Below are 115,343 nucleotides of genomic sequence, written 5' to 3' on the forward strand. Positions count from 1 at the left end.
GCCGGCTCGTCCGGCTCGTCCGCGCGGCGTTCGGCGAGCAGGAACCACACCGCGACCGTGGCGACGGCGCAGAGGCCGACCACCACCCAGAGGATGGTGTGCATCGCACCGGTGTAACCGTTGGCCAGCAGGTCCGTGAACGCGCCCCGGTCGGCGGCGGGCACTTGGGCGGCCGGTCCGGTGAGGTCGCCGCTTGCGACGCTGTCGGCCAGGCTGCCGACGTTGCTCGGGGTCTTCCCCGCGAAGGCATCGATGCCGTCCGCGAGCCGGCCCTTGATCAGCGAGACCAGCACCCCACCCATGGCCGCGATCGCCACCGCCTCGCCCGCCAGCCGCATGGTATTGAACATGCCCGCGGCCATGCCCGCCCGGGCCGGTTCCACGGCGGAGACGGCGGCGCCGTCCATCAGCCCGGAGGACAGGCCCTGGCCCACCCCGATGGTCAGCAGCGGCCCGGCCAGGGCGAGCGGCCCGATGCCAGGGTGGATAACCGACAGCCAGGCCACCCCCAGGGTGGTGACCAGCAGGCTGACCGTCAGCAGCACCCGGCTGGAGAGGCCGCGTTGGAGCATCCGGGAGGCCAGCAGCGGGACGACCAGGACGGGCCCGGTGAGCAGCAGCATGGTCAGGCCGGCGTCGCCGCTTGACAGGCCGTCGGCGCCGATCAGATACGAGGGCACCAGCACCACCAGGCCGACGAAGCCGAAGGAGAAGATCACCGGCAGCAGGCACAGGGCCACGAAGCGCGGCCTGGCGAGGAGGCCGAGGTTGAACATCGGCTGGGCCTGTCGGCGCTCGGCCAGCACGAAGGCCGTCATCAGGACCACGAAGAGGACCGCGAGCGCGATCATCTCCGGCCCGGTCCAGCCGAGTTGCGATCCCTCGGCGGCCGCGATGGTCAGCACCGACAGGGCCGAGGTGAACAGCACCGTGCCGATCCAGTCGACCTTGCTGCCTTGCGAGTTGCGGGACTCCGGGATGATCCGGGCGAGCAGCAGCACCACGGCCGCGATGGCGAGCTGGGTCAGGAAGATGCCGCGCCAGCCCATGAGGGAGATCAGCCAGCCGGAGGTGGTCGGGCCGAGGGCCAGGCCGGCCCCGATGACCACACCGGTCACGGCGAACGCCTGGTTGCGCGCCGGGCCGTCGAAGGTGCTCGCCAGGACGGCGGTGCCGGCGGTGAGGATCGCGGCCGAACCGATGCCGGCCACCGCGCGCGCGACGTCGAGCAGGTAGATGTCGCCGGCTAGTGAGCAGGCGAGCGAACCGGCGGCGAACAGGGTGGTGCCGATCACGAACATCCTGCGCCGGCCGATGATGTCGGCCAGCGACCCGGCCGCCAGCATGAAGCTGGCCGCCGTCACGTTGTAGGCGTTGACCGCCCACTGCAGCGGGACGATGTCGGCGTCCAGCGACCGGCTGATCGCCGGGAGGGCCAGCGAGGTGCCGCTCAGCGACACTGGGACCATCAGGACGGCGAGACAGATCGCGAGCAGGACCAGTCGTTCCCGGGGCTGCGTGGTGCCGCCCGGCGGTGAAGAGCTCATGGTGGGTCGACTCCCTGGCGTGAGGGGCGTGTGGACGGAGCGGTCTGAGGAGGGGGCCTTCCGGGCCCGCCCCGGGGCGGGCCCGGAAGGTGTCACCGGGCGCAGGGGTCGCCCGGAGCTCGATGGGCCGGTCAGCGGTGCGGGAGCGTCCGTAGGAACTCGACCAGGGTGCGCAGGAGGCGGTTCTGCTCGGGGACGGCGTACAGCAGGTCCTGGTGCGTCAGCTCCAGGTCGGTGTACGTGGTGACGGCGGGGATCGCGGTGCTCGCCCCCAACTGCTCCGCGGCGGCGGCCACCGTACCGTTGGTCAGGCTGCTACCGAAGGCGTACAGCGGGATGTCGATGGCCTCGACGTGGTGCAGGCGCAGGCCGAGTTCCCGGGTGACGTCGTTGTCCGTGAAGGCGTTGCCGGCCACGTAGTCGAGCATCACGCGGTTCAGGGTGTACCAGATGAAGGCCCCGGACGGACCCTCCGCGTGGGCTTCGGCGACCCGGGCGAGCGGCGTCGGGCCGTCGTCGATCCAGTTCCCGTCCTGACCGATCCGTCCCGAGTGCACGGCGTACCCGGGGTGGCCGACGGCGGCGTCGACGAGCTTGCCGAAGAGGCCGGCGTTGGTCAGCGGACCGCCGGTCGCGTAGGCCGCCGGGAGCCCGCCGGTGAGCCGGGCCGGGCCGTGCGGGTCGGCGAGGGCGCAGCGGGCGGCCAGATGGTAGAGGATGGCGGCGTCCTCCGGACGGTCGCCCGCCCGGACGGCCAAGCTCGTCGCGTTCTCGAACACGGAGCCGTCGGTGATGACGCTCCGCCAGCCGATGGCGTCCTGGGCGGTCAGCGAGAACTCCATTCCCGCGCCCTTGAAGGCGTCCCGGACGCCGCCGTCGATCTGCACCAGCCCGGACAGGTCGAGGTAGCCCGGGGTCCCGTCGAAGTCCCACGCGGCATAGTGGGCGACGGCGGCGCCGCCGACCGAGTGGCCACCGAGGACGACGTCGCGTCGCCCGCCGTCGGCTGCCGCCTTGACCACCTGCCGGACGTCCCGAAGCAGTACGTCGAGCCCCCAGGAGCCGGCGAACGGTGCGCCGGAACCCTCCAGGCTGGTGTACTTCCCGCCGAGGTAGTAGTCGATGGCGGTGTTCAGGTCGGCCTGGTAGTCCCGGAGGTCGGCGAGGTTCTGCTCCCGCCGGTCCACCGCCCAGACCTGAAGCCCAGGTACGGTGCGGGCGAGTTCACGGGCCAGGACGCGGAATCCGCCGGCCGCGCCCTCCCGGCCGCCGAGCAGGACCAGCACCCTGGTCGCCTCGGCCGGGCCGACCTTCAGCACCTTGACGTGCTGCAGCTCGTCGGGCCCGGCCGCCGGTGCGCCGGCGATCGTCTCGACCGTCTCCAACCAGCCGTCTTCGCCCGCCGGGCGGCTGGCCGAGTGTTGCGGTGCGTTGTGGGATGTGGACATGGAACTCCGAATCTCGCGCTGTCGGTCCCGGCCTGGCTGCTCCGGCCGGGCATCCACCAGCGTTCCGTCGGGCGCTCGCCACAACCAGTGCTCAACTCTGCCTAGGCATCGTGTTACCAGGCTGGTCCTCGTGGTCGCACTCGCACGGCGGCAGCGGGATCGAGAGGTCGATCACCGTTCCCACGTCAGGGACGCTGGCGAGCCGCATTCGGCCGCGGAGCAGCTCGGTCCGTTCGTGCATCGACGCCAGCCCGTGCGAACGGCCCTGCGCGAGGACGGTGGCGACGTCGAACCCCACGCCCTCGTCCTCGATCACCACCCGGGCACGGTGGGGCGTGACGTCCAGCCGGACGGTCGCCCTGGTGGCGTGGGAGTGGGCGAAGATGTTCCGCAGCCCCTCACGGATGATCACGAAGATCTGCTCGCGGTGCTCGCCGGGCAGCCAGCACTCGTTCCCGGTGACCCGGATGTCGACCATGTCGCCGTTCTGGACCGAGGCCAGGAAGGTCTGGAGACCGCTCGCCACCGTGCCCGGAGGATTGAACATCCGCAGTTCGGCGATGGTGCTGTGCATGGCGGAGAGCGCTTCCAACAGCACCGCCCGGGCCTGGTCGAACCGATCGGCGGCGACCGTCGGCGCGTTGTCACGGTAGATCTCGTACAGTTCGAGGCCCCGCAGGGCGGCGCTCACGCTGTTGCTGATGTGGTCGTGGATCTCGCGGGCGAGCCGGCGCCGTTCGGCGAGGTGGCCGTCCTTGAACCGGCGGTAGAGGAAGGCGTCGTAGCCCGTCATCATGGCCTCGGCTCGCTGATTGACGCTCCGGTTCAGCACGTGGGCCATAGTCCCGAGCAGGTCCTCGGAGTTCGGGTGCCTGTCCAGCGCCTTGGTGATCTCCGCCATGATCACGTCGAAGAGCAGCGAATTCGCCCGCAGGGCCTCGATGGGGTGCAGGTGGCGTACCGCCCGTCCCGCGTTGATCAGCTCCAGGGGGTCGGACGCCACCCGGTCCGGGACGGGCACTCCCCGAGCGAGCGTTGCCACGCAGACGCTGATCACCTGGCCGGCCTGACGTTCCAACTCCTGCCAGGCATCCTCCTGGCTGTCCAGTGCGCTGCCGATCTCCCGCAGACCGGCCCGGTACGTCCGCAGGATGTCGGCCCTACGGCTGTCCAGGTAGTCGGCCGCCGACGCGACGGCGGCGCCAGTGCTCCTCGGCATCTCCATAACCCCCATGCGTCACATGCCGCTTCATGCCATGTGCGTGACGATCAGTCACCTGGCGTCAGGCGCAGTCCAGATCAGCATGCCCCAGGGCCCGGTTCCGCAGCCTGGTCAAAACTGGGCCAGGCTGGGAGCGGGGAGCCGGGCGATACTCGACCATATGAACCCGAGCGCCGAACTCAGCGAGTTCCTTCGGACCCGACGCGCGCGCCTGCGGCCCGAGGAGGTCGGCGTGGTGCCGGTCCCCGGAGTCCGCCGGGTCGCAGGACTGCGCCGGGAGGAACTGGCCCAACTGGCCGGAATAAGCGTCGACTACTACACCCGGGTCGAGCAGGGCCGGATCCGCCGGGTCTCGGACAGCGTGATCGAGTCGCTGGCCGGCGCGCTGCGGTTGGACCAGCACGAGCAGGAGCACTTCCGGAATCTCGCGCAGCCCTCTCGTCAGGCGTCGCGGGAACCGGCGCAGCAGCGCGTCCGGCCGGGGCTGCGGATCATGCTCGACGCGCTGACCGACGTCCCCGCCTACATCGTGGGGCGCCGGCTGGACGTCCTCGCGTGGAACGAGATGGCTCGGGCGCTGGTCGCGGACTTCCCGGCGCTGACCCCGAAGGAGCGCAACCTGGCCCGCCTGGTGTTCCTGGACGAGCGCGCCCGGGAGATCTATCCGGAGTGGGAGCACATCGCCAGGAACGTGGTGGGCAACCTCCGGCTGGAGGTCGGGCGCCACTTCGACGACCCCCGGCTGGCCGGACTGATCGGCGACCTGTCGCTCCGGAGCCCGGAGTTCCGCAACTGGTGGGCGGGGCACGACGTCAAGTCCAGGACGTTCGGCACCAAGACCTTCCGGCACTCCGAAGTCGGGCTGGTCAAGCTCCACTTCAGCACGTTCCAGCTGACGGAGGACCCGGAGCAGAAGCTCATCGCGTACGCCGCCGAGGCGGGCTCCGACGCGGCTACCGTGCTGCGGCTGCTGGCCAGTTGGAACGCCACCCTGGCACCCAGGACGATCTCCGCCGCGGGCCCTGCCGATGCCATCGACCGCTCGTGACACCCCCAAGGACGTAAATCGTGATCATCACTGTGTTCGGCGCGACCGGCCGGACCGGCTCCCGGGTCGTCTCCCTGCTGCTCGACGCGGGTCACCAGGTCCGTGCGGTCTCGCGCGACCGCAAGCGAACCGGGACCGGCGGGCAGCAGGGGCCGGCCCCGGTCCTCGGCGACCTGACCGCAGGGACCACTGCCCTGGCCGAGCTCCTGACCGGCAGCGATGCCGTGGTGAACTGCGCCGGGGTGTCCAGCCCCCGCTCGCGCGACCTTCTCAGGGTGGACCGCGACGGAGCGATCGCCGCCGTGGAGGCCGCCCAGGTTACCAGCGTCCGCCGTTACGTCCAGGTCTCCGCCATGCCAGCGGACCGCGCCGACCAGGCACCGCTGGGCTTCCGCTCCTACCTGCGCGCCAAGTACGAGGCCGACCTCGTGCTCGCTCGCTCCGGCCTGGAGTGGACAGTCCTGCGCCCGGGCGGCCTCACCGACCGCAGCGGCGGCGGGCGCATCGCCCTCGCCCCCGCGCTGCCCGACGGAAGCATCCCCCGCGACGACCTCGCTGCCGTCGTGGTGGCCGCCCTCTCCCACCCGGCCGCCCGGAACCGCGCCCTCGACGTCATCTCCGGCACCTTGCCGATCGAGCAGGCCCTGGCCGGCCTGGCCGCGGGCTGACAGCACGCGAAAGGCCCCGGCGAGCCGTCGGACTGTGCTCATATGAGCTGGCGACTATAGCCTCAGGACCACCCCAACAATGCGGCCACCTGGGCGAAATGCCTAGCCCGCTATTGGTACTCCTCGCGATATCAGGACGGGATCGCGGCAGTGGCCAGGCTGGTGGACGTGTCGGAGTCGATCACTGCGCGGGGCTGCGGCGGGCTGGCTGGTGGGGCGGAGGTGCTCGGGTGGGTCACCGGGCCGCGGCGGGCGGTTTACTGCGTGGGATGGCTTCAGCCTGCTGGGTAGCGCCACCATGGGGATGCGCGGCAAATCACGCTCGAACTCCCCCTCGCTCGCCGCCTCTCACGCGCCTCTCACGGACTGGGCGTCATGAGATGCCATCGGGCGTCATGTGGGCTGGACGGGATGGGCCCTGACCTGCGGGATTCAGACTGTCGAATGCCAACTGGACGCTCTTTCGACCGCTTGGGGTCAAGGGGGCGCAGGTTCAAATCCTGTCGTCCCGACGCGAGTCGGAAAGGCCGTTGGCCGGGAGGAATCCCAGGTCAGCGGCCCTTTTGTTGATGGGCCGACAGGTGATCGATGGCCGTGGCACCGGCGTCTTGCGATCTTGCCGGGGACCAGCTGGAGGATTGCTGCAACCTGCTGCGGCGTCCCCACAGCCGCCCTTACATGAGATTGCCAGCCTGCCAGCCTCAGGGGACCCTGGACAGTTCGATCGGGACGTCGATGGTCAGGTGCTCGGCGGGCAGGGCTTTGAGGTTGCGGCCGTCGATGAGGCGGATGCGGCCGTTGAGGATGATGCTCTCCATGAACGCGGCCGGCGTGGCGGAGGACGCCTCGTTCGGCGCGCGGAGGGCCCGGCGGGCCACGAGTCGGGCGTAGGCGTCGTGGACCCCGGTCCGCGGGGGGAGGAAACGGAACCGGACCCGCCCGTGCGCAAGCAGGCGACTGTGCACCCACGGTGAGGTTGCGCAGGCTACCGTGGGGCCGGACGCGAGGGTGCGGCGGCTGCTGGTCGGGTGTGCCGCGATGGACCAGGGGGTGTGGGGTGTTCGAGCCGGTGTCGCTGTCGGCGGTGGCCGCTGTTTTCGGCGCCGTGGGTGCGAGCGTGGCGAACGAGGCCGGCAAGTGGGCCTGGGAGTCGGCGGGTGCCTTTGTCCGCCGGGTGACGGGGCGGGACGTGCCGGCGCCGACCGATGCCGCCGAACGGGCCACTGTGGCGCAGCTGTTGCTGGATGTGGTGGGGTCGGATCCCGCGCAGGCCAGGGCGCTTCGTGCCTGGCTGGGCGGCCAGGGCGGGGGCTGGTCCGGGCCGTTGGCGGCGCCCTCCCTGCTGCCGCCCTCCGACCGCTTCTTCACCGACCGGCGCAAGGTGCTGGCGCTGTTGGACAAGGAGGCCGGACGGAAGGCGGACGGCACGCCCCGCGTCAGTGTCCTGTATGGGCCTCAGGGAATGGGTGTGAGCGCCGCGGCCGTTCACTGGGGCGCGCTGCAGCGGAAGCGGTTTCCGGACGGGCAGCTCTACGCGGACCTCTCCGGCGGGTCGCCGGCCACCGCACCCGATGCGGCCGCTGTGCTCCGGCAGTTCCTGATCCACCTCGGCATGCCGGCGGACCGGGTTCCGCCGGCCGCGCAGGACCGGGTCGAGCGGTTCCGGTCGCTGGTCGCCGAGCGGCAGCTGCTCGTCGTGCTGGACCACGCCCGGTCGGCGGCCCAGGTCCGGCCGTTGATCACCGCGGCCCCGGGCGTCGTCACGGTCGTGGTGGCCCGGCGTCCGCTCACCGGTCTCGACGCCGTTCCGATTCCGGTGGGGCCGCTGTCCGACAAGGACGCCAGGCGGCTGCTCACGGACCTCGCGGGGAAGGAGACCGTCTCCGCCGCCGGCCCCGCCCTGTCGGGTGTTCTCGAACGATGCGGCGGATCGCCCTTCGCCCTGCGCGCCGCGGCTCCCCGGCTGGCGTTCATCCCCCAGCAGCGCCGGGGCCGGGGCGGTGGTGGCGACGGCGGTGGCGATCCCCACGCGGGTGATCCGGTGCGCGCCGCCGTGCAGGAGTCGTACGAGGTACTGGAGCCGGAGGAGGCCCGGCTGTTCCGGCTCTGTGCCCTGCGGCCGTGGCCGGCCGTCGGTCCCGAGCTGGCCGTGGCGGTCGCCGGCCCCGGCGGACCCACGGTTGAGCGTGCTGGTGTCCTGCTGGCCGGGCTCGCCGAGGCCGGCCTGGTGGAGGCCACACCCGAGGGCCGCTACCGCTACCGGCCTGCCGTGCGCCGGTTCGCCGAGGAGCAGGCGGCGCGGGTGGACGGGCTGGCCGCGTGCGCGGGTGCGGTGACGCGTGCCGTGGAGCACCTGCTGCGCTTCGCCGTCCGGGCCGACTACGCGGCGTTGCGGGAGCGTTGGCACGTCGGGCCGCTCTACCGCGAGCTCGGGCCCGGCGACTACCCGGACGCCGGTGCGGCGTTGGCCGCTCTGGCCGCGGAGGTGGGCAACCTGGTCGAGGCGGTGTTCGCCGCCGAGGAGTTGGCCGCGCCGGCCACGGCGTGCGAGCTGGCGGAGGCGTCGTGGGCGGTGCAGCTCAAGGCCGGTCGGCACGAGGCCCTGTTGCCGGCGCTGCGAACCGCCGTGCGGGCGGCGGTCGCGCACGACCCGGACTCGGCGATGGCCGGCCGGATGCACACCCAGTTGGCGTTCGCCCTGATGGAACTGGACCTGCTGGCCGAGGCCGAGAGCTGTCTGGTCGACGCCTCCTCGGCGTTCGAACGGGCCGGCCACCTGCTGGGCCAGGCCACGGCCGTCGAGTCGCTCGGGCTGCTGAGGCTTCGGCAGTGGCGGTGGCAGCCCGCGTACGACTGCTTCGAGCGGGCTGACGGACTGCTCGCCTCGATCGGCCCGGACCACGAGCGGGCGGGGGACGTTCCGCGGGCCCGGGCGCTGTTGAAGCGGCACCGGGGGCGGGCGCTGCGAGGCCTGGCCGAGTACGAGCGGGCCCGGGTCTGGCTGACGGAGGCGTTGTCCGAATTCCGGCGTCTGCGCGACAACTACAACGCGGCCCGCACCCTCACCAATCTCGCGGAGACCTGGGCGGACACCTCGGCGACGGATCAGGCGCTGGCCGCGATCGACGAGGCCACCGCGATCCTGGACCGCGAGCAGGCGGAGCCCCATCTGCGCTACCTGGCGGGCCTGCGGCAGCAGTGCCTCACGGAACGGGACTGACCAGGACCGGGTGGGACGCGCCGCCGGTGCGCACCGTCAGCTCCATCGGCGGCAGGGGTCGCAGGGGTCGGGGGACGGCGGCGCCGTCCAATTGGGCGAACAGCGCCGAGGCGGCCGCCGCCGGGTCGAGCGAGGGGCTGGTGAGGCGGACGAATCCCCACTCACGCAGCAGCACTTCGCAGGTGTCCGGACCGGAGACGAAGGCCGCGAGCGAGCAGTTCGGGTAGCGGGCGAGCGTCGCCGCGGCCCACTCCCGGGGCGGACCGATCCGGGGGTCGTCGGCCTCCCCGTAGCGGAGGATCGCGTCGGCCAGACCGAGGAGGCCCTGGTCGAGGGTGTCCTCGTGCACCGCGAGGTGATCGGAGCCGGGCCCGGAAGGCCCGTACCGGCCTTCGGCGACCCGCTCGACGGTGACTTCGTGCGGGCGGGGCCCCGGGCGGGTGCGGACCCGCAGCGGCACGGTTCGGGTCGGTGGCCGGTAGTCCGGGAGTGGGAGAAGGTCCAGGAGAGCCGGCTCTGTCGGCTCGGGCAGCCCCATGACCTCGTAGAAGAGCGAACGCAGCAGGCCGGCCGCCTCGCCGGGCGCCGAGGTCGTCAATTCGCTGGCACTGGTCATGGATTGATGGAACGTCAGGAGTTGGTCCAGCTGTGGTCGCAGGGGGGAGTCCAGGGCGAGTCGGGGGGCTTCGCGGACGAAGGCCGCTACCGGCGAGGTGGCGCCCAGGACCTCGTCGGAGGCCGTGCCGAGCAGAACGGGGGTGCCCAGCGCCGCGGCGTAGTAGCTGACCGAGCCGAAGTCCCCGATCACCGCGTCGGCGGCGATCAGCGCCTGTCGCCAGCTGTCCAGGGGGTCGATCAGGGTGAGGCCGGCCCGCTCGGCGCGGTCCAGCCAGAGGCGGACCTGGCCGGGGCCGTGGCCGTGCCAGATGTTCGGGTGGAGGACGGCCGCCACCCGGTAGTCGTCGACCGGGAGTTCGGCGGTGAGGCGGTCGAGCAGCCACGGCAGCGGGTCGTCCGTGCCGGCGTCCCCGAAGAGCGACTGCGGGTTCCAGGTGGAGTTGAGCACGACGAGCCGCTGTCCGGGCCGGACGCCGAACGCGCGGCGATGGCGTTCCCGGTGCGGAAGGGCGGCCAGGATGCGGTCGAAGCAGGGGTCGCCGCCGAGCACCGCCGTCGGAGCGGCCTCGGGGCAGGCTTCGCGCAGCCGGCCGAGCTGCTCGGGGTGGGAGAGCACCATCGCCCGGGCGAGCGGAACCCCGTCGGACAGCAGCCACTCGGGCGCCAGGCCGAAGACAGGGGCATGCGGTGCGTTCGGTGTTCGGTGTTCGGTGTTCGGTGTTCGGTGTTCGGTGTTCGGTGTTCGGTGTTCGGTGTTCGGTGTTCGGTGTCGCAAGCCTTTTATTGTATCCGGCTCCGTGCGAGAGGACGACCAACTTCCCCTGGAAAACGGAGAGTTCACCGCCGAAGCTGGCTGACAGGGCGAGGTCGACGGGTGTCTGCTTGGCCTGCTCCCACGGAAGTACCGGAACCCCGAGGGAGCTCAGCAGCTCGGCGACTCCTGCGCTGAAGGGGGACGATCCCGTGCAGGCGGCCAGCAGTTGGATCCTGAGGTCGTCGCGGAACAGCGGAACGACGTCCAGGAGCCGGGTCGCGGAGGTCACGTTGTGGACGACGAGGAGAACCCGGCGGCAGCCACCGCGGGTGGTCCACCTCGAAGCGTCCTCGCCCACCGGAACCCGGATCCAGTCGGTCACCAGCCCTGCCAACCCGCCGCTCCTTCGATGCTCGCCGCCTCCCCTCGCGAGGTCCGTCCATTGTTCCACGGCGTGGATGTCGAGGTTCGGCCTCGGTCGGGACCGGTCGGTTCGGCCGGACCCGACGCGCGGTCAGGGTCTTCGCCCGGCGGCGGGTTGGGGAGTGGGGATGATTACAGGTGTTCGAGGCGGATGGCCGCGGCCGGGCAGACCGCGGCGGCGTCCTGGACGGCCTGGTGGAGGTCGGCGGGGGGTGCGGCGTCGAGAAGGATGACGATGCCGTCCTCCTCGCGCTGGTCGAAGACCTCGGGGGCGGCCAGTACGCAGTGGCCGGCGCCGCAGCACTTTTCCTGGTCGATGTGGATGAGCATGGCTTTCCTTTCGGAGGATCGGTTCGGACGCGGGGGCCGCTACCAGGCGAGGGGGAGCTCGTGGACGCCGTAGATGAGCATGTCGCCCCGGAAGCGGATCTCCTCGAACGGTACGGCCAGGCGCAGTTCGGGCAGTCGCTGCAGGATGGAGTTCAGCGCGATCTGCAGTTCCAGCCGGGCCAGGGGCTGTCCGAGGCACTGGTGGACGCCGAAGCCGAAGGCCAGGTGGAGGCGCGCGTCGCGGGAGAGGTCGAGCTCGTCGCCGTCGGGGAACTTCTGCTCGTCCCGGTTCGCGGTGCTGATCATGCAGATCACGCCCTCGCCCGCTCGGATCCGGACGCCGCCGACGGTGACGTCCTCGGTGGCGACCCGGGTCAGGCCGGAGTGCACGATGGTGAGGTAGCGCAGCAGTTCCTCGACGGCGCCGGCGACCGACTCCGGGTGCTCGCGCAGGTGGGCGAGCTGGGTGGGGTTCTGCAGCAGGGCCAGGATGGAGAGCGCGGTCATGTTCGCCGTGGTCTCGTGTCCGGCGACCAGCAGCAGCCGGCCCATGGCGCCGATCTCCTCGGTGCTCAGTTCGCCGCGGGCGACCAGGCGGCTGAGGATGCCGTCGTCGGGCTCGGTGCGCTTGGAGTCGGTGAGCTTGACCAGGTAGTCGACCAGGTTCTTCTGGGCGATCTGCACCTCTTCGGCCGAGGAGTCGCGGCGCAGCAGGACCCGGCTGCACTCCTGGAAGAAGTCGTGGTCCTGGTAGGGGACGCCGAGCAGCAGGCAGATGACCAGGGACGGCAGCGGCAGCGCGAACTCGTGGACCAGGTCGCCGGAGTTGCGGCCGGCGGTCAGCTCGTCGAGCAGTTCGTCGGCGATGCGCTGGACCTCGGGGCGCAGTGCCTCGACCTTCTTGATCATGAATTCGCTGGTGAGCATCCGGCGCAGGTGGGCGTGCTCCGGGTCGTCCATCCGGATGAAGGTCCGCTGGCCGGTGCTCAGCTGCCGGGCTCCGGCGCTGATGAACGGGAAGCCGGGCCGGGCGGCGTCCGAGCTGAAGCGGGCGTCGCTGAGCACGGCCTTGATGTCGTCGTGGCGGGTGACCAGCCAGCTGGGGGCGCCGTCCCAGAGGGTGATCCGGCTGATCGGTTCGTCCTGCTGGGCCTGCTGGTAGGCCGGCGGCGGGTCGAACGGGCAGCCGCCACGGGCGGCGGGGTGGGTGAACCGGGGGTTGTGAGCGGCGGTGGCCATCATGGGCTCCCTTCGCGGAGCGGATTTGCCGGTGGCGCCGAGCGGATGGGCCTGCGGTGCCGTGGGGTAGCGCCCGGGACCGTTGCATGCCCTAAGCAACTAACTCACCGTCACGCTAACTCGCGGTCAGTGGTGGCGAAAGGGCCCATCCGGTGGCGAACGAATCTGTCCGGAAACCGGTCAGTGGTCGAGAGGGGAGCCACTCCCCGAACGGGGTCGCTACAGTTCCCCCATGCCGGACGCAACAGACAATCCGACCGCCACCTCCGAACTGGAGGAGGTGCTGGCCTCGCTGGCCTACCTGCTGACCCGCTCGCAGGAACACGAGCGCCAGACGGCGCGGGCCGGCATCACGGCGGCGCGCTCGGACGTCTACCTGCTGCGCGCGCTCGCCGAGGCCGAGGAGGTCAGCCGCGTGGGCGACCTGGCCGCCCGGCTGATGGTCAAGCCCTCCCACGTCACCCGGCAGATCGACCGGCTGCAGACCCAGCAACTGGTGGAACGCACTCCGGACGTGCTGGACCGCCGGGCCCGCCAGGTGGCGCTCACGGCCGAGGGGCGGGCGATGCTCAACCGTCTGAAACAGGCCAACATCGCCGGTCTGGCCAATGCGCTGGACGGCATTCCGGCGCCGGACGTCGCCGCCACGGTCAGCGTGCTGCGCCACTTGGTGGACCGGTATGTGCGGCAGGTCCGGATCAAGATGCTGTCCGAGGACGCCACGCCGGCGGACCGGGCGCCCGGGAGCGTCGGCATCGCCGACCCGGGCCCGAACCGCTGCCCCTGACGCGGGGCCCGGCAAGGAGGGGGCGCCGGAGCGGGCGCCCCCTCCGAGGTCAGGACCGTACGGCGATCGAAACCGTACGGTGATCAGGACCGTGTGGCGATCAAAACCGTACGGAAATCAGGACCTTACGGAGATCAGGACCGTGCGGCGATCAGGGCGGCCAGTCCGTCCAGCCCGCGGTCGACGGTGTCCGGGTCGACCTGGCTGACGGAGAGCCGCAGTTGCCGCTCCCCGCCCGCGTCCGGGTAGAAGTGCGACATCGGGGTCCAGATCACCCCGTACTCCGAGGCCGAGAGTTCGAGCAGCGCGTCGTCCACCACGAACGGCACGGTGACCACCAAGAAGAACCCGCCGCGCGGCTCGTTCCAGCTCACCCCGCTGCCGGGCGGGAAGCGCCGGGCCAGGCCCGCCAGGACGAGCGCGAGGTTGCGCCGGTAGAGCGCGGCGACCTCGGTGTTGGCGGCCCGCAGGCTGTAGCCGTGTTCGAGCAGTGCCCCGCCGATCACGGCCTGGGCGATCGGTGAGGTGTTCACCGTGGTCATGCTCTTGATCATGCCGAGCAGGTCGGCCAGCAGGTCGGTGCCGCCCGCGCCGTCCGCCACCGGCTGGTCCGCCACCACGTACCCGACCCGGGCGCCCGGGAGGGCCGTCTTGGCGAAGGAGCCGAGGTGGACGACCCGCCGTTCGGTGTCCAGGGCCTTGAGCGAGGGCAGCCGCTCCTCGCCGGCGAAGACGCAGTACGGGTTGTCCTCCAGCAGGAGGAAGTCCTCCTCGGCGGCCAGGGCGAGCAGCTCCCGCCGCAGCTCCAGCGGCAGGCTGGCCCCGCTCGGGTTGGCGACGTCCGGTACCAGGTAGAGGGCGCGCGGGCGCAGCCCCTCGGCCCGGGCGGCGGCCAGTTGGCGGCGCAGGTCGGCGAGGTCCACGCCGTCCGGGCCGTCGGCCACCGGCCGCACCGGCAGGTCGGCGAGCAGCGCCGCGCCGGTCAGCCCCACGTACGTGGGCGAGACGGCGAGCACCACGTCCTCGGGGCCGCGGCGCAGCGCCCGCAGCACCAGGAACATCGCCTCCTGGCAGCCCACCGTCACCACGATCGACTCGGCGGGCACCTCGATGCCCTCGTCCACCGCGAGGTGGGTGGCGATCAGCTCGTGGATGATCCCCTTGGTCCGCCCGTACTGGAGCACCTGTCGCCGGGCCGCCTCCTCGGAGAGCCCGCGCTCGGCGCGCAGGTGGGCGACGTAGCGGTCCAGGTGGCGGTGGACGGCGTCGAGTTCGAAGAACTGCTCCGCCGGGCGGCCCGCGGCGAAGGAGACCGCCTCCGGGTAGCGGATGGAGATTTCGTTGAGCAGGTTCATCGAGGTCATCGCCGGGTCGGCGAGGGAGGGGTGCAGGTCGGCCCGCAGCAGGCCGCGGGGTGGGGCGGTGGTGGTCACGGTGCACTCCAGGTGGGGCAGGGCATGGGGGTGGTGCGCAGCGCGGCGGCCGCGCTCAGGTCGGCGCAGCCCGCGAGGCCGAGCGCGTGCCGCAGCTCCGCGGCCAGCAGGTCGAGCACGTGGGCGCAGCCGGCCTCGCCCCGGGCCGCCAGGCCCCAGATCATCGGGCGTCCGAGCAACACCCCGGACGCCCCGAGGGCGAGGGCGGTGAGCACGTCCGATCCGCCGCGCACCCCGCTGTCCAGCAGCACCTGGCAGTCGCGGCCGGCCAGCGCCTCGGCGACGGCGGGCAGCGCGGTGATCGAGGGGACGGCCCGGTCGAGCTGGCGGCCGCCGTGGTTGGACACCACCACGGCTTCGGCGCCGAGTTCGGCGGCCCGCACCGCGTCCGCCGGGTCGAGCACCCCCTTGACCATCAGCGGCAGGCTGGTGTGCTCGCGCAGCCAGGCGAGATCCGCCCAGGTGACGGCGGGGGAGAGCAGCTCGGCGGTGTGCGCGGCCACGGCCGAGACGGCGGTGGTCGCCTGGTGGGCCCGCCCGGCGGCGCCGTCTTCGAGCAGGACCGCGCGGACGTCCGCGGGCAGCGCGAAGGCGTTCTTGGCGTCGCGCAGGCGGCGGCCCATGAACGGCACGTCGGCGGTGACGACCAGGCATTCGCTGCCTGCCGCCTCGGCCGCCGCGACCAGGTCGAGCAGCCGCCCCCGGTCGCGTAGCCAGTACAGCTGGAACCAGAGCGTGGCTCCCGTCGCGGCCAGCTCCTCGAAGCCGACGCTGCTGAGCGTGCCGACGGTGAACGGCACCCCCGCCGCGGCCGCCGCCCGGGCCGAGGCCAGCTCGCCCTCGGGGTGGAACAGCCGGTGGTACGCGACGGGCGCCACCGCCACCGGCAGGGTCGCGCGGCTGCGCACCAGGGTGGTGGCGGTGTCGCAGGCGGAGACGTCGGCCAGCACTCGGGGCACCAGGGCCAGCTGGTCGAAGGCCGCCCGGTTGCCGGCGAGGGTCCTCTCGCGCTCCGCGCCGCCCTCCAGCCAGTCCCAGACCTCGGGCGCGAGGACGGCCCGGGCGGGCTCCGCGTACTCGGCGACGGAGAGCGGCTGGGGGGAGGGTGACGGGGAGGAGGGCGACGGGGCGGGGGAGGGCTGGTGCCCGGTCAGGGCCGGCGCGCTCATCCGGCCACTTCGCTGGCGCTGCGCTGGAGTTCGACGGCCTCGTAGAGGGCGCGGACGTTGTTGCTGCCGAAGGTGCGGGCCCGGATGCGCTCGATCACCTCGAAGAAGAAGGTGCCGCGCGGGTGCTGGGAGCGGGTGAAGATCTGGAACAGCTGGCCGTCGTGGTCCTGGTCGACCAGCAGGTGCAGGGCGCGCAGCTGGTCGAGCGAGTGCCGCAGTGGCGTCAGACGGGCGGGCAGCGCGTCGAAGTACGCGCCTGGGGTGCGCAGGAACGGCACGCCGCGCTCCGCCATCGCGGAGACGGAGTGCACGGCGTCGGCGGAGGAGAAGGCCACGTGCTGCACCCCGGCGCCGCCGTGGTCGGCGAGGAAGGAGGCGATCTGGCCGCCCGCGTCCGGGCTGAGCGGCTCGATCAGGGTGAGCGTGACGCTGTGGTCGGCGCTCTGCACGACCGCCGAGTCCATGCCGAGCGCGCCGACCTCGATCCGCTCCTCGAAGATCATCCGGAAGCCGAAGACCTCGCAGTACCGGCGGACGGTCTCGCGCAGCTCGCCGGAGGGGACGCAGACCGCGAAGTGGTCGACGGAGCGCAGCCCCGTCGTGCCGGCGTCGGTGACCGGGGCGGCGTCCGGCAGGCCGGGGATCCGGTCGGCGGGGGCCTCGGGGCCGCGCTCGATCAGGGTGTGCACCACGTCGCCGAAGGCGCCGACCACCGCCGTGACGCAGCCGTGCGCGGCCTGCGGCGGGCGCAGGCCGTCGGCGCCCCGGCCGGTCAGCGTCCGGTAGGCGTCGGCGGCGTCCGGCACCCGCAGGGCCAGTGCGCCCACGCCGTCGCCGTGCCGGGCCAGGTAGTCGGTGGCCGGGTGGCCGCCGGCCAGCGGCTGGGTGAGCAGCAGCCGGATGGTGCCCTGCCCGACCAGCGCCGAGAGGCAGCGCTCGGCGGCCTCGCCGCGCTCGGTGGGCGGGACGAGCAGCTCGAAGCCGTACTCGCTGGTCAGCCGGGCGGTCTCGGCGGTGAGGTCGGACAGGTAGAACTCGACGTGGTCCAGTTCGACGGGGAGCGGGGCGGTGGTGGGCGAGGAGCGGTCGGTCATCTGAGGAGCTTTCTGGTGAGGAGGAGAGGAGGTGTCGAGGGTGATCGGGCGATCAGGTGCGCTGGAGGTCCGGGGCGCTCCCGGGCTCGGTGGGGCTCTCGGAGCCGGCCGGAGGCTCGGTGGGGCTCTCGGGCTCTTCGGGGGCCGCGGGCTCGGCGGAGGTCTCGGTGCCGGCGGGGGCCTCGGGCCCGGTCGGGGCCTCGGGCTTGCCGAGCAGGTGGGCGGCCGCGAGCAGGGCGCCGAGCACCATCACGGCCAGCACGACCCGGAAGTCCAGGGCGGCCACCAGTCCGGAGCCGACGCCGACCGCGAGGGCCTGCGGGGCGGTGAGCGAGAGGTTGACGGCCGCCTGGGCGCGGCCCATCAGCTGGGGCGGCGTGGCCGCCTGGGCGGCCGTGGCGAGGCCGACCATGGCGGCTGGGATGCCCGCCCCGGCGATCACCAGGCCGGCCGCCACCACGGGGAGGGACGGCGCGAGCAGGAGTACCGTGCCGAGGCCGAACACCACCGACCCCGCCATGACCGTCCGGCGCGGTCCGAGCCGGCCGATCAGCAGACCGCCGACCACCGAGCCGCCCAGCGCCCCGACCGCCTCGGTCGTCTCCAGCACGCCGAGGAACTGCGGCGGGCGGTGCAGCCCGTGCTGGGTCAGCGCGAACAGCACCGGCTGGAGCAGGCTCAGCACGAAGCCCGTGACGGCGGTGGCCGCCACCAGCGGGCGCAGCCCGGTCGCACCGCGCAGGTGGGCGAAGCCCGCCAGCACATCGGTGCGCCACCGGAGGCCCGAGGGCTCCGGCCTGGGCTCGTCCGCCCGCAGGCCGAGGAAGGCCAGGGCCGCCAGCAGCAGCACGCCGAGGTCGGCCAGCGCCACGGCGTGCCCGCCCAGCCAGCTGTAGAGGCCCGAGCCGAGCAGCGGCGCGACCAGCGTGGTGCCGGCCCGGGCGCTCTGGGTGAACCCGGCTGCCGCGCCGAAGTCCTGACGATCCGTCAGGATCGTCCGCAGCAGGGCGCTCTGCGCCGGGGCCAGCACGGCCCCGGCGAGACCGCAGAGCGAGGCCGTGCAGTAGATGATCCAGACCCGGTCCGGACCGTCGACGAGCAGCAGGGGCGTCAACCCCACTGCCACTATCAGGTTGACGCCGACCAGCAGCGGTCTGCGCCGGACCCGGTCGGCGAGCAGGCCGCCCAGCGGCAGGAGCAGCAGCGGCGCGGCGAAGCAGAACAGCACCAGCCCGGCGGCGGAGTTGCTGCCGGTCAGCACCTTGGCCCAGATGCCGAGGGCGATGGAGAGGGCGCTGTCGCCGAGGACGGACAGGGTCTGCCCGGCGAGGTAGCGCCGGAACTCCGGGCGGGCCAACAGCGGGTGCATCGCGGTTCCTTCGCTGCGCCGACGGCGCTTCGGGTGCTGGGCGTGCCGGGCGTGCTGGGTTGCTGAGGGTGCTGGGCTGCTCGGCGCGTGGGGCGCGGACGGTGCGCCCTCACGCGCCGTGCGCGGGGACGTGCGGGGACGTGCGGGGACGTGCTGGGACGTGCGGAGACGGCCGGGATGCGCGGGCGCGGGGTGCGGTCAGGGAGCGGCGGGCGCGGTGGCGGTGAAGCCCTCGATCACCGCGTCGTTGGCGTCCTTCTCACCGACGGCGATCCGGATGCCCTGGCCGGGGTAGTAGCGGACGGCCACCCCTCGGCGCTCCAGCTCCGCCCGCAGGGGGAGCTGGTCGCCCGGCGCGACGACCCAGAGGAAGTTGGTCAGGCTGGGCGCCACCGTCCAGCCCAGCCGCAGCAGTTCGGCCCGCAGGCGCTCCCGCTCGGCGGCGATCTCGGCGATCCGCCGGTCCACCTCGTCCTGGGCCGAGACGGCGGCCAGCAGGCCCGCCTCCTGGAGCCGGTTCACCGCGTACGGGACCTGGTGGTCCCGCACCCGCTGGGCCACGGACTCCTCCGCGAGCGCGTAGCCGATCCGCAGGGCGGCGATGCCGTGCGACTTGGAGAGGGTGCGCAGCACCACCAGGTTCGGCCACTCGGCGATCCGGTCCGGCACCGCCGGGGCCGCCCAGTCCCGGGCGAAGTCGACGTACGCCTCGTCCAGCAGGATCAGCGCCGTGGCCGGGACCAGGCGGAAGAAGTCCGTCAGCTCCGCCCAGGAGTAGACCGTGCCGGTCGGGTTGTGCGGGTTGCACAGCACGACGATCCGGGTGCGCTCGTCCAGCCGATCGGCCATCGCGGCCAGGTCGTGCCGGGCGTCGGGGCCGAGCGGGACGGCCCGGGCCTCGGCCCGGGCGATCTCGCAGAACAGCGGGTACGCGTCGAAGCAGGGCGCCGAGTGCACCACGTTGTCGCCGGGCCCGACGACGGCGTGGAAGAGGTCCAGCGCCACGCCCGCCGAGCCGTGGCCGACCACGACCTGAGGGGCCGGGACGCGCTGCCAGTCGGCGATGATCCCCTCGATCCGCTGCGGGCGGAAGTCCGGGTACCGGTGCAGGTCGCCGGCGGCCGCGGCCAGGGCGGCCACGACGGACGGCAGCGGCGGGCCCGGGTGCTCGTTCTGCGCCAGCAGGTGTCTGGCGGCGGCGGCCATCAGTCGGCCTGGAGGACGTAGAGCCAGGAGTGCGGGGTGGCCAGCGCCTCGACGCGGTCGATCCGCAGTCCGGCGTCGGTGAACAGTTCCTCGTACGTCTCCTTGGTGTGCAGCGGCACGCCCATCATCGCGTGCGCCAGCTCGAAGCCGACCGAGAAGACCGGCAGGGCGCTCTGGGACTCGCCCGGGCCGCGCAGCATGGTGTCGCCGAGCACGAAGGTGCGGGCCTTCGGGAAGGCCTCCCGCATCCGGGTGAAGATCGAGGAGCGGGTGGCCGGGTCGGCCAGCAGGTCGTGCAGCAGGAAGAAGCTCATCACGGTGTCGACCTCGGCCACCTCGGCGGCCTCGGCGTCGTTGTCGATCTGGGTGCCGAGCAGGCCCAGGACGTCGGCCCGGACGGCGGTGACGCGGTCCTGCATCCCGGCCGTGACGATGTCGCGGCGGGCGATGTCGGTGGCCGGGCGGCTGATGTCGATGCCCAGGCCCCGGGTGCCCTCGCGCTGCCCGACCACCCGGCGCACCCGGGCGGAGGTGCCGCTGCCCAGGTCGGCGATGGTGCGGAAGTCGATGCCGGAGAGCACGTCGGTCAGCTGCGCGGCGAACAGCGACTGGTCGCACTGGGCGGAGCCGAGGGCGACCATCGCCTCGTCGCGCAGGACGTCCTCGCTGTAGCGGTGCGTCCCCGCGCTCAGGTGCCCGGCGCGGCCGAACACGTCGTGGTACCCGCCGACGGCCCAGGTGAAGTAGCCGCGCGCGGCGGCGACTTCGAGGCCCACCTCGGTGGGCACGTAGGTGCCGCCGTCGGCCTTGACGTAGCCGCAGTCGGCGGCGGCGCGCAGGACGGCCTCGGTCCGGGCGGTGTCACCGCCCTGGGCGGTGGCCTCGACGGCCGAGAGCGGCTCGCCGCGCCCGAGCTTCTCCAGCACGCCGATCCGGTCCAGCGCGAAGATCACGTTGGCGGCGATGAAGCCGTTGTAGGCGTCGGTCGACGTGATCGGCGACGGGGTGACGCCGCGCCAGGTGTCGGGGATGGCGGCAGTGGTCATGGTGGTGTCCGTTTCTCGGTGGGCGGGCCGGGTGCGGCCCGCGCGGTGGGTGCAGGTCGGTGGCCTGCGGTCGGAAGGGATGCGAAAGTCGGCGGGTCAGGAGGTCGGTCGGCGGCCGGTCGGTCAGGCGGGCGGTCGGCCGGTCGGTCAGGCGGTCAGGTGGCCGGTCGGCCGGTCAGGCGGGCGGCGAGCACCGGGCCGATGACGGCGAGCGCCTCGGGGCCCGTCATGGCGCCGTGGGTGCTCGGCACCTCGTGGACGTCGATCCGGCCGCCCACGTGGGGGCGCCAGCCGTCCGGGTCGGGGGCGTCGGCGGGGCGGTCCTTGGCGGCGGTGAAGACCACCGCGTCGCCGTCGTAGCCGGGCAGCGGGAGCGCGTGCGCCAGCTCGGCGTTGGCCTGGAAGACCGCGACCACCCGGGCCACCGCGGCGCCGCTGAGGCCCGCGAGCGGGCCCTCGCCGTGCCGGACCAGCTCGGCGTAGCCGTCCTCGTCCTCGGGCCAGGCGCCGATCTCCCCGGCCGGGTGGCCGAGCGAGTCGAGGATCACTGCCAGTTGCTCCGGGTCGTCCCGCCACTGCTCGGGCCCGGCCTCGCCGGCGCCCGGATAGGCGTCCAGCAGGGCCAGCAGCCGGACCTCCTCGCCCTGGTCGCGCAGCAGTGCGGCGATCGCGTGGGCGACGGCCCCGCCGAAGGACCAGCCGAGCAGGGCGTACGGGCCCTCGGGGCGGACGGCGCGGATCTGCGCGAGGTAGTCGCGCGCCAACTCCGCGACGGAGGAGGGGCGGTGGCCCGGATCGGCCAGGCCCGGGGCCTGGAGGCCGTAGATCGGCTGCTCGGCGTCGAGGTGGCGCAGCAGCCCCGTGTACACCCAGCTGATGCCCGCGGCCGGGTGGACGCAGAACAGCGGCGGGCGCGAGCCCCGGGTGCGGATCGGCAGCAGGACGGGGAAGCTCTCGGCGCCCGGCCCCCGGGCGAGCCGCTCGGCGAGCCCGGCGACGGTCGGCGCCTCGAACACGGTGCGGACCCCGATCCCCTCGCCCGCGCCGACCAGCTCCCGTAGCCCCGCGACCAGCCGGGCGGCCAGCAGCGAGTGCCCGCCCAGCTCGAAGAAGTTGTCGTCCACACCGACCCGTTCGAGCCCGAGCACGTCGGCGAACAGCCCGCAGAGCACCTCCTCCTGCGGCGTGCCGGGCGCCCGCCCGGCGCCGGGCCAGGCGGCGGTGTCGGGGGCGGGGAGGGCGCGGCGGTCGACCTTGCCGTTGGCGGTGAGGGGGAGGGCGTCCAGGGCCACGACGGCGGAGGGCACCATGTAGTCGGGCAGGGTCGCGCCGACGTGGGCCCGCAGGAGGGCCTGGTCGACCGTCTGCCCGGGCCGGGCCACGGCGTAGCCGACCAGGCGCCGGTCGCCGGGGCGGTCCTCGCGGACCAGGACGAAGGCCTGGGCGAGGGAGGGGTGGCGGACGAGGGCGGCCTCGATCTCGCCGGGTTCGATGCGGAACCCGCGGACCTTGACCTGGTGGTCGGTGCGGCCGAGGTACTCCAGGGAGCCGTCGGCCCGGCGGCGGGCGAGGTCACCGGTGCGGTACATCCGGCTGCCGGGGACGCCGTACGGGTTGGCGACGAAGCGCTCGGCGGTCAGGCCGGGCCGGTTGAGGTAGCCCCTGGCCAGGCCGGCGCCCGCGAGGTAGAGCTCGCCGACGACCCCGGCGGGGACGGGCTGCAGGGCGGCGTCCAGGACGTGCAGCCGGGTGTTCAGGATGGGCCGGCCCAGCGGCGGTGCGATCCGGCCGGACAGCGGGGTGGTCATGCTGGCGCAGACGGTGGACTCCGTCGGCCCGTAGGCGTTGACCATCCGCAGGCGGGCGGACCAGTGCTCGACGAGGTCGGGCGGGCAGGCCTCCCCGGCGACGGCCAGGGTCTCGACGTGCGCGAGCGCGTCGGGGGGCAGGACGGCCAGGGCGGTCGGCGGCAGGGTGACGTGGGTGACGCCCTGCTCGGCGATCAGTTCGACCAGGGCGGGGCCGGGCAGCAGCTGGTCGGCGTCGGCGAGGACGGCGCGGGCGCCGGTGAGCAGGGCCAGGCTGAGTTCGGCGACGGCGGAGTCGAAGGAGGGGGAGGCGAACAGCAGGTAGCGGCTGTCCGGGGTCACGGCCAGGCTCTGGCGCTGGCTCTCGACCAGGGCGGCGAGGCCGGTGTGGGGGACGACGACGCCCTTGGGGCGGCCGGTGGAGCCGGAGGTGTAGATGACGTACGCGGCGGCGTCGGGGGTGGTGGCGGTGCCGGGTTCGGTGCCGAGTTCGGTGCCGGTTTCGGCGTCGGCGAGGTCGTGCGCCGGGTGGCCGGAGGTGTCGAGCTCCTCGACCAGCAGACGCGGGACGGCGCTGTCGGCCGGCAGGCCGGCGGCCACCGTGCCGGTGGTGAGGACCAGGACGGGGGCGGCGTCGGCGAGCATGTAGGCGATGCGGTCGGCCGGGTAGCGCGGGTCGAGCGGGAGGAAGGCCGCGCCGGCCTTGAGGACGGCGAGCTGGGCGACGATGAGCTCGATCGAGCGCTCCAGGGCGATCGCGACGAACCGCTCGGGGCCCGCGCCGTGTGCGGTGAGCAGCCGGGCGAGGCGGTTGGCGCGTCCGTTCAGCTCGGCGTAGGTGAGCTGCTCGGCGCCGAAGGCGAGGGCGACGGCGTCGGGGCGGGCGGCGGCCTGGGCCTGGAAGAGCGCCGGGAAGGTGGCGGGGGCGACGGAGTGGTCGGTGTCGTTCCAGGCCGTGATCAGCTGTCGGCGCTCCTCCGGCGCCAGGATCTCCACCTGGCCCACCCGCTGGTCCGGGTCGGCCAGCACCGCGCGCAGGGCGCGCTCGAACCGTGCGGCCGTCGCCGCCGCCGTGGCCCGGTCGAACAGGTCGACGGCGTACTCGACCGTCAGCTCCAGGCCGGCGGGGGCGCCGTCGCGGTCGAAGGCCTCGCTGAAGGCGAAGGTCAGGTCGAACTTGGCGAGGTCCGAATCCAGCGCCTCGACCCGGCCCGGCAGGCCGCCGAGGCGGATCGTTCCGGCGTCGCCGCCGGAGGTCAGCATCACCTGGCAGAGCGGGTGCCGGGCCGTCGAGCGCGCCGGGTTGAGCAGCTCGACCAGGCGCTCGAAGGGCACGTCCTGGTGCCCGAAGGCGTCCAGGGTGCCGATCCGGACGCGCTCCAGCAGCTCCCGGAAGCTCGGGTCGCCGGACGTGTCGGTGCGCAGCACCAGGGTGTTGACGAAGAAGCCGACCAGGTCGTCGAGCGCTTCGTCGGTGCGCCCGGCGACGACGGTGCCGATCGGCAGGTCGGTGCCCGCGCCCAGGCGGCCCAGCGTGGTGGCGAGTGCCGCCTGCATCACCATGAACACGCTGGCTCGGCTCTGCTGCGCCAACTCGACCAGGGCGCCGTGGAGTTCGCCGTCCAGGTGCAGTTCCACCGCCGCACCCCGACGGGTCGGCGCGGTCGGGCGCGGCCGGTCGTAGGGGAGCGCCAGTTCCTCGGGGAGGCCGGACAGCACCTGCTGCCAGTGGGCGAGTTGTTCGGTGAGCAGGGTGGTGGGTTGTTGCGGGGTGCCGAGGAGTTCGTGCTGCCAGAGGGCGTAGTCGGCGTACTGCACCGGCAGCGGCTCCCACTGCGGTGCGGTGCCGGCGAGGCGGGCTTCGTAGGCGGTGGCGAGGTCGTGCAGGAGCGGGGCGACGGACCAGCCGTCGGTGGCGATGTGGTGCATCAGGACGAGCAGGACGTGTTCGTCCTGCGGGAGGGAGAACAGCGTGGCGCGGACGGGCAGGTCGTGGGCGAGGTCGAAGACCTCCCCGCCGGCCTCGGCCAGGGCGTCCTGGAGCGCTTCCTCGGTGGCCACCGACACGGTGTGCAGCGGGAGTTCGGGACGCTCGACGATCAGCTGGCGGGGCTGGCCGTCGGTGGTCGGGTAGACGGTGCGCAGCACCTCGTGGCGGTCGAGGACGTCCGTCAGCGCCGCCTGGAGGGCGGGGGCGTCGACCCGACCGGTCAGGCGCACCGCGCACGGGGTGTTGTAGAGCGCGTTGGGGCCCTCGAACTGGTCGATGAACCACAGGCGTTGCTGTGCCGGGGAGAGCGGGATGCGCTCGGGCCGGTCGATGGGCCGTAGGGCCGGACGGGCCGTGCCGGAGGCGGGTAGGACGGCGGCCAGGGCGGCGACGGTTGGGGCGTCGAACAGGGCCCGGATGGGAAGTTCGGTGCTGAGGGCGGTGCGGATGCGGCTGACCAGTTTGGTGGCGAGGAGGGAGTGGCCGCCGAGGTCGAAGAAGCGGTCGTCGATGGTGACGGTGGTGAGTCCGAGGACGTCGGCGAAGAGTGTGCAGAGGGTTTGTTCGGTGGTGTTGCGGGGGGCGCGGCCTTCGGTGGTGCTGGTGTAGTCGGGGGCGGGGAGGGCGCGGCGGTCGATTTTGCCGTTGGCGGTGACGGGGAGGGTGTGGAGGATGACGACGGCGGCGGGGAGCATGTAGCTGGGGAGGGTGTCGGTGACGGCGGCGCGCAGTTCGCCGGGGGTGACGTTGCCGGTGACGTTGCCGGTGGAGGTGGTGGTGAGGGTGGTGTAGACGACGAGGCGTTTGTCGCCGGGTTGGTCTTCGCGGACGTGGGCGAGGGCTTGGCCGACGGCGGGGTGGGCGGTGAACGCGGTTTCGACTTCGCCGAGTTCGATGCGGAAGCCGCGGATCTTGACCTGGTCGTCGGCGCGGCCGAGGAATTCCAGGACGCCGTCGGTGGTCCAGCGGGCGAGGTCGCCGGTGCGGTACATCCGTTCACCGGGCGGGCCGTAGGGGCAGGCGACGAAGCGTTCGGCGGTGAGGGAGGGGCGGCCGGTGTAGCCGCGGGCGAGTCCGGCGCCGGCGATGTAGAGCTCGCCTGCCACGCCGGCGGGTACGGGCTGCAAGGCGGTGTCGAGGACGTACGTCCGGGTGTTGGCCAGCGGGCGGCCGATCGGCACCACGTTCGGGACCGCCGAGGCGGGGGTCATGGTGAAGGTGGTCTTGATGGCCGTCGTCTCGGTGGGCGCGTAGACCGCGACGACGGAGGTGTCCGGGCACGCCTGGAAGAGCCGGCGGACGGCCTCGGGCGGGACGACGTCGCCGCCGGTCCACACCTGCCGGACGGCCCGGAAGGCCTCCGGCGTCTCCTCGGCCATCAGCCGCAGCAGGCCCGAGGGCGCCTGGACCAGGGTCACCCGGTGGGTGGTGATGGTCTCGGCGAGGCGCCGGATGTCCAGCTCGCCGGGCTCGGCCAGCACGATCGCCCCGCCGGTGACGAGCGGCGCCCAGATCTCGGTGGTGGAGGCGTCGAAGGCGGTGGGCGAGTGCAGCAGGACACGCTGGTGGTGGCCCGCGCGGAAGTGCTGGTTGCCCAGCAGGTCCACCACGTTGCGGTGGGTGACGGCGACGCCCTTGGGCAGGCCGGTCGAGCCCGAGGTGTACATCACGTAGACCAGCTGGCCGGGGTGCACGGGCACGGCCGGGTCGCCCGCCTCGGGGGCCGTGGCGAGCAGGGCGTCGGTGACCTCGACGGTGGCGAAGCCGCCGGTGGCGAGGACCGGATGCCCGTGGTGGGCCGGGTCGGTGAGCAGCAGGCCGGTGCGGGTGTCGGTGAGGATGTGCTGGAGCCGGTCCAGCGGGTAGCGGTCGTCCAGCGGGACGTACGTGCCGCCCGCCTTGGCGATCGCGAGGACGGCCGTGAGCAGCCCGGCGGAGCGCTCCATCAGCACCGCCACCGGCTGTTCGGCGGTCAGGCCGCGAGCCAGCAGCAGGGCGGCGAGGCGGTTGGCGCGGCCGTTCAGTTCGGCGTAGCTGAGCTGTTCGGCGTCGGTGATCAGGGCGGGGGCGTCGGGGGTGGCGGCGGCCTGGGCCTCGAACAGCCGGGGCAGGCTGGTGTCGGGCACCGGTGCGGTCGGTCCGTTCCAGCCGGTGAGCAGGTGCTCGCGTTCGGCGGGGTCGAGGATCTCGATGCTGCCGAGCGGGGTGTCCGGGTCGGCCGCGACGGCGCGCAGGACGCGCAGCAGCCGCTCGGCGAGGGCGGTGGCGGTGGCGTGGTCGAAGAGGTCGGCCGCGTAGTCGACGGCGCCGCGGACACCGAGGCAGTCGCCGTCCTCCGTGAGGTGCTCGACGAAGTTGAAGTTCAGGTCGAACTGGGCCTGGGCCTCGCCGGCCTCGACCGGCCGGGCCGACGCCGGGCCGAAGGCGAGGTCGCCGGCCCGCTCCGTGTTCAGGGTGACGAGCGACTGGAAGAGGGGGTGGCCGGCGGTGCGGGTGGGGTTGAGGTGTTCGACCAGGCGCTCGAAGGGGATGTCCTGGTGGTCGTAGGCGTCGAGGTCGGTGCGGCGGACGCGGTCCAGCAACTCGCGGAAGGTGGGGTCGCCGGTGGTGTCGGTGCGCAGCAGCAGGGTGTTGACGAAGAAGCCGACCAGGTCGTCGAGGGCTTCGTCGGTGCGTCCGGCGACGACGGTGCCGATCGGCAGGTCGGTGCCCGTACCGAGGCGGGTGTAGAGGGTGGCGACGGCGGCTTGCAGGGCCATGAAGAGGCTGGCGTTCTGCGTGCCGGCCAACTCGGCCAGTGCGGTGTGCAGTTCGACGTCGAGTTCCAACTCGGCGGCGCCGCCCCGGCGGGTGGGCGCGGCCGGGCGCGGCCGGTCGTAGGGGAGCGCCAGCTCCTCCGGGAGGCCGGACAACGCCTGCTGCCAGTAGGCGAGTTGAAGGGAGACGACGCTCTCGGGGTCGTCCTCCTCGCCGAGCAGCTCGCGCTGCCAGAGGGTGTAGTCGGCGTACTGCACCGGCAGCGGCTCCCACTGCGGCTCGGTGTCGGCGAGCCGGGCCTCGTACGCGGTGGCGAGGTCGCGGAAGAGCGGGGCGACGGACCAGCCGTCGCTGGCGATGTGGTGCGTCAGCAGCAGCAGGACGTGCTCGCCCGGCGAGGGGAGGGCGTACAGCCAGGCGCGGACGGGGAGGTCGGCGGCGAGGTCGAAGACCTGCCCGGCGTCCTCGCGCAGCCGCTCGGACAGTTCGGCTTCGTCGGCCACCGGCACCCGGTGCAGCGGTGGGCGCCCCTGGTCGAGGATGTGCTGGTGGGGCTGGCCGTCGGTGGTCGGGAAGACGGTGCGCAGCACCTCGTGCCGGGCCACCACGTCCCGCAGCGCGCCTTCCAGGGCGGCGGCGTCGAGCTCGCCGGTCAGCCGGAGGGCGAACGGCGTGTTGTAGAGGGCGCTCGGGCCCTCGAACTGCTCGATGAACCAGAGCCGCTGCTGGGCGAACGACAACGGGATCAAGGTCTGCCTCCGACTGGCGACTTACGGCTGCTGTGGCTGGTAGGGCTGGTAGGGCTGGTGGGGTTCGGCGGTCGCGGGACGCGGCGGGCCGCGCCGCCGGCCGGGCCGGCGGCGGGCGCGCATCCTGTGGTGGACGGGGCCGCGAGGTGGGCGGCAGGTCAGGCCGGGCCGCCCGGGCGGCGCATCGGCCGCAGGGCCGGGCGGGCCTTCTTCGGCGCGGCTGTCTGCTCGCGCCCGGGCAGGACGGCGGCCAGGGCGGCGACCGTGGGAGCGTCGAACAGGGTGCGGATCGGCAGCTCCGTCCCGAGGGCGGTGCGGATGCGGCTGACCAGTTTGGTGGCGAGGAGGGAGTGGCCGCCGAGGTCGAAGAAGCGGTCGTCGATGGTGACGGTGGTGAGTCCGAGGACGTCGGCGAAGAGTGTGCAGAGGGTTTGTTCGGTGGTGTTGCGGGGGGCGCGGCCTTCGGTGGTGCCGGTGTAGTCGGGGGCGGGGAGGGCGCGGCGGTCGACTTTGCCGTTGGCGGTGACGGGGAGGGTGTCGAGGATGACGACGGCGGCGGGGAGCATGTAGCTGGGGAGGGTGTCGGTGACGGCGGCGCGCAGTTCGCCGGGGGTGACGTTGCCGGTGACGTTGCCGGTGGAGGTGGTGGTGAGGGTGGTGTAGACGACGAGGCGTTTGTCGCCGGGTTGGTCTTCGCGGACGTGGGCGAGGGCTTGGCCGACGGCGGGGTGGGCGGTGAAGGCGGTTTCGACTTCGCCGAGTTCGATGCGGAAGCCGCGGATCTTGACCTGGTCGTCGGCGCGGCCGAGGAATTCCAGGACGCCGTCGGTGGTCCAGCGGGCGAGGTCGCCGGTGCGGTACATCCGTTCGCCGGCGAGGAACGGGCAGGCGACGAAGCGTTCGGCGGTGAGGGAGGGGCGGCCGGTGTAGCCGCGGGCGAGTCCGGCGCCGGCGATGTAGAGCTCGCCTGCCACGCCGGCGGGTACGGGCTGTAGCGCGGTGTCGAGGACGTACGTCCGGGTGTTGGCCAGCGGGCGGCCGATCGGCACGACGTTCGGGACCGCCGAGGCGGTCGGCATCGGGAACTGGGTCGCGCACAGTGTCGTCTCGGTCGGCCCGTACAGTGCCCGCACCGCGATGCCCGGGACGGCCTCCAGCACCCGGCGGACGGCCGGGGCGGAGACGACGTCCCCACCGGTCAGCACCTCGCGCACACCGGTGAAGATGCCCGGGTCCTCCTCCGCGATGACGCGGAACAGCCCGGCGGTGACGTGCACGTGGGTGAGCCCGTGCGCCCGGACCAGCTCGCGGATGGCGGAGGCGTCCAGGTCGCCCTGCGGCGCGACGACCACCTGGCCGCCGGAGAGCAGCGGCGCCCACAGTTCGTAGGTCGAGGCGTCGAAGGCGTGCGGGGCGTGGAAGAGCACCCGCAGCCCGTCGGGGTGGTGCCAGCACGGGTCCGTCGCGAGCTGCACCACGTCCCGGTGGGTGATGGCGATGCCCTTGGGCACCCCGGTGGATCCGGAGGTGAACATCACGTACGCGAGCTGCTCCGGGTGGAGCCCGGCGGGCTGGGCGCGCCGCCTGCGCGGGCCGTCGAACCAGCCCTCGGTGAGTGGCAGGACGGGGCAGGGGGCGTCGGCGGCCAGCGGGTCGCCCTGGTGGGCGGGATCGACCAGGACGAGCGCCGCCCGCGTCTCGGCGGTGATCTGCCGCAGCCGCTCGGCCGGGTGCCGGTCGTCCAGCGGGACGTAGGTGCCGCCGGCCTTGGCCACCGCCAGGATCGCCGTCACCAGGTCAGCGGAGCGGTCCATCAGGAGGACCACCGGGGTGTCGGCGCCGACGCCCGACTCGGCGAGGTGGGCGGCCAAGTGTTCTGCCCGGGAGTCGAGTTCGGCGTAGCTGAGCTGTTCGGTGCCGGTGATCAGGGCGGGGGCGTCGGGGGTGGCGGCGGCCTGGGCCTCGAACAGCTGCGGCAGGGTGGCCTCGGGCACCGGTGTCGTCGGTCCGTTCCAGCCGGTGAGCAGGTGCTCGCGTTCGGCGGGGTCGAGGATCTCGATGCTGCCGATCGGGGCGTCGGGGTCGGCGGCGACGGTGCGCAGGACGCGTAGCAGCCGTTCGGCGAGGGCGGTGGCGGTGGCGTGGTCGAAGAGGTCGGCCGCGTACTCGACCGCCACCGACAGGCCCGCCTGGGAGCCCTGTTCGGTGAAGCGGAAGGACAGGTCGAACTTGGCCACGTCCAGCTCGAAGGGGTGGTCCGCGCAGGCCAGGTCGCCGAAGGCGGCGGGCACCGCCGGGTCGCTCTCCAGGGCGACGAGCGACTGGAAGAGGGGATGGCGGGTGGTGCGCGGGGGGTTGAGGTATTCGACCAGGCGCTCGAAGGGGATGTCCTGGTGGTCGTAGGCGTCGAGGTCGGTGCGGCGGACGCGGTCCAGCAGTTCCCGGAAGGTGGGGTTGCCGGACGTGTCGGTGCGCAGCAGCAGGGTGTTGACGAAGAAGCCGACCAGGTCGTCGAGGGCTTCGTCGGTGCGGCCGGCGACGGGGGTGCCGAGCGGGAGGTCGGTGCCCGCGCCGAGGCGGGTGTAGAGGGTGGCGACGGCGGCTTGCAGGGCCATGAACAGGCTGGCGTTCTGCGTGCCGGCCAACTCGGCCAGGGCGGTGTGCAGTTCGGCGCCGACCTCGAACTCGGCGGAGCCGCCCCGGTGGCTGGGAGCGGTCGGGCGCGGCCGGTCGTAGGGGAGCGCCAGCTCCTCCGGGAGGCCGGACAACGCCTGCTGCCAGTGGGCGAGTTGTTCGGTGAGCAGGGTGGTGGGTTGTTGCGGGGTGCCGAGGAGTTCGTGCTGCCAGAGGGCGTAGTCGGCGTACTGCACCGGCAGGGGCTCCCACTGCGGCTCGGCGCCGGCCAGCCGGGCCTGGTACGCGGTGGCGAGGTCGTGCAGGAGCGGGGCGACGGACCAGCCGTCGGTGGCGATGTGGTGCATGAGGACGAGCAGGACGTGCTCGTCGTGCGGGAGGGAGAACAGCGTGGCGCGGACGGGCAGGTCGTGGGCGAGGTCGAAGACCTCCCCGCCGGCCTCGGCCAGGGCGGCCCGGAGCGCCTCCTCGGTGGCCACGGGTATGGTCCGAAGGATCGACTCGGGGGCCTCGGCGACCAGTTGGTGCGGTTGGCCGTCGGTGGTCGGGAAGACGGTGCGCAGCACCTCGTGCCGGGCCACCACGTCCCGCAGCGCGCCTTCCAGCGCGGGGCGGTCGAGGGTGCCGGTCAGCCGGAGGGCGACGGGGGTGTTGTAGAGCGCGCTCGGTCCCTCGAACTGCTCGATGAACCACAGGCGTTGCTGCGCGGAGGACAGCGGGACGCGCTCCGGTCGGGTGGCGGGCCGCAGGGACGGGCGGGCCGCGCCGGAGGCGGGCAGGGCGGCGGCCAGGGCGGCCACCGTCGGGTGGTCGAAGAGCGCGCGGATCGGCAGCTCCGTGCCGAGGGCGGTGCGGACGCGGCTGACCAGCTTGGTGGCGAGCAGCGAGTGGCCGCCCAGGTCGAAGAAGCTGTCGTCGATGCCGACCGAGGCCAATCCGAGGACCTCGGCGAAGAGCGCGCAGAGCGCCTGCTCGATGCCGGTGCGCGGGGCCCGGCCGGCGGCGGCGCCGCTGTAGTCGGGGGCGGGCAGGGCGCGGCGGTCGACCTTGCCGTTGGGGGTGACGGGCAGCGCGTCGAGGGCGACGATCGCGGCGGGCACCATGTAGCCGGGCAGGCGGTCGGTGGCGAAGGCGCGCAGTTCGTCGGGCCGGACGGGGCCCGTGACGTAGGCGACCAGGCGCTTGTCGCCCGGCTGGTCCTGGCGGACCATGGCGACGGCCTGGCCGACGGCCGGGTGGGCGGTGAACGCGGCCTCCACCTCGCCGAGTTCGATCCGGAAGCCGCGCAGCTTGACCTGGTCGTCGGCGCGGCCGACGAACTCCAGTTCGCCCGTGGTGGTCCAGCGCACCACGTCGCCGGTGCGGTACATCCGGCCGCCGGGCTCGCCGAAGGGGCAGGCCACGAAGCGCTCGGCGGTCAGGCCGGCGCGGCCGACGTAGCCCCGGGCCAGCCCGGCGCCCGCGACGTACAGCTCACCGGCGACGCCGACGGGGACCGGGCGCAGTCCGGCGTCCAGCGCGTACACCCGGGTGTTGGGCAGTGGCCGCCCGATCGGTACGGCGGCCGGCACCTCGGCGGCGGCGGCCATCGGGTGGCGGGTCGCGAAGGTGGTCGTCTCCGTCGGCCCGTAGCCGTTCACCACCCGCAGGCCGGGGCAGTGCTCCAGCACCCGCCGGATGGCGGCCGGCGAGACGATGTCCCCGCCCGTCCACACCTCGCGCAGCCCGGCGAAGGTCTCCGGGGCCTCGGCGGCCAGCACGTTGAAGAGCCCGACCGTCATCCAGGCGGCGCCGACCCGCCCCCGGCCGATCGCGGTCGCCAGCTCGGCGACGCCGAGCCGTCCGGCCGGGGCGACCACCACGCGGCCGCCCGAGAGCAGCGGCACCCAGAGCTCGTAGGTGGAGGCGTCGAAGGCGACGGGGGAGTGCAGCAGGACGCGCTCGTGGCCGCCGCCCGCGAACGCCCCGCCGAGCGCGAGGTCCACCACGGACCGGTGGGTGACGCCGATGCCCTTGGGCACGCCGGTCGAGCCGGAGGTGTGCATCACGTACGCCAACTGGTCGGCGCTCAAGGGGAGTCCGAGGTTCCCGGCGGTCTCGTAGCCCTCGGGGTCGAGTGCGTCCGAGGGGTCGAGCACGTCCAGCCCGGCCGTCGCGGGGTGCGCCCGGTGGGCGGTGTCGGCCAGCACCAGCCGGGCCCCGGAGTCCGCGAGGACGGCCCGCAGGCGCTCGGCCGGCTGCGCGCCGTCCAGCGGCACGAAGGCGCCGCCGGCCTTGAGCACGGCCAGGATCGCCACCACCAGGGCGGCCGAGCGCTCCATCAGCAGTGCGACGGGGGTCTCCGGGCGGACCCCGGCCTCGACCAGTCGCACCGCCAACCCGTTGGCCCGTGTGTTGAGTTCGGCGTAGGTCAGCTCGACGTCGCCGGCCGTGAGTGCGACCGCGTCGGGCGCCGCGGCGGCCCGCGCCTCGAACAGCTCGGGCAGCGCGGCGTCCGGCAGCGGCGCGGTGGCGCCGGTCCCGCCGGTCAGCAGCCGTTCGCGCTCCTCCTCGGTCAACACCTGGACGGTGCCGACGAGTTCGGCCGGGTCGGCGACGATCCGGTCGAGCAGGGCGAGGAAGCGGTCCAGCAGGGTGCGCGCCTCGGCGGGGGTGAAGGCGTCGGGCCGGTGGTCCAGGCGCAGTTGGAGGCCGTCGCCCGGGGTGAGGGCCAGCAGCAGCGGGTAGTGCGCGCTGTCGACGTCCTCGACCAGGGTGACGTGGGTGGCGCCGCTCGGGTCGGCCTCGTCCAGGGCGGACGGGTCCGGGTAGTTGCCGTACACCGTGACGGTGTCGAACAGGCTTCCCATTCCGGCGAGTTGCTGGATCTCGGTGAGGCTGAGGTGCTGGTGGTCCAGCAGCGCGGACTGCTCGTGCTGGAGGCGCAGCAGCAGCTGCCCCCAGGTCTCGGCCGGGTCGAGGGTGACGCGCACCGGCACGGTGTTGATGAGCAGGCCCACCATCCGCTCCACGCCCGGCAGGTCGTGCGGCCGGCCGGAGACGGTGGTGCCGAAGAGCACGTCCTCGCGCCCGGTGAGCCGGGCCAGCAGCACGCCCCAGGCGGCCTGGACGAGGGTGTTGAGGGTGACGCCGTAGCGGCGGGCGGTGCGGGCCAGCGCCTCGGTGGCCGCCGGGGTGAGGCCGGTGTGCAGGCGCAGCGGCAGCTGCGGGGCGGCGGCGGAGCGGCCGGGGGCCAGCAGGGTGGGCTCGTCGGCGCCCGCCAGGGCCTGGGCCCAGGCGGCGCGGGCGGCGGCGCCGTCGCGCCGGGTGAGCCAGCGCAGGTACTCGCGGTAGGGGGCGGCCGGGGGCATCGGCTGCTGGAAGTACAGGCCCCACAGCTCCTCGGCGAACAGCGGGGTGGACCAGCCGTCGAGCAGGATGTGGTGCGCGGCGGCGATCAGCTGGTGGCGCCCGGGGGCGAGGGTGAGCAGGGTGTAGCGCAGCAGCGGCGGCCGGGCGAGGTCGAAGCGGCGGCCGTACTCGGCGGCGGCGATCCGCGCGGCCTCGGCCCGCGGGTCGGCGTGCGCCGTCAGGTCGAGGACGGTGAAGGGCAGTTCGACGCCGTCCGGTACGGCCTGCACGGGCGGGCCGTCGGGGCGCTGGTGGAAGCCCGCCTTGAGGTTCGGGTGGCGCAGCAGCAGCGCCTCGGCGGCGGCGCGCAGCCGGTCGGCGTCCACCGGGCCGGTGAGGTCGAAGGTGCAGACGGAGGTGTAGACGTCGGCGCCGTCGGCGTCGTACGCCGCGTGGAAGGCCATGCCCTGCTGGAGCGGCGAGGTGGGCCAGACGTCCACCAGGCGGTCGGGGGCGTGGTGTTCGGCGAGCCGGTCCACGTCGGACTGGCCGAGCGTGACGAGCGGGAAATCGGAGGGGGTGTGTCCGCCCGCGTCCGGCCGGTCGGCGTGCTCGGCGAGCGCGCGCAGCGCGGTGAACCACGCCTCGGCGAGCGCGGCCACCCGCTCCTCGGCGAGCAGCCCGGTGGCGTAGGACCACTGGGCGACCAGCAGCGGGCCCTGCGGGGTGTCGACGGTGGTGGCGTCCAGGCCGAGCACCCGGCCGAGCGCGAGGCCGGTCGCGGCACCCTCGCTCATCGCCTCGGTGCCGGCGAGCACGTCCTCGGCGGTGACGCCCTCCGGCGCGAAGCGGCCCAGGTAGTTGAACTCGACCTGCGGATCGGCGTACCCCTCCAGCACGGCGGCGGTGGCCGGGTTGAGGTGGCGCAGCAGGCCGTAGCCGATGCCGTTGTCCGGGACGGCGCGCAGCTGCTCCTTGACCCGGCCGAGGGCCCGGCCGAGCCCGGGGCCGGCCGCGGTGACCTCGGACCAGGGCAGCGCCCCGGGGGCGAGCCGGACGGGGTAGAGGGAGGTGAACCAGCCGGCGGTGCGGTGCAGGTCGACACCGTCGACGATCTCCTCGCGGCCGTGGCCCTCCGCGGTCACCAGTACGGCGCCGTCCGGACCGGTGGTCGCCTCGCCGCGCCAGTGGCCGAGGGCGAGCGCCAGCGCGGTGAGCAGCACGTCGTTGACCTGCGCGTGGTAGGCGGCCGTGACCCGGGTCAGCAGCGCCTGGGTGGTCTCGGCGGGCAGCACGAGCCGCAGGACGCCCTCGGTGGCGTAGGTGTCCCGGGCCGGGTCGAGCGGGCGCGCGCCGAGCAGCGGGTCCGGGGTGGCCAGGGCGGCCTCCCAGAGCGGGAGTTCGGCGGCCCGGCGGTCGGTCCCGGCCTCGGCGGTGAGCCGCTGGGCCCAGCGGCGGAAGGAGGTGGGCACCGGCGCCAGCGCCACGGCCCGGCCCTCGCGGACGGCGGCGAGCGCGGCGAGCAGGTCCTCCTCGACGATGCGCCAGGTGACGCCGTCCACCGCCAGGTGGTGGATCACGAGCAGGAGCTGCGAGGGCAGGCCCGGCCCGGCCTCGAACCGGACGGCCTGGAGCATCCGGCCGTCCTCGGGCGAGAGGCGCTCGCGGGCGGCCTCGGTCTCGGCGCGCAGCGCCTCCTCGGTGGCCGGGCCCGCGACGTGCCGCAGCGCGGTCCCGGCGGGGACGGCGCCGGGGGCGGGGACGTGCAGCGTCCAGGGGCGCTCGGCGAGCGGGGAGGTGCGGGCGCGGAAGACGTCGTGGTGGTCGAGCAGCGCCTGGAGGGCCGTGGCCACGTGCTCGGGCCCGCTCCCGGCGGGGAGGGTGAGCAGGGTGGACTGGTAGAAGCTCTCGACGGCGCCGTGCTGCGCGGCCAGCCAGTGCACGATGGGCGTCGGCGGCACCTCGCCGAGGCCGGCTCCGGCGGGTTCGGCGACGACCGGTCCCTCCAGCGGCCGGGCGATCCGGGCCAGGGCCTCGACGGTCGGAGAGAGGAACACCTCGCGGGGGGTGAGCTGGAGCCCGGCGTTCCGGGCCCGGGAGACGAGCCGGATGGCCACGATGGAGTCGCCGCCGAGCTCGAAGAAGGAGTCCGTGACGCCCACCGCGGGCAGGCCCAGCACCTCGGCGAACAGGCGGGCGAGGGTGTGCTCCAGCTCCCCGGCGGGGGCCCGGACGCCCTCCTCGGCGGCGGCGAAGACCGGCGCGGGCAGGGCGCGCTTGTCCACCTTGCCGTTGGGCGTGAGCGGCAGCCGGTCGAGCACCACGACGGTGGGCACCATGTGGTCGGGCAGCCGCTCGGCGCAGTACGCGCGCAGCTCGGCCGGGTCGGCGGCGCCGACGGTGTAGCCGACCAGGCGGCGCTCGCCCGGGCGGTCCTCGCGGACCAGCACCACGGCCTGGCGCACCTCGGGGTGGGCGGAGAGGGTCTGCTCGACCTCGCCGAGCTCCACCCGGAAGCCGCGGATCTTCACCTGGTCGTCGGCCCGGCCGACGAAGTCCAGCTGCCCGTCCGGCCGGTGGCTGCCGAGGTCGCCGGTGCGGTACATCCGGTCGCCGGGCTCGCCGAAGGGGCAGGAGACGAAGCGCTCGGCGGTCAGGCCGGGGCGCCCGAGGTAGCCCCGGGCCAGGTGCGGGCCGGAGACGTACAGCTCGCCCACGGTGCCCGGCTCGACCGGGCGCAGCCGCTCGTCCAGTACGTGGATGCGCACGTCCTGGCAGGGGTGGCCGATCGGGGGCTGCTCCTCGCCGGTGAGCGGCTCGCTCATGGTGACGATGACGGTGGTCTCGGTCGGCCCGTAGCTGTTGAGCATCAGGCGGTCGCGGCCGCAGCGGGCGGCCAGTTCGCGCGGGATGGCCTCGCCGCCGCCGATCAGGGTGCGCAGGGAGGGCAGTGGCACGTCCGGCAGGGTGGCCGCCATCGCGGTGGCGATGTCGGCGTGGGTGACGCCGTACTGCTCGATCAGCGCGGCCAGCGGCTCGCCGACCAGCTGGCTCTGCTCGCGGGGGAGCACCAGGGCGGCGCCGGTGGAGAGCGCCACGGCCAGGTCGGAGACGGAGACGTCGAAGCTGAGCGAGGCGGCCTGGAGCACCCGGCTGCCGGGGCCGACCCCGGTGGCGGCGACCTGCGTGTCGATCATGCTGGGCAGCCCGGTGTGGGTGACGGCCACGCCCTTGGGCACTCCGGTGGAGCCGGAGGTGTAGATCACGTACGCGGTGTTCCCGGCGCTCAGCGGCCGTACCCGCTCGGCGGCGGTGAAGGGGGTGCCGGGCCGGGTGGCCAGCTCGGCGAGGTGCCCGGGGGAGTCGAGCAGCAGCCGGGGGGCGCCGGTCTCGGGCAGTTGGGCGGCGGCCTCGGCGGTGGTGAGCACCAGGGCGGCGCGGGAGTCGGCCAGCATGTGGCGCAGCCGCTCGGCGGGGTAGGCCGGGTCGGCGGGCAGCCAGGCGGCGCCGGTCTTGGCCACGGCGAGGATCGCGGCGACGGCCTCGGGGGACTTCGGCAGGGCGAGCGCGACGATGTCCTCGGTGCCCAGGCCGCGGGCCGCGAGCACCCGGGCCAGCCGGTTGGCGCGGGCGTCCAGCTCGGCGTACGTGAGGGTGGTGCCCTCGGCGTACAGGGCGGGGGCCTGCGGGGTGCGGGACGTCTGGGCGTCGACCAGCGCGGTCAGGGTCGGCCGCCGGTCGGCTCTGTGCGTCTGCTGGACCCCGGACATGTGACTCTCTCCCTCGTACGGCTGGCCCCCGCGGTGGCGGGAACGGCTTGCTCGGCGACCTTCGGGGCGGTCGGCCCGGGCGGTCGATGGAGCGGCGGTGCGGTGGCGTGGTGGCGCGGTTCTGGTGGTGGCGTGGTGGCGCGGTTCTGGCAGTTCCGGCTGTTCTGGTGGTGCGGCTTCAGCGCTGGGCTGTCGCGGTCAGTGGCCGGACTGCTGGGCGAGCAGGCTCTTCGGCCGCAGGTCCTGCCAGTGCTGTTCGACGTAGTCGAGGCAGTCCTGCCGGCCGGCGGCGCCGAAGACCTGCTGCCAGCCGTCGGGCACCGGGCTGAAGACCGGCCACAGCGAGTGCTGGCCCTCGTCGTTCACCAGGACGAGGTAGCTGGCGTCGGGGTCCTCGAACGGGTTCGCCATCGTCGGTTTCCTCTTTGTTCGGAGAAATTTCGGGGAGGGGGGAATTACGCCGGAGCGCGGCTCACGGACCCCAGCCGGAGTCGGCGTTGGGCGCCGAGACGGGGGTGGCGGCGGCCAGGGGCGAGTACGGGTCGGCGCTGCTCTGGACGCCCAGTCCGGCGACCAGCAGAACGGCGAGAATCCCGAGCATATGGTGAATGCGAACGGCAAGATTCTTCATCGTTAATTCCTTTTTCCGAGGGGGCGGTCGGCCCTCTTCGCTCGGAAATTCATCCTGCCGAGGCTCAAACGGGGGTGGAAGCTCTGGCCATGATCGGGAACACGCATTGCGGGAACCGGAAGCTCGAACAGATCATGTCAAAAACAGACAGATCTGATCCAAAGAGTGCCTGGCACTGTCAGATCAGTGGTGGGAACAGGTCACTGGCGAGGGTTTCGGTCAACCGCCCGCCCGCCCGGCGCGTCGGCGAGGGCGGCCCCGGCCCCCGGAAGCCGCCGAAGCCGCCGCGGGGGCGGGGGTTACGGAGCGTCAGGACAATGGTTCACGGAGCGTCAGAAGTGGGAGCCCCGGCGCAGTTCCTCGCGGACGGCGGGCCAGTCACCGGTCCACGTCCGCCCCGCCGAGGCGGGTGACTCCAGGGCGATCGTCGCCAGGTAGGCGCGCTTGAGCGCGGCCCGCTCGTCCTGCACCCGGCCCGAGGCCTGCTCGATCCGGCGCAGCCGGGCGTGCAGCCGCTCCAGCGCGCCCCCGCCCGCGAGCAGGCGCCGCGCCTCGGGGCCGAAGCGGAAGCCGGCGGCGAGCAGCGGCCAGGCCGACCGCCACACCCGGAACACCTCGCGGTGGCCCGGACCCCACTCCCGCTCGGCCCGGGACAGCCGCGCCATCGCCGCCCGCTCGGTGGGCGCGGCACAGATCTCGCGCAGCGTCCGTGCGAGCGCACCCCAGTCCTCGCCGGGCGCGTGCCGCAGCGCGGCGGGCAGCAGGTGGGCCATCGAGCCGTGCACCAGGGTGCGCGGCCACCGCGCCGCCACCGCCTCGGCCAGGCCCCCGCCGGTGTCGCCGACCAGCACCCAGACCTCGCGCACCCCGCGCTCGGTGAGCTCGGCCAGCACCTGCGGCCAGTGCTCCCCGTCCGTGGCCGGCCACAGGCCCAGGACCTCGCGCCCGCCGTCGGCGGAGATCCCGAGCGCCAGGTGCACCAGCGGGCCGCCCGAGCGGCCGCTGCGCACCGCGTCGAGGAAGACCACCGGGTAGACGGGGTCGAGCGGGCACCGGCGCCGCTCGTCGAGCTCGTCGAGCACCTGGTCGGTGATGGCGGAGACGGTCTCCCGGCTGAGCTCCACGCCGTACACCTCGGCCAGGTGCGCCACCAGCTCGCCGGAGCTGAGGCCGCGCGCGGTGAGCGAGATGACCAGTCGGTCGAGGCCGGGCAGCCGGCGGGCCCGGGGGCGGACGGCCCGGGGGGTGAAGCTGCCCTGGCGGTCCCGGGGCACCCGCACCTCGACCGGGCCGACCTCGGTGAGCAGCCGTCTGGCCCGGGCACCGTTGCGGACGTTGGCGCCGGGTTCGGCCCCACGCAGGTGCTCCTGGAGTTCGAGCTCCAGGGCGTGCTCGATCAGCTGCTTGGCGAGCGTCTGGAACAGCCCGCCGTCGCCCAGCAGCCGGATCGCGCCGGAGCCGACCTGCTCGGCGGCGGCCTCCGCCAACTGCCGTACCAGCCGCTGGTCCACCAGCTCGGCCAGGTCCACGGGCGGGACCGCCGGGCCGGGATCAGCTCGCAACAAGGGGTGCCCTCCGTCTGTCGGCCGTTCGTCCGCCGGCCGTCCGCCCCGGCCGCCCTGACGGGGCGACAGTCACGAGACGGCGGCCGTCCGCCTGTCACCGCGGCCGGGTGCGCTCGGGTCCGCCACTGCCGCGGTCGGCTTCCCCGCCTCCGGGCGCGCTCGGCTTCGCCGTCGACCGCTGATTTCCGCGCCACTTGGGCGTACACTCACGGCAGTCAGAGCCCGGGGGGACGGCTTCCGAACGACAGGTGATTTCCATCCTGCCATTTCAGATGCCTTGCGGTGGCCGGTACGGGCATTCGTGAAACCGCAATGCCGAAGCCGGAAGGATGCCCAGATGTGTCTATCCCAGGACAACAGCGCGGGAATGGGGACACCGCAGCTCTGTGACCGAGGGATCGAGTTCTACCGGGTGGCGCTGGCCGAGGGCTGCGCCACCGGAGACGCCCCCGAGTGCCTGCTCGCGATGGGCCTGCTGCGCTCCGTACCCGGCTCCGGCGAGCGACTGACCCCCGTCCCGCCCGACATCGCGGCCACCGGCCTGACCCGGCCGATCGAACTCGCCGTGCTGGGCCACCAGGAGCGGCTCGCCGAACTGCGCACCGCCTTCACCGCCGCCGACCGCGCCTACCAGGACGTCATGCGCCGGGCCCAGCTGCCGGTCCGCCTCCTGACGGGCGAGGAGATCAACCCCGCGCTGGAGAAGGCCGTCGTCGCCTGCACCGAGGAACTGCGCACCGCCCAGCCCGGCGGCGGCCGCAGCCCCGAGCACCTCGCGGACGCCCTCCCGCGCGACCTCGCCCTCGCCGGGCGCGGCGTGCGCCAGCGCACCCTCTACCAGCACACCGTGCGCTCGCACGGCCCGACGCTCGCCTACATCGAGCAGGTCACGGCCCAGGGCGCCCGGATACGCACCCTGAACGAGGTGTTCGACCGGGTGATCATCTGCGACCGCTCCACGGCCTTCGTCCCGGCCGCGGCCGACCGCGAGGCCGCCGCGATGCTCATCCAGTTCCCACCGCTGGTCGAGTACCTGCTCAAGATCTACGAGTTGATGTGGGAACGCGCCGAGCCGGTCACCTACCTGGAGGGCCGGCACCGCCCCCAGCTGCTCACCGACCGCACCCGCCAGAACGTCCTGCGCCTGATGGTCAACGGCTACACCGACGAGGCCATCGCCTCCCGCCTCGGCATGAGCACCCGTACGGTCTCCAGCCACATCCAGAAGGCCAGCGAACTCCTCGGCAGCCGCAGCCGCGGCCACCTCGGCTACATCATTGCCCGCGAGGGCGTCCTGGACGAACCCCTCGACGACCTGTGACCGGCACCGGCACCGGGGGCCGTCGCCGTCGCTCGGCGGGACGGCCCCCGGCGGCCGGTGCTACTCGTAGCGCAGTTCGGCCGGCCGCATCAGGCGCAGGAGCTGCGGCAGGCCGAGCGCGGTCGTGAGGAGGACGGCGCCGGCGGCGATCGCGGACATGGCCAGCATGGAGCCCCAGTCGAGGGCGAAGGGCAGGCCCGCCGTGTACTGGAGGACGGCTCCCATCAGCAGGCCGCCGACGGCGGCCTGCAGCATGCCCAGGGCCATCGGGACGAGGGTCTGCCACAGCACCGACAGGCCCAGGATCCGGCGGCGGGTGCCGACGGCGCTCAGCACGCCGAGGATGCGGCGCTGCTCCCGGAAGCGCTCCAGCTGGCCGACCAGCAGGCTGAGGGAGACCAGCAGCAGGGTGACGGCGGAGCCGGCGGTGAGCAGGCGTTTGACGGCGAGGTAGGTCGGGTCGAGGGTGCGGTCGAGCGGGGACCCGGCGACGCCCTGCGGGTCGATCGCCATGACGTCGGTGGCGAGTTGCTCCTTCGGGTCCGGCAACCCGGGGGCCATCGCGACCAGGACGGTCGCGGGCTGGCCGCGCAGTGCGGCGGCCGGGGCGGCGCCCGGGGTGAGGAGCAGCAGGCCGGAGCCGATCCGCCCGTTGGGGTCGGAGCCCTCGACGGGCTCGACGGTGGCCGTCACGGCGGGCAGCGGCCAGGACGGCGGCTCGCCGTCACCGCGGAAGAAGGCGGCGTGGACGGTCGTGCCGGGCTTGGTTGCGGCGGCGGCGTCCGCGCCGGTGTTCGGACCGGTGTTCGGGCCGGTGTTCGTGCCGACGTCCGTGCCCGCGCTCGCGCCGCCGCTCGTGCCGACGTCCGTGCCGGCGTCCGGTCGGGTGGTCCGGCCCTGGACGGCGAAGGCGTCACCGTCCTTGCAGTCGGGCAGGGTCGCGAAGCCGCGCAGCACGGCGCAGTCGGCGATCCGGACGGCGGGCAGGTCCCAGAGCTTGGCGGTGGGGGTCTCCAGGGCGAACTCGGTGTAGGCGGCGGTGGCCCGCACCCCGGGAGAGCGCGCCAGCGAGTCGGCGAGCCGGTCGGCCTGCGGGCCGCCGCCGGGGAAGGACACCGACTGCTGGTACGGCCCGACCGCGGCGCGGGGGCCGGGGCGGTCCTCGTAGCTCGCGCTGACACCGAGGAAGAGCGTCTGCAGGGCGATCGCCCCGGCGACGGCGACGACCACGCCGCTGACCGCGGCCGAGGCGGGGCCCGAGCTCAACTGGAGCCTTCGGATGGCGAGTTGCCAGGACACACCGCCGCCGGAGCGCCGGGTGGCGGCCTCCACCAGCCAGGGCAGCAGGGTGCAGACGCCCACCAGCATCAGCAGCACGCCGAACGCGACCAGCAGCGAACCACGCGTGTCCTGAACGGAGTTGAAGACGGCGGTGCGCCCCATCCCGGACGGGTTGTACTGCGTGGGCAGTGCCAGCGCGAGCGCCGTCAGGGCGAGGCCGGCCAGCGGCAGCGCCAGCCGCCATCCGATCCGGCGCCGGCCGGGGCCGGACCGGCGGACCACGCCGAGCGGGTCGACGGTGACCCGGCGCATCGCCAGCAGGCTCACGCCGATGCCGAGGAGCGGCACGACCACGGCGATCGCGGCGGCGATGGCGGGGTGCGGCGCGATGTCCTCGGGGTAGAAGCTGAAGCCCGCGAGCCGCAGGTGGCCGGTCAGCCGCCGGCCGAGCAGGAACAGCGCCGCGCCCGCGACCAGGCCCAGCACCGCGCCGACCAGGGACTCCCCGGCGGCGAGCCGGGCGGTCATCCGGCGGTCCGCGCCGACCAGGCGCAGCGCGGCGAGCCTGCGGTCGCGCCGTTCGCCGCCGAAGCGGGCGGCGGCGGCGAGGAAGACGCCGACCGGGGCGAGCATCACGGTCAGGCCGACCGCGTTGAGCAGGATCAGCCGGGGGTCCATCGGCTTGGGCGGAGAGAAGTGGCCGTACGAGGTGATGCGGGAGGCTCCGGCGTCCCGCGAGAGCCGGTCGCTGCCGAGCAGGTAGCCGGCCTGGCCGGGGCCGAGCAGGCCGTCCGGGCCGATGCCGCCGACCACCGGGTAGGGGAGGCGGTCGCGCAGCAGCTGGTTGGCCGGGTCCTTCAGGAGCTCGGCCAGGGCGGGCGAGACGACCATCCGCCCCGGCGGCGGGTACGCGGCCACTCCGGGCGGGAGCGCCGCGTCCGGGCCCTCGGGCTGGACGACCCGTCCGCGGATAGCGGTGCCCCGGAAGGTGGTGTCGGCGGTGGCGATGAGGACCGTCCGGTCGCCGGGCGTGGGCAGGTCCTCGTCGCGGAAGGTGTCGTTCTGCACGTACAGGCGCTCGTTGCGGTGCTGGACGATGCCGGGGAAGGAGGCGGTGAACAGCAGCAGCGCCACCCCCAGGCCGACGCCGCAGGCGGTGAGCAGCAGGCGCCCCCAGCCGTCCCGTCCGTTGGTGAGGGCCAGGCGCACGCCGAGGCCGAGCTGGTCCAGGAACGGCGAGCGGACCCGGTCGGCGGCGGGGTCGCTCGTGGCGGGGCTGCTCACGCTGGGGCTACTGGTGTCGGGGCCGCTCACGCCGGGGCCGTTCGTGGTGGAACTGCTCATATCGCGCCCGCCAGGTCGCGGGTGCGGCCGTCGCGGACGACGATCTCGCGGTCGGCGTAGGCGGCGACCCTGACCTCGTGGGTGACCAGGACGACGGCGGCGCCGCTCTCCCGGGCGGCCTGGGTGAGCAGCTTCATCACCCGCTCGCCGTTGAGGGAGTCGAGCGCGCCGGTCGGCTCGTCGGCGAAGACCGCCTTGGGCCCGGTGATCAGGGCCCGGGCGGCGCCGACCCGCTGCCCCTGGCCGCCGGAGACCTCGCCGGGGCGCTTGGCGGCCACGTCGTCGACCTCCAGGCGCTCCAGCCATTCGCGGGCCCGGGCCTCGGCGGCCCGGCGGCGCAGTCCGTTGAGGCGCAGCGGGAGCGCGACGTTCTCCAGGCAGGAGAGTTCCGGGACGAGCTGGCCGAACTGGAACAGGAAGCCGAACTCGGTGCGCCGCAGGGCGCTCAGCTCGGCGTCGGAACAGGCGGTGAGGTCGCGATCCCGGTAGCGGAGGCGGCCGCTGTCGGGTCGGGTGATCCCGGCGAGGCAGTGCAGCAGGGTGGACTTGCCGGAGCCCGACGGGCCCATCACGGCGACGAGTTCGCCGGCCGCGACGGTGAGCGAGGCCCCGCCGAGCGCCGGGGTGAGCCCGAAGTTCTTGTGCAGGTCGTGGGCGGCGAGCAGGGGTTCGGACATGGTCAACGCTGGGACTCCGTGATGCGGGCGGCGAGTTCGTCCAGGCGGGCGGCGGTGAGCTCCAGCCAGCGCAGGTCGGCTTCCAGGTGGAACAGGGCGTGGTCGCAGATCAGCTGGTCGGTGAGGTCGCCGGTGAGCTTGCGGCGGGTCAGCTCCCGCATCTCCTTGAGGTGTTCGGCCCGCTGCGCGTCCAGGACGTCGGCGCCGGAGCGGCCGGTCAGGAGGGCGAGCACGACCTTCTGGTAGAGCGTGCTCTGCAGGTACGGCTGCGGGCTCTCCGGGTGCGCGAGCCAGTTGGCGAGGTCGGTGACCCCGGCGTCGGTGATCGCGTACCGCTTGCGCTCCGGGCCGTCGCCGGCCTCGACGCCGTCGACCACCACCAGCCCGTTCTTCAGCAGCCGGGAGAGCGTCGCGTACACCTGCCCGTAGTGCAGGCCGCGGTCGCGCCCGAAGTGCTCGTCATGGAGGCGTTTGATGTCGTATCCGTGGCGGGGCTGGGTCTCCAGCAGGCCGAGGAACAGCTGTCCGAGTGACATGCTCCGGGACTATACAGGCCATGTATACACACAGGTGTATAGCGGGCCCCCTCGGGTCCGGCCGCCGGCGCCGACACGGCCGCGGCCTCCCCGAGCAGGACTCGGGGAGGCCGGAGCGGTTCGGTGCCCGGGTCAGTTCAGACCGTGGGCCCGGCGGTCAGGACGCCTGGGCGCGCACCAGCCAACGCTGGTTGGCATTGGCGGTGCAGGACCAGACCCCGAGCGCGGTGCCGTTCGCGTCGGCCCAACCGGGCAGTTCGAGGCACTTGTCGGAGATCGGGTTGTAGAGCGTGCCGTCGTAGCGACGGACCCAGGTCTGCGCGTCATCGGCGGCGCAGGTCTGGAAGGACACCTTGGTGCCGTTGCCGGCCGGCTTGTCGTTGGTGGTGATGCACCGGTCGGTGCCGGAGACCTTGAACTTGGTGTCGGTGGTCAGGGTGAAGTGCTGGGCGTTGCCGTTGTAGCAGTTGTAGAAGGCGACCGCCGTGCCGACGGAACCGCCCCAACTGTCGATGCACCTGCCGGGGTTGTAGGCGCTCTGGATCTGGACGCTGGAGCCGGCCGTGGCGAGCGAGTTGGCCTGCTGGTCGGTGAACGCGTACGGGTAGATCCGGACGTCGCTGACCGCGCCGTTCACGCGGCCGTCAGGCCCGGGGTACCGGGCGGTGGTCTCCCCGCCGATGTTCAGACTGCCGTTGGCCTTCCAGCCCGCAGGGACCTTCGCGCTTCCGGCCGCTCGGCCGTTGACGTACAGCGTCGCGGTCTGGGTGTCCGAGTTGAACGTCCCGGCGAGGTGGGTCCAGACGCCGATCTGGGGTTGCTCGGAGTCGACGGCCGCGTAGTACGTGGTGGGGCGGAGCTGGTCCGACGAGGGCAGGCGGGGGGCCCACCTTTGACTCGATCAAGCCGTCGAGAAACCCCTTCAAATTCAAGGGCGGGGAGTACTTTGGTGCCTCGGCGGGATGGAACACCGCCAAGAATAGCGACAACGCTCATACGATCGGGTCGGTGACCGCCGCCAGCGGACTCGTCGGCGGGGCATACAGCTATGCAAGAAATTCTAACGGTGAGTCATTCCATCAACTTGGTTGGGCGGTGGGGGGAGGTGTTGCAATTCAGGGCCCGCCGTTGATCGGATTCAAATACGACTTCAATACGCGGAGGGGGAGTACTTTCACTGTGGAGCAGGGTGGCTAGGGTCCGGGTGAGTCGATGGATTGTCAGTTCTGACTGGTCGGTGCTACCGTATGCTGTCCTTGTCCTGCGAGATCAGGAGCGTTGATGGTTGTTCTTGGCATGCTAATCCCGGTCGTCCTGGGATTGGCTATGGTCACGAATTTTCGTGGGATTCGTGACTTCTTCGCGTTGTCCGAAAGTGGGGAAACCAAGAAGTCGGCCCCGGTGATCTTATTGTTCATCAGCTGGTTCTTTATTCTGGTTCCTGGGGCTGCTGTTCTCGACATGGCCATCACGGCAATCCTGCATTGACTTGTTCGAGTGCGAAATGGGTCGCGCCTGCCGCTCGTTGTGGTGGGCGCGGCCTCGTGCTGTTGGCCTCCGGGTGCAGCCGAATTCCCGGCGAGTACTCCCCGAGGCTGATGATCTGGCCGTCGGCGACGAGCTGGATGACAGTGGACAAGCTCAAGCAGAAGGAAATCCCCAACCTGTCGAAAAAACAGGGACGTCGATGGGTCGATCGCGTTCCACCATGTGGTGTGGCAAGCAGTGCTCACGTACCAGTTCGGAGCCGATGCGGCGGGTAATGGGCGGATGCCTGCGCACGGTTCCGAGGAGAATCGGGAGGGCCGCATCGCCGATCTGGTGAACAACGTGAAGGGGTGAGCGATCGGTGAAGTATGAAACGGGGCGGGGGTGATCGGGATGCGGAGGTCGAGTCGGGTGCGTACCCATGGAAGGCTGCCTGTTCTGACCATCTGTGTGGCATTGGCTCTGCCGCTGGCAGCTTCGTGCGGTGGCGAAGGAGCCTTTGCCGGCTGTCATCGGGTCCTGGGACACAACCGCCGCTTCGATCCGGTTCCTGGAGGGCGGCAAGCTCGGCGAGGCATGTCTGCTCCCCGCGCCGCCATGTGTCGTGGAGAGTTTCTGTTACTCGACGAGGCGATCACTATCCCGATCTAGAGGTGGTTCAGTATCGTCGAGGAGAGCGTCCCCACGTGATTGCCAGGGATGAGATGGGACAATTTCAGGGAGATCCTGGTCTGCTTGCAGTTCCGTTTGCGTCATCCCTCTTCTCGCCTTCGGGCCGTACCTACCAGAATGGCGGGTGTGTATCAGGGTGCCGATTAACAGATTTAATCGAGTCGGCCGATGGTTCAGTCGGGCGCTGCTGAGATATCTTGCGGTGTGCGTGGCTCCCGTGTGCGTTTTTATGCTCGTTCTTTCAGCATTTGCGCCCGGCGGGCATGACGCCAATGGATTCTCTCGAGCCGACTCCCTGGATAGCCTCAAGCTGCTGGCGCTCATCTCGCTCACGATAACTGTCCCCACACTGTTCTTTCTCTTCCTGGTCTCTTTTCGGGCGGCCAGGGGGAGGAATGTTCGGGGGGTGGCTGCCGTGTTGTTTGCCCTGCCCCCACTGCTCTATCTCCTTGCGGGTGCTTGGCCCTTCCTGCTGATGAGCGCACTCGGTGTGATATACGCAATGGTAGTGATGCCCGCGCCTGCGCCTGGATCCTGATTTTGCGACATCCGGGTCCCCGGGCGCGTGATGCGCATCGGGGGCCCAGATGTTTGTTCTGGGCACTTACGGTAACTTTCCGTTCAATCCTGGTGGGGCTCATCGAGTAATTGCTCGGCGAGCCCGCCACGAGTGGGGGAGCATGGGCGACGCGGGGTCCGGGGGTGTCAGGGGGGCGTCAGGAGTGGGGCGGTGATCGTTGGGATGTCGTCAAGAGGGGGTGGGGCTGGGGGTGGGATCGGGTGAGGTGGGTGGGTGCCGACTCCTCCGTTGCCTGATGTGCCTGGTCCCACTGGTGGTTACCGCAATGCGCCTACCGGGGTGCCGCCGTACGGCGGGCCGGCGGTGCCGCAGCTGCCGACTCTGGACGGGACGCTGGTGGTCGACTTCGCGCTGGTCGGCAAGGCCGGGGCGGATGCGGGCAAGGCGGCCGAGGGCATGGCTGCCGCCTGGACGGCGCTCAGCTCGGCAGCCCTGTCCGGCGCGGCGCCCTGGGGGGATGATCCGGCGCTCGGGCAGGGCTTCGACCAGGTCTTCGCCCAGCCGCGGGACGATCTGCTGAAGGCGGTGCAGGCGCTGCCGGACACCTTGCGCAAGCTGGCCGATGCCCTCGGCACCACTCGCAGCACGTTCGAGAGGGCCGACGAGCACGCCACGGAACTCGCCTGGACGTTCCCGGTGCCCGGTAGCGGCGGCGCGTGATGGCGGTCGACGCCCCCAACGCCTCGCTGCCGGACGGGTTGCAGAACCTGCTGATGATCCTGGTGGGGAACAAGTGGCCCACGGGGAACGAGAGTGCGCTGCGGGCCGAGGCGGATGCCTGGACCGAGGCGGCGAAGTCGATCCGTGCCTGTGTCCTGGACCTGGCGGACGCCAAGTCCCAGCTCGACCAGGGTCTGAGCGGTGCCACCAGGGACGCGTTCGACGCCTATCTGGCCAGGCTCGCCGTCGCCGACGACGCCGCGCTGCCGCTCATCGCCCAGTGCTGCGACGCCGCCGCCGACGCGCTGCACAACCTGGCGAACCAGATCGAGACCCTGCGCATCGAGATCATCGGTGCGCTGGTGGTCCTGGCGGTTCAACTGGCCATCGACGCCGTGATGTTCCTCTTCGGCGGGGCCGAGGCGGCGCCCGTGGAGATCGCCTTCACCAGGGCCCTGGTGTGGGCCTTCCTGCGCAAGGCGCTGATCAGCGCGGTGACCCGGGTCGCCGAGTCGGTGCTGGCCCAGGTGGGCTTCGACCTGCTGGCCCAGGTGATCGAGCTGGGCCAGGGCCACCGCACGTCGATCGACGGCGGTGAGCTGGGCACGGCCGCCATCAACGGGGCGGTGGGCGGCGCGGTCGGTGTCGGTGCCGGGTGGCTCGGCAAGGGTCTGGGCAAGGGCCTGGGAAAGGGGCTCGGGAAGGGCTTCACCTCGCTGACCGGCAAGGAGGCCGGCGCGTTCGCCAAGGGCGCGGCCGGGTTGGTCTGGAACACCGGCTACGGGGCGCTGACCGGGATGGCCGAAGGCGCGGCGCAGGACGCGGTGTTCGGGCTGTCGGGTGACTACGTCTCCGGCGCGGCCAACGGCGCGTTCGCCGGGGCGTGGGGGTGGCGGCACGGGGCGATGAACCCCGGGAACAAGTTCTCCATCTCGCCGGGCGACCACATCGAGGGCTGGCTGAACGGCAGGCTGGAGGGCCCGCGCCCACCGCGCGGCGGTACGACGGGGGGCGGCACGACGGGGGACGGTACGCCAGGGGGCGGCCCGTCGGAGATCGAGCTCGTCCCGGTGGGGGACCTGCCCCATGAGCTGCCGCCGCTGCCGCCGCAGGACACGGACCTCTCGGGCCTGTTCCACGAGATGGGCCACTTCCCGGCCCCCGTCGGCGACTTCAGATCGACGCACGGCGGCACCCCGGCTCCACAGCGCCCGCAGCCGCGGACTGTCTCCGACGCCATCCTGGAGGAGCTCAATCCGGGCGTGCACCAGCCCTCCTGATGGAGCGTCAGGAGGGCTGGCGTCGGCGCGGGGGAGGGGGCTGGGGGGGGGTGTTACTGGCTGCCCGCCGGGGCGAGGGGGGCCAGGGTGCCGGGGTAGAGGTACTCCTTCGCGGGGAGTGTGGTGCCGTGGGCCCAGGCGTCGAAGAAGCCCTTGAGGTCCTTGCCCGAGACCTTGGCGGCGAGGGTCTCGAACTGGGGGAAGGAGGCGTTGCCGTAGGCGTGGTCCGCGGTCCAGCGCTTGAGGGTGGCGAAGAACGCGTCGTCGCCGACGGTGCGCCGCAGGGCGTGCATCATCAGGGAGCCCTTGAAGTAGAGGGCCGAGGCCAGTTCCTGGCCCTGCCCGGGGTCGTACAGCTTGGTGGACCAGAACTCCGGCTTGTTCCGGTTCTCCTCGACGGTGGGGGTGTAGAAGCCGGTGTCGAGGTTGCTGCCCTGGTGCTCGTCCCACAGCTGGTTGGCGTACTGGGCGACGCATTCGGCGATGCAGCCGTCGCGCCAGTCGGTGAACGAGACGCTGTCGCCGAACCACTGGTGGGTGATCTCGTGGACGGCCGCAGAGTCCCAGAAGTAGTTGGTGTAGGTGGGCCGGCTCTGGGTCTCCAGGTCCGGCGCGCCGGTGCCCGTTTCCTTGGTCCAGCTGCGGACGATGGCGCCCGCGGAGGAGAACGGGTACGGGCCGAACTTGGAGGCCAGGAAGGCGATGATCTCCGGCTGCTGGGCCTCGGTCGCCTTGGCCATGTCGTCGATCGGCACGTCCGGGCCGTAGGCCGTGATGACCGGCGTCCCGTCGGGCAGCGCCGAGCGGTGGACGGTGAACTTGTCGATGGCGACGGTGCTGAGGTAGGTCGCCATCGGCTTGTCCTCGCGCCAGCGGAAGGTCGTCGAGCCGTCCTTGCTGGTGGTCTGGCCGGGCCGGCCGTTGCCGATGGCGGTCCAGCCGTCGGGGACGGTCGCGGCGAGCGAGAAGGTGGCCTTGTCGGACGGGTGGTCGTTGGACGGGAACCAGGAGGTCGCCGAGTGCGGCTCGCCCATCGCGTTGACGCCGCCGGACACCAGCTGGTGCCAGCCCTCGGGGTCGGGCTTGCCCGCGTACACCACCCGCACCGCGAAGGTGGCGCCGCCGGCCACCCGGCGGGCGGGCACGATGTCCAGCTTGTGCGTGCCGGAGCGGGAGAACGACTTGGCCGGGGTGCCGTTCACGGTGACGGAGGCGACCTGGAAGCCCTTGAGGTCCAGGGAGAGGCGGTCGAGCGACTGCAGGGCCCGGGCGGTGACGGTCGTGTCGCCGTTCAACTGGTCGGGGTGAGCCGGGTCGTAGGCGATCCGGACGTCGTAGTTCGCCACGTCGTAGCCGACGTTGCCGTCCTCGGGGAAGTACGGGTCCCCGATCCCGGTCGCTCCCGCGGGGGCGGCGGTCAGGGCGACTCCGAGGGCGGTGGCGGCGGCCACCAGGGTGACGGCCTTGCGGCGGTGGCGACTCGGCGGTGTGCGCATCTGTGGCTCCTGGGGACGGGCGGTCAGGACCGGGGGGCGGCGGGGACGGTGGCCGGGGCGGTGGTGGCCGGAACGGCGGGGGCGGCGGGCTTGGCGGCTGCGGGCTTGGCGGTGGCGAACTGCCACACCACGCCGATCATGGCGTTGGTGCTGGTCGCCTGCGTCGCGGGGTCGACGTTGGCGAGGTTGTCGCACGCGCTGTGGAGGCAGTCCGAGACGCCGCTGCTGAAGCCGGACGACGGGATGCCCGCGTCCCCGAACGGCTGGCTGTCGGAGCTGTCCAGCGGGATGTCGAAGGTGGCCAGGCCCCGGTCGGTGAACCACTTCTCGAAGGCCTGGAAGGCCGCGGTCTCGTTGTTCTTCGCGTCCTTCACCAGGAGGTACTGCTGGAGGTTCTTGCTGCCCGCCTGGTCGAGGTTGAGGTACAGGTCGATGGCCTTGCGGTCGCCGGCGGACAGGTTCTTGACGTAGTCCGCCGAGCCGACCATCCCCAGCTCCTCCGCCCCCCACCAGGCGAAGCGCAGGTGCCGCTCGGGCTTCAGCTTGGCCTTGGCCACCTGGAGGGCGGTGGTCAGGACGGCCGCCGAGCCGGAGCCGTTGTCGTTGATCCCCGGGCCCATCGGGACGCTGTCCAGGTGGGCGCCGGTGAGCAGCACGTGGTCGGGGTCGCCGCCCTGCCAGTCGGCGATCAGGTTGTAGCCGTCCTTGCCGTCGTGGGAGAAGCGGCGCAGCTGCGTCTGGAAGCCGGCCCGGTCCAGCGCGTGCTTCACGTACGCCACCGACTCCGCGTACCCCTTGGTGCCGTGCGCGCGGTTGCCGCCGTTGCGGTCCGCGATCCGCTGCAGGGCCTGGAGGTGCGGCATCACCTCGGCCGCCTCGACGGTGGGCGCGGCCGGGGCGGGCTTGTGCTCGGCGGCCGTGGCCGCGGCGGCGGGGACGGTGGACAGCAGCAGGGCGGTCCCGATGACGTGGGCGGCGAGGGACACCAGGCGGCGGGAGGGCATCACACGGGAGCCTTTCGGAGGCGGGGCCGGGGGGCTTCCCCCGGCGGACTCCGTCCACCCTGGTCCGTCGATGTCAGGAACTTGTCGAGAGGCTGTCGGGAACCGGTAGGGGTGCTTCCGGAGGGCGACTTACGATCATCCTCATGTGCGCACATGTCGTGGTCGCCGAGGACGATCCCAAGCAGGCCGACCTGGCCCGCCTGTACCTGGAGCGGGAAGGGCATCGCGTGGTCGTCGTCCACGACGGCCGGGCCGCGCTGGAGCAGGCCCGGCGCGGCCCGGCGGACCTCCTGGTCCTCGACGTGATGATGCCCGTCATGGACGGGCTCGACGTCTGCCGTGCCCTGCGTGCCGAATCCGCCCTGCCGGTGCTGATGCTGACGGCCCGCACCGCCGAGGAGGACCTGCTGCTCGGCCTCGACCTCGGCGCCGACGACTACCTCACCAAGCCGTACAGCCCGCGCGAGCTCGTGGCCCGGGTCCGGGCCCTGCTGCGCCGCGGGTCCCGGCCGCTGACCCCGGGTGCTCCCGCGCCGCCGGCCGCGCCCACCCTGTCGCCGACCGCGCCGCCCGCCGCCGCGCCCCCGGCCGTACTGACCGCCGGGGCCCTCACCGTCGACCCCCTGCGCCACGAGGTCACCGCCGACGGACGGCCCGTCAGCTGCACGCCCGGCGAGTTCCGGCTGCTCCAGGTGCTGGCCGCCCAGCCCGGCCGGGTCTTCACCCGGGCCCAGCTGCTGGAGCACCTGCACGGCATCGACCGGTACATCACCACCCGGACCGTCGACACCCACGTGATGAACCTGCGCCGCAAGATCGAGCCCCAACCGCGCCGCCCCACCCGCCTGCTGACGGTCTACGGCATCGGCTACAAGCTCGCGGAGGGGCCGCGCGGTGCGTCGTGACGCCCCGCCGCGCCGCAGCCTGCTGATCCGGCTGCTCGCCCTCTCCGCCCTGGTCTCGCTCTGTTCGATCGCCGCGACGGCCTGGCTGACCGCCCGCACCACGACGGGCGCGATCAGGCAGGAGCAGCGCCAGGTCCTCGCGGACCAGGCCCGGATCTACCACGAACTGCTCGGCTACGCCGCGACCCACCCCGACTGGACGGGTGCGGAGAGCACCGTGCGGCGGCTCGCCGCCGACACCGGGCAGCGCATCCTGCTGACCACTCCGCGCTTCGAGCCGGTCGTCGACTCCGCGGCCACCGCACCCGGGTCACCGGCCGCCACCTCCGGGACCCCCGCCACCGCCCCCGGGTCACCGCCCCCGGCCGCCACGCCGTCGGCACCGCCCCCGGGCGCCGCCGACCGGACGGTGCTGCCCCGGACGCCCACCACCACGGTCGACCCGCTCTCCGTCGACCTCGCCATGCTGCCCGACGCCCCGGCCGACCGGATCGACGCCCGTGCCGTGGGCCCGTTCCGGCTGACGACCGCCGAGCGCGCGGCCATGGAGGAGGCCGCGCGGAACCGGGCCGGCTGCCTGCGGTCGGAACTGGGCGTCGAGGCGACCGTCACCGACGACGCCGCCGGCCGCCCCGTGGTGAGCGTCCCCGGCGGCCGGCCGCTCGGCGTGCGCTGCGCGCCCCCGCTGGTGCTGGACGCCCCGACCCGCACCGAGAGCGCCGCCCTCGCCGACCTCACCGCGCTCGTCAACGCCTGCCTGGAGCGCCAGCAGATCCGGCCCGTGACGCTGTCCCTGGGGTTGCAGTGGGCCCCGGCCCGCGACCGGGAGCAGGAGCAGGTGATCTCCGCCTGCCTCGCCAACTCCCGCCGGCAGCAGCTCGTCCGGTACGTGGCGCCGCCCGTGCTGCTGTTCGTCGGCGCGCCCGCCGGCGCGGCGGACCAGGCCCCCGTGCTGTCCGCCCCGCACCGCGGGCGGGTCGCCGAGGTCGCCGCGCTGGTGCTGGCGGTCACCGTGGCGATCACCACGATCGTCGGCCTGCGGCTCTCCCGGCCGCTGAACGCGCTCACCCGCGCCGCCCGGCGGATGACCGACGGGGACCTCTCCGCCCGGGTGACCGCGACCGGTCGCGACGAGATCGCCGGACTCGCCGCCGCCTTCAACGCCATGGCGCAGCGCCGCGAACAGCTGGAGGAGATGCGCCGGGCGATGGTCGGCGACATCGCGCACGAGCTGCGCACCCCGCTCAGCAACATCCGCGGCTGGCTGGAGGCCGTCGAGGACGGCGTCGTCACCGCCGACGGCGCCTTGACGAGTTCGCTGCTGGAGGAGGCCCTGCAACTCCAGCACCTGGTCGACGACCTGCGGGACCTCGCCGCCGCCGACGCCGGTGAACTGGCCCTGCACCGCGAGCCCGTGGACGTCGAGGACCTGTTGGCCCAGGTCGCCACCGCGCACGGCGCCCGGGCGCAGGCGTCGGGCGTGGCCCTGGTCGTCGAGGCGGTCGCGGACCGGACGGGGCCCGAGACGGCCGGCGCCCCGGCCGGGTACGAGATGGCCGGGTGCGAGGTGTTTGCCGACCCGGTGCGCCTGCGCCAGCTGGTGGGCAACCTGGTCGCCAACGCCGTCCGGCACACCCCGGCGGGCGGCACGGTCACCCTGCGGACCCGGACGGAGCCCGACGCCCTGCTCATCGAGGTCGCCGACACCGGCGGCGGCATCGCCGAGGCGGACCTGCCGTTGGTGTTCGAGCGCTTCTGGCGGGCCGACAAGTCCCGCAACCGGCAGAGCGGCGGCAGCGGTCTGGGCCTCGCCATCGTCCGCAAGCTCGCCGAGCTCCACGGCGGCGGCGTCCACGCGGCCAGCAGCCCCGGCGCGGGCTCGGTGTTCACCGTGCGCCTTCCCGCCCCGGCGCCCGCCGGGTACGGGGGTGGAGCGGGCCGATAGCTAAATCATCGACATATGTTTGCCATTGATCTATGCTCACGGCCATGGCTAACCGTCAACTACAGGAGCCGACCCGGCTCGTGCTCACCGCGCTCGCCGATGCCCCGCGGCACGGCTACGCGATCGTCCAGGAAGTCCTGGCCATCTCCGACGGCCGGACCAAGCTGCTCACCGGCACCCTCTACACCGCGCTGGACCGGCTCCTCCAGCAGGGGCTGATCCGGATCGACCACGAGGAGGTCGTCGGTGGCCGGATGCGGCGCACCTTCGCCCTCACCGAGGACGGCCGGGACGTCCTGGGCGCGGAGACGGAACGGCTGCGGGCCGGAGTCGTCGAGGCCGAGCGCAGGCTCGCGCTCGGGCGGGGGCCGCGCCTCGGGGCGCTCCGGCTGAGCGGCGGTGCGGCATGACCGCGCAGCAGGCCGGGGCGCTGCCCGGCAGGCTCCCGCTGATCGGCATCTACCCCGCCGCCTACCGGGCCTCGCACGGCGAGGAGATCGCCGCCGTCTTCGCCGAGTCCGTCGAGGGCGCCGACCGGCGCACCGTGCTGCGCGAGTGGGTCACCCTGGCCGCGCACGCCGCCCGGCTGCGGACCCGGCTCAGCTCCGGAGACCCCGCGGGCCGGGCGCTCGCCGGCGCCGCGCCGTTCCTGCTGGCCGGAGGGGCGGCGCTGGCCTTCGTCCAGCTGGTGATGACCTTCTTCGTCGCGGACACGCGCTTCGACCTGATGGGCCTGCACACCACGGCCGCGACCGCGGTGGGCGCGGTGCAGGCCGCCCCCTGGGTCCTCGCGCTGCTCGGCGCCGGCCTCGGGCACTGGGGCGCCGCCCGCCTCCTGGTGCTGGTCGGCGTCCTCGCCCGGATCGGCGCCGCGGTCGGCTACGCCGTCCACCCGGCCGGGGTGCTCTTCCTGTCCCTCCACCAGCTGCCCCTCTGGCTCCTGCTCGGGGTGCCGCTGCTCATCGCCCCGCCCGACGGCGTCGACCAGCGCGTCCGCGCCCGGGTCGGGACGGTCGTCGCGGCGGCCGTCATCGCGCTGCCGATGAGCGCGCTCGTCCTCGCCTGGCCCTGGCGCGACCTGGAGGACTACTCCGAGGTCATCTTCCCGCGCAGCACCCAGATGCTGCTCGACGCGTCGTCGGCCTGGCCCGCCGTGGTGATGGCGATCGCCTTCTTCGTCCACTTCGCCGCCCGCCGGCCCGACCGGCCGCGCGCCGCCGGTGTGGCGCTGGCCGCCCTCCCCTGGGCGGTCATGCTCCCCGCGCCCTACTACTGGGCGCTGCCGCGCGACCTCGCCGACCTCGGGCGCAACCTCGCGGTCGTGGTCGGCCTGCTGGCCGTCGCCGCCGTCCTCGCCGCGTTCGGCCGCACCCTGGCCGCCTCCCGGGACCCGGAGCCGGTCGAGCCGGCCTGACCGCGGAGGCGGCGCCCCGAACCGACCGCCGGTGTCGGGCCGGCCGGTCCGAGGATCCCCGAGTCCCTTCTTCCGGAAGGGGCTCGGGGATCCTTCGTCGATGGCGTGGCGGCCCGGCGCGGTGTGGCGTGGATCACGGCAACGGGTGGCGGCGGCGGGACAGGAGCTGGTGTGGAGAATTCGATACGCGCCCGGGTGCGCGCTGGGGACGCGGCGGCGTTCGGGCTGGTCTTCGAGGACCACGCCCAGGCGGTGTACCGGCACGCCGTGCGGATGACCGGGGACTGGGCCGTCGCCGAGGACGTGGTCTCGCTGACGTTCCTGGAGGCGTGGCGGCTGCGCGCGCGGGTCGATCCCGAGGGGGAGAGCCTGCGGCCGTGGCTGCTGGGGATCGCGGGCAACGTCATCCGCAACACCCGTCGGGCCACGCGGCGCCACCAGCGGGCGCTGGCCAAGCTGCCGCCGCGCGAGGCGATGCCGGACTTCGCCGGGGAGCTGGCGGGTCGGATCGCCGACGCCGAGGAGCTGGCCGCCGCGAAGGCCGCGCTGGAACGGCTGCGGCCGGCGGAGCGCGAGGTGTTCGCGCTGTGCGTGTGGGAGGGCCTGGACCACGCGGCCGTCGCCGAGGCGCTGGGCCGGCCGGTGGGGACGGTCCGCTCGCGGTTGTCGCGGGCCCGGGCCCGGCTGCGGGAGTTGACGGCGAAGGAGCTCGCCGCGTCACGGTCCGCGCGCTCGGGAAGAGGTGGGCAACGCCCGGGCGCCGGCGGACAGGTAGCAGGTGACCGCGACCTCGCGGTCCGGCCGTACAAGGAGACGACCCGATGAACGCCACCCCCCGGGACCGGTCCGAGCAGACCGAGCGGGAGGAACTGGTCCGGCTGCTGCCGGCCCCGGCGGCCCCGGAGCTCCCCCCGGGCCGCCACCTCCTGCTGAAGGAACACCTGATGGACACCGTCACCGACAACTCCCGGCGCACGGCCCGGCGGCGCAGCCTGGCGCTGCGCCTGGCCCTCCCGACGGGCCTGGCCGCCGCCCTGGTCGGCGCCCTCCTCGCCACGGGCCCCGGCCGCCCCGCCCCGGACACCGGGCACCAGGACGCCCAGCACCCGGCCGACGGCACCGGCCACGCGCTGGGCCGCGTCGACAACGCCGCGTACACCCTCGAAGGCGGTGACGACCTCGTCAAACTCACCATCCTGGAGCAGTACAAGCCGGTGGACCCGGACCAACTGCAGCGCGACCTGGACCGGTTCGGGATCCCCGCCCGGGTCTACGCCGGCCAGCCCGGCTGCCGCGCCTCCGAGCCGGAGACCCCGGACAACCAGGAGGGCCAGGACAGTTGGGACATGCATACGGAGGGCGCCGGCCCGCTCGTCCTCACCGTCCGCCCCCGCGCCGTCCCGGCCGGTCTCAAGCTCTTCATCTACCTGCCCTTCGCCGGGACCGACCCCGCCCACAGCTCGCGCGAGATGCACACCGGCCTCATGCGGAGCCCGGGCCCGGCCTGCATGCCGTCCAAGGTCTACTTCAACCCCCTGGCGAGCCTGATCCCGACCCCGCCGCACTGAGCGGCTGACGGCTGACGACCGGCGGCTGACGACCGACGGGTGCGCGGCGGCAGCGGTAGCCGGCGGAGGCAGGCGATGGCAGGGGTGTCCGCCCGGGGCCTGCCGGGGGGTGTCGCCGGGCGGGCCTGCGGTCCGGGATGCGCCGGCGCGGTGCGCCGGAGGACGCACGGGGCGCGGGGGCCGCGGCTGGGGAAGCGCTGTGCACCGCTTGACCGGGGGGCGCCGGGGAGGGCGAGGGGCGCCGGGGAAGGGGCGCCGGGGGCGCCCTGGGAGAGGGGCGCCGGGGAAGGCGGGGCGGATCAGGTGGTCGAGCCTCTTCGGAGGTGCTGGAGGCAGTCGGCGATCTCGGCGGGGGTGGAGGGACCGAGGGCGTCGGCGAGGCGGCCGTGGTGGAGGAAGACGACGCTGTCCGCGTACGCGGCGGCTTCCGGGTCGGTGGTGACGAGGACCGCCGTGAGGTCGAGGGCGCGGACCGCGCGGCGGAGTGAGGCGCCGATGGCGCGGGCGAGTTCGGGCGAGTCGTCGTGGCCGGGGGTGTCGACCAGCAGCAGGCGCGGGGAGCCGGCCAGCAGCCGGGCCAGCATGGCGTTGTGCTGCTGGACCCGGCCCAGCCTCCGGAGCGGCCGCCGCCAGAGCCACAGTCGGGTGATCCGACTGATCTGCCAGGCCTGGCGGCGGCCGAGTGCGGAAACGCCCGGATCGACGAATTCACGAACCGTCACATTCGGGTGGACGGGCTCGTGTTGGCCCCAGAGTGCGCCGACGGAACCCCGTTCACCGTCGGCCCAGTGGACCGTTCCGGTGGACGGGGTGGTGACGCCGGCCATGCACTCCAGGAGTGCCGTGGTGCTGGCGCGTTCGTCTCCCATGACGGCACAGAAGCGGCCTTTTCGTACGCCGAGTGAGAACTCGCGCAGGACCGCTGTGGGACCGTTCGTGCCCGGGTGGATTTTCGACACGTTTTCCAGCGTGACGGCACAGTCTGGGGCGGCTTCCCGCTCAGCTGGTCCACCTCCCATCATGAATCCGCTCCCAGGCTTCCGTAAATGATGCGTGCGGCGACAAGGCATCGTGCTTGCATGCCCAGAACCTACTCGCTCGTAATGGGTTTAGGCCATGCTGCCCGCATCCGTATGTATGGTGCACTTTCCTAGACCATCCGTGTCAGATCGAGATCGCTCCTCGGGGTGTGTTGCGGGTGCGTTACTTCGGGAATCGTCGGTATAGGGCGAATTGTCAGACCAGTGGATCCCCACGAAGAAGAGCCCCGCCCAGGGGGGTCAGGGTGTGGTGCACTTTGTTGAGCGAGCGCAGGGTGGTGATAAGTCCGGCCGCCCGCAGGACGGCGGTGTGCTGGCTCGCGGCGGCGGTGGAGATGCCCACCAGCTCGCCGACCTCGGTGGTGGTGCAGGTGGTCGTCAACACCTGGAGGACGGCCGCCCGGGTGCGCCCCAGCAGGGCCCCCAGGGCCTGGTCGCCGTCGGGCGCCGGGTCCCACAGGTTCTCCCGGTCGCGCGGGACGGGGATCGGGTAGAGCAGCAGCAGGGGCCGGTCGCCCTGCTGTTCGACCAGGATCGGCGATCGGGAGAACAGGAACAGCGACGGCGCTATCTCCAGGCCGGTCGACTCCAGTTTGATGTCGTGCCCCGTCCCGGGGACCTCCAGCACCGGGGGACGCCAGCGGATCGCCGGGTGCAGGGTGCTGAGCAACTGGTCGACGCCGCCGCTCATCATGATCTGGGCCCGGGCGTTCCGGTCGACTTCGAGCAGGGTCGACACCTGGCTCCAGTAGGGCTCCACGGCGATCCGGTGGAATGTCTCCAGATCGCGCAGAACCCGCGGTCGGAATTCGTTCCCGGATCCGGCCGCGGAGGAGTTTTCGAGAATTCGGTAGAGATCCGGGAAAGGTCGTACGGTGCGGGCGAGTTCGGCCAGTGCCCGGCCGTCCCGTTCACCCGCGACCCGTCGTCGCCAGGAATGGAAGACGGGGCCTCCGCCGCCCGTCGCGAAGGTTTCGAGGGCGCACAGCGCCTCTCGCATCGGATCCAGATGAGCGGCCGACGATACTTTGGCCAGGCTCGCCGGACTGAAGAATATGCGTCGCATTGCTGTTTTCCCCCTTGAAGTTCCGATGCTGTCGCGATCGGAGGTCATCGGTCTCAGGCCGGCATCGCTGCCGCTTCGATCACGCCCTCGGTCGCACAGTTCGGTCCGTCGGGGAGAATGGGGTAGAAGAGCGTCGGTCCGTCGGCAATGGTGTGGTCGTCCACCAGGACCGGGGAATCGGGTGCCAGGAAGTAGGACGGCGCAATGGTCAGCCCGACCTCCTCCAGTTGCACGTCCTCGTTCTGTCCGGGTATCTCCAGCGAGCAGGTGGAGAGCCGGACGGTCGGGTGAAGGGTGCTCAGCAGGCTGCGCGCGCCGCAGTCCTGGAGGATTTCCAGTCGCTTCTTCCGGTCGCTCTGGACGGTGAGGGAGATCACGTCCCAGTGCGGGGCGACCATGATGCGGTAGAAGGACTCCAGGTCCCGGAGCAGGCGCAGGTCGGCGCCGTTCCCGGAGTGCCGGGCGCGCCGGACCATGGTGTCCATGTCGGGGAACGGGCGGATGGTCCGGGCGAGTTCGACGAGCCGCTGGGTGGACCCGAGCCGGTGGGTGGGACCCAGCCGGCGGGCCGGCCCCACGGGGCGGGTTTTATGCCATCGGAGCCGGCGTTTCGCCTGGCGGTGCCGGGAAGAGAGCAGGTCCAGGGCGAAGAGTGATTCGCTGACCCAGTCCGGGGTCGGCATGATACGCGTTCTCAACAGGCTTGCCGACGTGAAGTGCAGACGTGGCACGAGTCCCCCATGAATGCCGTTGATGTAGGCGGGCCGGGAGCCGGGATCCACGGTGAGGTGGATGGTCGATCGTGCGTGACCGCATCTTCGACATGGCCATGCCCGTTCCCGTACCGACTACGCTACGTGGCGCTTTAGGGGGGTGACAGTCGAGTCTTCGCCAGTTCGAAGGTGCAGTTCTCTGCACCTGATCCGGATAGCGGACTCGACTCGGTTCGACCGCCCCCTGAGGGGTCATGTGACCCGTGGGGCGGTTGGGGAGAGAGGGGTCTGTGGGGCCGGAGTCGCGCCGGACGTGGGTCCGCGCTCTCGGCCTACCTGCCAAGAGCGCGGAAGTTCCTCAGGCGCGGATTCGATCTGCTCGTCAGATCGTGATAAGCACGTTGATCAGAACGCCAACGGCGACCACCGCGAGGACGACCCAGGGCCACATCGGGCGTTCCTTAGTGGGCTTCCAGCCGGTCGAATCGGGCATGACTGCTCCTGGCTTGTATTGGTACGGGGAGATTTACGGCCGGGCCCCCCGGAAGACGGGGGACCCAACGAGGGGCCCGGCCAAGGGAATCGGCGGGGGAACTGTTAGTGCCCTGTTCACCGATTCCGGTCTGTGGTCACCGTGTGCGCTCTGGGAGGCTCAACGGTGACGCTGGTTCGGAAGCCCAGTCATCACGGGTAGTCGTGGTGGTCGAGGCAGGTCTGGCGCAGTTCCTTGATGCGGTCGTTCTGCTCACCGATGTAACCGACCACGGTGCGCACCGCACCCTTCTCGCGGATGTCGGCGTTGCGCATCTTGTCGGCGGTCGACTGGATCGCATTGCGGAGCTTGTCGTCCCCGGCCTGCTTGGCCAGCCCGTCGAGCTCGTCGGCCCGGTCGCGCATCTTCTTGCGGGCCTCCTCCACGTTGTCCGGGAACGGATCGGTGAAGGTCTTGCCGAAGATCTTCGCGCACAGCTCGATCCGGTCGGCGGCCTTGGTACTGACCTGGCAGGCGGATGTTCCGGCGCCGACCAGGAGGACGGCGGCCAGGGTCAGCACGACCGTCCTGCTCCGCCGGCGTCCGGGTTCGGCCCCGTGGCTCCTGCGCATCGGGTACATGCTTCCTCCCTGGGTCCCGTGGGATCCGATGATCTTCTGCCCGTCGTCCCGGCGTTGGTTCCGCCTTCGATGACTCCATCCTGAACCCGGGCGCCGCCGATTTCATGGGGGCTTACTTCCGATCCGAGGTGCAGTTCTCTGCACCTTTCTTCGTGCACGTGATCGCCTGTGCTGGGCGTTTTCGCACCGGCTTAAAGACGTGGTGGGCGGTGGGTGGCGCCATGGAGGCTGAGGTCCGTACGGCCGGGACGGCATGCGGTGGCCGGGGTTCCGCCCCAGGGCCGTGGCGCACGGACAGCGCAGGGGAGAGAGGGACGACGATGGGCCCAGCACGGACACTCGCGGAGAAGCTGTGGGAGCGCCACGTCGTGGCGTCCCGGCCCGGCGGACCGGACCTCCTCTACATCGACCTCCACCTCACCCACGAGGCCACCTCCCCGCAGGCATTCGACGGGCTGCGGCTGGCCGGCCGCGGCGTCCGGCGGCCGGGGCTGACCCTGGCGCTGGAGGACCACAACGTCGCCACCACGGCGACCGCGGTGCTCGACCCGGTCAGCCTGGTCCAGTTGGACACGCTGCGCCGCAACTGCGCCGAACAGGGCGTCGAGCTCTACTCGGTCGGCCACCGGCGGCAGGGGATCGTGCACGTCGTCGGACCCGAACTCGGCTTGGTGCAGCCCGGCATGACGATCGTCTGCGGGGACAGCCACACCGCCACGCACGGCGCGTTCGGCGCGCTCGCCTTCGGCATCGGCACCAGCGACGTGGAGCACGTCCTGGCCACCCAGTGCCTGGAGATCGGCCGGCCGCGCACCCTGGCCGTCGAGTTCACCGGCCAACTCCCCCCGGAGGTCGGGGCGAAGGAGATGATCCTCGCGCTGATCGCCCGGATCGGGGCCAACGGGGCGCAGGGCCACCTCATCGAGTACCGGGGCGACGTGGTGCGCGGGCTCTCCATGGAGGCCCGGATGACGCTCTGCAACATGAGCATCGAGGCCGGCGCCCGGGCCGGGATCGTCGCACCCGACGAGACCACCCTGGAGTACCTGCGCGGCCGTCCGCACGCCCCCGCCGGGGCGGACTGGGACGCCGCCGTCGCCGACTGGTCCACCCTGGCCACCGACCCCGGCGCCGTGTTCGACCGGACGGTCGTGCTCGACGTGGGCGGGCTCACCCCGCTCGTCACCTGGGGCACCAACCCCGCGCAGACCGTGCCGCTCGCCGCCGCCGTGCCCGACCCGCAGACCTTCACCGACCCGCTCGAACGCGCCTCGGCGCAGAAGGCGCTGGCCTACATGGGCCTGCGGCCCGGGACCTCGATGCGGGACCTCGCGATCGACGTCGTCTTCGTCGGCTCCTGCACCAACGGCCGGATCGAGGACCTCCGCTCCGCGGCCGGGGTGCTGCGCGGGCGCACCGTCGCCGGCGGCACCCGGATGCTGGTCGTCCCCGGCTCGATGCAGGTGCGGGCCGAGGCCGAGGCGGAGGGGCTGCACGAGGTCTTCCTGGCCGCCGGCGCCGAGTGGCGGCTGCCCGGTTGCTCGATGTGCCTGGGGATGAACACCGACCGTCTCGAGGGTGTCGAGCGCTGCGCCTCCACCTCGAACCGTAACTTCGAAGGCCGCCAAGGGGCGCGGGCCCGCACCCACCTGGTGTCGCCCGCGGTCGCCGCCGCGACGGCGGTGGCCGGGCGGCTCGCGGCCCCGGCCGACCTGGCCTGACAGCGCCGGCCCGGCCGGAGAGAGGACAGCTGAGTATGGAACCCTTCGTCGAACACCACGGTCGCGCGGTCGCCCTGCGCCGCGACGACGTCGACACCGACCAGATCCTGCCCGCGGAGTACTGCAAGCGGGTCACCAAGAGCGGCTACGAGGACGCGCTGTTCGCCCGCTGGCGCGCCGAGGACGGCTTCGTCCTGGAGCAGCCGCGCCACGCGGGCGCGACGGTCCTGCTGGCCGGCCGGGACTTCGGCATCGGCAGCTCCCGCGAGCACGCCGTCTGGGCGCTGCGCGACTGGGGGTTCCGCGCCGTCGTCGCCACCGGCTTCGGCGACATCTTCCGCCGCAACGCCCTCAACAACGGCCTCGTCCCGGTCGACCTGCCGACCCCCGTGGTCGAGGAGCTGATGGACCTCGCGGAGTCCGCCGAGGGCCTGCGGCTCACCGTGGACCTGCGGGCCGGCCTGCTGCGCCGGCCGGGCGGCGAGCACCCGTTCACGGTCGACGCGCGGGCCCGGGCCCGGCTGCTCGAAGGGCAGGACGTGATCGCGGAGACCCTGCTCAGGAGCGGGGACATCGAGGCGTACGAGGCGGGCCGCCCGTCCTGGCTGCCCGAGATCCCGCGCGGCGCCTTCGACCGGGCCGAACAGCGGCTCCGGGGCGAAGCGCCGCTCCAGACCGAACAGCGGCTCCGGACCGACGCCGCGGGAGTGAGCCGATGAGCGCCACCACGCACCATGACACCCCGGCCCGCCGCGCCCTGGGCGCCGAGCGGGTGGCCGGGCTGCCCGGCGGGGGGCTGGCCGCGCTGCTGCTGGAGGGGCTGCCGCCGGACACCGTCGACCTGGCGGTCGGCACCCCGGCCTACCCCGACACGCCGCCCGGGCTGGTCGAGGCGGCGGTCGCCGCGCTGCGCGCCGGCGTCCACCAGTACCAGGACCCGGCCGGGTTGGCGCTGCTGCGCGAGCGGATCGCCGCGGCCCTGCCCGGCGCCCCGGACCCGGGCTCCGAGATCACCGTCACCGTCGGCGGCAGCGAGGGGCTGGCCGTCGCCCTGCTCTCGTTCGTCGACCCCGGCGACGAGGTGATCGTGTTCGAGCCCTTCTACGAGAACTTCCTCAGCGCCATCGCCCTCACCGGCGCCCGCCCGCGCCCGGTCCGGCTGCGGGAGCCCTACTGGAGCGTCGACCCGGACGAGCTGGCCGCGGCCTTCGGACCGCGCACCCGCGCCGTCATCGTGAACAGCCCGGCCAACCCGACCGGCGTCGTCCTGGAGCGCGGCACCCTCGACCTGCTCGCCGAGCTGTGCCGGCGCTGGGGCGCCGTGGTGATCTCGGACGAGGTGTACGCCGGGTACGTCTACGAGTCGGCCGGCTACCGCTCGGTCGCCGAGATCGAGGGCCTGGCAGACCGCTCCGTGGTGGTCGGCAGCCTCTCCAAGAGCCATGCGATCAGCGGCTGGCGGCTCGGCTTCCTGCGCGCGGCGCCGGAGCTCACCGCCCTGCTGCGCAAGGTGCACGTGGCCACCACCGGCGGCGCGGCGGCCGCGCTCCAGCACGCCGCGGCCAACGCGGACCTGCTGCTGCCGGAGCGCTGGGACCACGCGGCGGGGATGCGTGAGCGGCGCGACCGGACGGTGACCCTGCTGCGGGACGCCGGATTCGACTTCACGCCCCCGGCCGGCGGCTGCTACGTGCTGGCCCGGATCGACGGGCTGACCGACGAGCCCAGCCCGCGCTTCGTCCGCACGCTGCTCGCCGAGACCGGTGTGCTGGTGGCGCCGGGCACCTCGTTCTTCGTCGATCCGGCCGATGGCGAGCGCTACGTCCGGATCGCCTTCAACCGTCCACTCCAGACCCTCGACACCGCTGCCGAGCGGCTTCGCGCCCGCAGCCCGCAGAAGGGAGTCACTCCGTGACAACCGCCATCAGCATCTCGACCGAAGCGCGGCACGACGGACTGGTCCTCGGGATCACCGCCGAGACCGCGGGCAACCGGCTGGTCGACCTCGGCAAGGAGCAGGGGGAGTTCATCCGCCAGCGGATCACCGAGCACGGCGCGGTCGTGCTCAGCGGCTTCGACTGGCAGGAGTGGCCGGAGCTGGACACCTTCGTCAACGCCGTCGTCGGCCGGCCGCTCGACTACACCGAGCGCTCCTCGCCGCGCACCGAGCTGCACCCCGGGGTGTTCACGGCCACCGACCACCCGGCGACCGAGGAGATCTTCCTCCACACCGAGCAGTCGTACAACCTGAACGTCCCGCGCTACCTGTTCTTCTTCTGCCGCCAGGAGTCGCCGGACGGCGGCGCCAGCCTGCTGGCCGACTGCCGCGCCCTGCACGCCGGGCTGCCCCGGGAGACCGCCGAGCGGTTCGAGCGGGAGGGCTACCTGCTCGTCCGCAACTTCCGCCCCGGCCTGGGCCTCTCCTGGCAGGAGGCGTTCGGCACCAGCGACCCGGACGAGGTCAAGGCCTACTGCGACGCCAACAGCATCGAGCTGGAGTGGCTGGAGCGCAACCACCTGAGGACCCGTCAGCTCCGCTGGGCCGTCTCCACCCACCCGGAGACCGGCGTCCGCTCCTGGTTCAACCACCTGACCTTCTTCCACGCCCGCACCCTGCGCGAGGACGTCGCCGACTTCCTGCTGGAGGAGTACGGCCCGTGGGGGATGCCCACCAACACCTTCTACGCGGACGGCAGCGAGATCCCGGACGAGGTCGTCCGGCAGCTCCAGGCCGCCTACCGGGCGCAGCAGATCGACGTCAACGTGCACACCGGTGAGGTCCTGATCGTGGACAACATCAGCGTGGCGCACGGGCGGGCCCCCTTCGTGCCGCCGCGCGACCTGTTCGTCAGCATGGCCGGGGCGCACGCGTGGTCCGAACTCCGCCCGGTGGAGCGGACGTCGGCGCCCGCGGTGGCGCTGCCGACCCCGCCGCAGTGACCTCGGGCAGTACGACGGCCGATGCCGCCGTGGCAGCCGAGCCGGGCCCGCCGCCGCTGTCCCGCAACCGCGAGTACAACGTGCTGTGGACCGCGAACATGGTCTCCCAGCTGGGGGCGCAGGGCACGCTGATCGCGTACCCGCTGCTGGTGCTCGGGCTCGGCGGCTCCGCCTTCGAGGCCTCGCTGGCCGAGTTCGCGATCGCCGGGTCGCGGGCGCTCTCGGCGCTTCCCTCGGGGGCGCTGGCGGACCGGGTCAGCCGCAAGACGCTGATGCTGGTCTCGGAGTTCGGGCGGGCCGTGGCGCTGGGCCTGCTCGCGCTGCTGGTGGCGATCGGGCACGCGCCGCTGGCGGCCATCGTGGTGGTGGCGGTGGTCGAAGGGGTGTGCACCTCGCTGTTCGGCACCGCCGACCAGGCGCTGCTGCCGAGCGTCGTGCCGTCCTCGCAACTCGCCGACGCCGTCACCCGCAACACCGCCCGCTACTACCTCGCGACCATCGTGGGTCCGGGGATCGGTGGATTCCTGTACGGCGTCCAGCGGTTGCTGCCGTTCGTCGCCCAGGCGGTGACCTCGGCGATCGCCTTCGTCACGCTGCTGTTCCTGCGGCTGCCCGCGCCCGCGCCCGCGCCGGTGCCGGCGCCGGCGCCGTCGCCCGAGGGCGAGGGCGGGGGCGCGGACCGGGCCGAGAGTGCGTTGCAGGCGATGGCGTCGGGGCTGCGCTGGCTGCGCGGCAACCCGGCTGTGCGGGCCACCGTGCTGTTCGGCACCGCCTTCAACCTGGTGTTCAGCGGCCTGTTGATCGCCGTGGTGGTGATGGCCCAGCAGGACGGGCGGTCCGGTGCCGAGGTCGGCGCCATCGGCGCCCTGGTCGGCGCGGGCGGCGTGTCGGGTGCGCTGGCGGCCGGGCGGCTGCGCCGCTCGCTCTCGCCGTTCACGGCGCTCATGGTGCTGACCTGGGCCTCCGCGGTGCTGGTGCCGCTGCTCGCGGTGGTGCCGACCGGCTGGCCGGCCGGGCTGGTGCTGGGGGCCACCGCGTTCCTCGCGCCCACCGCCACCGCCCTGGTGGCCGGTCATCAGATGATGGTCACCCCCGATGAGATGCGCGGCCGGCTGGCCGGCCTGATCGGGGTCTCGATGGGCGCGGGCGCGGCGCTCGGCCCGCTGCTGTGCGGGCTGCTGCTGGAGACCGTGCACGCCGTGCCCACCGTCCTGAGCTGTGCGGCGGCGTTCCTGCTGATCGCACTCGGCGTGGCCGTCACCCCCGCGGTCCGTGCCTTCCCCGCCCTGCCCGACAACCGGGAGCACCCGTCCGGGAGTTGAGGAGGGGGACACGCAGGAGGGGCGGCGCCCGACCGGCGCCGCCCCTCTCCGCGTGTCCTCCTTCGGCCGTTCAGGCCCGCAGGTAGGTGAGCACGGCGAGCACCCGGCGGTGGCCGCTGTCCGGCGTGGGCATGTTCAGCTTGGCGAAGATGTTGCCGATGTGCTTGTTCACCGAACTCTCCGCGATGAACAGCATCTCGGCGATGGTGCCGTTGTTGCGCCCCTCCGCCATCAGCGCCAGGACCTCGCGCTCGCGCTGGGTCAGCGAGGACAGCGGGTCGTCGCCGGCCCGGCGGACCATCAGCTGCGAGATGACCTCCGGGTCCATCGCGGTGCCGCCGTCGGCGACCCGCTCCAGCGCGAGCAGGAACTCCTCGGCGCGCCCCACCCGGTCCTTCAGCAGGTAGCCGACCCCGGAGGCGCTCTGCGCCAGCAGCTCCGTCGCGTACGCCCGTTCGACGTACTGCGAGAGCACCAGGACGGGCAGGTTGGGCAGTTGCTTGCGGGCCTCGACGACGGCGCGCAGGCCCTCGTCCCGGAACGTCGGCGGCAGCCGGACGTCCACCACGGCGACGTCCGGGCGGTGTGCGAGCAGCGCGGGCAGCAGGTCGTCCCCGTTGTCCACGGTGGCGCACACCTCGTGCCCCTCGCTGTTCAGTAACAGGACCAGCCCCTCACGGAGCAGGGCGTTGTCCTCGGCGATCAGGATCCGCATGGAATCTCCACCTTCAGTACGGTCGGGCCCCCGGGCGGGCTGAACAGGTCGGTGGTGCCGTCGAAGGCGGCGACCCGGCGCCGGAGTCCGAGGATCCCGCTCCCCGTGCCCTCGGTGGCGCCGCCCTTGCCGTCGTCCTCGACCCTGATCGAGATGGCGTCCGACGCGATCCGCAGCCACACCAGCGCGCTGCGCGCCCCGCTGTGCTTCGTGATGTTGGTGAGCGCCTCGGAGATCACGAAGTAGGCCGCGGCCTCGGCGGCGGCGGGCGCGCGGGGCGCCGCGCCGGCCGACTCGTCGATGTCTATCCGGGTCGGGACCCCGCACAGCGCGGTGAGCGCCCGGACGGCGTCGGTCAGCCCGCGGTCGGCGAGCACCGGCGGGTAGATGCCGCGGACGAGGTGGCGCAGCGACTCCAACGCCTGCTCGGCGAGGTTCTGGGCCGCGTCCACCATCTCCGGGACCTGCTCGGGCCGTTGGCCGAGCGCGCGCTTGATCATGCCGAGGCGCAGCGAGACGGCGACGATGCCGGCCTGCGCCCCGTCGTGCAGGTCGCGTTCGATCCGGCGCAGTTCGGCGTCGTGCGCGTCGAGCGCCTCGGCGCGGGTCACGGAGAGTTCGCGGACCCGCTGCGCGAGCGCGACCCGGGGGCGGGCGGTCAGCAGCCGGCGGGACATCCGGGCGTGCACGAGGGCCAGCCCGCGCATCGCGGCCATCGCCACCACGGCGTAGCCGATGCCGATGAACACCGCGACGAAGGACTTCAGCCACGAGTCGACGTTCATCAGGATGATCGAGTTGCGCTCGCCCGACGCGAGCTTCCACCACACCGGTGCGGACAGCCAGTTGAAGGCGTTGCCGCAGATGCTCAGGGCGAAGATGCACAGGGCCGAGCCGACGACGCCGTGGGTGATCACCCAGAGCAGGTCCTTGCGGACGGCCGGGTCGCGCAGGGAGGGCTTGCGGGGGCCGGTGCGGCCGGGCTCCAGGTCGCGGTAGGGCGTGCGGACCTCGGTCTCCAGCAGCCGGCCGACCCACCGGCGGTGGACCTCGGCGTACCTGCGCAGCACCCGCAGTGTCCTGGGCAGCAGCAGGAAGCCCGTTCCGACCAGGCAGAGCGCGAAGATGATGGCGATCAGGTAGAACAGCAGCAGCCCGGCGAGTCCGGTCATCAGGCAGAGCAGGACGTAGCCCGCGGCCGGAGGGAAACGGATCACCGTCTGGCGGACCCACTGCTCGGGCTGTAAGCGTCGCAACTCGGCAATGCTGGGGGCGCGCACGGCTCCTAAAACCCTCCGAGTCGTCATCCCGATCACCCTACCACCGTCCCAAATGCGGCGGTGGGTGGCACTTTTCTGCACCATCGACTCTCCAGTTCGTGCCCTGGTTCCGTACCTGCTCCAGGACTTACCTTCGTGAACGTCAAGTAGTGCGTGCGAGTGGTGGAGGCCGGAAGTGAGCAGAAAGGGACGCGGAGCGCGGACGGAGGAGTTCCAGGGCGCGGCCGCGGAGGAGGAGTACGCGGCGCCGCCGCGACCGGACGGCAGTGCCGCGCTGGACGCTCACTGGGTCGTCCGCCTCGACGGGGTCCGGAAGACGTACGGCAAGGGCGCCGGGGCCGTGCACGCGCTGCGCGATCTGTCCCTCGCCTTCGCCCGGGGCACCTTCACCGCGGTGATGGGCCCGTCCGGGGCGGGCAAGAGCACCTTCCTGCACTGCGCCGCCGGGCTGGACCGCCCGGACGCCGGCTCGGTGGTGCTCGGCGGTACCGAACTGGCGCAGCTCAGCGAGGTCGATCTGACCATCATGCGCCGGGAGCGGGTCGGCTTCATCTTCCAGGCGTACAACCTGATGGCGGCGTTGACCGTCGCGGACAACATCACCCTGCCGCTGATGCTGGCCGGCCGCCAGCCGGACCACCAGTGGTTGCAGCAGGTCGTGACGCAGGTGGGTCTCGCCGACCGGATGAGCCACCGGCCCTCGGAGCTGTCCGGCGGCCAGCAGCAGCGGGTGGCCATCGCCCGGGCGCTGGCGGCGCGGCCCGAGGTGGTCTTCGCGGACGAGCCGACCGGCGCGCTGGACACCCGCACCGCCAAGCAGGTGCTGACGCTGCTGCGCGAGGTCGTGGACAGCCTCGGACAGACGGTGATCATGGTGACCCACGACCCGATCGCCGCCTCCTACGCGCACCGCGTGGTGTTCCTCGCGGACGGGAGCTACGCGGAGGAGATGACGCATCCCACGCCGGACCGGGTGGCCGAGCGCATGACCCGGCTGGGGGAGTGGTGAGGCGTGTTCAGGCTCGTCGTACAGACCGTCAAGGAGCGTAAGGCCGGGTTCGTCGGGGCGTTCGTCGCCCTGTTCGGCGCGTCCGTGCTCGTCACGGCCTTCGGAATCATCCTGCAGTCCGGCATCGGCAACGGGGTGCCGGTCCAGCGCTACTCCGGCGCTGCGGTCGTGGTCGGCGGTCAGAAGCACTTCACGGTCCACGAGGCCAAGAAGAGCAAGTCCAAGGACCTCAAGGACGCCGTCGGCGTCCCGATCGACCTGGTCGACAAGGTCGCCAGGACCGAGGGCGTCGACAAGGCCGTCCCGGTGCTCACCTTCCCCGCGCAGGTCGTCTCCAACGACGGCGAGGAGCTGGTCAAGGGCGCCGACGACCGGACGTCCAACGGCACCAACTGGGGCGCGGCCGCGCTCGGCCCGTACGACCGCAACGGCGACGAGCCGAAGCGGGCCGGCGAGGTGGTGCTGGAGAAGTCCGTCGCCGACCACCGCAAGGTGAAGGTGGGCGACAGCGTCAAGATCGCCTCCACCCGGGACGCCAGCTCGTACAAGGTCGTCGGCATCGTCACCTACAAGGGCGGCGGCGGTGCGCTGCGCACCCCGCCGGTGTTCTTCTCCGACGACGAGGCGCGCACCCTGTTCGGCCGCACCGACCAGGTCAGCGCCATCGGCGTGCTGGCGCCCAAGGACACCAACGCCGGCAAGCTCGGCGACCGGATCGACAAGGCGCTCAAGGGCTCCGCGATCGACGTCTACACCGGTGACGGGCGCAGCAGCGTCGAGAACCCGGACGTCGCCTCGGCCCGGGGCAGCCTGAAGGAGCTGGCGGGCTCGCTCGGCGGCACCGTCGTGCTGATCACCATGATGGTGGTGGGCAGCACCCTGGCGCTCAGCGTGCACCAGCGCCGGCGCGAGCTGGCGCTGTTGCGCGCGGTCGGCGCGACGCCCAAGCAGATCCACAAGATGATCTCGGGCGAGGCCCTGGTGATCTCGCTGGTGGCCTCGATCCTGGGCTGCTTCCCCGGCATGCTGGCCGCCGGGGTGCTGCGCGGGGCGCTCGGCGCGATCGGTATCCTGCCGGACGACTTCGAGTTCTCCTACGGGCCGATCCCGGCGATCGCCGCGGTCGGCATCGGCGTGATCGCCGCGCAGGTGGCGGCGTTCGCGGTGGCCCGCCGGGTGGTGTCGATCCGGCCGGTGGAGGCGCTCAGCGAGGCCCAGACCGAGCAGCCGGGCATCGGCGGCGCCCGGGTGGCCATCGGGATCCTGCTGTTCGTCCTCGGCTTCTGCGCGTCGCTGTTGCCGCTGTTCTTCGGCAGCATCTTCGCGGTGGCCGCGGCCGGCAGCGGCGGCCTGATCATGGTGATCGCGATCCTCATGCTGGCCCCGCCGGTGGTGGCGAAGGCGACCAGGCTGATGGCCGCGCCGTTCCAGCGCCGGTTCGGGACCCTCGGGTTCCTGGCCGTGGCCAACACCCGGGCCAACGCCCGGCGGCTGGCGGCCGGCATCGGCCCGCTGATCCTGGCGATCGGCTTCGCCTCGGTGCAGCTGTTCATCCCGACCACCACGTCGGGTGCGGCCGAGGCGCAGGCCCAGGCGGGCGTCGTCGCCGACTACACGGTGACCAGCGAGTCCGGCGGCCTGCCGGTCACCGCGCCGAAGTTCATCGCCGGCCTGGACGGGGTGGACGCCGCGGCCGGGACGGTGCGGGTGGACCTGTTCGCCTCGACGAAGATGCTCGGCTCGCCGGAGATCTTCGACTACAAGGCGCAGGGGCTGACCCCGGGCAACCTGAGCCGGGTCGTCGACCTGGACGTCTCCGAGGGCTCCCTGGACAACCTGTCCACGGACACGGTGGCGATCAGCAGCGGGGCTTCGGCCACGCTCGGCGCCAACGTCGGCGGCCAGATCAAGGTGCACATGCCCGACGGGCAGACGCTGGAGCCGAAGGTGATCGCCGTGTACAAGCGCGGCCTGGGCTTCGGCGACATCACCCTGTCCTACGACACCGTGCTTCAGCACAGTTCGCGCCGGATGTACGACTCGGTGCTGGTGCGGGCCAAGGACGGCGCCGACAAGAAGAAGGTGATCGGGGAGCTCACCGGGCTCAACGACCGCTACCCCGGGGTGCACGTCCAGGACAAGGGCGGCCTGTCCGCCGCCCAGGAGAAGGCCGGCACGGCCAACCTGTTCGGCAGCGCGCTGCCGCTGGTCCTGGTCTTCGGGTACATCGCGGTGGCCGTCGCCAACACCCTGGTGATGACCACGCTGTCCAGAGCACGGGAGTTCGCGCTGCTGCGGCTGGTGGGCGCGACCCCCGAACAGGTCATGCGGATGATGCGCACCGAGACACTGATGCTGATCCTGATCGCGGTGGTGGTCGGCAGTCTGGTGCCCATCGTGCCGTTGATGACGGTGAGCATGGGCCTGACCGGGTCCCTGGTTCCGCACATTCCTCCGCTGCTCTACCTGGCGATCGTGGCGGCGACCTCGGCCCTGGCCGCGGCGGCCGTTCTGGTGCCGACCAAGCTCGCCCTGCGCGCCCGCCCGGTGGAGGCCATCGGACTGCGCGAGTAGCTCCGTCCGCACCATTGCCACACCGACCCGCCGATGGGGTCCGCGACCGCGGACCCCATCGGCGTTTTCGGGTTTCCGGGCAGGTCGAACGGCGTTTCGCAGTGCGGCAACCAGGGTCATTCGGCTGCCGCTTAACGACCCTGACCGGCCCCGCCGCCCGGTGTTAGCCTGCATTCACCAGAGCGAATTCCCCTTTTGCGTAATCCCCGTACCGACGAGCCGTGGACGGAACACGGCCGAACGGGGCTGTTGTGCTGCGCCTTTTTCGGATTCCGGTGAATGCGGTGGGTGGGTTTTAGTGAATTCACAGTCATGGCGTGAAAAGGCCGGACGGCTCGCGCGCGAACACGGTGTGCGCTCCCTCCGGTGCGCCTTCTACGACGCCGGCGAACTCCACGTCGCCGAGGCGGGTGCGGAGCCCGGGCCGGCGCCCGCCGCGCCGTTCGCCTCGCTCACCAAGCTCTTCACCGCGACGCTGGCCATGCAGCTGGCCTTCGACGGCGACCTCGACCTGGACCTGCCGGTCGGCGAGTACCTCACCGAACCGCCCTTCGCCGAACTGAGACTGACGACCCGTCATTTGCTCAGCCACTCCTCCGGGATGGTCTGCGACGGCCCCGGCGACGGCGGGCTGCGGGCCGCCGTCGCGGCCGGCCCGCTGTTCGCCCCCGGCACCGCGTTCTCGTACTCCAACGCCGGGTTCGCCCTGGCCGGAAAGGTCATCGAGGCCGCCGCCGGGGTGAGTTGGCGCAACGCCGTGACGGACTTCCTGCTCCGGCCGCTGGACATCGAGCCGGCCTTCCTGGCGGCCGGCGAGATCCCCCGCGACCTGGCCCCCGCCGCCGCGATCGCCGGCACCGTCACCGACCTGGTCGCGTTCGCCCGGCTCCACCTGGACGACCGCGATGCCTCGCACGCCGCCCTGCTCGACCAGGAGGCCGTCCGGGAACTGGCCGAACCGCCCTTCGACACCCTCCCGTTCGGCCTGGCCGACGGCTGGGGCCACGGCTGGGCCCGGTACGGCAACGGCGCCGACCGCTGGCTCGGCCTCGACGGCGTGGGCGCGGGCGCCACCTGTCACCTGCGGATCCAGCCGGAACGCGGCACCGTGATCGCCCTCCAGGCCGACTCCGCGGCCGGCCTCGGCGCCTGGCAGGACCTGCTGGCCCAGCTCCGGGCCGAGGGCGTGGACGTCGCCGGCTACGCGCCGGGCCCCGCCGCCGGCGCCGCGCAGGACCTGTCGGACCGCGTCGGGCAGTGGGCCAACGGCGAGACCGTGTACCGGATCCGCCCCGGCGCCGACGCGGCGGACGGCGCGCACCCCGGCGCCACCGTCCTGGTCGACGACGACGGGATGGAGTACGACCTGACCGGCCGAGGCGAGCGCTTCTTCGCCGCCCGGCACCCGCGGCTGCCCGAGGTGGAACACCTCGGCCGCTTCCTGCTCGACCCGGAGACCGGGCGCGCGGACCACATGCAGTTCGGCGGGCGCGTCCTGCGACGCGTCGCCTGAACAGGCTGGAGAGCGAACGTGACGATCACCAACGACAGTGTCCTGTCGCCGGCGCAGCAGCGCCTGTGGTTCCTGAACCGCTTCCAGGAGGGTGCCGCCGGCCACACCCACACGGTGGCGCTGCGGCTGGCCGGCGGCCTGGGTCCGGAGCAGCTGCGCGCCGCGCTGGACGCCCTGGTCCGGCGGCATCCGCTGCTGGGCACCGTGCACCGCGAGGCCGAGGGCCGCTGCCGCCCCGAACCCGCCCCCGACGGCGGGGCGTTCGCCGGGCTGCGGCCCGAGCCGGTCGCCCCCGACGAGCTCGACGAGGCGCTGACCCGGGCGGCCGGCCAGGGCCTGGACCTCACCCGGGAGCCCCCGCTGCGGGCCCGGCTGCTCGCCACCGGGCCGGACGCCCACGTGCTGGTCCTGACGGTGCACGAGATCGCGGCCGACGAGCGCTCGCTCGCCGTGATCGTCGACGACCTGGCCCGGGCGTACGCGGCGGCCACCGCCCCGGCCGCCCCCGGCGCGCCCGAGCCCGCCCCGCAGTACGCCGCGGCCGCCGCCGCCGACCGGGAGCTGAACGGCGCCCCCGAGCGGCCCACCGAGTACGCCGCGGCTGAACTCGCCCACTGGCGCGCCACTTTGGACGGCGCGCCGGCGCAGCTCGACCTGCCCGTCGACCGGCCGCGCCCGGCCGTCACCCGCTACGCCGCCGACGAGTACCGCAACGAGCTGGACGGCCCGCTGACCGCGGCCCTCGCCGACCTGGCCGCCGACTGCGGCGCAGGCGTCGAGGCGGTGCTGCACGCCGCCGTCGTGGCGCTGCTCGGCCGCTTCGGCGCCGGCGCCGACGTCCCGCTGATCGGCAGCCTGCCCGGCCGCGACGGCGGGCGGCGCGCCGCCGTGGTCGGCCCGCTGACCAACCCGGTGGTGCTGCGGGTCGTCCGCCGCCCCGGCGCCTCCTTCCGCGAGCTGGTCGGCGACTGCGCGGCGGTCGCCGCCACGGCCCGGCGCCACGGTGGCGTCCCGTTCGAGACCGTGGTCGGCGAGCTGCGGCCCGAGCGCGCGCTCAACCGCCACCCGCTGGCCCAGGTGGCCTTCGACCTCGCCGAGGACCTGCCCGCCCGGCTCGGCTTCGGCCCGCTCGGCGCCCAGGTGGCCCAACTGCCGCGCCAGCACTCCCCGTTCGACCTCCAGCTGCGCTTCCGCAGCGCGCCCGACGGCTCCGGGCTGCGGCTGGCCGCGACCTTCAGTACCGAGCTGTTCGACCCGGAGACCGTCCGGCGGCTCACCGACGCGCTGCCGCGCCTGCTGGCCGCCGCCGTCGCCGCGCCGGACGCCGACCCGGACGGCTACGAGGTGCTGGACCCGGCCGAGCGGCACGCCCTGCTGACCGCGTGGAACGCCACCGACCGGCCGGTGCCCGACGCCGACGTCTCCGCGCTGTTCCGGGCCCGGGCCGCCGCCCAGCCCGCGCGGACCGCCCTGATCGCCGGCGACACCGTGCTCAGCTACGCCGAACTCGACGACCGGGCCGAGCGGCTGGCCGGCGAGCTGCGCCGCCACGGCGCCGCCCCGGGCCGGCTCGTCGCCCTGGCGCTGCCGCGCTCCGCCGACCTCGTCGTCGCCCTGCTCGCGGTGGCCCGCACCGGCGCCGCCTACGTGCCGCTCGACCCCGACTACCCGGCCGACCGGATCGGCTACATCCTCGACCACGCCGCCCCCTCGGCGCTGGTCACCGACAGCGCGACGGCCGGGCGGCTGCCCGCCACCGCCGCCCACCGGGTGCTGCTGGACGACGAGCAGGTGCGCGCCAGGCTGGCGACGGAGCCCGCCGGGCCGCAGGGCCCCGCCGCGACCGCCGCCGACCCGGCCTACGTCATCTACACCTCCGGCTCCACCGGCCGGCCCAAGGGCGTCGTCATCAGCCGCCACGCGCTGACCAACTTCCTGGTCTCGATGGCCGACCTCTTCCCGCTCGCGGCCGAGGACGTCTGGACCTCCGTCACCACGATCGCCTTCGACATCGCCGCCCTGGAGCTCTACCTGCCGCTGGTCGGCGGCGCCACCGTGGTCCTCGCCGACCGCGCGACCGTCACCGACCCCGCCGGGCTGGGCGCCCTGGTCGGCCGCACCGGCACCACGATCATGCAGGCCACCCCCAGCCTCTGGCAGGCCCTGTGCGACGAAGTCCCGCAGGCGCTGCGCGGCCTGCGGATGCTGGTCGGCGGGGAGGCCCTGCCGGCCGCCCTCGCCGAGCGGATGCGCGCGCTCGGCAGCGAGGTCACCAACCTGTACGGGCCCACCGAGACCACCATCTGGTCCACCGCCGCCCGCCTGGACGACCGCCCCGGCGCGCCGACCATCGGCCGGCCGATCGGCAACACCCGGGTCCGGGTCCTCGACGAGGCGCTGCGCCTGGTGCCGATCGGCGCCGCCGGCGAGCTGTACATCGCCGGGGACGGCGTCGGCACCGGCTACCTGCACCGCGAGGACCTCACCCGGGACCGCTTCCTGCCCGACCCGTACGGCGCCGAGGGCGAGCGCATGTACCGCACCGGCGACATCGTCCGCTGGGCCGCCGACGGCAACCTGGAGTACGTCGGCCGCGCCGACTTCCAGCTGAAGGTCCGCGGCTTCCGGATCGAGCCCGGCGAGATCGACGCCGTCCTGGAGCAGCACCCCGCGGTGGCCCGCGCCGTCACCGTCGCCCGCGAGTACGCGGCCGGTGACACCCGGCTGGTCTCCTACGTGGTGCCGGCCGGCGAGGGCGGCGCCGACCCGGCCGAACTGCGCGCGCACGCCGCCGCCACGCTGCCCGGCTACATGGTCCCGGCCGTGGTGGTGCCGATCCCCGGGATCCCGCTGACCCCCAACGGCAAGACCGACCGGGCCGCGCTCCCGGACCCGGGCACCGCAGCGACCGGCAGCGGGCACGGGCCGCGCAGCGCCCGCGAGGAGCAGCTCTGCGACCTGTTCTGCGAGGTGCTCGGCGTCGCCTCGATCGGCGTCGACGACAGCTTCTTCGACCTCGGCGGCCACTCCCTGCTCGCCACCCGGCTGATCGGGCGCATCCGCTCGGTGCTGGACGTCGAGGTGCCGATCCGCACCCTGTTCGAGTCGCCCACCGTCGCCGGGCTGGCCGGCCGGCTGGGCAGCGAGCCCGCCCGCCGGGCCGGGCTGGTGCCGGTCGACCGCGACCGGCCGCTGCCGCTCTCCTACGGCCAGCAGCGGCTCTGGTTCCTGTACGACTACGAGTCCCAGGGCACCGAGTACAACTCGCCGCTCGGCCTGCGGCTGACCGGGCCGCTCGACCGGGACGCCCTCGGGCGCGCCGTCGACGCGCTGGTGGCCCGGCACGAGGCGCTGCGCACCACCTTCGCCACCGAGGGCGGCCAGGGCGTGCAGGTCGTCCACGCCCCCGCCCACCGGCCGGTGCGCTTCACCGACCTCGCGGCCGAGGGGCGCGTCGACGACCTCGACCAGCTGCTGCGCACCGAGCTGAGCCGCTCCTTCGACCTGCGCGGCGGCCCGCTGCTGCGCCCCTGGCTGATCCGGCTGGCCGACGCCGAACACCTGCTCGTCCTCGACATGCACCACGTCGTCACCGACGGCTGGTCCAAGGAGGTGATGGCCCGCGAGCTCGTCGCCCTGCTCGGCCAGGAGGCCACCGGCCGGCCCGCCGCACTGAGCGAACTTCCCCTTCAGTACGCCGACTTCGCCGTGCACCAGCACGGCGAGCGGGGCGCGCGGGAGGCCGCCGACCTCGCCTACTGGAAGCGCCGGCTGGACGGCGTGGTGCCGCTGGAGCTGCCGACCGACCGGCCCCGGCCCGCCACCCGCGCCACCCGGGGCGCCGGCCACTCCTTCGAGCTGAGCCCCGAGCTGGTGGCCGCCCTCACCCGGCTCTGCCGCCGGGAGGGCGTCACCCTGTTCACCGTCCTCACGGCGGGCGTCCAGCTGCTGCTGTCCCGGTACGCGCGCCAGCGCGACGTCGCCGTGGGCACCATCGTCTCCGGCCGCGAGCACAGCGAACTGGAGGACGTGCTCGGCTTCTTCGTCAACACGCTGGTGCTGCGCGCCCGGACCACCCCCGACACGACCGTCGGGGCCTTCCTGGCCGACGTCCGGCAGGGCGTGCTGGAGGCCTTCACCCACCAGCACCTGCCGTACGACCGGCTGATCGACGAGCTCAAGCCGGACCGCGACCCCAGCCGCACCCCGCTGATCCAGGCCGCGCTGATGCTCAAGCGGGCCCAGGACGCGCTGCCCGGCCCGGACGGCCTGCGGGTCGAGGAGAGCGCCCTGCCGCGGATGCACGCGCTGTTCGACATCGGCTTCGAGTTCGAGGAGCGCGACGGGCGGCTCGGCGGCCTGGTCGAGTACAGCACGGCGCTCTTCGACCCGGAGACCGTCGCCCGGATCGCCCGCCACCTCACCGTGCTGCTGGAGGGCATGGCGGCGGCCGACCCGGACCGGCTCGTCGACGAGCTGCCGCTGATGGACGAGCAGGAACGCCGGCTGGTCACCACCGGCTGGAACGCCACCGCGACCGGCGCCCGGTTCCACACGGCGACCATCCACGGGCTGGTCGCCGACCAGGCCCGGCGCACCCCGGACGCCGCGGCCGTCACCACCGAGGACCGCAGCCTGACCTTCGCCGAACTCGACGCGCTGACGGACGCGCTGGCCCACCGGCTGGCCGACCGCGGCGTCGGCCCGGGCACCGTCGTCGGCGTCCGCACTCGGCGCGCCGCCGAGATGACGATCGCCCAGCTCGCCGTGCTCAAGGCCGGCGGCGCCTACCTGCCGCTCGACCCCGAACTGCCCGACGACCGGACGGTCTACGTGCTCCAGGACGCCGGGGTGCCGGTGCTCCTCACCCAGCGCGACCTGCCCGGGCCCGAGGCGCCGGACGGCGTCGAGGTGCTGTACGTCGAGGACACCGGGCCCGGCACGCACGACGGGCCGCCCGAGGTCGCCGTCGGCCCGTCCGACCTCGCGTACGTGATCTACACCTCGGGCTCCACCGGCAAGGCCAAGGGCGTGCTGATCGAGCACCGCGGCGTGGTCAACCTGTGCGACTGGTACCGGGACTTCTTCGACGCCGGGCCCGGCGACCGGGCCACCCAGATGGTGCCGCCCGGCTTCGACCCGACGGTGCTGGAGCAGTGGGGCGCCCTCGCCTGCGGCGTGGAGGTCCGCTTCGCCTCCGACCGCGTCCTGGAGGACCCGCACCTGCTCGCCGGCTGGATCGTCGAGCAGGGGATCACCCTCATCCTCATCCCGGCGCCGCGCCTGGAGGCCCTGCTCGACCAGCCCGCACTGCACCAGGGCCGGGTGCGCCACATCCTCACCGGCGCCGACGTGGTGCGCCGCCGGCTGCCGCGCGGCTCGACGATGGCGCTGTCCAACCTGTACGGCCCGACCGAGACCACCGTGCTCACCACCGGCACGGTGCTGGAGGCGGAGGAGGACGCCCCGGTCGGGCGGCTGCCCTCGATCGGCCGGCCCATCGCCAACACCACCGGCTACGTGCTCGACGAGCACCGCGAGCCCGTCCCGGTGGGCGTGCCCGGCGAACTGTACGTCGGCGGCGCCGGGGTGGCCCGCGGCTACCTGGGCCGCCCGGAGCTCACCGAGGAGCGGTTCGTCCCGGACCACCTCGCCGCCACCGCCGGCGCGAGGCTCTACCGCACCGGCGACCTGGTCCGCTGGCTGCCCGACGGCACGCTCGAATTCCTCGGGCGGATCGACAACCAGGTCAAGGTGCGCGGCTACCGGATCGAGCTGGGCGAGATCGAGACCGCGCTGCTCGACGACGAGGGCGTCGAGCAGACCGCGGTGGTCGCCCGGACCCAGCCGTCCGGGCAGACCGTGCTGACCGGCTACGTGGTGCCCGCGGACGGCACCGCCGACCCGGAGAAGATCCGGGCCCGGCTCGCCGAGCGGCTGCCCGGCTACATGGTCCCGCCGGTCGTCATCGTCCTGGACGCGTTCCCGATGACCACGAGCGGCAAGATCGACCGGCGGGCCCTGCCGGAGCCGGAGGAACAGCGGCCGGCCGCCGAGCCCACCGCGCCCCGGGACGAGACCGAGGCGGCGCTGGCCGGGATCTGGGCCGAGGTGCTGGGCGTGCCCGTCGTGGGAGCCGAGGACAACGTCTTCGACCACGGAGCCAACTCGGTGCTCACCCTCCAGGTCACCGCCCGGATCCGGGAGGTGTTCGGCGTCGGGGTCTCGGCCCGGCACGTGTTCGCCGCCCGCACCGTGGCGGCCCTCGCGGACCAGGTCCGCAAGCAAGTACTCGAAGACGTGCGCCGGACACCGGCGGACCGGACGACGACGCGCGGTGGCGCGCGGGGGAGCAACCGATGACAGACCAGCGACACAGCGAGGGCCAGGACGCCGACGAGATCCTGCGGCAGCGACTGGCGGCCGCCGGCGGCGGCGACCGCGACGCGATCCGGCCCGGCGGCGACGGCCCGGCCCCGCTCTCCTTCGGCCAGGAACGGCTCTGGTTCCTCCAGGAGTTCGAGACCGACGCGGTCGAGTACACCACCTCCTTCGGCCTCCGGCTGCGCGGCGGCCTCGACCTGGCCGCGCTGCGCACCGCGCTGACCGGCCTGGTCGAGCGGCACGAGCCGCTGCGCACCGTCTTCACCACCGAGGACGGCGTGGCCCGCCAGGAGGTCCGGCCCGCCTACGCCCCGGACACCGAGCCGGTGGACCTGAGCGCGCTGGGCGCCGAGGAGCGGGAGGCCGAGTTCGCCGCGCTGCTGCGCCGCGAACTCGCCACCCCCTTCGACCTCGCCAGCGGCCCGCTGCTGCGCTCCACGGTCGTGCGGCACGGCCCGGACGACCACGCGCTCTTCCTCAACCTGCACCACATCGCCGCCGACGGCTGGTCCAAGGGCCTGCTGACCGGCGAGCTCGGCGAGCTCTACCGGGCCGCCGTCGAGGGCCGACCGCACACCCTCGCCCCGCTGCCGGTCAGCTACCGCGACTACTCCCGCTGGCAGCGCGAGCGCTGCACCGAAGACCGCCTGTCCGGGCAACTGGACTACTGGCGTGACGAGTTGGCGGACATCCAGCCGCTGGAGCTGCCCACCGACCGGCCCCGCCCGGCGGTGCGCACCACCGTCGGCGCCCTGCACGCCTTCCAGGTCGACGCCGAGGTCGCCGCCGGGCTCGACACGCTCGGTGCCGAACGCGGCACCACGCTCTTCGCCGTGCTCGCCGCCGCCACCCAGGTGCTGCTGGCCCGGCACACCGGCCAGCGCACCGTGGGCCTGGGCACCGTGTCGGTCGGCCGCGACCGCACCGAACTGGAGCCGCTGGTCGGCTTCTTCGTCAACACCCTGGTCCTGCACGGCCGGATCGACCTGGACGAGGCCTTCGGCGACCTGCTGGAGCGCACCACCGACCAGCTCTGGGACGCCCTCAGCAACCAGGACGTCCCCTTCCACCGCCTGGTGGACGAGATCCAGCCCGAGCGCGACCCGAGCCGCACCCCGCTGGTGCAGGCCGCCCTCGTGCTCCAGAACGACCCCGGCGCCCTGCCCGACTTCGGCGGCCCGGCCGTCGAGGAGTTCCGCGCGCCCTCGGTGTCCTCCATCTTCGACCTGACGCTGGAGTTCACCCCGGCCGCCGACGGCACGCTGGGCGGGACGGTGGAGTACAACACCGACCTGTTCGACGCCTCGACCATCGACGCGCTCTGCACCCGGCTGCTGCTCCTGCTGGCGGGCGTCGCCGCCGACGCCGACCGCCCGGTCGGCGACCTGCCGCTGCTCACCGCCGTCGAACTCGACACCGTCACCCGCGACTGGGCCGAGAACCGGGTGCCCTACCCGGCCGACCGGACCGTCCACTCGCTGGTCGCCGAGCAGGCCGCGGCCACCCCCGACGCCATCGCCGTCACCGCCGCCGAAGGTGAGCTGACCTACCGTCAACTCGACGAGCAAGCCGACCGGTTGGCCCGGCTGCTGCTCGACCACGGCGCCCGCCCCGGCCAGCACGTCGCGGTCTGCCTGCCCCGCGGCACCGGCCTGGTCGTCGCCCTGCTGGCCGTGCTCAAGGCCGGCTGCGCCTACGTGCCGCTGGACCCGGACTACCCGGCCGACCGGCTGGAGTTCATGCTCGCGGACACCGGGGCCGCGCTCTGCGTCACCGACCGGGAGCTGCTCGAACGGCTGCCCGACCTGGCCGTCCCGGCCCTGCTGCCCGCCGAGCGCACCGCCGAGCTGGCCGCCCTCCCGGCCGGTCCGCCGGCCACCGACGCGGGGCCGCGGAGCGCCGCCTACGTCATCTACACCTCCGGCTCCACCGGCCGGCCCAAGGGCGTCGTGGTCGAGCACCGCTCCATCGTCCGGCTGGTCCGCGGCGCCGACTACGCCCCGCTGGCGGCCGACGACGTGGTGGCGCAGGTCGCCGACGCCACCTTCGACGCGGCGACCTTCGAGTTCTGGGGCCCGCTGGTGGCCGGGGCGCGGATCGCCGTCATCACCAAGGACGTCCTGCTCGACCCGCCGGCCTTCGCGGCCGCACTGCGCTCGACCGGCGCCACCGCGATGTTCCTCACCGCCGGCGTCTTCAACCAGGTCGTCGGCCTGGAGCCCACCGCCTTCGGCGGCATGCGCCACCTGCTGGTCGGCGGCGAGGCGCTCAACCCGCGCCGGATCGCCGAACTGCTGGCCGGCGGCGCCCCGCCGCAGCGGCTGGTCAACGGCTACGGCCCGACCGAGACCACCACCTTCGCCGTCTCCCACCTGATCCGCGAGACCGACGGCGTGCGCGCCATCCCGATCGGACGCCCGATCTCCAACACGGCGGTGTACGTCCTCGACGAGCGCCGCCGCCCCGTCCCGCCCGGCACGCCCGGCGAGCTCTGGATCGCCGGCCCCGGCGTCGCCCGCGGCTACCTGGGCCGCCCGGAACTGACCGAGGAGCGCTTCCAGCCCTCGCCGTTCGCGGCGGAGCCCGGCGAGCGGATGTACCGCACCGGGGACGTGGTGCGCTGGGCCGACGGCCTGGTCGAGTACCTCGGCCGCGCCGACACCCAGGTCAAGGTCCGCGGCTACCGGATCGAGCCCGGCGAGGTCGAAGCCGTCCTGGAGGCCCACCCCGCGGTGGCCGAGGCCCTGGTGGTCGCCCTCGCGGACGGCGACCACAAGCGGCTGGTCGGCTACCTGCGCGCCGAGCCCGGCGCCGTCATCGCGCCGCAGGACCTGCGGGCCTTCGCCGAGCAGCGGCTGCCCTCCTACAGCGTTCCGACCGCCTTCGCCACCCTCGACACCTTCCCGCTCACGCCCAACGGCAAGGTCGACGTCCGGGCCCTGCCGGCGCCGGACGCCCCCCTGGAGCGGGAGGACTACCGGGCCCCCGAGGACCCGGCCGAGCAGGCGCTCGCCGAGGTCTGGTCGGAGGTGCTCGGCATCGGCAAGGTCGGCGTCGACGACAACTTCTTCGAACTCGGCGGCGACTCCATCCTGAGCATCCAGGTGGTCGCCCGGGCCCGCCGGGCCGGACTCGTCATCACCTCGAAGGACATCTTCTCCCGGCAGTCGCTCGCCGACCTCGCCCGCGCCGCCCGCCCGGTGGAGGAGGCCCCGGTCGTCCAGGCCGACGCCGACGACCACGAGCCGGCCCCGCTCGGCCCCGTCCAGGAGTGGTTCTTCGCCCACCACACCCGCGGCGCCCACCACTTCAACCAGTCCGTGCTGATCACCCTGGACGGCGCGGTCGACGAGCCCGCGCTGGCCCGCGCCCTGGCCGGCCTCGTCCGCCGGCACGAGGCCCTGCGCACCCGCTTCGCCACCGGCCCCGACGGCCGGCGGGTCCAGACCGTCAGCGCGCCGGACGCCGACGCCGTGCCGGCCGAGGCCCGGATCGAGCGGATCACCCTCGACCAGGCCGCCCCCGGGGAGCGCGCCGCCGCCATGCGCACCCTCGCCGAGGCCGCGCAGGCCTCGCTGGACCCGGCCGAAGGGCCGCTGGTGCGCACCCTGCTGTTCGACCACGGCGTCGGCGAGCCCGCGCGGCTGCTTCTCACCGTGCACCACCTGGCCGTGGACGGCGTCTCCTGGCGGATCCTCCTGGAGGACCTGGAGAGCGCCTACCGGCAGGCCGTCCGCGGCGAGGACGTCGACCTCGGCCCGGCCGGCACCTCGTACCGCGGCTGGGCGCGCCGCCTCGCCGCCTTCACCCAGGACGGCGGCCTGGACGACGAGCTGGCGCACTGGGCCCGCCCGGTGCCGGCCGGCTCCGCCGACCTGCCCACCGACCGGGAGGGCCGCAACAGCGTCGGCGACACCCTCGCCGTCAGCGCCGGCCTCGACGCCGAGCGCACCCGGCAACTGCTCCAGGACGTGCCCGCCGTCTACCGCACCCAGGTCAACGACGTCCTGCTGACCGCGCTCGGCCGCGCGCTCGCCCGCTTCACCGGCCGGGCCCGCACCCTGATCACCCTGGAGGGCCACGGCCGCGAGGAGATCCTGGACGGCACCGACGTCTCCCGGACGGTCGGCTGGTTCACCTCGATCTTCCCGGTGCTGCTGGAGTCCCCGGCCGACCGCCCGCTCGGCCGGCTCATCCGCGACACCAAGGAACTGCTGCGCGCCGTGCCCGGCCGCGGCGCCGGCTACGGTCCGCTGCGCTACCTGCGCGGCGACCAGCCGCAGGCCGCCGCCCTGGCCGCGGCGCCGCAGCCCCAGGTCAGCTTCAACTACCTCGGCCAGTGGAGCGACGCCGCGGCCGGGAGCGAGCTGTTCCGCGCCGTCGAACCCGACTACGGCCTGGACCACCACCCGGACGAGGAGCGGCCGCACCTGCTGGACATCGTCGGCGAGGTCCGGCACGGCGTGCTGACCTTCGACTTCCACTACGCGCCGCAGCGCCACGACCAGGCCACCGTGCAGCGGCTCGCCGACGACTTCGCGGCGGCCCTGACCGAACTCGTCGAGCACTGCCTGACCCCCGGCGCCGGCGGCGCCACCCCCGGCGACTTCCCGCTGCTCACCCTCGACCAGGCGACCGTCGACCGGCTGGTGCCGGCCGGCTCCACCGTCGAGGACATCCACCCGCTGACCCCGATGCAGAGCGGGATGCTCTTCCACACCCTCAACCAGGACGGCGTCGGTGCCTACTCCGACCACGTCGCCTTCCGGCTGGAGGGCGTCCGCGACGTCGACGCGCTGGCCGCCGCCTGGCAGCACGTGGTCGACCGCACCCCCGCGCTGCGCACCCGGCTGGTCTGGGACGGCGTCCCCGAGCCCGTCCAGGTGGTCGAGCGCTCCGCCCGGCTGACGGTGCGCCGCCTCGACTGGACCGGCCTGCCCGCCGCCGAACTGGACCGCCGGCTCAAGGCGCTGATCGACGAGGAGCGCGCCACCGGGATCGAGCTGTCCCGGGCGCCGCTGATGCGCCTCGCCCTCGCCCGCGAGGACGAGCGGACCGTCCGCGTCGTGTGGACCTTCCACCACGCCGTCCTGGACGGCTGGAGCACCTCGCACCTGTTCGCCGACCTCTTCGCCGCCTACCAGGCGCTCACCGACGGCAGGGGCAAGGCCCCGGCGCTGCCCGAGCGCCGGCCGTTCCGCGACTACGTCGCCTGGCTGGCCCGGCAGGACAAGGACGCGGCCGCCGCCCACTGGAGCGCCCTGCTGGGCGACCTGGACGCGCCGACCCAGCTGCCCTTCGGCCGCTCGGTGCCCCAGGGCCACGAGTCCCAGTCCGCCGGGCAGGTCCGGGTGGGCCTGTCCGGCGCCGAGACCGACGCGCTGGTCGCGATGGTCCGCCGCCACCGGCTCACCCTCAACACCGCCGTCCAGGGCGCCTGGGCGATCCTGCTGGCCCGCCACTCCGGGCAGCGCGACGTCTGCTTCGGCACCACCGTGGCCGGCCGCCCGACCGAGCTGCCCGGCGCCGACACCATGGTCGGCAACCTGCTCAACACCCTGCCGCTGCGCACCGAGGTCGACCAGGACGCCCCGCTGGTGGAGTGGCTGGCGGCCCTCCAGGCCGAGCAGGCCGAATCCCGGCGCTTCGAGTACTCCTCGATCGCCGAGATCCAGCGCAGCAGCAAGGTCCCGCGCGGCAGCGCGCTGTTCCAGACCCTGGTGGTGTTCGAGAACTACCCGGGCAACGGGGCCGCCGCCGAACGCCACGGACTGCGGCTCAGCGACGTCCGCGCCGTCGACACCACCAGCTTCACGCTGGACCTCACCGCCTACGACGACGACGGCTCGCTGACCCTGCTGCTCTCCTACGACCCGGCGCTCTACGACCGCGCCCAGGCCGAGGTGCTGGCCGACCAGCTCGCCGTCCTGCTCGGCAGCATGCCCACCGCCCCCGGCCAGCGGGTCGGCGACGTCCCGATGCTGTCGCTGCGCGCCCGCGACCGCGTCCTGTACGAGTGGAACGACACCGGCACCCCGGGCGCCGACGCCTGCCTGCACGAGCTGATCGCCGAGCAGGCGCAGCAGACCCCGGACGCCGAGGCGGTGGTCTTCGAGGAGACCGTGCTGACCTACGCGGACCTGGAAGCCCGGGCCAACCGGCTGGCCCAGCACCTCGTCGGCCAGGGCATCGGCCCGGAGACCGTCGTCGCCATCTGCCTGGACCGAGGCCCGGACACCGTCGTCGCCGCCCTCGGCGTCCTCAAGGCCGGCGCCGCCTACCTGCCGCTGGACCCCACCCACCCCGCCGAGCGGCTGCGCCTGGTGCTGGACGACAGCGCCGCCGCGATGCTCGTCACCCAGCGGGACCTCGCCGAGCGGCTCCCGCTGTGCGACGCGACCGTGCTCTGCCTGGACGCCGACCGCGAGGAGATCGACAGCTGGCCCGCCGAGGCGCCCAGCACCGAGGTGACCCCGGACAACCTCGCCTACGTCATCTACACCTCCGGCTCCACCGGCAAGCCCAAGGGCGTCACGGTCGAGCACCGCAGCGTCGCCCGGGCCGCCGCGGCCTGGCGCGAGGCCTACCGGCTCGACCGCGGCCCCGTCCGCCAGCTCAACCTCGCCAGCATGGCCTTCGACGTCTTCGTCTCCGACCTGACGCACGCGCTGACCACCGGCGGCGCCCTGGTGCTCTGCCCGAAGGACGCCACCACCGACCCGGTGCGCCTGCTCGACCTGATGGAGCGCCAGCGCGTCACCCACGTCGAGACGGTGCCCTCGCTGGCCAACGCGCTGGCCGACGAGGCCGCCCGCAGCGGCCGGGCCTTCCCGCCGCTGCGCTACCTGGCCGTCGGCTCGGACAACTGGCGCACCGACGACTGCCGGCGGCTGCTGAAGAGCGTCGCCCCCGGCACCGTCGTGCTCAACTCCTACGGCGTCACCGAGGCCACCGTCGAGTCCTCCTACTTCACCGTCACCCCGCAGAGCCTGCCGGACGTCGCGTCCGTGCCGATCGGCCGGCCCATCCCGGGCACCCGGATGTACGTCCTGGACGCGGACCTGGAGCCGCTGCCGGTCGGCGTCGTCGGCGAGCTCTTCCTCGGTGGCACCGGCGTCACCCGGGGCTACCTGGGCCGTCCCGACCTCACCGAGGAGCGCTTCTCCGCCGACCCGTTCACGCCCCACCCCGACGGCCGGCTCTACCGCACCGGCGACCAGGCCCGCTTCCTGCCCACCGGCGACGTCGAGTTCCTCGGCCGCGGCGACGACCAGGTCAAGATCCGCGGGTTCCGGGTGGAACTCGCCGAGATCGAGGCCGTCCTGCGCCGCCACCCCGACGTCCTGGAGGCCGTCGCGGCGCTGCGCTCCGAGCCGGGCGCCGTCCTGACCGGGTACGTCGTGCCCCGGCCCGGCACCGCACCGGAGAGCGCCGAACTGCGCCGCTACCTGGAGGGCTCGCTGCCCCGCCACATGGTGCCGCAGGCCTTCGTCCGGCTCGACCGGCTGCCGCTGAACGCCAACGGCAAGGTGGACCGGCGGGCGCTGCCGGCCGCGGCCGCCGACGACCGCCCGGTCACCACCAGGACGGCCCCCCGCAACCCCGCCGAGCAGGCGCTCGCCGGGCTCTGGGCGGAGGTCTTCCGGGTGCCCGAGGTCGGCGTCGACGACAACTTCTTCGACCTGGGCGGTGACTCGATCCTGAGCATCCAGGTCGTCTCCCGGGCGCGGCAGTTGGGACTGCGCCTCAGCTCGCAGGACATCTTCAGCCACCAGACCATCGCCGGGATCGCCGCGGCGATCTCGACCCACGAACCCGAGGAGCCGGCCGGCGTGAACACCGAACCCGTCACCGGAAGGGCGCCGCTGACCCCGATCCAGCGCGCCTTCTTCCACCACCACACCGAGGCCCCCCAGCACAGCACCATGTCCGTGCTGGCCGAGCTGCGCGAACTCCCCGACGAGGCGCACCTGCGCACCGCGCTCGACGCCCTCCTCACCCACCACGACGCCCTGCGCACCCGCTTCCGCACCGTCTACGGCCGCTGGCAGCAGGAGATCGCCGCCCCCGGCGACGGCTGGCCGCTGGAGCGGCTGGACCTCACCCTGGAGGCCGACCCGGAGGGCGCGCTGCTGGCCGCCGCCACCGCCGCCCAGTCCGGCTTCGACCTGGCCGAGGGCCCGCTGGTGCGGGCCGTGCTGGCCGACCTCGGCGGCACCGCCGGCGCCCGGCTCTTCCTCACCGCCCACCACCTGGTGGTCGACGCGGTCTCCTGGCAGACCCTGCTGGGCGACCTGGAGACGGCCTACCGGCAGGCCGCCGAGGGCCGGCCGGTCGACCTCGGCTCGCGCGGCACCTCCTTCCTCGACTGGTCCCGCCGGCTCTCCGAGCACACCGCGGTCGGCGGCTTCGACGAGGAGCTGGACCACTGGTTCGCGGCCGGCCGCGCCGGCGGCGAGCCGCTGCCCGCCGACCTCACCGGCACCCCGACCGTCGCCACCGCCGCCGCCGTCCGGGTCGGCCTGGACGCGGAGAGCACCGACGCGCTGCTGCGCGAGGTCCCCGCGGTCTACCGCACCCAGGTCAACGACGTGCTGCTGACCGCGCTCGCCCGGGTGCTCGCCGACTGGACCGGCCGCTCCGCCGTCCTGGTGGACCTGGAGGGCCACGGCCGCGAGGAGATCTTCGACGACGTCGACCTGAGCCGCACCACCGGCTGGTTCACCACCTCCTTCCCGGTCGCCCTGGACACCGCCGACGGCGCCGACTGGGGCGCCCGGCTCCGCTCCGTCAAGGAGCAGCTGCGGGCCGTCCCCCAGCGCGGCATCGGCTACGGCGCGCTGCGCCACCTCAGCCCGGCCGGGGCGCCCGGCGAGCTGCTCGCCGAAGGCCCCCGCGCCCAGGTCGGCTTCAACTACCTCGGCCGGGTCGTCGACGGCCACGACGGCGGCCTGCTGCACGACGTGCGGCTCGGCTACGGCACCGAGCAGGCGCCCGGGGAACTGCTGGAGTACCCGCTCGACATCGTGGCGTACGTGCGCGACGGCAAGCTCGGCTTCGAGCTGTTCCACTCCACCGCGACCCACACCACCGAGACCGTCCAGCGGGTCGGCGACCAGCTCGTCGAGGCCCTGCGCGGGATCGTCGCGCACTGCCGCGAGGCCGGCGCCGCCGCCTCCGGGGCCACCCCCTCGGACTTCCCGCTCGCCCGGGTCGACCAGCCGCTGCTGGACGAGCTGACCGCCCTGGGCCGGATCGCCGACCTCTACCCGGCCACGCCGATGCAGCACGGCCTGCTGTTCCACAGCCTCACCGAGGAGGGCGAGGGCGTCTACCTCGGCCAGCTGTCCTTCCTGCTGGAGGGCGGCGTGGACGCGGACGCCTTCGCCGAGGCCTGGCAGCGCCTCGCCGACCGGACCCCGATGCTGCGCACCGCCTTCGCCCGGGTCGACACCGACCAGCCGCTCCAGGTGGTCCGCGAGCACGTCACCGTGCCCGTCGAGCGGCTGGACTGGAGCGCCCTGCCGGCGGCCGAGCGCGAGCAGCGGTTCGCCGCGTACCTCGCCGAGGACCGCACCCGCGGCATCGACCTGGCCGTGGCGCCGCTGATGCGCCTGGCCCTGATCGACGAGCCGGACGGCGCCCTGCGGGTCGTCTGGACCTCGCACCACCTGCTCCTGGACGGCTGGAGCAGCGCCGAACTGGTCTCCGAGGTGGTCGACGACTACCTCCGGCTCACCGGCCACGACCGGCCCGGCCCGGCCGCCCGCCGCCCGTTCCGCGACTACGTCGCCTGGCTCGGCGAGCAGGACCTGGCCGACGCCGAGCGCTACTGGCGCGAACTGCTCGACGGCTTCACCGCCCCGACCGCGCTGCCAGCCGACCGGGCCGGCGAGGAGGCGGCCCGCCAGGGCAGCGAGGCGACCAGCGTCTTCCAGCTGGAGCCCGAGGTCACCGAGCGGCTCGCCGAGGTCGCCCGGCGCCACCGGCTCACCACCAACACGCTCGCCCAGGGCGCCTGGGCGCTGACGCTCTCGCGCTACGCGGGGGAGCGGGAGGTCTGCTTCGGCTCGGCCGTCTCCGGCCGCCCCGCCGACCTGCCCGACGTCGAGTCGATGATCGGCCTGTTCATCAACAACCTGCCGGTGCGGGTCGAGGTCCGCCCCGAGCAGCCCGTCCTCGACTGGCTGGGCGACCTCCAGCGCGACCAGGTCCAGGCCCGCAGCTACGAGTACGTCTCGCTGGCCCAGATCCGCGGCTGGACCGGGCTGCCCGCCGGGGTCGACCTGTTCGACAGCTACGTGGTCGTCGAGAACTACCCCTTCGACGGCGAACTGGGCTCCGACCAGGGCATCCGGATCCGCGACGTGCGCTCCCAGGAGCCCACCAGCTACGCCATGGTGCTCGCGGTCTTCGCCGGCGAGCAGCTCTCCTTCCGGCTCGCCTACGACCCCGGGCTCTTCGACGCCGACACCGCCGACCGGGTCACCGGCGACCTGCGCGCCCTGCTGGAGGAGATCGCGGCCGAGCCCGAGCGCACCCTCGCCGAGCTGCGCGCGCTGGCCCCCGCCCACCGGGAGCGGCTGCTCACCGGCCACAACGAGACCGCCACCGCGCTCACCACCGACGCCCTGGTGCCCGAGCGGTTCGCCCGCCAGGCCGCCGCCACCCCGCAGGCCGTCGCCCTGGTCCACGGCGGCGAGCGGATCACCTTCGCCGAGCTGGACGAGCGGGCCAACCGGCTCGCCCACCACCTCGCCGACCAGGGTGTCGGCCCCGAGGTACCGGTCGCGGTCTGCCTGCGGCGCGGCCCCGGCCTGATCACCGCGCTGCTCGCGGTGCTCAAGGCGGGCGGCGTCTACACCCCGCTGGACCCGGCCGCCCCGGCCGAGCGCCTGCGGCTGCTGGTCGAGGACGTCAAGCCCCGGGTGGTGATCGCCGACGAGGCCGCGAGCACCACACTGGCGCTGCCCGCCGACGTCGCCCTGGTCGTCCCGGAGCGCGAGCGGGACGCGATCGCGGCCCGGCCCGCCACCGCCCCCGACCCGGACCTCGCCCCGGAGCACGCCGCCTACGTCATCCACACCTCCGGCTCCACCGGCAAGCCCAAGGGCGTGCTGGTCGAGCACGGCAGCCTGGCGAACCTGCTCGACAGCCACCTGCGGACGGTCTTCGAGCCGCTGCGCGAGGCCTGCGGCGACCGCCAGGTCCGGGTCGCCCACCTGGCGCCCGCGTCCTTCGACGCCTCCTGGAACCCGGTGCTGTGGATGGTCGCCGGCCACGAGCTGCACCTGGTCGACGACGAGGTGCGGCGCGACGCGCACGCCCTGGTCGCCTACCGCGCCGAGCAGCGGATCGACTTCCTGCAGACCACCCCGTCCTGGTTCCGCCAGCTCGACGACGCCGGACTGCTCGCCCCCGGCACCCACCCGCTGCGCGGCGCGGCACTCGGCGGCGAGGCGATCGGCCAGGCCCAGTGGGACCGGCTGCGCGCCCAGTCCGACCTGATCGCCTACAACTTCTACGGGCCCACCGAGGCCACCGTGGACGCGCTGGTCTGCCGGGTCGCCGACAGCCCCCGGCCCGTCCTCGGCCTGCCCGTCCAGAACGTCCGGGCCTACGTCCTGGACCCGGAGCGCAACCTCGCCCCGGTCGGCGCGCCCGGCGAGCTGTACCTGGCCGGCGACGGCCTCGCCCGCGGCTACCTGGGCCGCCCCGACCTGACCGAACAGGCCTTCCTGGCCGCGCCGTTCGACCCCAAGGAGCGGCTGTACCGCACCGGCGACCGGGTCCGCCGGCTGTCCGACGGCCGGCTGGAGTTCCTCGGCCGGCTCGACGACCAGGTCAAGCTGCGCGGCTACCGGATCGAGCCGGGCGAGATCACCGCGGCCCTGGACGCCCACCCGGGCGTCGCCGAGTCCGTCGTCCTGGTCCGCGGCGAGGCCGAGCACGCCCGCCTGGTCGCCTACCTGCGGCCGGCCGCGGGCGGCGTCCCCGGCGCCGCCGAGCTCGCCGGCTACCTCGCCGAGTGGCTCCCGGCCCACCTGGTGCCGGCCGCCTTCGTCGAGGTGGAGTCCTTCCCGCTCACCCGGCACGGCAAGATCGACCGGGCCGCGCTGCCCGACCCCGCCGAGACGGTCGTCGAGGCCGCCGAGGAGTGGGTGGAGCCGCGCGACGAGACCGAGAAGCTGATCGCCGGGATCTGGTCCGAGACCCTGCACGTGGAGCGGGTCGGCGCGCACGACAGTTTCTTCGCCCTCGGCGGGCAGTCCCTGACCAGCGTGCAGGCGATCACCAGGATCAAGCAGACCTTCGGCATCCGGATCGCCTTCCGCAGCCTCCTGGAGAACCCCACCGTGGCGGGGGTGGCGCGACTCGTCGAGGACGCGCTGCTGGAGGAACTGGAGCGAGAGGCCGCGCGCCAGTCGGCGCCGGCGGCGGAGTAGGGGCAACCGACATGAGTGAGACCCAGACGTCCACGTCCCGCGAGGACCGCATCGCGGCCCTGCCCGAGCACCTGCGGGCCCTGCTGCGGGACCGCCTGGCGGGCGCCGAGGCGCCCGCCCCCGAGGCCGCCGCGAGCACCGCGCTGCGCCCCGCCGACCGTTCCTGCCCGCTGCCGATGTCCTTCGCCCAGCAGCGGATGTGGTTCCTGTACGAGTTCGACCCGGAGTCGGTCGGCTACAACTCCTCCTTCGCGCTGCGGCTGCGCGGCGACCTCGACCGCGCGGCGCTGCACGGCGCGCTGGCCGCCGTCGTCGACCGGCACGAGGCGCTGCGCACCACCTACGACCAGGTGGACGGCGTCCCGGTGCAGGTCCCGCACCCGAGTGTGGACATCCCGCTGCCGGTCGTGGAGGCCGGCGGCGGGACGCCCGAGGAGCGGGAGGAGGAACTGCTGCGGCTGGTCCGCGAGGAGGCCGGCCGGCCCTTCGACCTGCGCACCGGCCCGGTGCTGCGGACCCTCCTCGTCCGGCTCTCCGACCGCGAGCACGTGCTCGTCCTGAGCATCCACCACATCGCGCACGACGGCTGGTCGCTGTCGATCGTCACCCGCGAGCTGGGCCAGTACTACGCGGCCGCGCTCCAGGGGCGCGAACCCGACCTGCCCGCGCCGGGGCCGCAGTACGCGGACTACTCGGTGTGGCAGCGCGAGCGGGCCTCCGGCGGGCGGCTCGACGAGCAGCTCGACTACTGGCGCGAGCAGCTCGACGGCGTCCCCGTGCTGGAGCTGCCGACCGACCGGCAGCGCCCCGCCGTGCCCACCGGGGCGGGCGCCTTCCACGAGTTCAGCGTCCCGGCAGAGACCGTCGCCGGGCTGCGCGAGCTCACCGAGTCCGCCGCGGCGACGCTGTTCATGACGCTCACCGCGGCCACCCAGCTGCTGCTGGCCCGGCTCTCCCGGCAGGAGGACGTCGCGATCGGCACCCCGGTGGCCGGCCGCGACGAGCCCGAACTCGCCGACCTGGTCGGCCTGTTCCTCAACACCCTGGTGCTGCGCGCCCGGACCGAGCCGGGCCTGGGCTTCCGGGACTTCCTGGGCCAGGTCCGCGACACCGTGCTGGCCGGCTTCGACCACGCGGAGGTCCCGTTCGAGCGGGTGGTGGACGCCGTCCAGCCCGAGCGCGACCCCAGCCGGATGCCGCTCGCCCAGGTGCTCATCGTCCTGCAGAACGCCCCCGAGGCGGTCCTCGACCTGCCCGGGCTGACCATGGAGCAGCTGGCCCTGCCGCAGGCGAGCACCGGCTTCGACCTCGTGGTGGCCTTCGAGGAGCGCCCCGACGGCAGCCTCTGGTCCGCCCTGGAGTACAGCACCGACCTGTACGACGAGGCCACGGTGCGCCGCTTCGCCGGCCACCTGACCACCCTGCTCGGCTCGATCGCCGCCGACCCCGACCAGGAGCTGGGCCGGCTCGACCTGCTCGACCCGAAGCAGCACAACCGGCTCACCGTGGACTGGGCCCGCAACCCGGTGGCCTTCCCCGAACAGGACCCGGTGCACCTGCTGGTGGCCAAGCGGGCCGCCGAACGCCCCGACGGCCTCGCGGTGGTGCGCGGCGACGAGCGGCTCAGCTACGCCGAACTCGACCGCCGGGCCGGGCTGTTGGCCGAGGTGCTGCGCTCCCGCGGCACCCGCCCCGGCGACGTCGTCGGCGTCTGCTGCGAGCGCGGCCCCGACCAGGTGGCCGCCACCCTCGCGGTGCTCAAGGCCGGCGCCGCCTTCCTGCCGCTGAACCCGCGCTTCCCGGCCGCCCGCCGGGAGCTGATGCTGGCCGAGACCGGCGCCGGGTTCGTCTTCACCGAACGCGCGCTGGCCGCCGACGCGGGCGAGTCCGCCGCCGAGCCGCTGATCCTGGAGGACCTGCGCCCGCAGCTCGACGCGCACACCGGACCGGTGCCCGAGGGCGACCGGGTGGGGCCGGACGCGCTCGCCTACATCGTCTACACCTCCGGCTCCACCGGGACGCCCAAGGGCGTGCTGCTGGGCCACGGCGGCCTGACCAACGTGGTCAACGCCTCCCGGCTGATTGTCGGCACCGGCCCCGAGAACACGGTGACCCAGCTCTCCTCGCCCAGCTTCGACGGCGCGGTCTGGGAGACCTTCCTCGCCCTCGTCTCCGGCGCGGCGCTCGCCCTCCCGGCGAACGAGTCCGAGGCGCTGGGCAGCGAGCAACTGCGCGCCATGGCGGGAGGCCGGCCCACCGTCCTCGCGCTGCCGCCCGCGGCCCTCGCGGCGGTCGAGCCCGAGGCACTGCCCGCCGGCTCGGTGGTGCTCGCCGTCGGCGACCGCTGCCCGGTCGGCCTGGCCCGCAGGTGGTCGCGGGTCCACCGCTTCATCAACGGCTACGGCCCGACCGAGAACACCGTCGGCGCCACCATGTTCGAGGTCCAGGACGAGGAGGCCGGCAGCCGGCTGTCGATCGGCCGGCCGCTGCCCAACACCGAGGTCTACCTGCTGGACCCGCACGGCAACCCGGTGCCGCCCGCCGTCACCGGCGAGATCCACCTCGGCGGCCGCGGCGTCGCCCAGGGCTACCTGGGCCGCCCGGAGCTGACCGAGCAGCGGTTCGTCCCGCACCCCTTCGCGGACGACCCCGGGGCCCGGCTCTACCGCACCGGCGACCTCGGCGCCTGGCTGCCTGACGGGCGGATCGACTTCCGCGGCCGCGCCGACGACCAGGTCAAGATCCGCGGCTTCCGGGTCGAGCCCGGCGAGATCGAGTCGGCGATGCAGCGCCACCCCGCGGTCGACCAGGCCGCCGTGGTGGTCCGCGAGAGCGACCGCGGCAAGCAGCTCGTCGGCTACCTGGTCGCCGCGCCCGGCCGCGACCGGGGCGAGGCGGTCCGCGAGGTCCGCGAGGCCCTGACCGAGGAACTGCCCGCCTTCATGGTGCCGGCCGCGCTGATCCCGATGGACGCGATGCCGCTCACCACCAACGGCAAGGTCGACCGGGACGCCCTGCCGGACGCCCGGGAGGCCCTGACCAGGGTCTCCACCCCGCCGACCGGCCCGGTGGAGACCGCGCTGGCCGAGGTGTTCCGCTCGGTGCTGGGCATCGAGGACGTCGGCGCCGAGGACGACTTCTTCCTGCTCGGCGGCGACTCCATCCTCTCCACCCAGGTGGTCGCCCGGGCTCGCCAGGAGGGCCTGCACTTCACCGCCCGGGACCTCTTCCAGCACAAGACCGTCGCCGCGCTCGCCAAGGCCGCCGGGACGGGGGAGAGCGGGCCGGCCGAGGAGGACCCGTACCGCACCGGGCCCGTGCCGCTGACCGCCGTGCAGCAGTGGTTCTTCGAGCACCACACCGTCAACCCGGGCCACTTCAACCAGTCGCTGCTGTTCGAACTCGTCCCGGGCACCGACGCCGAGGCCCTGCGCGCCGCCCTGGCCGCGCTGGTCGGGCAGCACGACATGCTGCGCGCCCGCTACACCCGCGACGCCGGGGGCGCCTGGTCCCAGGAGGTGGCGGCCGAGGCCGACGGCTGCTGGGACTTCCAGCGGCTCGACCTCGCCGGGGCGCAGGACGCCGAGGAGCGCGCCACCGAGGCGTTCCGGCAGGCCCAGAGCGGCCTGCGGCTGGCCGACGGGCCGTTGCTGCGCGCCGTCCTGGCCGACCTGGGACCGGACCGCCCGGCCCGGCTGTTCCTCACCGCGCACCACCTGGTGGTCGACGGCGTCTCCTGGCGCATCCTGCTCGACGACCTGCGCTCCGCCTACGCCGACCTGGCGGCCGGCCGGCCCGTGCGGCCCGCCCCGCGCTCCACCTCCTTCGGCCAGTGGTCCCGCCGACTGCGCGAGCACGCCCTGACCGGCGGCTTCGACGACGAGCTGGCGCACTGGCGGTCGCTGCCCGAGCCCGCCGGGGAGCACCTGGACACCGGCCGGTTCGGTGACCGCCGCACCGCGCGGCACACCCTGACCGAGGACGAGACGGAGGCGCTGTTGCGCCGGGTGCCCGGCGTGCTGCGCGCGCAGGTCCACGAGGTGCTGCTGACCGCCCTCGCCCAGGCGCTCGCCGCCCAGGGCCACGCCGGTGACGGCGGCACCGTGATCGACCTGGAGGGGCACGGCCGCGAGGAGATCCTGGACGGCGTCGACCTGTCCCGCACCGTCGGCTGGTTCACCACGATCTACCCGGTGCTGCTCGACGTGCCCGCGGACCTGGCGCCGACCGCCGCCGTCCGGGTGGCCAAGCGCCGGCTGCGGGCCGTCCCGCGCCGCGGCATCGGCCACGGCGTCCTGCGGCTGGCGGCGGCCGTCGAGGCCCGGGAGGACCTGCTGGTCCCGGTGCCCAGGGCCCGGATCGGCTTCAACTACCTCGGCCAGTGGGACAACCAGCTGCCCGAGGGGGACCGGCTGATCCTGCGCCACCTGGACCACGGCGGCGGCGACCACGAGCCGGGCGAGACCCGCACCTACGAGCTGGACGTCGCCGCCGCGGTCGAGGGCGGCCGGATGGAGCTGTCCTGCGTGTACGCGGGCGGCCGGTTCGACGAGGCGGCGGCCACCGCCCTGCTCCAGCGCATGCACGAGGCCCTGCGCGAGATCGTCCGGGCCTGCGGATGACCGGCCGGGCCGGTACGGACACGGCCCCGCGGGGCCGACGGAAGGAAGTGACCGTTTGAACGACGACCAACCCTGGCTGGTGATCCCCCGGCCGCGCCCGGAGGCGACCCGTCGGCTGGTCTGCCTGCCGCACGCCGGCGGCAGCGCGGGCTTCTACCGGCCCTGGGCCAACCACCTCTCGGCGGCCGTCGAACTCCAGCTCGTCCAGTACCCGGGGCGGGAGGAGCGGATCGAGGACCCCTTCGTCCAGGACGCCGCGACCCTGGTGGCCCAGCTGACGCGGGCGCTGCTGGAGACCGACCGTCCCGGCGTCGAGACGGTCGTCTTCGGCCACAGCATGGGCGCGCTGCTCGCGTACGAGACCGTGCAGTCGCTGCACGCGCAGGGCCTGCCGGTGGCCCGGCTGGTGCTCTCCGGCTACCCGCCGCCGCAGGCGCCGGCCGGCTCCGGCGACGGACCGGTCGGGCGGGCGCCGGCCCGGCCCCGCGGCGACGACGAGCTCCTCGCCACGGTCGCGGGCCACGGCGGGACCCAGATGTCGATCTTCGACGACCCGGACATCCGGGAGATGGTGCTGCCGATCCTGCGCAACGACTACCTGCTGATCGACTCCTACCGGCCCACCGCGCTGCGCCCGGTGGACTGCGGGGTCGTGGTGCTCACCGGGGACTCCGACGTCACGGTGAGCGTCGAGCGGGCCCGCGGCTGGGAGGCGCTGGCCGGCAAGGAGTTCGCGTTCCACGTGCTGCCCGGCGGGCACTTCTACCTGACCGCGCAGCGGGCCCGGGTCATCTCCTTGCTGCACGACTACCTGCTGGACGGGGACTGAGCCGGCCCGGCCGGGCCGCGAACCCCCGCCGAACGCCCGTCGAACCCCCGCCGAATTCCGGCGAGTTCCGCCGAACAGATGGCACCCCCAACCATCGGGTGCCATCTGTTCGGCATGTCGGAAAACCCCCGGCGAACGCCGGGACGCGCTGGAGTGCGTGTTTCCGCTGAGGCTTAAAAGCCTGTTTTCCGGAGGCTCCGCTGCCGCAGGATTTCGAGCCATGGGACAGCCCGGGGCTCCGGGTTGAACGACCGGCTGAGAGGGTCAGGAATGCTGGGCAACGTCGTCATCGTCGGTGGTGGGACATCCGGTTGGATGGCCGCCTCGTACCTGCGCGCCGCATTCGGCGATCGCATTTCCGTCACGCTGGTGGAATCCAAGCGAATCAAGTCCATCGGGGTCGGCGAGGCGACCTTCAGCACCGTCCGGCATTTCTTCAACTACCTGGGCCTGCCGGAGCACGTCTGGATGCCCAAGTGCAATGCCACCTACAAGCTCGGCATCCGATTCGAGAACTGGCGGCGCAAGGGCCACTACTTCTACCACCCCTTCGAGCGCCTCCGGGTCGTCGACGGCCTGCCGCTCACCGACTGGTGGCTGAACAGCCGCTCCGGCGACCGCTTCGACCAGGACGTGTTCCTGATGGCCGCGATCTGCGACGCCGAGAAGTCCCCGCGCTACCTCGACGGCACCCTCTTCGAGCAGGACTTCAAGGAGGGCGGCAACACGACCGAGCGCGACACCCTCACGGAGCAGGACACCCAGTTCCCGTACGCCTACCAGTTCGACGCCTCGCTGCTGGCCGACTTCCTCTCCGGGTACGCCACCGAGCGCGGCGCCAAGCACATCGAGGACGACGTCGTCGAGGTCGTCCAGGACGAGCGCGGCTGGATCAGCGGCGTGCGCACCAAGGAACACGGCCTGATCGAGGGCGACCTCTTCATCGACTGCACCGGCTTCCGCGGCCTGCTGATCAACCAGACCCTGGAGGAGCCGTTCACCTCCTTCCAGGACACCCTGCCCAACAACCGCGCGGTGGCGCTGCGCGTCCCGGTCGACATGGAGAAGCGCGGCCTGCGCCCCTGCACCACCGCCACCGCCTCGGACGCCGGCTGGATCTGGACCATCCCGCTGTTCGGCCGCATCGGCACCGGCTACGTCTACTCCGACGAGTACGCGACGCCCGAGGAGGCCGAGGCCACGCTGCGGGCCAAGGTCGGCCCGGAGGCGGAGGGCCTGGAGGCCAACCACATCAGGATGCGGATCGGCCGCACCCGCAACGCCTGGGTCAACAACTGCGTCGCCATCGGCCTGTCCAGCGGCTTCGTCGAGCCCCTGGAGTCGACCGGCATCTTCTTCATCCAGCAGGGCATCGAGGAACTGGTCAAGCACTTCCCGGACGCCGACTGGGACCCGGGGCTGCGCCGCTCCTACAACCGCATCGTCGGCAACACCATCGACGGCGTACGGGAGTTCCTCGTCCTGCACTACAAGGCCGCGGCCCGCGAGGACAACGCCTACTGGCGGGACGCCAAGACCCGGGTGATGCCCGACGGCCTGGCCGAGCGGATCGAGCTGTGGAAGGCCAAGCCTCCGACGGAGGCCACCATCTTCCCGCACTTCCACGGGTTCGAGTCCTACTCCTACCTGGCCATGCTGCTCGGCCTCGGCGGCATCGAGCTCAAGGCCCCGCCCGCGCTCGCCCTTCAGGACGGCAGCCGCGCGGAGAAGGAGTTCCAGCTGCTGAGCGACCAGTCCGCCGAGCTCCTGAAGCGCCTGCCCAGCCAGTACGAGTACCTCGCCCAGATGCACTGACCCTTCGGCGCCCCGAGAAAGGAGGCACCATGGACAGTCTTCCGTACGTACCGGCCGCGGTGACGCTCGCTCTGCTCGTCCCCGTGGCACTGCTCGGACGCCGGCTGGCGAAGCTGCTGCGGCAGCCGGAGATCGTCGGCGAGATCATGGCCTGCCTCCTGCTCGGGGCGCTGCTGGCGAGCCAGTGGCACTGGAAGCCGGCCACCATGGACGGCGGGGCCGTCCTGGAGAAGGCGGGCCACCTCGGCCTCGCGCTCTTCCTGGTGGGCGCCGTCCACGAGATCCGGGCCGGCGGCAGCCGGCTGGGCGGGCGCACCATCGCGATGACCGCCACCGGTTCGCTGCTGCTGCCGCTCGGCTGCGGCGTCGCGTTCGCCGCGTGGGTGCTGGCCGACGGCTCCCCGGCCCTGCGCGGCGGCGCCCCGGCCGGGGTGCTGGTCCTGATGCTGGCGATCGCGCTGGCGGTCACCGCCGTACCGGTGCTGGCCGGCATCCTGGACGACCGCGGCATGCTCAACACCGCGATCGGCCGGCTCTGCATGGCGGTCGCGGTCTCCATCGACGCCGTCACCTGGTCGCTGCTGGCGATCGCGGTCGGCCTGGCGCACGGCGGCGGGAAGATCACCCCGTACCTGGTGTTCGTCGTCGGCCTGCTGGGAGCCTGGCTGCTCCGCCGGGCCGGAGCCCTGCCCGGGCCCCGGGCCTGGGCCGAGCGGATCCCGGTGGCGGTGCCGATCGGGCTGACCGCCGCCGCGGCCGTGGCCGCCGCCCTGACCACCTCGCGGCTGGGCCTCACCGACGTGCTCGGCGCCGTCCTGGTCGCCCTGGCGCTGCCGGGCGACGACGGCGCCGGCCCCTGGACCAGGGCCGCCCACACCGTCGGCGGCTGGGGCCGGATCGTGCTGCCGCTGCTGTTCACGGTGACCGGCATGGGCCTCGCCTCGGCGCCGCTCAGCGTGTTCTCCTGGCAGGCCGTCGTCCTGTCCGTGGTGCTCGCGATCTTCGGCAAGCTGGTCGGCAGCTACTACGGCGCCCGGGCGGCCGGCCGGCCTCCGGTCGAGTCCATGCGGATCGCGGTGTTCCTCAACGCCCGCGGCCTGACGGAGCTCGCCGTCCTCCAGACGGGTTACCAGGCCGGGATCCTCACCCCGGCGCTCTTCCTCGCCCTCGTCGTGATGGCCCTGTTCACGACGGTGCTCAGCGGTCCGCTGCTGTGGGTCATCGACCGGCGCACGGCGAGCGTGGACGCGCCCCGGACCGCGGAGCCGGTCCCCTACCCAGTCGAGCGGTGAATCACGTGGAACTCGTCACCTCAACCCCCTCCGATTTCCGGACCTTCATGTCCGGCTTCCCGAGCGGCGTCGCCATCGTCACCTCGCTGGACGACGCGGGCCGGCCCTGGGGCATGACCTGCTCCGCCCTGTGCAGCGTCACCGTCGAACCGCCCACCCTGCTGGTCGGCATGCGGGCGGAGAGCCCGACCCTGAAGGCCGTGCTGCGCAGCGGCCAGTTCGCGGTGAACCTGCTGCACGCCGAGGGCCGCGGCACCGCCGAACTGTTCGCCTCCGGCGACCCGGACCGGTTCGACGCGACCACCTGGCGGCTGCCCCCCGGCGCCGGCGGACCCCACCTCGTCCACGACGCCCACGCGGTGGCCGACTGCCGGGTCAGCCAGCTGGTCCCCGTCGGCGGCCAGCGGATGGTCTTCGGCGAGGTCATCCGGATCACCGAGCTCAGCGACGCGTCGCCGCTGCTCTACGGGAGGAGACAGTTCAGCACCTGGCCCGCCTAGCAGAGCTAGCAGAGCGTCCCCACAAGACGCCCAGACCACCGTTGTGGAGGAGAGATGACCGCTCAACCCACCGACGCGGACACGCCGCAGGGCACACCCGCCCGCGACCAGGGCATCCAGCGCCACAGCGCGATGCCGGTCCGGAAGTACCAGCCGTACCAGGCGGTCGGGCTGCCCGACCGCGGCTGGCCGGGCCGCCGCGCGGAGCAGGCCCCGCTGTGGTGCAGCGTCGACCTGAGGGACGGCAACCAGGCCCTGACCGACCCCATGGACATCACCCGCAAGCGGCGGATGTTCGACCTGCTGGTCGCCATGGGGTTCAAGGAGATCGAGGTCGGCTTCCCCACCTCCTCGCAGGACGACCACGCCTTCCTCCGCCACCTCGTCGACACCGGCGCGATCCCGGACGACGTCGTCGTCCAGGTCATGACGCCGATCCGCGGCGACTTCATCGAACGCACCGTCAAGGCCCTGGAGGGCGTGCCGCGCGCCGTCCTCCAGATCTTCAACCCGACCTCGGAGGTCCAGCGCCGCCTGGTCTTCCGCAAGGACCGCCGGCAGACCACCGCCATGGCGCTCGACGGGGCCGAACAGGCCCTCAAACTCCAGGACTCGATCCCCGGCACGGAGATCTACCTCCAGTACGCGCCGGAGTCCTACACCCAGACCGAGCCGGACTACGCGCTCGAACTCTGCAACGCCGTCCTCGACTTCTGGGCCCCGCGGGCCGCGCACACGCTGCGGATCAACCTGCCCTCCACCGTCGAGGTGTTCCCGCCGCAGGAGTTCGCCGACCGGATCGAGTACACCCACCGCAACCTGCTCCACCGCGAGCGCACCATCCTCGGCGTGCACCCGCACAACGACCGCGGCAGCGGCGTCGCCGCCGCCGAACTCGCCGTCCTCGCCGGGGCGGACCGGGTCGAGGGCACCCTGTTCGGCAACGGCGAGCGCTCCGGCAACGTCTGTCTGGTCACCCTGGCCATGAACCTGTTCTCCCAGGGCGTCGACCCGATGCTGGACCTGAGCGACATCGACGGCATCCGCCGCATCGTCGAGAGCTGCAACCAGATGCCCGTCCACGCCCGCCACCCGTGGGCCGGCGACTTCGTCTACACCTCCTTCGCAGGCTCCCACCAGGACGCCATCGCCAAGGGCCTGCGCGCCCGCGAGGAGTCCGGGCAGGAGGTCTGGGACGTGCCGTACCTGCCGATCGACCCGCGCGACATCGGCCGCGACTACCAGGCGCTGATCCGGATCAACACCCAGTCCGGCAAGGGCGGCATCGCCCACCTGCTGCGCACCGAGTACGGCATCGAGCTGCCGCGCCGCCTCCAGATCGACTTCGCCGCCGAGATGCAGGCGGTCTGCGAGGAGATCGGCGGCGAGATCACCGGCGACCAGCTGTGGGAGCACTTCGTCGAGCGGTACGTGGCGCTGGGCACCGAGACCGTGCCCGGCCTGCCGGAGCCGGAGCCGCTGGTGGCGGAGCCCGGCGACACCCGCTGGAGCGGGGCCACCGCCGAGGCGGTGGCCGGCTACGGGCTCGACGCCGTCGTCCAGGGCCTCGTCGTGGAGCGGGCCGGCGCACCGCTGAACGCGGTCACCGCCGCCTTCGAGATCGTCGTGGACTCCCACTCCTACTGGGGAGTCGGCATCGCTGAGGAGGAGGGCGAGGCCGTCGGCCGGGCCGTCCGGGCCGCGTCCCTGCGGGCGCTGCTGGACACCGAGCGGTCCGGTCTGTCCGAGGCCCGCTAGGGCCACCGGGCTGACGGGCCGGGCAGGGCCGGGCCGACGGGCTGAACAGGTCCGGAGGGCTTTGACAGGGCCGCCGTGGGCGGGGGAGGGAGGAACCAAGCATGCCCTGGAACACCTTGATCGACGTGGCACGGGAGGACGTGCTCCCGCTGACCGCCCAGATCCGGGACGGCATCAAGCGGGAGATCGCCGAGGGGGCGCTGCACCCCGGCACCCGGCTGCCGTCGAGCCGTCAGCTCGCCGAGGACCTCCGGGTGTCCCGCAGCGTCGTCGTCGAGGCCTACGGGCAACTCGTCGCCGGCGGCTACCTGGAGGCGACCCGGGGGTCGGGCACCCGGGTCGCCACCCACCTGGACCGGGGCACCCGGATGCCGACCCTGCTCGGCGACGCCCGCCCCGCCCCGGTGATCCGCTGGGACCTGCGGGCCGGCGGCGCCGACGCCTCCGCCTTCCCCCAGCGCGAGTGGCTGGCCGCCTACCAGCGGGCCGCGCGCCGGCTCGGCCCGCGCGACCTCGGGTACCCGCCGGTGTCCGGCGTCCCGGCGCTGCGCGCCGAACTCGCCCGCTACCTCGGGCGGGCGCGCGGCGTGCACACCACCCCCGAGCACGTCATGGTGGTGTCCGGGTTCGCCCAGACGCTCGGCCTGGTCTGCGCCACGCTGCCCCGCACCGGCCTCGGCGCGCTCGCCGTCGAGGACCCGTGCCACCCGCAGCAGCGCCAGTTCATCGTCGAGTCGGGCCTGGACTGCCCGTCCGTCCCGGTCGACGAGCAGGGCATCGACGTGGCCGCGCTGGCCCGCACCGGCGCCCGCGCGGTGCTGGTCACCCCCGCCCACCAGTTCCCCACCGGCGCCGTGCTCAGCGCCGAGCGGCGGGCCGCCCTGGTCCGCTGGGCGGAGGACGTGGACGGCTGGATCATCGAGGACGACTACGACGGCGACCTCTGGCTGGACCACGGCCGCCGGCCCACCGCGCTGCAACGGCTGTCCCCCTCCCGGGTGCTCTACGCGGGCACCGCGAGCAAGTCGCTGGCCTCCGGGATGCGGCTGGGCTGGCTGGTCGCCCCGCCCCGGCTGCGCCGCCGCCTGGAGGAGGTCCGCTCCCAACGGGACCTCGGCTGCGACGTGTTCACCCAGCACGCGTTCGCCGAACTGCTGGACGGCGGCGAACTCGACCGCCACCTGCGGCGCCAGCGCGAACGGCTGCGGGCCCGCCGCGAGGTCTTCCACGAGGCCGTGCGGCGCCGGCTGCCGGGGGCCCGGATCGTGGGCGCCTTCGCCGGGCTGCACGCCTACGTCCAGCTCCCGCACCGGGTGGACGAGGCCGCGCTGGTCGCCCGGGCGCTGCGCCGCTCGGTGCTGGTGCGCGGCGGCCGCTCGTACCACCACCGGTCCTGGCAGTCCGGGCCGGCCCTGGTGGTGGGGTACGCCGGGGTGCCCCGCAGCGGCGTCGCCGAGGCGGTGCGGGAACTGGGCGAGGCCTACGCCGAGTCGGCGGCGGACGGCTGCCTGCGCAGTGCCTGAGCCGCGCCCCGGCTCGGCCCGGAACGCGACCGTACGACACCGAGAGACGCCCGGACGGACAGTGGAGAGTCGAGGACACGGCATGGTGACGACGAGGACGGGCGGCGCCCCCGCGCCGCTCGCGGTGCGCGAGGCGGCCTGGCATCTGCCGGAGCAGCGGGTGCTGGTCGGCGAACTGCCCGAACTGGCGGGCCTGGACGGCGAACGCCGAACCACGCTGGCCGGCCTGGGGATCGACACCGTGGCCGTCGACCGCGAACTCGGCCCGACCGGGCTGGCCGAGCGGGCGGCCCGCAGCGCGCTCGCCGGCGCCGGGCTCGCCGCCCAGGACCTGGACGCCCTGATCGTCGTCGACTCCCGGGCCCCCGAGACCCTGCTCAGCTCCGAGGCGACCAGGCTCCAGGCCCGGCTCGGCGCCGACCAGGCCGTCACCTTCGGCGTCGGCGGCCTCGGCTGCGTCTCGCTCGGCCCGGCCCTGCTCGCCGCCCGCGGACTGCTCGCCGCCGACCCGGACGTCCGGCACGTCCTGGTCGCGCACGCCTCCACCCCGGCCACTCCCGGCCGCTACCGGCACCCCGTCACCGTCAACGGGGACGCCGGGCAGGCCCTGCTGCTCGCCCGCACCGGCCCGGTGCGGGTGCTCGACCTGGTCCAGGAGACCAACGGCGCGTACTGGGACCTCTTCCGGGTGGACTACCGGGACCGCCCCTGGGAGCGCTGGCAGGAGGAGTGCCGGGACCTGCCCGGCTACTCCTTCCGGCTCGCGGTGGAGACCAGGAACCGGCTCACCGCGCTCCTGGAGCGGCTGCTCAAGCGGCACGGCCTCGACCGCGCCGACGTCGCCGGCTACGCCAGCCAGAACCTCTCGGCGGGCGGACTGCGCTTCCTGGCGGAGTCGCTGGGTGTCGAACTCCTGCCGGAGTGCAAGGAGAACCTGTCCCGGTACGGCCACCTGGGGCCGAACGACGTCTTCCTCAACCTCTGGACGGCGCTGGCGAACGGGCGGCTGGCCGAGGGCGACCGGGTCGTCCTGGTCAACGTCAGCCCGGTGGCGGCCTGGAACCTGCTGCTGGTGGAAATCGGACCCTGGGAGAGCACCGCGTGACCGACACGGCAATCGAGATACGGGAGTTCCTGACCGTCGCACTGCGCCGGCCGGTGGCGCCGGACGAGGACTACTTCGCACTGGGGCTCGCGGACTCGCTGTTCGCGCTGGAGCTGGTGGTCTTCGTCGAGGAGCGGTTCGACATCCGGATCGAGGTGGACGACCTCGACCTGGACTCCTTCCGCACCGCCGAGCGGATCGCCGCGCTGGTCGAGCGCAAGCGGGCCGGCCTGGGCGCGGGCGGGGAGACGGGGGCCGGCTGTGCCGCCCACGGCTAGCGAGACCCGTCCGTCCGCCCCGTCCGACCTGGGGGCTTCGGTGGTCGACGCCGCCGCCGAGCTGGCCGCCGCCGTCCGCGACGATGCCGCCCGCTGGGACGAGCAGGGCGCGCTGCCCGACGAGGCCGTCCGCGCGGTGGCCGCCGCCGGGCTGCTCGGCCTCGACCTGCCCGCCCGCCACGGCGGCGCCGGCGCCACCCCGGCCCAGCTGGGCGAGGCCGTCGCGCACCTGGGCGGCGTCTGTGGCGCCCTGCGCGCGCTGCTCACCGTCCAGGGCATGACGGCCGCGGCGCTGCTGCGCTGGGGCGGCGAGGAGCAGCGCGCGCGGTGGCTGCCCGCACTGGCCTCCGGCGAACGCCTCGCCGGCTTCGCCGCCACCGAACGGGAGGCCGGCAGCGCGCTCGCCGAGGTCGGGACGCGGATCGAGGACGACGGCGAACGGCTGGTCGTCACCGGCGCCAAGCGCTGGGTGACCTTCGGGCAGAGCGCCGACGTGTTCCTGGTGCTGGGGCGCACCGACGCCGGCCCGACGGCCGTCCTGGTGGAGGCCGACCGGCCCGGGATCGTCCGCGAGCCCGTCAGCGGCCAACTCGGCCTGCGCGCCGCGCGGATCGCCCACCTCACCTTCGACCGGGTGCGGGTGCCCCGGGAGAACCTGGTGGCGCCGCCCGGGCTGGGCCTGACCCACACCTCCGCCGTGGCGCTGGACCACGGCCGGTTCACGGTGGCCTGGGGCTGCGTCGGCATGGCGGAGGCCTGCCTGGCCGACGCCGCCGAGCACGCCGCGCGCCGGGTCCAGGGCGGCGTGCCGCTGGCCGGGCACCAGCTGGTGCGCTCGCTGCTCGCCCGCTCCGCCGTCGACACGGCGGCCGCCCGGGCGCTGGCCGAGCGGGCCGCCGAGGCCCGGGTCGGCTCGCCGCTGGGCGCCGCCACCGAGACCGTGGTCGCCAAGTACGCGGCGGCCGGGGCGGCGAAGGCGGTCGCCGACCGGGCCGTCCAGATCCTCGGGTCGGCGGGCTGCGAGCCCGGCGTCCGGGCCGGCCGGTTCTACCGGGACGCCAAGGTGATGGAGATCATCGAGGGCAGCCCGCAGGTCGCCGAACTGCACATCGCCGACCGCCTGTTGCGCCAGGGGGTGCGCCGATGACCGGGCCGCAGCAGAGCGGGGCGGAGCAGAGTAGGGCGGAGCCGACCGTCAAGGTCCTGGTCTGGGATCTCGACGACACGCTCTGGGACGGCACCGTGCTGGAGGGCGACGATCCGGTGCCGTTCCCCGCCGCGACTGCCGCCCTGCGGGCGCTGGACGAGCGCGGCGTCCTGCACGCCGTCGCCAGCCGGAGCGACCGGGCCGTCGCCACCGCGCACCTGGAACGGCTCGGACTGCACGAGCTGTTCACCGTGCTGGAGATCGGCTGGGGGCCCAAGTCGGGCGCGGTGCGCCGGATCGCCGAGACCATCGGCATCGGGCTGGACACCGTGGCCTTCGTCGACAACGACCCGGTCGAGCGCGCCGAAGTGGCCGCCGCCCACCCCGTGGTGCGCTGCTACCCGGCCGAGCAGGTCGCCGCACTGGCCGAACTGCCGGAGTTCCGGCCCGAGTTCGTCACCTCCGACGCCCGTGAACGCCGGTTGCGTTACCGCGGCGAGGCGCTCCGCACCCAGGCCCGGGAGGATCACCAGGGCACCCCCGAGGAGTTCCTCGCCTCACTGGGACTGGAGCTGACGGTCCGTCGGGCCGGGTCGGACGACCTCGCCCGCGCCCACGAACTCACCGTCCGCACCCACCAGCTCAACACCACCGGCCGGACCTACGGCCTGCCGGAGCTGCGCGCGCTGTGCGACTCGCCCGACCACCGGGTGCTGGTCGCCGAACTGACCGACCGGTTCGGCGACTACGGCACCATCGGCCTCGCGCTGAGCGAGCGGACCGGGCACCGGGAGGGCGACGGCCCGGCCGGGCCGGCCGAGGTGCTGCGGCTGCTCCTGCTGTCCTGCCGGGTGATGTCCCGGGGCATCGGGCCGGCGCTGATCGGGCACGTCGTGCGCGCGGCCCTCGCCGAAGGGCGCCGCCCGCTGGCCGAGTTCGTGCCCACCGACGTCAACCGGGTGATGCTGGTGAACCTCCGGTTCGCCGGGTTCACCGTGGTGGGCCAGGAGGGGGAGGGTCGGCTGCTGCTCGGCTACCCGCCCGCCGCTCCGCCGCCCCCGCCGCCGGGCCACCTGCGGCTGATCACCCCCGAGGCCCCCGCGGCGTCCAACGCCCCTGTCGCCCTCGAGGCCCCCGACGCCCCCGACGCCCGGAGCCGGCCGTGACCGGGCCGGAATCCGTCGTGACCAGGAAGGACACCGTGCACCCGCAAGACACCCAGAACCGCGAGGCAGGCGAGGCCCGGGCGGCCCGCACCGACCGGATCCCGGTCGGGCTCGTCGGCGCCGGCACGATGGGCACCGCCGTCGCCCAGGTCTTCGCCGCGGCCGGGCACCCCGTGGTGGTGGTCGACCGGCAGCGGGCCGCCCTCGACGCCGGCCCCGGCCGGCTGCGGGACGGGCTGCGCGCCGCGCGGCTGCTCGGCCGCCGCCCGGCCCCCGGGGAGGCTCGTGCCGAGACCCCCGGCGAGGCCCGCCCCTCGGCGGCGGAGACCGTCGAACTGGTCGACTGGACGGACGAGTTCGGGCGCCTCGCGGTGGCCGGCTTCGTGGTGGAGTGCGCCTCCGAGCGGCTGGCCGTCAAGGAGCGGGTGCTCCGGGAGCTCGACCGGGTCTGCGCCCCCGCCACGGTGTTCGCCTCCTGCACCTCGGCGATCCCGGTCGAGCGGCTCGCCTCCTACACCGACCGGGCCGACCGGGTGCTCGCCACGCACTTCATGAACCCCGCGTACCTCAAGGAAACCGTCGAGGTGGTGCGCGGCCCGGCCACCACCGCCCGGACGCTGGAGACCACCCTCGCCCTGCTCGCCGGGGTCGGCCGCCGCGCCCACGTCGTCCGCGACTCGCCGGGTTTCGTCTCCAACCGGGTGCTGATGCCGATGGTCAACGACGCGGCCGCCCGGGTGCAGGAGGGCGTGGCCGACGCGGAGACCGTCGACCTGATCTTCCAGGAGTGCTTCGGCCACGCCATGGGCCCGCTGCGCACGGCGGACCTGATCGGGCTCGACACCATCGTCGACACCCTCGACGTCCTGCTGGAGACCACCGGCGACGAGCGGTTCCGGCCCTGCGACCTGCTGCTCGACCTGGTGCGGCGAGGACACTTCGGCCGCAAGACCGGGCTGGGCTTCTACGCCTACGGGACCCGCCCGTGACCGCCGGCCGCCCTGCCCCCGACGTGCTCGACCTGATGCGCGAGCGGTTCCGTACGCTGCCCGACCGGACCGCCGTGACGGTCGGCGAGCAGAGCCTGACGTATCGTCAACTCGATCTCGAAGCAAGCATGTTGGCCGATCGGCTGGCCGCCGTCGGGGTCGCCCCCGGTCGGCTCGTCCTGATCCACCGCCGCCAGGGCGTGCGCACCGTCGTCGGCATGCTGGCCGCGCTGCGGCTGGGCGCCGCCTGGTGCGTCCTGGAACCCGAGCGCCCCGCCGCGATGGTGCGCGCCCTGCTGCGCGACAGCGGCTGCGCCGTCCTGGTGTACGACGACGGCGACCCGGCCACCCCGCCCGCCGCCGTACGGGAGTTGACGGCCGGCTGCGGGCAGCCCGTCACGGTGGTGGCCGAGAGCGGACCGGCCCCGGCCCCGGCCGTGTCTCCGGACGCAGGCCGGTCGGACGCCGTGGTGCCCCCGACCGCACCGGCCTACGCCGTCACCACCTCCGGGACCACCGGGGAGCCCAAGGCCGTCCTGGTCTCCCGCGGCGCGCTCGCCCACCTGGTCGCCTCCCGCGCCGAGGGCCCCGCCGCGACCACCTTCACCGCCTCCCGGCTCTCCTGGGACGCGCCGCTGCTGATGCTGTTCCACACGCTCTGCGGCGGCGGCACGGCGGTGCTGCCCGACGAACGGGCCCTGCCCGACCCGGAGGCCGCCGCCGCGCTGATCCGCCGCCACCGGGTCGAGGTGGCGGTCAGCCCGCCCTCGTTCCACGTGCTGGTGCTGCCCCACCTGGCCGGCGCCGACGCCCACCTGCGGCAGTGGATCGTCGGCGGGGAGGCGCTGTCGGCCGCGCAGGCCGAGCGGCACCGGGCCGTCCTGCCCGGCACCCGGCTGGTCAACGAGTACGGCGCCACCGAGACCACCGTCACCGTGCTCGCCCAGCCGGTCGCGTCCGCGCCGCTCGACCCCGTCCCGATCGGGCGGTCCACCCCGGGCAACCGGATCCACCTGCTGGACGAACGGCTCGCCCCGGTCGGGCCCGGGCGGACCGGCGAGCTGTACGTGGCCGGGCCGCAGGTCGCCGAGGGCTACGCCGGGCGCCCGGCCGAGACCGCGCTGCGCTTCCTCCCCGACCCCTTCGCCACCACCCCCGGCGCCCGGATGTACCGCACCGGGGACCTCGCCTCCGCCGACCCCACCGGGGCGCTGGTGTTCCGCGGCCGGGCCGACGGGCAGCTCAAGGTGCGCGGCGTCCGGGTCGAACGCGAGGCCGTCGAAGCGGCGCTGGAACGCCACCCCGCCGTCCGGCAGGCCGCCGTCCTCGCCGTGACCGGCCCCGACGGCACCACCGCGCTGGCCGCGTGCTGGCTCCCCGCCGACCCCGCCGCCCCCGCGCCGGACACCGCCGAACTCCTGGCGCACTGCACCGCCCTGCTCGGCGGCCAGGCCCGGCCGGAGCGCTTCGTCCGGGTGGCCGGCTTCCCGCTCGCGCCGTCCGGCAAGACCGACCTCCAGGTGCTGCGCGCCCTACTCGCCGAAGACCACGGCGAGACCGGCGACCCCGGCGAGACCGGCGGGCCGGACGGTCTCGGCGGACGCGACGAGCCCGCCGAGGCGGACGGCGCCCCGCGGCTCGTGACGCGTTACTGGACCGAGGTCCTCGGGCACGGCGACTTCGGACCGGACGACGACTTCTTCGCCGTCGGCGGCAACTCGCACCGGATCGTCGAACTCCACCTGCGCCTCGAAGGCCGCTGGCCCGGCGCCGTCCGCGTCGGCCGGCTCTTCGACCTGCGCACCGTCGCCGAGCAGGCCGCGGCCGTCGCCCCGGAGCCCGTCGCCCCGGAGCCCGTCGCCCCGGAGCCCGCCAACCCGGAGCCCGTCGCCCCGGCGGCCGGAGCGCCCACGGGCGGCGCCCGGCCCGACGCCGCGTACGAAGTCTGACGAACGGGAGAGAGCAGCAGTGACCAGGACCCCAGCGACGGCCCCCGCCGACACCGACATCGCCGTCGTCGGCATCGGCGCCCGCTTCCCCGACGCCGACGACCTGGCGGCCTTCCGGGCCAACCTCGCCGCCGGCCGGGACTCCGTCGGGGACATGCCCGCCGCCCGGGCCGCTGCCACCGGACTCGACCCGGACGCGGGCTACCTGCCGATGGGCCACCTCGCCGACGTCCACACCTTCGACCACGCCTTCTTCGGCCTCTCCCGGCGCGAGGCCGCCCTGATGGACCCCCAGCAGCGGATCGCGCTGGTCCTCGCCCACCAGGCCGTCGAGGACGCCGGCTACGCCGCGAGCGCCCTGCGCGGACGCCAGGTCGCCGTGGTGCTCAGCGCCGCCGCCTCCGGCTACCTCGGCGCCGCCACCGAGCCCGGCCCGCTCAGCGCCCTCGGCAACGTGCCCTTCGCGCTGCCCGCCCGGATCGCCCACGTGCTCGGCTTCGAAGGCCCCTGCTACGCCGTCGACACCGGCTGCAACGGCTCGCTCGTCGCCGTCCACCAGGCCTGCCGCGAACTGCGCGACGGCGAGGCCGAGTACGCGCTCGCCGGCGGCTTCAGCCTGCGCCCCGGCGGCCTGCCCGCCCGGCAGACCGAAGGCATGACCGAACTCGTCTCCCCGAGCGGCCGCTGCCGGGCCTTCGACGCCGACGCCGACGGCACCGCCAGCGGCGAGGGCGGCGCCGTCCTGCTGCTCACCACCCTCGGCCGGGCCCGCGCCGACGGCACGCCCGTCCACGCCGTGATCCGCGGCAGCGCCGTCCGGCACAACGGCCGCGCGGCCGCCACCATCAGCACCCCGAGCGCACCCGCGCACGCGGCGGTGATCGGCGCGGCCTGGCGCGCCGCCGGGCTCGACCCCGCCCTGGCCGGCTACCTGGAGGCGCACGGCTCCGGCACCCGGCTCGGCGACGCCGTCGAACTGGAGGGCCTGGCCCAGGTGTTCGGGCCGCGCGGGTTCGGGGCGCGGGGCCGGCGGCTGCCGATCGGCTCGGTGAAGACCAACGTCGGCCACCTCGACCACGCGGCCGGGATCGCCGGCCTGGTCAAGGCCGTCCTCGCGGTCGGCCACGGCGAGCTGTACCCGTCCCTGCACTTCCGCCGGCCCGTCGACGAGGCCGCCCTCGAACCCGTCGAGGTGGTCACCGCGCTGCGCCCCTGGGAGGGCGAGGAGCGGATCGCCGGCGTCAGCTCGTACAGCCTCGGCGGCATCAACGCCCACTGCGTGGTCCAGCGGCCGCCCGTGCCCCCGCGCGCCGACCGGCCGGGCACCCCCCGGCTCGTCGGTGTCTCCGCGCGCAGCCGCACCGCGCTCGCCCGGCTCTGCGCCGACCTCGGCGCCGCGCTGACCGGCCCGGCCGCCCGCGACACCGACCTCGACGACGTCGCCCTCACCCTCAACTCCGGGCGCACCCACTACGGACACCGGGTGGCGGTGCGGGCCCGCGACACCGCCGAGCTCGGCCGGGCCCTGCTCGAACGGGCGGCCCGGCTCGACGCCTCGGCACCGGCCGGCGGCGCCCCGCGCGGCGGCCGGACCAGGCCGCCCGCCGTCTGCCTGCTGCTCTCCCCGGACGCCGCGCCCGACGCCCCCGGCCCGGCGGAGCTGCCCGACACGCTGCCCGACACGCTGCCCGACACGCTGCCCGCCACCGGCCCGGCGGCCCGGCTGCTCGCCGGCCAACTCGCCCTCCACCGCGAGCTGTCGCGCTGCGGCGTGCCCGTGGAGACCGTGCTGAGCAGCGGCGTCTCCCGGTACGCCGCCCGGTACCTGCTCGGCACCCTCACCGCCGAGGACACCCGCGAACTCGCCACCGCCACCGGCACCGGTGCCGAGGCCGCGCCGCCCGACCGGGACCGGCTCGTCGCGGCGGCCGAACGGCTCGCCGCCGCCGGACCGGTGGTGTTCCTCGACCCCGGCCCCGGCGGGGTCCTCGGCCGGCTGCTCGCCGAGCGGTTCGGCCCGGAGGGGCAGGACGGCGCCCGGCTGGTCACGGCCGCCGACGACGGGTTCGCCGCGCTGCTCGGCCGGCTGTACGAATGCGGCCTGGACCTGGACTGGACGGCGCTCGGCCCCGAGCCCGGCACCGCCCGCCGGCTGCGCCTGCCCGGACACCCGCTGGCCGCCACCCCCTGCTGGATCCGGCCCGCACCGGCGGCCCCCGCGCTGCCCGCCGTGCCCACCGCGCCCGTCGCGTCCGCGGCACCCGCCGTCGAGCGCACCGGGACCGGCCCCGCCGAGGACCCCGAACGCTGGCTCGCCGAAGTCCTGGGAGAACTCCTGCACAGCGAGCAGCCGCCCGGCCCGGAGGCCGACTACTTCGAACTCGGCGGCAACTCGATCATCGCCCTCCAGCTCGCCGACCGGATCCAGACCCGCTTCGGCTTCCGCCCCCGGCTGCTCGACGTCTACGAACACCCCGCCGTCGGAGCGTTCGCCGACCTCATCCGCCG

General features: G+C 73.8%; 68 protein-coding genes (1 of these 68 cut by a window edge). 38 read left to right on the forward strand and 30 right to left on the reverse strand.

All coding sequences use genetic code 11. The features are described 5' to 3' along the window. The 3 genes from ACIOGZ_RS04330 to ACIOGZ_RS04340 all read right to left on the reverse strand — a co-directional run. The coding region (locus ACIOGZ_RS04330; RefSeq protein ID WP_400984768.1) for an MFS transporter at positions 1 to 1,547 on the reverse strand (1,547 nt) is incomplete at its 3' end. Between the two features lie 131 nt (positions 1,548 to 1,678). Further along, on the reverse strand, positions 1,679 to 2,995 hold the full coding sequence (locus ACIOGZ_RS04335; RefSeq protein WP_400811554.1) for an alpha/beta hydrolase: 1,317 nt from the start codon (positions 2,993 to 2,995) through the stop codon (positions 1,679 to 1,681). A gap of 91 nt (positions 2,996 to 3,086) precedes the next feature. Further along, positions 3,087 to 4,214, reverse strand: a complete 1,128-nt coding sequence (locus tag ACIOGZ_RS04340) for a sensor histidine kinase (RefSeq protein WP_400811556.1) — start codon at positions 4,212 to 4,214, stop codon at positions 3,087 to 3,089. A 163-nt stretch (positions 4,215 to 4,377) separates the two neighbouring features. Here ACIOGZ_RS04340 and ACIOGZ_RS04345 point away from each other — a divergent pair, with 163 nt between their 5' ends. Continuing rightward, the gene (locus ACIOGZ_RS04345) at positions 4,378 to 5,265 is read left to right on the forward strand and encodes a helix-turn-helix transcriptional regulator (protein WP_400811558.1); all 888 of its coding nucleotides are present in this window, start codon (positions 4,378 to 4,380) and stop codon (positions 5,263 to 5,265) included. A 20-nt stretch (positions 5,266 to 5,285) separates the two neighbouring features. Beyond that, positions 5,286 to 5,933, forward strand: coding sequence for an SDR family oxidoreductase (locus ACIOGZ_RS04350; RefSeq protein ID WP_400811561.1), 648 nt, complete (start codon positions 5,286 to 5,288; stop codon positions 5,931 to 5,933). Between the two features lie 701 nt (positions 5,934 to 6,634). Here ACIOGZ_RS04350 and ACIOGZ_RS04355 read toward each other — a convergent pair. Beyond that, complete coding sequence (locus ACIOGZ_RS04355; RefSeq protein ID WP_400811563.1) at positions 6,635 to 6,898, reverse strand: hypothetical protein; 264 nt, start codon at positions 6,896 to 6,898, stop codon at positions 6,635 to 6,637. Positions 6,899 to 6,990: 92 nt separating this feature from the next. On the opposite strand from ACIOGZ_RS04355, the gene ACIOGZ_RS04360 reads away from it, so the two are divergent. Next, entirely contained in the window at positions 6,991 to 9,153 is a 2,163-nt protein-coding gene (locus ACIOGZ_RS04360; protein WP_363633369.1) for a tetratricopeptide repeat protein, read from the forward strand. On the opposite strand, the gene ACIOGZ_RS04365 is transcribed toward ACIOGZ_RS04360, so the two are convergent. The 3 genes from ACIOGZ_RS04365 to ACIOGZ_RS04375 all read right to left on the reverse strand — a co-directional run bounded on the left by ACIOGZ_RS04365 (position 9,137) and on the right by ACIOGZ_RS04375 (position 12,517). After that, positions 9,137 to 10,546, reverse strand: a complete 1,410-nt coding sequence (locus ACIOGZ_RS04365; protein WP_400984771.1) for a hypothetical protein — start codon at positions 10,544 to 10,546, stop codon at positions 9,137 to 9,139. The genes ACIOGZ_RS04360 and ACIOGZ_RS04365 overlap by 17 nt on opposite strands. Positions 10,547 to 11,080: 534 nt before the next feature. After that, entirely contained in the window at positions 11,081 to 11,278 is a 198-nt protein-coding gene (locus ACIOGZ_RS04370) for a 4Fe-4S domain-containing protein (RefSeq protein ID WP_363586152.1), read from the reverse strand. Between the two features lie 39 nt (positions 11,279 to 11,317). After that, a complete protein-coding gene (locus tag ACIOGZ_RS04375; protein WP_363586153.1) occupies positions 11,318 to 12,517 on the reverse strand; it encodes a cytochrome P450 in 1,200 nt (399 codons plus the stop codon). 232 nt (positions 12,518 to 12,749) lie between these two features. Between ACIOGZ_RS04375 and ACIOGZ_RS04380 the strand changes: the two genes are divergently transcribed. After that, entirely contained in the window at positions 12,750 to 13,304 is a 555-nt protein-coding gene (locus ACIOGZ_RS04380) for a MarR family transcriptional regulator (RefSeq protein WP_363586154.1), read from the forward strand. 134 nt (positions 13,305 to 13,438) lie between these two features. Here the strand turns inward: ACIOGZ_RS04380 and ACIOGZ_RS04385 are convergent, their stop codons facing one another. The 11 genes from ACIOGZ_RS04385 to ACIOGZ_RS04435 all read right to left on the reverse strand — a co-directional run bounded on the left by ACIOGZ_RS04385 (position 13,439) and on the right by ACIOGZ_RS04435 (position 39,855). Continuing rightward, positions 13,439 to 14,668, reverse strand: a complete 1,230-nt coding sequence (locus ACIOGZ_RS04385; RefSeq protein ID WP_363586163.1) for a PLP-dependent aminotransferase family protein — start codon at positions 14,666 to 14,668, stop codon at positions 13,439 to 13,441. A gap of 65 nt (positions 14,669 to 14,733) precedes the next feature. Then, the gene (locus ACIOGZ_RS04390; protein ID WP_363586155.1) at positions 14,734 to 15,906 is read right to left on the reverse strand and encodes an alpha-hydroxy acid oxidase; all 1,173 of its coding nucleotides are present in this window, start codon (positions 15,904 to 15,906) and stop codon (positions 14,734 to 14,736) included. Continuing rightward, positions 15,903 to 17,000, reverse strand: a complete 1,098-nt coding sequence (gene hppD / locus ACIOGZ_RS04395; RefSeq protein WP_400984775.1) for a 4-hydroxyphenylpyruvate dioxygenase — start codon at positions 16,998 to 17,000, stop codon at positions 15,903 to 15,905. Before hppD ends, ACIOGZ_RS04390 begins: the two co-directional genes overlap by 4 nt. Before the next feature lie 52 nt (positions 17,001 to 17,052). Then, positions 17,053 to 18,369, reverse strand: coding sequence for an MFS transporter (locus ACIOGZ_RS04400; protein WP_400984778.1), 1,317 nt, complete (start codon positions 18,367 to 18,369; stop codon positions 17,053 to 17,055). Between the two features lie 198 nt (positions 18,370 to 18,567). Then, positions 18,568 to 19,575 carry an aminotransferase class I/II-fold pyridoxal phosphate-dependent enzyme gene (locus ACIOGZ_RS04405; protein WP_363586158.1) on the reverse strand — a complete coding sequence of 336 codons (1,008 nt, stop codon included), beginning with the start codon at positions 19,573 to 19,575 and terminating at the stop codon, positions 18,568 to 18,570. After that, positions 19,575 to 20,621: a class I SAM-dependent methyltransferase gene (locus ACIOGZ_RS04410; protein WP_363586159.1), complete on the reverse strand. Its 1,047-nt coding sequence runs from the start codon at positions 20,619 to 20,621 to the stop codon at positions 19,575 to 19,577. The genes ACIOGZ_RS04405 and ACIOGZ_RS04410 overlap by 1 nt, the downstream gene beginning before the upstream one ends. A gap of 155 nt (positions 20,622 to 20,776) precedes the next feature. Continuing rightward, positions 20,777 to 27,925: an amino acid adenylation domain-containing protein gene (locus ACIOGZ_RS04415; protein ID WP_400984781.1), complete on the reverse strand. Its 7,149-nt coding sequence runs from the start codon at positions 27,923 to 27,925 to the stop codon at positions 20,777 to 20,779. A 158-nt stretch (positions 27,926 to 28,083) separates the two neighbouring features. Further along, the gene (locus ACIOGZ_RS04420; RefSeq protein ID WP_400984784.1) at positions 28,084 to 37,659 is read right to left on the reverse strand and encodes an amino acid adenylation domain-containing protein; all 9,576 of its coding nucleotides are present in this window, start codon (positions 37,657 to 37,659) and stop codon (positions 28,084 to 28,086) included. A 198-nt stretch (positions 37,660 to 37,857) separates the two neighbouring features. Next, positions 37,858 to 38,070 carry an MbtH family protein gene (locus tag ACIOGZ_RS04425; RefSeq protein WP_363585184.1) on the reverse strand — a complete coding sequence of 71 codons (213 nt, stop codon included), beginning with the start codon at positions 38,068 to 38,070 and terminating at the stop codon, positions 37,858 to 37,860. A 61-nt stretch (positions 38,071 to 38,131) separates the two neighbouring features. Further along, positions 38,132 to 38,260, reverse strand: coding sequence for a hypothetical protein (locus ACIOGZ_RS04430; RefSeq protein WP_363585182.1), 129 nt, complete (start codon positions 38,258 to 38,260; stop codon positions 38,132 to 38,134). Positions 38,261 to 38,622: 362 nt separating this feature from the next. Next, positions 38,623 to 39,855, reverse strand: a complete 1,233-nt coding sequence (locus ACIOGZ_RS04435) for an IS256 family transposase (RefSeq protein ID WP_363585180.1) — start codon at positions 39,853 to 39,855, stop codon at positions 38,623 to 38,625. A gap of 337 nt (positions 39,856 to 40,192) precedes the next feature. Between ACIOGZ_RS04435 and ACIOGZ_RS04440 the strand changes: the two genes are divergently transcribed. After that, positions 40,193 to 41,176, forward strand: coding sequence for a helix-turn-helix transcriptional regulator (locus tag ACIOGZ_RS04440; protein ID WP_363585178.1), 984 nt, complete (start codon positions 40,193 to 40,195; stop codon positions 41,174 to 41,176). Between the two features lie 60 nt (positions 41,177 to 41,236). On the opposite strand, the gene ACIOGZ_RS04445 is transcribed toward ACIOGZ_RS04440, so the two are convergent. The 4 genes from ACIOGZ_RS04445 to ACIOGZ_RS04460 form a co-directional block, all read right to left on the reverse strand. Continuing rightward, positions 41,237 to 43,741, reverse strand: a complete 2,505-nt coding sequence (locus ACIOGZ_RS04445; protein WP_363585176.1) for an ABC transporter permease — start codon at positions 43,739 to 43,741, stop codon at positions 41,237 to 41,239. A gap of 56 nt (positions 43,742 to 43,797) precedes the next feature. Then, the gene (locus ACIOGZ_RS04450; RefSeq protein ID WP_363585174.1) at positions 43,798 to 44,478 is read right to left on the reverse strand and encodes an ABC transporter ATP-binding protein; all 681 of its coding nucleotides are present in this window, start codon (positions 44,476 to 44,478) and stop codon (positions 43,798 to 43,800) included. Between the two features lie 2 nt (positions 44,479 to 44,480). Beyond that, a complete protein-coding gene (locus ACIOGZ_RS04455) occupies positions 44,481 to 45,014 on the reverse strand; it encodes a PadR family transcriptional regulator (RefSeq protein ID WP_363374032.1) in 534 nt (177 codons plus the stop codon). A 157-nt stretch (positions 45,015 to 45,171) separates the two neighbouring features. Next, positions 45,172 to 45,891, reverse strand: a complete 720-nt coding sequence (locus ACIOGZ_RS04460) for a ricin-type beta-trefoil lectin domain protein (protein WP_400984871.1) — start codon at positions 45,889 to 45,891, stop codon at positions 45,172 to 45,174. Positions 45,892 to 46,295: 404 nt separating this feature from the next. Here ACIOGZ_RS04460 and ACIOGZ_RS04465 point away from each other — a divergent pair, with 404 nt between their 5' ends. From ACIOGZ_RS04465 to ACIOGZ_RS04475, 3 genes are all read left to right on the forward strand, one after another. Next, positions 46,296 to 46,502, forward strand: coding sequence for a hypothetical protein (locus tag ACIOGZ_RS04465; protein WP_363585172.1), 207 nt, complete (start codon positions 46,296 to 46,298; stop codon positions 46,500 to 46,502). Between the two features lie 1,489 nt (positions 46,503 to 47,991). Further along, entirely contained in the window at positions 47,992 to 48,414 is a 423-nt protein-coding gene (locus tag ACIOGZ_RS04470) for a type VII secretion target (RefSeq protein ID WP_400984789.1), read from the forward strand. After that, positions 48,414 to 49,694: a hypothetical protein gene (locus tag ACIOGZ_RS04475; protein ID WP_400984792.1), complete on the forward strand. Its 1,281-nt coding sequence runs from the start codon at positions 48,414 to 48,416 to the stop codon at positions 49,692 to 49,694. Before ACIOGZ_RS04470 ends, ACIOGZ_RS04475 begins: the two co-directional genes overlap by 1 nt. Before the next feature lie 53 nt (positions 49,695 to 49,747). On the opposite strand, the gene ACIOGZ_RS04480 is transcribed toward ACIOGZ_RS04475, so the two are convergent. Continuing rightward, a complete protein-coding gene (locus ACIOGZ_RS04480; protein WP_400810092.1) occupies positions 49,748 to 51,190 on the reverse strand; it encodes a M1 family metallopeptidase in 1,443 nt (480 codons plus the stop codon). 23 nt (positions 51,191 to 51,213) lie between these two features. Continuing rightward, positions 51,214 to 52,194, reverse strand: a complete 981-nt coding sequence (locus ACIOGZ_RS04485; protein WP_400984795.1) for a M20/M25/M40 family metallo-hydrolase — start codon at positions 52,192 to 52,194, stop codon at positions 51,214 to 51,216. Between the two features lie 143 nt (positions 52,195 to 52,337). Here ACIOGZ_RS04485 and ACIOGZ_RS04490 point away from each other — a divergent pair, with 143 nt between their 5' ends. The 6 genes from ACIOGZ_RS04490 (at position 52,338) to ACIOGZ_RS04515 (ending at position 58,026) form a co-directional block, all read left to right on the forward strand. After that, positions 52,338 to 53,099, forward strand: a complete 762-nt coding sequence (locus tag ACIOGZ_RS04490) for a response regulator transcription factor (RefSeq protein ID WP_363585162.1) — start codon at positions 52,338 to 52,340, stop codon at positions 53,097 to 53,099. Then, on the forward strand, positions 53,089 to 55,044 hold the full coding sequence (locus ACIOGZ_RS04495) for a sensor histidine kinase (protein ID WP_400984798.1): 1,956 nt from the start codon (positions 53,089 to 53,091) through the stop codon (positions 55,042 to 55,044). The genes ACIOGZ_RS04490 and ACIOGZ_RS04495 overlap by 11 nt, the downstream gene beginning before the upstream one ends. Before the next feature lie 44 nt (positions 55,045 to 55,088). Continuing rightward, positions 55,089 to 55,454 (forward strand): PadR family transcriptional regulator, encoded by a 366-nt coding sequence (locus ACIOGZ_RS04500; RefSeq protein WP_363585158.1) that lies wholly within the window; start codon positions 55,089 to 55,091, stop codon positions 55,452 to 55,454. Then, positions 55,451 to 56,458 (forward strand): hypothetical protein, encoded by a 1,008-nt coding sequence (locus tag ACIOGZ_RS04505; RefSeq protein ID WP_400810086.1) that lies wholly within the window; start codon positions 55,451 to 55,453, stop codon positions 56,456 to 56,458. The genes ACIOGZ_RS04500 and ACIOGZ_RS04505 overlap by 4 nt, the downstream gene beginning before the upstream one ends. A gap of 171 nt (positions 56,459 to 56,629) precedes the next feature. Further along, on the forward strand, positions 56,630 to 57,283 hold the full coding sequence (locus ACIOGZ_RS04510; RefSeq protein ID WP_400984802.1) for an RNA polymerase sigma factor: 654 nt from the start codon (positions 56,630 to 56,632) through the stop codon (positions 57,281 to 57,283). Continuing rightward, complete coding sequence (locus ACIOGZ_RS04515) at positions 57,280 to 58,026, forward strand: hypothetical protein (protein ID WP_400984805.1); 747 nt, start codon at positions 57,280 to 57,282, stop codon at positions 58,024 to 58,026. The genes ACIOGZ_RS04510 and ACIOGZ_RS04515 overlap by 4 nt, the downstream gene beginning before the upstream one ends. Before the next feature lie 299 nt (positions 58,027 to 58,325). On the opposite strand, the gene ACIOGZ_RS04520 is transcribed toward ACIOGZ_RS04515, so the two are convergent. The 4 genes from ACIOGZ_RS04520 to ACIOGZ_RS04535 all read right to left on the reverse strand — a co-directional run bounded on the left by ACIOGZ_RS04520 (position 58,326) and on the right by ACIOGZ_RS04535 (position 61,949). Continuing rightward, the gene (locus ACIOGZ_RS04520; protein WP_363630409.1) at positions 58,326 to 59,096 is read right to left on the reverse strand and encodes an ATP-binding cassette domain-containing protein; all 771 of its coding nucleotides are present in this window, start codon (positions 59,094 to 59,096) and stop codon (positions 58,326 to 58,328) included. 166 nt (positions 59,097 to 59,262) lie between these two features. After that, positions 59,263 to 59,826 carry a winged helix-turn-helix domain-containing protein gene (locus ACIOGZ_RS04525; protein ID WP_363585150.1) on the reverse strand — a complete coding sequence of 188 codons (564 nt, stop codon included), beginning with the start codon at positions 59,824 to 59,826 and terminating at the stop codon, positions 59,263 to 59,265. Positions 59,827 to 60,185: 359 nt separating this feature from the next. Next, positions 60,186 to 60,710 carry a hypothetical protein gene (locus tag ACIOGZ_RS04530; RefSeq protein WP_363585148.1) on the reverse strand — a complete coding sequence of 175 codons (525 nt, stop codon included), beginning with the start codon at positions 60,708 to 60,710 and terminating at the stop codon, positions 60,186 to 60,188. 819 nt (positions 60,711 to 61,529) lie between these two features. Then, on the reverse strand, positions 61,530 to 61,949 hold the full coding sequence (locus tag ACIOGZ_RS04535; protein ID WP_363585146.1) for a hypothetical protein: 420 nt from the start codon (positions 61,947 to 61,949) through the stop codon (positions 61,530 to 61,532). A gap of 329 nt (positions 61,950 to 62,278) precedes the next feature. Here ACIOGZ_RS04535 and leuC point away from each other — a divergent pair, with 329 nt between their 5' ends. From leuC to ACIOGZ_RS04560, 5 genes are read left to right on the forward strand one after another with little or no spacing between them, the layout of a single operon-like run. Continuing rightward, on the forward strand, positions 62,279 to 63,679 hold the full coding sequence (gene leuC, locus ACIOGZ_RS04540) for a 3-isopropylmalate dehydratase large subunit (protein ID WP_363585144.1): 1,401 nt from the start codon (positions 62,279 to 62,281) through the stop codon (positions 63,677 to 63,679). A 35-nt stretch (positions 63,680 to 63,714) separates the two neighbouring features. Next, entirely contained in the window at positions 63,715 to 64,398 is a 684-nt protein-coding gene (leuD, locus tag ACIOGZ_RS04545; protein WP_363585142.1) for a 3-isopropylmalate dehydratase small subunit, read from the forward strand. After that, the gene (locus ACIOGZ_RS04550; RefSeq protein WP_400984809.1) at positions 64,395 to 65,594 is read left to right on the forward strand and encodes a pyridoxal phosphate-dependent aminotransferase; all 1,200 of its coding nucleotides are present in this window, start codon (positions 64,395 to 64,397) and stop codon (positions 65,592 to 65,594) included. Before leuD ends, ACIOGZ_RS04550 begins: the two co-directional genes overlap by 4 nt. Next, on the forward strand, positions 65,591 to 66,619 hold the full coding sequence (locus ACIOGZ_RS04555) for a TauD/TfdA family dioxygenase (RefSeq protein WP_363623342.1): 1,029 nt from the start codon (positions 65,591 to 65,593) through the stop codon (positions 66,617 to 66,619). Before ACIOGZ_RS04550 ends, ACIOGZ_RS04555 begins: the two co-directional genes overlap by 4 nt. Before the next feature lie 29 nt (positions 66,620 to 66,648). Then, entirely contained in the window at positions 66,649 to 67,941 is a 1,293-nt protein-coding gene (locus ACIOGZ_RS04560) for an MFS transporter (protein WP_400984812.1), read from the forward strand. Positions 67,942 to 68,011: 70 nt separating this feature from the next. Here ACIOGZ_RS04560 and ACIOGZ_RS04565 read toward each other — a convergent pair whose 3' ends face one another. After that, positions 68,012 to 68,656, reverse strand: coding sequence for a response regulator transcription factor (locus tag ACIOGZ_RS04565; RefSeq protein ID WP_350880992.1), 645 nt, complete (start codon positions 68,654 to 68,656; stop codon positions 68,012 to 68,014). Next, entirely contained in the window at positions 68,644 to 69,912 is a 1,269-nt protein-coding gene (locus ACIOGZ_RS04570) for a sensor domain-containing protein (RefSeq protein ID WP_363585134.1), read from the reverse strand. Before ACIOGZ_RS04570 ends, ACIOGZ_RS04565 begins: the two co-directional genes overlap by 13 nt. 298 nt (positions 69,913 to 70,210) lie before the next feature. On the opposite strand from ACIOGZ_RS04570, the gene ACIOGZ_RS04575 reads away from it, so the two are divergent. The 19 genes from ACIOGZ_RS04575 to ACIOGZ_RS04665 all read left to right on the forward strand — a co-directional run. After that, positions 70,211 to 70,945 carry an ABC transporter ATP-binding protein gene (locus tag ACIOGZ_RS04575; RefSeq protein WP_063351478.1) on the forward strand — a complete coding sequence of 245 codons (735 nt, stop codon included), beginning with the start codon at positions 70,211 to 70,213 and terminating at the stop codon, positions 70,943 to 70,945. 3 nt (positions 70,946 to 70,948) lie between these two features. Beyond that, positions 70,949 to 73,519: an FtsX-like permease family protein gene (locus tag ACIOGZ_RS04580; protein ID WP_363585132.1), complete on the forward strand. Its 2,571-nt coding sequence runs from the start codon at positions 70,949 to 70,951 to the stop codon at positions 73,517 to 73,519. Between the two features lie 298 nt (positions 73,520 to 73,817). After that, entirely contained in the window at positions 73,818 to 75,032 is a 1,215-nt protein-coding gene (locus ACIOGZ_RS04585; protein WP_400984814.1) for a serine hydrolase domain-containing protein, read from the forward strand. Between the two features lie 18 nt (positions 75,033 to 75,050). Further along, positions 75,051 to 81,395, forward strand: coding sequence for an amino acid adenylation domain-containing protein (locus ACIOGZ_RS04590; protein ID WP_400984817.1), 6,345 nt, complete (start codon positions 75,051 to 75,053; stop codon positions 81,393 to 81,395). Next, entirely contained in the window at positions 81,392 to 93,862 is a 12,471-nt protein-coding gene (locus ACIOGZ_RS04595; RefSeq protein ID WP_400984820.1) for an amino acid adenylation domain-containing protein, read from the forward strand. The genes ACIOGZ_RS04590 and ACIOGZ_RS04595 overlap by 4 nt, the downstream gene beginning before the upstream one ends. An 11-nt stretch (positions 93,863 to 93,873) precedes the next feature. Beyond that, entirely contained in the window at positions 93,874 to 98,484 is a 4,611-nt protein-coding gene (locus ACIOGZ_RS04600; RefSeq protein ID WP_400984823.1) for an amino acid adenylation domain-containing protein, read from the forward strand. Positions 98,485 to 98,539: 55 nt separating this feature from the next. Continuing rightward, entirely contained in the window at positions 98,540 to 99,313 is a 774-nt protein-coding gene (locus tag ACIOGZ_RS04605; protein WP_363585122.1) for an alpha/beta fold hydrolase, read from the forward strand. 270 nt (positions 99,314 to 99,583) lie between these two features. Beyond that, positions 99,584 to 101,128, forward strand: a complete 1,545-nt coding sequence (locus ACIOGZ_RS04610; RefSeq protein ID WP_363585120.1) for a tryptophan halogenase family protein — start codon at positions 99,584 to 99,586, stop codon at positions 101,126 to 101,128. Between the two features lie 29 nt (positions 101,129 to 101,157). After that, positions 101,158 to 102,420, forward strand: coding sequence for a cation:proton antiporter (locus tag ACIOGZ_RS04615; protein ID WP_363585118.1), 1,263 nt, complete (start codon positions 101,158 to 101,160; stop codon positions 102,418 to 102,420). Between the two features lie 47 nt (positions 102,421 to 102,467). Continuing rightward, the gene (locus tag ACIOGZ_RS04620) at positions 102,468 to 102,920 is read left to right on the forward strand and encodes a flavin reductase family protein (RefSeq protein WP_363585116.1); all 453 of its coding nucleotides are present in this window, start codon (positions 102,468 to 102,470) and stop codon (positions 102,918 to 102,920) included. A gap of 54 nt (positions 102,921 to 102,974) precedes the next feature. Beyond that, positions 102,975 to 104,678, forward strand: coding sequence for a 2-isopropylmalate synthase (locus tag ACIOGZ_RS04625; protein ID WP_363585114.1), 1,704 nt, complete (start codon positions 102,975 to 102,977; stop codon positions 104,676 to 104,678). A gap of 101 nt (positions 104,679 to 104,779) precedes the next feature. Further along, the gene (locus ACIOGZ_RS04630) at positions 104,780 to 106,201 is read left to right on the forward strand and encodes a PLP-dependent aminotransferase family protein (protein ID WP_363585112.1); all 1,422 of its coding nucleotides are present in this window, start codon (positions 104,780 to 104,782) and stop codon (positions 106,199 to 106,201) included. A gap of 82 nt (positions 106,202 to 106,283) precedes the next feature. Beyond that, entirely contained in the window at positions 106,284 to 107,306 is a 1,023-nt protein-coding gene (locus tag ACIOGZ_RS04635; protein WP_363585110.1) for a 3-oxoacyl-ACP synthase, read from the forward strand. Continuing rightward, entirely contained in the window at positions 107,303 to 107,584 is a 282-nt protein-coding gene (locus tag ACIOGZ_RS04640) for a phosphopantetheine-binding protein (protein ID WP_363585108.1), read from the forward strand. Before ACIOGZ_RS04635 ends, ACIOGZ_RS04640 begins: the two co-directional genes overlap by 4 nt. Continuing rightward, complete coding sequence (locus ACIOGZ_RS04645) at positions 107,568 to 108,731, forward strand: acyl-CoA dehydrogenase family protein (protein ID WP_363585106.1); 1,164 nt, start codon at positions 107,568 to 107,570, stop codon at positions 108,729 to 108,731. Before ACIOGZ_RS04640 ends, ACIOGZ_RS04645 begins: the two co-directional genes overlap by 17 nt. Beyond that, on the forward strand, positions 108,728 to 109,897 hold the full coding sequence (locus ACIOGZ_RS04650; protein ID WP_363585104.1) for an HAD-IIIC family phosphatase: 1,170 nt from the start codon (positions 108,728 to 108,730) through the stop codon (positions 109,895 to 109,897). The genes ACIOGZ_RS04645 and ACIOGZ_RS04650 overlap by 4 nt, the downstream gene beginning before the upstream one ends. A gap of 128 nt (positions 109,898 to 110,025) precedes the next feature. Next, positions 110,026 to 110,886 carry a 3-hydroxyacyl-CoA dehydrogenase family protein gene (locus ACIOGZ_RS04655; RefSeq protein ID WP_400326650.1) on the forward strand — a complete coding sequence of 287 codons (861 nt, stop codon included), beginning with the start codon at positions 110,026 to 110,028 and terminating at the stop codon, positions 110,884 to 110,886. After that, the gene (locus tag ACIOGZ_RS04660; protein ID WP_400984830.1) at positions 110,883 to 112,835 is read left to right on the forward strand and encodes a non-ribosomal peptide synthetase; all 1,953 of its coding nucleotides are present in this window, start codon (positions 110,883 to 110,885) and stop codon (positions 112,833 to 112,835) included. The genes ACIOGZ_RS04655 and ACIOGZ_RS04660 overlap by 4 nt, the downstream gene beginning before the upstream one ends. A 19-nt stretch (positions 112,836 to 112,854) precedes the next feature. Next, positions 112,855 to 115,343, forward strand: the 5' portion of a protein-coding gene (locus ACIOGZ_RS04665) for a condensation domain-containing protein (RefSeq protein ID WP_400984833.1). Its footprint extends 2,131 nt past the window's final position; 2,489 of the gene's 4,620 nt are visible here — the first part of the coding sequence; the start codon lies at positions 112,855 to 112,857; its stop codon lies off the right edge, out of view.

Source organism: Kitasatospora sp. NPDC088160, assembly GCF_044741445.1.
Classification (GTDB): Bacteria; Actinomycetota; Actinomycetes; order Streptomycetales; family Streptomycetaceae; genus Kitasatospora.

What these genes read in the sequence shown, in the direction of transcription:
- ACIOGZ_RS04490 (WP_363585162.1), top strand. Translation starts at nt 52,338, where the DNA reads ATGTGCGCACATGTCGTGGTCGCCGAGGACGATCCCAAGCAGGCCGAC.
- ACIOGZ_RS04515 (WP_400984805.1), top strand. Translation starts at nt 57,280, where the DNA reads ATGAACGCCACCCCCCGGGACCGGTCCGAGCAGACCGAGCGGGAGGAA.
- ACIOGZ_RS04385 (WP_363586163.1), bottom strand. Translation starts at nt 14,668, where the DNA reads ATGACCTCGATGAACCTGCTCAACGAAATCTCCATCCGCTACCCGGAG.
- ACIOGZ_RS04465 (WP_363585172.1), top strand. Translation starts at nt 46,296, where the DNA reads ATGGTTGTTCTTGGCATGCTAATCCCGGTCGTCCTGGGATTGGCTATG.
- ACIOGZ_RS04480 (WP_400810092.1), bottom strand. Translation starts at nt 51,190, where the DNA reads ATGCGCACACCGCCGAGTCGCCACCGCCGCAAGGCCGTCACCCTGGTG.
- ACIOGZ_RS04410 (WP_363586159.1), bottom strand. Translation starts at nt 20,621, where the DNA reads ATGACCACTGCCGCCATCCCCGACACCTGGCGCGGCGTCACCCCGTCG.
- ACIOGZ_RS04380 (WP_363586154.1), top strand. Translation starts at nt 12,750, where the DNA reads ATGCCGGACGCAACAGACAATCCGACCGCCACCTCCGAACTGGAGGAG.
- ACIOGZ_RS04485 (WP_400984795.1), bottom strand. Translation starts at nt 52,194, where the DNA reads ATGCCCTCCCGCCGCCTGGTGTCCCTCGCCGCCCACGTCATCGGGACC.
- ACIOGZ_RS04520 (WP_363630409.1), bottom strand. Translation starts at nt 59,096, where the DNA reads ATGCCTTGTCGCCGCACGCATCATTTACGGAAGCCTGGGAGCGGATTC.
- ACIOGZ_RS04635 (WP_363585110.1), top strand. Translation starts at nt 106,284, where the DNA reads ATGGTGACGACGAGGACGGGCGGCGCCCCCGCGCCGCTCGCGGTGCGC.
- ACIOGZ_RS04655 (WP_400326650.1), top strand. Translation starts at nt 110,026, where the DNA reads ATGGGCACCGCCGTCGCCCAGGTCTTCGCCGCGGCCGGGCACCCCGTG.
- ACIOGZ_RS04400 (WP_400984778.1), bottom strand. Translation starts at nt 18,369, where the DNA reads ATGCACCCGCTGTTGGCCCGCCCGGAGTTCCGGCGCTACCTCGCCGGG.
- ACIOGZ_RS04450 (WP_363585174.1), bottom strand. Translation starts at nt 44,478, where the DNA reads ATGTCCGAACCCCTGCTCGCCGCCCACGACCTGCACAAGAACTTCGGG.
- ACIOGZ_RS04505 (WP_400810086.1), top strand. Translation starts at nt 55,451, where the DNA reads ATGACCGCGCAGCAGGCCGGGGCGCTGCCCGGCAGGCTCCCGCTGATC.
- ACIOGZ_RS04565 (WP_350880992.1), bottom strand. Translation starts at nt 68,656, where the DNA reads ATGCGGATCCTGATCGCCGAGGACAACGCCCTGCTCCGTGAGGGGCTG.
- ACIOGZ_RS04615 (WP_363585118.1), top strand. Translation starts at nt 101,158, where the DNA reads ATGGACAGTCTTCCGTACGTACCGGCCGCGGTGACGCTCGCTCTGCTC.
- ACIOGZ_RS04345 (WP_400811558.1), top strand. Translation starts at nt 4,378, where the DNA reads ATGAACCCGAGCGCCGAACTCAGCGAGTTCCTTCGGACCCGACGCGCG.
- ACIOGZ_RS04390 (WP_363586155.1), bottom strand. Translation starts at nt 15,906, where the DNA reads ATGAGCGCGCCGGCCCTGACCGGGCACCAGCCCTCCCCCGCCCCGTCG.
- ACIOGZ_RS04500 (WP_363585158.1), top strand. Translation starts at nt 55,089, where the DNA reads ATGGCTAACCGTCAACTACAGGAGCCGACCCGGCTCGTGCTCACCGCG.
- ACIOGZ_RS04475 (WP_400984792.1), top strand. Translation starts at nt 48,414, where the DNA reads ATGGCGGTCGACGCCCCCAACGCCTCGCTGCCGGACGGGTTGCAGAAC.
- ACIOGZ_RS04595 (WP_400984820.1), top strand. Translation starts at nt 81,392, where the DNA reads ATGACAGACCAGCGACACAGCGAGGGCCAGGACGCCGACGAGATCCTG.
- ACIOGZ_RS04405 (WP_363586158.1), bottom strand. Translation starts at nt 19,575, where the DNA reads ATGGCCGCCGCCGCCAGACACCTGCTGGCGCAGAACGAGCACCCGGGC.
- leuD (WP_363585142.1), top strand. Translation starts at nt 63,715, where the DNA reads ATGGAACCCTTCGTCGAACACCACGGTCGCGCGGTCGCCCTGCGCCGC.
- ACIOGZ_RS04425 (WP_363585184.1), bottom strand. Translation starts at nt 38,070, where the DNA reads ATGGCGAACCCGTTCGAGGACCCCGACGCCAGCTACCTCGTCCTGGTG.
- ACIOGZ_RS04550 (WP_400984809.1), top strand. Translation starts at nt 64,395, where the DNA reads ATGAGCGCCACCACGCACCATGACACCCCGGCCCGCCGCGCCCTGGGC.
- ACIOGZ_RS04335 (WP_400811554.1), bottom strand. Translation starts at nt 2,995, where the DNA reads ATGTCCACATCCCACAACGCACCGCAACACTCGGCCAGCCGCCCGGCG.
- ACIOGZ_RS04625 (WP_363585114.1), top strand. Translation starts at nt 102,975, where the DNA reads ATGACCGCTCAACCCACCGACGCGGACACGCCGCAGGGCACACCCGCC.
- ACIOGZ_RS04370 (WP_363586152.1), bottom strand. Translation starts at nt 11,278, where the DNA reads ATGCTCATCCACATCGACCAGGAAAAGTGCTGCGGCGCCGGCCACTGC.
- ACIOGZ_RS04430 (WP_363585182.1), bottom strand. Translation starts at nt 38,260, where the DNA reads ATGCTCGGGATTCTCGCCGTTCTGCTGGTCGCCGGACTGGGCGTCCAG.
- ACIOGZ_RS04340 (WP_400811556.1), bottom strand. Translation starts at nt 4,214, where the DNA reads ATGCCGAGGAGCACTGGCGCCGCCGTCGCGTCGGCGGCCGACTACCTG.
- ACIOGZ_RS04535 (WP_363585146.1), bottom strand. Translation starts at nt 61,949, where the DNA reads ATGCGCAGGAGCCACGGGGCCGAACCCGGACGCCGGCGGAGCAGGACG.
- ACIOGZ_RS04650 (WP_363585104.1), top strand. Translation starts at nt 108,728, where the DNA reads ATGACCGGGCCGCAGCAGAGCGGGGCGGAGCAGAGTAGGGCGGAGCCG.
- ACIOGZ_RS04455 (WP_363374032.1), bottom strand. Translation starts at nt 45,014, where the DNA reads ATGTCACTCGGACAGCTGTTCCTCGGCCTGCTGGAGACCCAGCCCCGC.
- ACIOGZ_RS04610 (WP_363585120.1), top strand. Translation starts at nt 99,584, where the DNA reads ATGCTGGGCAACGTCGTCATCGTCGGTGGTGGGACATCCGGTTGGATG.
- ACIOGZ_RS04600 (WP_400984823.1), top strand. Translation starts at nt 93,874, where the DNA reads ATGAGTGAGACCCAGACGTCCACGTCCCGCGAGGACCGCATCGCGGCC.
- ACIOGZ_RS04620 (WP_363585116.1), top strand. Translation starts at nt 102,468, where the DNA reads ATGTCCGGCTTCCCGAGCGGCGTCGCCATCGTCACCTCGCTGGACGAC.
- ACIOGZ_RS04630 (WP_363585112.1), top strand. Translation starts at nt 104,780, where the DNA reads ATGCCCTGGAACACCTTGATCGACGTGGCACGGGAGGACGTGCTCCCG.
- leuC (WP_363585144.1), top strand. Translation starts at nt 62,279, where the DNA reads ATGGGCCCAGCACGGACACTCGCGGAGAAGCTGTGGGAGCGCCACGTC.
- hppD (WP_400984775.1), bottom strand. Translation starts at nt 17,000, where the DNA reads ATGACCGACCGCTCCTCGCCCACCACCGCCCCGCTCCCCGTCGAACTG.
- ACIOGZ_RS04375 (WP_363586153.1), bottom strand. Translation starts at nt 12,517, where the DNA reads ATGGCCACCGCCGCTCACAACCCCCGGTTCACCCACCCCGCCGCCCGT.
- ACIOGZ_RS04420 (WP_400984784.1), bottom strand. Translation starts at nt 37,659, where the DNA reads ATGTCCGGGGTCCAGCAGACGCACAGAGCCGACCGGCGGCCGACCCTG.
- ACIOGZ_RS04440 (WP_363585178.1), top strand. Translation starts at nt 40,193, where the DNA reads ATGTGTCTATCCCAGGACAACAGCGCGGGAATGGGGACACCGCAGCTC.